Genomic DNA, 113,266 nt, shown 5'->3' on the forward strand with positions numbered 1-113,266 from the left:
AGTCGCAGACCTCGATGCCGCCATCGCCTTCATCAACGAACGCGACAAGCCCCTCGCGCTCTACGCCTTCACCGAGTCCGAAGCCGTCAAGTCGCGCCTGGTGAACGAGACGTCCTCCGGCGGCGTCGCCTGGGGCCAGCCGGCGATGCAACTGCTCATGCCCGGCCTGCCGTTCGGTGGCGTCGGCGAAAGCGGCATGGGCCGCTACCACGGCCGGTACACCCTCGAGACGTTCAGCCACCTCAAGGCCGTCGCGGACGTCCCGCTCAGCTAGCCTCGCGCTCTTTCGAACGGGCTGCCCGATGGATGATCGGCCGGCGGAATTGCCTCAGGCCGGTGAGAACGAGGATCGCCGAGATCTCTGTTCCCGCGACCGCCCCAAGCGCGTTCCAGGTGAAGCCGTGTATCGGTCCTCTTCGCGGGGCGCGTCGAGGGAGTCGGTCGGGGCGCGGGGTGGTGCAGACACCGATCCGTACCGGCTTCGGCGGCGGCAGCCTGACGTCGTCACCTGGTCGGCCGCGGATCGTGCGCAAGGAGCGAACGCCCGTACTCCGGCGGGCGGTTGCGCATGCCGTCTGCGTCGACACCGGCGCCGACGGCATGCGGCTCTCACTGCGTTCGCCGCCCACACCACCCACACCCCGATCCACCGGGACAGCGTGGACCCCTGCGTCGCAGACCTTCATCCCGTTTCCCTCCGTATTACAGAAAGAAAGAAACCCATGCCTGCCAACACTTCAGACGTTTCGCCCGCCCCGTCGCTTTTCTCCCCCGTCTCTCTCGGGAAGATCGAGCTCGCCAACCGCATCGTCATGGCACCGATGACCCGGGTCCGGGCCGGTTCCTCCGGCATCCCCGGGGACATGATGGCCGAGTACTACCGGCAGCGGGCGAGTGTCGGGCTGATCATCGCTGAGGGCACCTACCCCGACCGCGCGTCGCAGGGGTATGTCGGTGAGCCGGGCATCGCCACCGACGAGCAGGCGGCCGGCTGGCAGCGGGTGTTCGAGGCGGTGCATGCCGAGGGCGGCCGCATCTTCCTGCAGCTCATGCACGGCGGCCGCCAGACCCACCCCGATATCAACGGTGGCCGCCGCGTCCTGGCCCCCAGCGCGATCGCCCGCAGCGGCGAGACGTTCACCGAGAAGGGCGAGCAGCCCTACCCCGTGCCGGAAGCGATGACCGCCGCAGAGGTCCGGGCAGCCGTGGAGGACTTCGTCGCCGCGGCCCGCCGGGCCGTCGAGGCGGGAGCGGACGGCGTGGAAATCCACGGCGCCAACGGCTACCTGCTCCACCAGTTCCTCTCCCCGGCGGCCAACCAGCGCACCGATAGCTACGGCGGCTCGCCGCAGAACCGCGCCCGCTTCGTCGTCGAGGTCGTCACGGCGGTCGCCCAGGCCGTCGGTGCCGAGCGGGTCGGGCTGCGGATCTCGCCGGAGATCGCCTTCGGGGACGTCTTCGAGACCGACCGGGACGACGTCCTGGCCACCTACGGCACCCTGCTGGACCAGCTGCGCCCGCTGGGCCTGGCCTACCTCTCCGTACTGCACACCGAACTGCACACCGAGCCGGGCGGCGACCTGGTGCAGAAGCTGCGGCGGCGCTTCGACGGCAAGCTGATCGTCAACAGCGGCCCCTTCGGGGGGCCTACCACCCGCGAGGAGGCGCTCCAGCAGATCGAGGCCGGCCACGCCGATGCCGTGGCCGTGGGCCGGGCCCTCATCGCCAACCCCGACCTCGTCGAGCGCTGGCAGGGCGGCCACCCGGAGAACGAGCCGCGGCCGGAACTGTTCTACGGGCTGGACGCCGAGGGCTACACCGACTACCCCTTCCTCGAAGCGGCCTGAGGCTCACGGTCACGCCTGTCCATGCGGCAGCCCCACCCACCCATGGACAGGCGCCCGGCCGGCGACACCGTGCCCGCCTCTGTGAGCCCGCGGTCAAGCCGGCGATCACCGGCTCGAGGACCGTCGGGTCCGTCCGGGCGTCGACGGCAGAGTGGTGGAATTCGCCGCTCGTCAACGGCTCCCCAACCGACGCCACCACTGGTCCAGGGCCCTTCACGCCGGAGGGCCCTGAGCCATGCCCGCAGTGGACAACGGACAGAACGAAACCCCATCCATAGACGCCGCCCCCGAGCAGATCATCACCGAGGCCGACGGCGTCAACGTCATGCACGACGTCGAGGACTCCTGGACCACCGTCGGCCGGGAGAGCGTCGTCCGGCGCGACCCCGACGTCATCGTGATCTGCGACTACGGCGACGTCACCGCCGAGCAGAAGAGGAAGTTCCTGCTCTCCTACGCCCCGCTGCGCGACGTCTCCGCGATCAGGCACAAGCGGATCTTCGTCCTCGACTACGTCGACCTGGTCGAGAGCCCCCGCAACCCGTCGGCCATCGCCCACCTCGCCGGCTACCTGCGGACAGCCTCCGGCAGCTAGCGGACCGTACTGCGGCCCACCACCGTGCCCGCGCGGTCGACGCAGATGACGTCGACCGCGACCGGCGCGCCCCGCAGCACGGCCAGGGCCTCGTCGCGGGCGGCCGTGGCGACCAGGTCGCCGAGCGGGACCCCGGCCGCCGCGCACAGCTGGAGCGCGGCGAGCCCGGTGTTGGCGGCGGCCACCTCGGCGGCCAGGGCCTCGTCCGCGCCGCCGCGCCGGGCCAGGTCCGCGAGGAAGCCCTTGTCGACCTGGGAGCGGGCGGAGTGCAGGTCGAGATGGCCGGCGGCGAGCTTGGAGAGCTTGGCGAAGCCGCCGCAGATGGTCAGCCGCTCCACCGGGTGGCGGCGCACGTACTTCAGGACCGCGCCCGCGAAGTCGCCCATGTCCAGCAGCGCGTCCTCCGGCAGCGCGTACTCGGCGACGACCGTCCGCTCCGACGTCGACCCCGTGCACCCGGCGACATGCGTGCGCCCGGCCGCGCGCGCCACGTCCACGCCCCGCCGGATGGAGTCGATCCACGCCGAGCAGGAGTACGGGACGACGATCCCGGTGGTGCCGAGGATGGACAGACCGCCGAGGATGCCGAGGCGGGGGTTCCAGGTGGACCGGGCGATCTCCTCGCCGTGGTCCACGGAGACGGTGATCTCGACGTCGCCGGTGCCCCCGTGCCGGGCGGCGACCTCGGCGACGTGGTCCCGCATCATCTGCCGGGGAACCGGGTTCACCGCCGGTTCGCCGACGGGCAGGGGCAGACCCGGACGGGTGATCGTGCCGACCCCGGGGCCCGCCCGGAAGACCACCCCCGCCCCGGCGGGCAGCAGCCGTACCGTGGCCCGGACCAGCGCGCCGTGCGTGACGTCCGGGTCGTCGCCCGCGTCCTTCACGATCCCCGCCATCGCGCTGTCGCCGGTCAGCGCCTCGGCCGCGAGCGCGAACGCCGGGGTCTGCCCCTTCGGCAGGGTGATCGTCACCGGGTCCGGGAACTCGCCGGTCAGCAGCGCGGTGTACGCGGCCGTCGTGGCCGCCGTCGCGCACGCACCGGTCGTCCAGCCGTGCCGCAGACCGGTGTGCTTGAGTTGGGCCGCGCGACCGCCCTTCGCCGCACCGCCGCCCCCGTCGGCACCCTGCTTCTCGTCACCGCTCATGAACGGACCCGGACTCCCATGCACGTACTGATACTCGGCGGAACCACGGAGGCCCGCCGTCTGGCCGAACTGCTGCACGTCACCCCGGGCGTCCGCCTGACCAGCTCCCTCGCCGGACGGGTCGCCAGCCCCCGGCTGCCCCCGGGCGAGGTCCGCGTCGGCGGCTTCGGCGGGGCCGAGGGGCTGGCGGCCTGGCTGCGCGAGCACGGGGTGGACGCGTTCATCGACGCCACCCATCCTTTCGCCGGGACCATGAGTTTCCACGCGGCACAGGCGGCCGCCATGACCCATGTTCCTCTGCTCGCGCTGCGCCGGCCCGGCTGGGTACCGGTCACCGGTGACGACTGGCACGACGTCGGCTCGCTGGAGGAGGCCGCGCGGCTGCTGCCCACGCTCGGGCGGCGCGTGTTCCTCACCACCGGGCGCATGGGCCTGGCCGCGTTCGCCGCCCTGGACGACCTGTGGTTCCTCGTCCGGTCCGTCGACGCCCCCGAGGCCCCGTACCCGGCCCGGATGGAGGTGCTGCTCGACCGGGGCCCCTTCACCCTCGACGGGGAGCGGGACCTGCTGAGCCGCCACCGCGTCGACGTCGTCGTCACGAAGGACAGCGGGGGAGCGGCGACCGCGCCCAAGCTGACCGCCGCGCGCGAGGCGGGGCTGCCGGTGGTCGTGGTCCGCCGGCCACCCGTGCCCGAGGACGTCCCCGTGGTGACGGACCCGGAGGCGGCGGCCCGGTGGGTGCGCGAGCGCCTCCACGCCCGCTGACGCCCGGCCGCCGCACACGCTCCCGCCCCGCTCACGCCCGTCCGCCGCACGCCCTCATCCCGCTCACCCCTCCGGATACCGGCGCGGCGTCCAGACGATCTCCTCGCCGTCCCCGCGCCGGACCGCCCGGGTCTGGGAGGAGCCGACCAGCAGGATCGTGCGCATGTCGACCTCGGCCGGGTCCAGCTCGGCCAGCCGCACGATCCGTACGCGCTCACCGGAGCCGCCCACGTCCCGCGCGACCACGACCGGTGTGTCCGGCGCTCGGTGTTCGAGGAGCAGCTCGCGTGCCTTGGCCACCTGCCAGGTCCGGCTGTGCGAACCGGGGTTGTAGAGGGCCAGCACCAGGTCCGCCGAGGCCGCCGCGCGCAGCCGCTCGGCGATCACCTCCCACGGCTTGAGCCGGTCGGAGAGGGAGATCGTGGCGTAGTCGTGGCCGAGCGGCGCGCCCGCGCGGGCGGCGGCCGCGTTGGCGGCCGTCACCCCCGGCAGCACCCGCACCGGCACGTCCGCGTACTCCTCCTGCGAGGCGACCTCCAGCACGGCCGTCGCCATGGCGAAGACCCCCGGGTCACCCCCGGAGACCACCGCGACCCGCCGCCCGCGCCGGGCCAGGTCGAGGGCGAACTCGGCACGCTCCGACTCGACCCGGTTGTCCGAGCCGTGCCGCACCTGACCCGCCCGGCGCGGCACCCGGTCCAGGTAGGTGGTGTAGCCCACGAGGTCGTCGGCGGCGGCGAGCGCGCCCCGCGTCTCGGGCGTCAGCCACAGCGGACCGGCGGGCCCGGTCCCCACCACCACGACCTCGCCCCGCTCCCGGGCCTCCGGACGCTCGACGTCCACCTGGCTGGGCAGCACGGCCACCGAGAAGTACGGCACCGACTCCGGGTCCACGTCCGCCAGTTCGGCGAGCCGCTCCCCGGCCATCGTGGCCCGCTCCACATAGCGGGCCTCGCCGAGCCGCCCCGAACTCTCCAGCGCGCCGCGCACCTTGGTGAAGGTCCGTCCCAGCTTCATCACCACGGCCACGTCCGTCGCGGCGAGCCGCGCGGTCAGCTCCTCCTCCGGCAGGGTGCCCGGCAGGATCGTCAGCACCTCCTCGCCCTCGGCGAGCGGGGTGCCGAGCCGGGCCGCGGCGGCCGACACGGACGTCACACCGGGGATCACCTCGGTGTCGTAGCGGTCGACCAGTCGCTTGTGCATGTGCATGTAGGAGCCGTAGAACATCGGGTCGCCCTCCGCGAGGACCGCGACCGTACGCCCCGCGTCCAGATGCGCGGCCAGCCGGGCCGACGCCTCCGCGTAGAACTCCTCCATCGCGCCCTTGTAGCCGCCCGGGTGGTCGGTGGTCTCCGTCGTCAACGGGTAGACCAGCCGCTCCTCGATGTGGTCGGCGCGCAGGTGCTTCGCCGCGATCGAGCGGGCGATGGAACGGCCGTGCCGGGCGCTGTGGTACGCGATCACGTCCGCCTCGGAGATCACCTCGACGGCCCGCACGGTCATCAGGGACGGGTCACCGGGGCCGAGCCCCACCCCGTACAGCTTGCCGCTCACTCTTCCTCACTCGCGATCGCGTTGAGCGCGGCGGCGGCGATGGCGCTCCCGCCACGACGGCCGCGTACGACGAGGTGCTCCAGGCCCGACGGATGCTCCGCCAGCGCGTCCTTGGACTCGGCGGCGCCGACGAACCCGACCGGCACACCGATGACGGCGGCGGGCCGGGGCGCGCCCTCGTCGATCATCTCCAGCAGCCGGAAGAGCGCGGTGGGCGCGTTGCCCATGGCCACGACCGAGCCCTCCAGGCGGTCCCGCCACAGCTCCAGCGCGGCGGCGCTGCGCGTGGTGCCCAGCTTCGCCGCCAGCGCGGGGACGGCCGGGTCGGAGAGCGTGCACAGCACGTCGTTGTCGGCGGGCAGCCGCTTGCGGGTCACCCCGCTGGCCACCATCCGCACGTCGGTGAAGATGGGCGCCCCGGCGCGCAGGGCCTCGCGGGCGCGGGCCACCACGTCGGGGGTGTACGTCAAGTCCCGTACCAGGTCGACCATTCCGCAGGCGTGGATCATCCGGACCGCGACCTGGCTGACATCGGCGGGCAGGGCCGCGAGGTCCGCCTCCGCGCGGATGGTGGCGAAGGACTGCCGGTAGATCGCCGGGCCGTCCTTCTCGTAGTCGTAGGTGGTCACGGTGGTGTTCTCGCTGCTCTCGGTCGTCGTACGGGGGGCGTTCGTGCGGGGGTCGTGCGTGCGGGTGTCGTTCGTGGTGCTCATCAAGTGATCGCCGTCAGGGCCTCGGCGAGGTGCCCGGGGTCGGCCATGGACGTGGTACGCGGGTCCTGACCGGGAGCCGTGCGGGACAGCTCGTAGCCGCCGCCCTCCACCGCCACCACGTCGACGTGTTCGCCCCGGGGGTGGCCGCAGCGGCGCTCGCAGCCCGACCAGTACAGCGGGAGCCCGGCGCGGCCCGCCGCCTCCAGGGTCTCGGTCGCGTCCGACCGTACGTCCGCCAGGGACTTGGCGCAGCCGGGGCGTCCGATGCAGGCGCCGACGCGCAGCCAGGGGGATGCGGGATCGGTGACGAGGCCGGTCACGGAGAGCCGGGCGAGCGCGTCGGTCGCCCGCTCCCCAGTCAGGCCCGGCGCGGGGACGACGACTCCGCGCCAGGGGGTCAGCCGCAGCTCACCGCATGGTGTCGTGGCCGCGAGAGCGGTCAACTCCCGCCACTGGAGCGGGGTGAGGCGACCGAGAGGGGCGTGCACGGAGAGGGCGTCACCGACGGCTCCCGGGGGCGGGCCGTCGGCTCCGGGGTGAGGGCCGTCGGTCGCGGTGGGTGGGCCGTCGGTTTCGGCCGCCGTCGTCCCGCTCCCGTCGCCGCCCCGGAGCGCGGTGTCGACGCCGACGGCCGCCAGCCGGTCCCGGACCTCGCGGAGCAGCGCGTCCTGGGAGGGGAGTTCGGTCACACGCCAGACCCGCGCCCCGCTCTCCCGCGCCGCCTCCAGGAAGGTCTCGGCGGCGGTGATCGCGGCCCGGGCCGCGTGCTCACCGGGGACCGACAGGCTCTCGCCGGCCGTCCCCAGGCTCAGCAGCGCGCCGTCGACCCCGGTCGCCCGGACGGTCACATCGGCGTCCAGCGCGGCCACGTCCCCCCGCCCGTCGTCGAGCGCGAACAGGAACCTGCCCGACAACCGCCGCGCCGCCTCGCTCGCGCACAGCGCGGTGTCCAGGGCGGTCAGCCAGGGCCGTACGTCGCGCAGACCGCGTCCGTCGAGACCGGACAGGGGAGAGGCGACGATGTTGCGCACCCGCTCGTGCCCGGCGGACGGCAACAGCCCCGCCGCGTCCAGCGCTTCGGCCAGCTCGCCCCCGCAGCCCTCGGCCAGCCCGCGCAGCTGCACATTGCCCCGGGAAGTGAGGTGAAGATCACCGTCGCCGAGCCGTCGCGCCGCCTCCGCGAGCGCCTCGGCCTGGCGGACGGTCAGCACACCACCGGGCACCCGGACCCGGGCCAGCGCCCCGTCGTCCGCCGCATGCAGCCGCAGTGTCCCCGGGCAGGCGTCGCCACGGTCCCGTGTGACCGCTGTGGCCTGGGACGATGAACGCGGGGGAGGCGTGGACATGGCGGCGAGCATACCCACCGGCACATCGGACGTATCCTCCGCCCTTTTGGGGCAGCCTTCCTTTTGAGGCGACCCTTACTATGCTGCTCGGTGGATCATCCGGTCCATCGACGCCACCAAGGCGACAGGGGAGGAAGCCCGGTGTGAGTCCGGCGCGGTCCCGCCACTGTGAGCCCGTCCCAGGAGGGTCGGGCGAGTCAGGAACTCCCTTCCCCGTACCCCTCGGCCCGCCCGAGCAGGGGAGACTTTCGATTCGACACCGCCCGGGGCGCGGACCCCGAGGAAGGCCAGCAGCCGCATGCAGCCATCGTCCGGGGAGCGCTCCGCGCAGCCCCGCATCCTGCTCCTGTCGACCTCCGACACCGACCTGCTCAGCGCCCGCGCGGCCGCCGGCCCGGTCCCCTACCGCTTCGCCAACCCCTCGCGCCTCGCGCTGGAGGACCTCCCGGCCCTCCTCGACGGCACCGACCTGGTCGTCGTGCGCCTCCTCGGTGGCATCCGCGCCTGGCAGGACGGCCTCGACCTGCTGCTCGCCGACGGCCGCCCGGTCGTCGTCCTCACCGGTGAACAGGCGCCCGACGCCCAGCTGATGGCCGCCTCCACCGTCCCGGTCGGCATCGCCGCCGAGGCCCACGCCTACCTCGCCCACGGCGGCCCCGCCAACCTGGAGCAGCTGGCCCGCTTCCTCTCCGACACGGTCCTGCTCACCGGCCACGGCTTCGACGCGCCCGCGCCCGCGCCCTCCTGGGGCCCGCTGGAGCGCACCGCCCGCGACACCGCCGACGGCCCGACCATCGCCGTGCTCTACTACCGAGCCCACCACATGAGCGGCAACACCGCCTTCGTGGGCGCCCTGTGCGAGGCGATCGAGGAGAAGGGCGCCCGCGCGCTCCCGCTGTACGTGGCGTCGCTGCGCGCCCCCGAGCCCGAGCTGATCGAGGAACTCCGCGCCGCCGACGCCATCGTGACCACCGTCCTCGCCGCGGGCGGCACCAAGCCCGCCGAGGCGTCGGCCGGCGGCGACGACGAGTCCTGGGACGCGGGCGCCCTCACCGGCCTCGACGTGCCGATCCTCCAGGCCCTGTGCCTGACCGGCTCGCGCGCCGCCTGGGAGGAGAACGACGAGGGCGTCTCCCCGCTCGACGCGGCCAGCCAGATCGCCGTCCCCGAGTTCGACGGCCGCCTGATCACCGTCCCGTTCTCCTTCAAGGAGATCGACGAGGACGGCCTCCCGGCCTACGTCGCCGACCCCGAGCGCGCCGCCCGCGTCGCCGGGATCGCCGTACGCCACGCGCGACTGCGCCACATCCCCAACGCGGACAAGCGCCTCGCGCTCGTCCTCTCCGCCTACCCGACCAAGCACTCCCGCATCGGCAACGCGGTCGGCCTGGACACCCCGGCGAGCGCGGTCGCCCTGCTGCGCCGACTGCGCGACGAGGGCTACGACTTCGGGGGCGCCGACGTCCCCGGCCTGGCCTCCGGCGACGGCGACGACCTGATCCGCGCCCTCATCGAGGCGGGCGGTCACGACCAGGACTGGCTGACCGAGGAGCAGCTCGCCCGCAACCCGGTCCGGATCCCGGCCGCCGACTACCGCCGCTGGTACGCCGAACTCCCCGAGGAACTGCGCTCGGCCGTCGAGGAGCACTGGGGTCCCGCGCCCGGCGAGATGTTCGTCGACCGCAGCGCCAACCCGGAGGGCGACATCGTCCTCGCGGCCCTGCGCTTCGGCAATCTGCTGATCCTCATCCAGCCGCCGCGCGGCTTCGGCGAGAACCCGATCGCGATCTACCACGACCCGGACCTCCCGCCCTCCCACCACTACCTGGCGGCCTACCGCTGGATCGCCGCCCGCGCCGACGACGGCGGCTTCGGTGCCGACGCGATGATCCACCTCGGCAAGCACGGCAACCTGGAGTGGCTGCCCGGCAAGAACGCGGGCCTGTCCGCCGCGTGCGGCCCCGACGCCGCCCTCGGCGACCTGCCGCTGGTCTACCCGTTCCTGGTCAACGACCCGGGCGAGGGCACCCAGGCCAAGCGCCGTGTGCACGCCACCCTCGTCGACCACCTGGTTCCGCCGATGGCCCGCGCGGACTCCTACGGCGACATCGCGCGTCTGGAGCAACTCCTCGACGAGTACGCCCAGATCTCCTCCATGGACCCGGCGAAGCTCCCCGCGATCCGCGCCCAGATCTGGACCCTCATCCAGGCCGCCAAGCTCGACCACGACCTGGGCCTGAACGACCGTCCGGAGGACGACGGCTTCGACGACTTCCTGCTGCACGTCGACGGCTGGCTCTGCGAGGTCAAGGACGCCCAGATCCGCGACGGCCTGCACGTCCTCGGCAACCCCCCGGCGGACGCCGACCGCGTCAACCTGGTCCTCGCCGTCCTGCGCGCCCGCCAGATCTGGGGCGGCACCCAGGCCCTGCCCGGCCTGCGGGAGGCCCTCGGCCTCGACGAGTCCGCCGCGACCCGCACCACGGCCGACGAGGCCGAGGACAAGGCCCGCGCGCTGGTCCAGGCGATGGAGGACGCGGGCTGGGACCCGGCCGCCGTCCCCACGGTCGTGGCGGCGCACGTCCCCGCCGAGCGCGGCGAACAGGTCACCGCCATCCTGGAGTTCGCCGCCCGCGAGGTCGTACCCCGGCTCGCGGCGACCACCGCCGAACTCGGCCACACCGTCCACGCCCTGAACGGCGGCTTCGTCCCTGCGGGGCCCTCGGGCTCCCCGCTCCGGGGCCTGGTCAACGTCCTGCCGACCGGCCGGAACTTCTACTCCGTCGACCCCAAGGCCGTCCCCTCCCGCCTTGCCTGGGAGACCGGCCAGGCCCTCGCCGACTCCCTGCTGGAGCGCTACCGCGCCGACAACGGCGAATGGCCCACGTCGGTCGGGCTGTCGTTGTGGGGGACGAGCGCGATGCGCACGGCGGGCGACGACGTGGCGGAGGCCCTGGCCCTGCTCGGCGTCCGGCCCGTCTGGGACGACGCGTCCCGCCGCGTGACCGGTCTGGAGGCCATTCCGGCCGAGGAGTTGGGCCGTCCCCGTATCGACGTCACCCTGCGCATCTCGGGCTTCTTCCGGGACGCGTTCCCGCACACCATCGGGCTGCTCGACGACGCCGTACGGCTGGCCGCCTCCCTCGACGAGCCGGCCGAGGTCAACCACGTCCGCGCCCACGTCCAGGCGGACCTGGCCGAGCACGGCGACGAACGCCGGGCCACCACCCGGATCTTCGGCTCCCGGCCCGGCACGTACGGCGCCGGACTGCTGCAGCTCATCGACTCCCGGGACTGGCGGACCGACGCCGACCTCGCCGAGGTCTACACGGTGTGGGGCGGCTACGCCTACGGCCGGGAGCTGGACGGCCGTCCGGCCCGTGAGGAGATGGAGACGGCGTACAAGCGGATCGAGGTGGCCGCGAAGAACACCGACACCCGCGAGCACGACATCGCCGACTCCGACGACTACTTCCAGTACCACGGCGGCATGGTCGCCACCGTCCGCGCGCTGCGCGGCACGGCCCCCGAGGCGTACATCGGCGACTCCACCCGGCCCGAGACGGTCCGCACCCGCACCCTCGTCGAGGAGACGTCGAGGGTCTTCCGGGCCCGCGTCGTCAACCCCAAGTGGATCGAGGCGATGCGCCGCCACGGCTACAAGGGCGCCTTCGAACTCGCCGCCACCGTCGACTACCTGTTCGGCTACGACGCCACCACCGGTGTGATCGCCGACTGGATGTACGACAAGCTCACCGAGACCTACGTCCTGGACGAGACCAACCGCGAGTTCCTCCAGCAGGCCAACCCCTGGGCGCTGCACGGCATCGCCGAGCGGCTGCTGGAGGCGGAGTCGCGCGGGATGTGGGAGAAGCCAGATCCGGCGGTGCTGGAGGGGCTGCGCCAGGTGTACCTGGAGACCGAGGGCGACCTGGAGGGCGGCGACAGCTGACGACGGGCGGGGGTGCGGGGCGTCGCGCCTCTCCCGCACCCCCGCCCGCGAGTGTTTCAGCGCCGGTCCCCGGCGGCCCGTACGAGGGCGTCGAACAGTCCCTGCTGCGCGGGGTCCTCGTGAGCGGTGTCCTCGGGGTGCCACTGCACGGCGGTGAACCAGCCGGGGGAGCGGGGGAGTTCCAGCCCCTCCACCGTGCCGTCGGCGGCGCGGGCGGTGACCTCCAGTCCCTCGCCCAGCCGGTCCACCCGCTGGTGGTGGTAGCAGGACGCCTCCACCTTCTGCGCGCCGGTGGCCCGCTCCAGGAGGGTGCCGCGCCGGATCGCCACCGGGTGCACGAGGTGGCGGTGTTCGTGTTCCGGGCCGCCCATGTCCTGCTCCAGGGTGCCGCCGAGGGCGACGTCGACGACCTGGAGTCCCCGGCAGACGGCCAGCAGCGGGATGCCCGAGTGCAAGGCGGTGCCGGCGACTTCGAGGTCGAAGGCGTCCTGCGTCTCGTCGACGTCGTAGACACTGGCGTGGGTGTCGGCGGCGCCGTAGCGGTACGGGGCGAGGTCGCCGCCGCCCGGGAGGAGGACCCCGTCGAAGCGGGCGAGGCGCGCGGTCACGTCGCCGTCGGGCGCCGGGTGGATGCTCGCGGGTTCACCGCCCGCCCGCCACACGGCCTCGATCAGCGCGCGGGCGTTGACCTCGGCGGCGTACCGCAGTGCGGAGGTCGTGGCGGCGAAACGGGCAGGTACGGCTATCAAGGGCCGGGCAGGGGGTCGGATCACAGCTGGATCCAGGTCGTCTTCAGCTCGGTGTACTTCTCCAGGGCGTGGGCCGACTTGTCACGGCCGTTGCCCGACTGCTTCATCCCGCCGAACGGGACGGTCAGGTCGCCCTCCTCGTAGCAGTTGACCCACACCGTGCCGGCCCGCAGCGCGCGCGAGACCCGGTGGGCGGTCGACAGGTCGGAGGTCCACAGCCCGGCGGCGAGGCCGTACTCGGTGGCGTTGGCCAGCCGTACGGCCTCGTCGAGGTCGTCGAAGGTGAGCACGGACAGGACGGGGCCGAAGATCTCCTCGCGGGCCAGCCGCATACCCGGCTCCACCCGGTCGAAGACGGTGGGCCGCAGATAGCTGCCGCCGGTGTGGTGCAGGTCGCGCTCGCCGCCGACCAGCAGCCGCGCGCCCTCCTCGACGCCGGTGCCGATGTGGTCGAGGACCCGGTCGAGGTGGGCCTCGCGGACCAGGGCGCCCATCTCGGTGGCCGGGTCGAGCGGGTCGCCGACGCGCAGTTCCCGGGCGCGGGCCACGATCGCCTCGGTGACGCGTTCGGCGACGGAGGAGTGCACCAGGAGCCGGGACGGCGCGGTGCACATCTCGCCCTGGTTGAAGAAGATGCCCCAGGCGGCGGTGGCGGCGGCCTTCTCCAGGTCGGGGGCGTCGGGCAGGATGATGTTCGGTGACTTGCCGCCCAGTTCCAGCCAGACGCGTTTGAGGTTGGAGTCGGCGGCGTAGCGCAGGAAGTGCCGGCCGACCGGCGTGGACCCGGTGAACGCCAGGACGTCCACGCCGGGGTGGAGTCCGATGGCCCGCCCGGCCGTGGGCCCGTCGCCGGTGACGACGTTGAGGACACCCGGCGGCAGTCCCGCCTCCGTGGCGATCCGGCCGAGCAGCAGCGCGGACAGCGGGGAGTTCTCGGACGGCTTCAGGACGACCGTGCAGCCGGCCGCCAGCGCCGGGGCGACCTTCCAACTCGCCAGGGTCAGAGGGAAGTTCCACGGCACCACCGCGCCCACGACACCGGCGGGCTCCCGGGTGACCAGGGCCAGGGCGTCGGGGGCGGTGTGGGGCGACTCGTCGGTGAGTTTGTCGGTCAGCTGCCCGTACCAGCGGAACGTGTTGATCGCGGCCCGCAGTTCGATGTCGTGGGCCTCCGTGTACGGCTTGCCCATCTCCAGGGTGATGGTCAGGGCGAGCTTCTCCCGCTGTTCTTCGAGGAGTTCGGCGACGCGGAGCAGGATCCGGCCCCGGTCGGCGGGGGCGAGACGGGGCCAGGGGCCGGAGTCGAAGGCGCGGCGGGCGGCGGTCACGGCGAGGTCGACCTCGGCGCTCCCGGCGTCGGCGACCTCGACGAGAAGCTGCCCGTCGCGGGGTGACACGACGGCGAAGGAGGCGCCCCCGCCCGGCTCGTCCACCCCGTCGATGTGGTGCCGGCCGGGCAGCTCCAGTTCCTTGGCGCGACGGAGCAGGGTGTCGTGGGCGGGGGCGGGCATCGGCTCTCCTCTTCTTGTCCTTGCGTGGGCGGGTGCGTCGCGGACCGCGGTCAGTCCGTGACGGTCCGGGCGCCGCGGGTCAGCCGTGCCACGACGAGCCCCAGGACCAGCACCGCGGGAACGGTCAGTTGCAGCCACACGGCGGTGGTCCGGTCGCCGCCGATGAGCGTGGTGAAGTTCTCGATGATCAGCCAGATCGCCCCGGCGATGCCGAGCGCGCCGAGGACCGGTGCGATCAGGGTGTTCCAGGGCCGGGTGTCGGCACGGGAGCGGCGGAAGAAGACGACCACGGAGACGGAGGTCAGGAAGTACAGCAGCATCATCGCCAGGACGGCCACGCCGCTGAACCAGGAGAACAGCGTCAGCACGGGGTCCTTGCCCAGCAGGGCGAACGGTACGACCAGGGCCGCCGCGATCACGGTCTGCGCGATGCCGGCCGCCCAGGGGGAGTGGCGCCCGTTCAGCGAGGTCAGCCCGCGCGGCAGCAGGCCCTCGCGGCCCAGGGAGAACAGATAGCGGTTGGCGGAGTTGTGGAACGCGAGGATGCCGGCGAACAGCGAGGTGGCCAGCAGCACGGGCAGGACGTCGCCGGTCCAGGCGCCGAACTCCGCCGCGATGGGTGCGAAGACCCAGCCGGCGGCGTCGCCGCCCTCCAGCGCCTTGCCCGCCTCGGCCGTCGCCCGGGACGCGCCGTGCGCGGAGACCAGCATCCACGAGGTGAAGGCGAAGAAACCGGTGACCACCGCGACCGACAGATAGGTGGCGCGCGGGACGGTCCTTCTGGGCTCCCGGGCCTCCTCGCCGTAGATGGCGGTCGCCTCGAAACCGAACATCGACGCCACGGCGAACATCAGCGCCACACCGGGAGCGCCCTGGAGCGCCGCGTCCGGCGAGAAGCTGTCGGCGAGGCCCAGCCCCTCGGGGCCGCCGCCCTTGACGAAGGTGACGACGGCGAAGGCGATCAGGATGCTGAACTCCGCCAGGACGAACACGGCCAGCAGCTTGGCACCCATCTCGATCCCGGCGGCGCCGAGGACCTGGACCACCACCATCGTGACCAGCGCCCACACCCACCAGGCGAGGTGCACCTCGGCGTAGTGCTCGACGAGGCCGCTCACCGTGGCGCCGTAGAGCCCGTACATCGCGGCCTGGATGGCGCAGTAGGCGAAGAGCGCGACGCCGGCGCTGCCGGAGCCGGCCGAGCGGCCCAGCCCCTTGCCGATGTACGTGTAGAAGGCGCCGGCGTCCACGACGTGGCGGCCCATGGCGACGAAGCCGATGGAGAACAGCAGGATCACGACGCCGGCCGCGAGGTACGCGGCGGGGACGCCGGCCCCGTTGCCGATGACGACGGCGATGGGGACGGCTCCGGCGATGCCGGTCAGCGGGGCCTGGGCGGAAAGGACGAAGAAGAGGATGCCCAGGACGCCGAGGGAGTCGGGCTTGAGCCTGCCTGCGGTGGATGGTTCTTGTGAGCTGTGCGGGGCGACCGCCGTCTGACTGTCCACTCGGATCACCTGTCGGGGACGGGGAGGATGGATTCGTTTAGGCCCAAACGAGTTGCCTCATCGTGGGCTGGCCCTATCCGTTTGGCAAGGGGGTCGGGTGAAGATTTTCGGCCGGTGCGACAGGCGTGTGCGGGAACGCCGGAAGGCCCCGGACGTCGGACGCCCGGGGCCACGACCTCGGGCTAGTCGAGGACGAGCCGGTGCGGGACGAGACCGTCGAGTGCGCCGGAGACCAGCCGGGTGCGTGGCCGTCGGCGCCTCGGGACCCGCTGCGACGTCACCGCCGGGGCGGGCGGATGCCGCGGAACTCCCAGTCGCCGCCGAGCGCCGTGGACAGGACCTCCTCGGACTCGGTGGGCTGCGCGCCGACGTCGGCGCGCACGGCGGTGGGGCCGGTCACGATGTGGTTGGTGAGCCGGCCGAGACCCTCCACCTCCACCTCCACGACGTCACCGGGTTGCACGGGCCGGGAGTTGGCCGGGGTGCCGGACAGCAGCACGTCACCCGGATACAGCGTGATGGTGCGGGCGATGTCGGCGACGAGGTAGTGCATGTCCCACTTCATCTCGTCCGTCGAGCCGTCCTGGACGACCTCGCCGTTGACGTACGTCCGCAGCCGCTTGCCGTGGAAGTCCCAGCCGGTGACCAGGCCGGGGCCGAGGGGGCAGAGGGTGTCGGACCCCTTCACCCGCAGCATCGAACCGGCGTCGGTGTCACGGAAGTCGTGCAGGCCGTAGTCGTTGGCGATGGTGTAGCCGGCGATGAACGCGCCCGCCTCGGCCGGCGAGACGTTCCTCGCGGTCCTCCCGATGACGATGGCGACCTCGCCCTCGTAGTTGAGCCACTTGCAGCCCTCGGGGCGGACGATCGCACCCTTGTGGGAATTGAGGGACGAGGTCGGCTTGTGAAAGTACGTGGGCGTGTCGGGGAGTTCGATCCGGAACTCGTCGACCCGGCTGCGGTGGTTGAGGTGGACGGCGACCACCTTCGACGGCACGACCGGCGGCAGGTGGTGCGCCTCCTCGGTCTTGACGCGACGGCCGTCCCCGGCGACGAGTTCCTCCCCGTCGACGGTGACCTGGACGGCGGCGCCGTCGAGGAGGATGCGGCGGTACTCAGGCATGGGTGGGCTCCGAAGTGGTCGTAGGGATGCCGCCGGTCCAGCCGTCGGCGGGGCGGTCGAACCAGAGGTGGACCTGACCGGTACCGACGGAGTTCTCGTACTCCCCGTACTGCCGGGCCCTGGCGACACAGGCCCGCTCGCCCAGCGCGCCCGCCATCATCAGGTAGTGGAAGAACTTGGCCTCGGGCTTGAACTTCCAGAACTCGTCCATGGTGTCGAGGACCTTGTCGTGTCGGCCCTCCTTGAACCAGGCGATCCGCTCCTCGTCGGCCGCGCGGGCCTCCGGCGTGAAGATGTGCGCCGGATCGCTGGCCTCGTGGTCGCGCAGCTCGCGCAGCGGCCAGAAGGTGTGCGACAGGGCACCCGAGGCGATGACCAGCACCCGTCGCCCGGGGGTGGCGGCGATCCCGTCGGCGAGTGCGCGCCCCAGCCGCAGATGGTCCTCCATGTCCCCGGTCTGACAGACCCCGATGGTCACCCACCGCTTGTCTGGCAGCCCCTCGCCGAGGAACTTCCAGAGGTTGATCGTGGCGTAGTAGATCGGCAGGTACTCGTCCTCGATCGCGGTGATCCACGTGCCGTGCTTGTCCGCGAACTTCTCGATGTTGAGGGCGAGTTCGGGGTCGCCGGGGAAGTCGTAGGGCATCCGGCACATCCCGCGCGGCAGCTCCTCGGAGGTGAAGAGGCCGGCGCGGCGCGCCTGCGCGGCGACGACGAACTCGACCGTGGTCGCCCAGTGCGAGTCGAGGACGACGACGGTGTCGTAGTCGTCGCGGTCGAAGACGTCCCTGCGCAGCTCCTCGAGGCCGGTGACGAGGGTGATCTCCTTGCCCTCGTTGAGCTCCAGCCGGTCGGCCTCCGGCAGGACGATGGTGGGGACGTGGGCGAGGAGTCCCGCCCCGACGATCTCACCCATGGCTGTTCCATCCGTTCGGTGCGGTGACGGTGTTCTTCAGGTCGCAGTAGAAGTCGAAGCTCCAGGTGCCGCCCTCCCGGCCGACCCCGGACTGACGGGAGCCGCCGAAGGGCGCCTGGAGGTCGCGTACGAAGAAGCAGTTCACCCACACCGTTCCCGCGACCAACCGCTCGGTGACCCGTGCGGCGCGCTCGGGGTCACCGGTGGCGAGGGTGGCGGCCAGCCCGAAGCGGGTGTCGTTGGCGAGTCGGACGGCCTCGTCCTCGTCGGTGAAGGTCTGCAGGGTCAGCACAGGCCCGAAGACCTCCTCCTGCACGATCTCCGAGTCCTGGGCGACATCGGTGAGCAGCGTGGGCGCGTAGTACTGGCCCTCGCCCGGGTGCCCGCCGATGACCACCCGGGCCCCGGCCGCGACCGCCCGCCGCACGAACCCGTCGATCTTCTCCAGCTGCCGGGGATGGATGTTGGGCCCGATGTCGGTGGACTCGTCCCGGGGGTCGCCCTGGCGCAGGGCGCCGGCCCTCTCCACGAACCGCCGGGTGAACTCCTCGGCGACCGACTCCTCGACGAGGAACCGCGTCGCGGCCAGGCAGACCTGCCCGGCGTTGTCGTACTGCTCCACCGCGAGGTCCACCGCCAGGTCCAGATCGGCGTCCGCGAACACCAACAGCGGTGACTTGCCGCCCAGTTCGAGGCTGAGCGGGGTGAGGTTCGGCGCCGCCGACGCGGCGATCCGCCGGGCCGTCGGCACCGACCCGGTGAAGCTGATCCGCCGGACGTCCGGATGCGAGGTGAGCGCGTCGCCGACCTCCGAGCCGTACCCCTGGACGACGTTGAGCACCCCGGCGGGCAGCCCCGCCTCGGCGGCGATGTCCGCCAGCAGCGACGCGGTGAGCGGGGTCCACTCGGCCGGCTTCAGGATCACCGAGTTGCCGGCGGCCAGGGCCGGGGCGACCTTCCAGGTGGCCAGCATCAGCGGCGCGTTCCACGGAGTGATCAGCACGGACGGCCCGGCGGGGTCCCAGCTCACGTGATTGGTGTGCCCGCGTGTCTCGAAGTCCTTGTGCTCCAGCGTCAGCAGCCAGTCGGCGAAGAACCGGAAATTGTGCGCCACCCGCGGCATGACGCCACGCCGATGGGAGCGCAACAACGCCCCGTTGTCGTTCGTCTCGACGATCGCCAGCTCTTCGAGCCGCTTCTCGACCCCGTCGGCGATGGCGTGCAGAATCCGGGCGCGCTCGGCGCGGGGAGTGGCGGCCCAACCGGGAAAGGCGTCCCGGGCAGCGGCGACGGCGGCCTGGACCTCGGCGGCCCCGCCTCGGGCGATCTCACCGAGGACACGGCCGTCGATGGGAGAGACATCGGCAAAGGTCCCGGCAGAGCCGACCCGCCGCCCACCGATCCAGTGCCGGGTGTCGACGGAGACTCCGGCGACGACAATTTTCTCAGACATGAGGATGGCTCCAGATGTACGAAGAGGGGAACGGCCGCGCCCCTTCAGGGGCGCGGGGCTGTATCGATGTGCGGCTCCGCCGCGTGGGCGCGACCAGCCACGAGCGACCCGCAGCCGCCCACGTACCTCACTCGGCAGCCGCTTCGGACGTCCCGGACTCCAACAACCGTCCGCCGTCCCAGACAACCCCCACCTGCCGGTAGTACGCCGCGATGGGTTCCTCGACCGACAGTCGCGCCAGCTCCTCCGTCGGCGCCTCGAACAACTCCAACTCGGCGTCACCGACCCACGGTCGACCTCCCTCGAAGGCCGCCGCCCCGGTCTCGATCAACTCGTCCAGCGCCAACCCCTTCCCGGCCTCGATCGACGGCAGCCACCGGTGATGCGCCATGGGATGCGCGTTCACGAACCCGTTCGTCTCCGCCGGCTCCCGCAGCCTCACCACCGCCTGGGCCAACCGCCGGTCCGCCGCGGCCAGAGTCGCCCCGAACCGCGCCCCGGCCGCGATCCGCGGAGCGGGCCCGTACGGATGGGGCCGCGTCTGGTGGATGGACCCGAGCTTCTTCGGATACCCCTGGTGCAGCCCGCGGGCGATCGCGAAGTCCTTGTCGACCCAGATGTAGACGCACCGCGAGTACGTCCGCCCCTTGTACCGGCAGCGCACGACCACGAAGGCCTCCTTGTACTGGGAACGCACCGGATCCAGCAGCTCCGCCCCCGACGCCGAGCAGGACTGCCAGTCGGCCCAGATCAGCGCGACCGCACCGGGGTCCTCGTCGGCCAACTCCAGAGGTTCCGGCAGCAGTTCACGCACCCGCGCCGGGTCCGTGCGGTACTCGACGGTGAGCAGGTCGCCCGAGTAGTGCCACGGCGGCGACGGGATCAGCGACGAGGCTCCGCTCGCCGTCTTGGGGTGGAAGTATCCACGGACACTGGTCATGGTCGGGAGGTCCTTACGCGGTGAGGGCGGGCTGCTGGAGCAGTTCGGTGCGGTGGCGGGCGGCGGCGGACACGGTCGCGGGTCCGCCGAGCGCGACGACCCCGACCAGCCGGCCGCCGTGGTGGTAGCCGACCAGGACGTCGCCGTCGGGGTCACCGTCCAGGACTCGCACGTCGTGCCTGCCGAGGACGGGCGCGCCGAAGGACTGCAACCGGAAGTCGTGCTGGTCGCTCCAGAAGGTGGGCAGCGGCGCGAAGGGCGCGGGCTCGGCGCCGGTGAGGACCTTCGCGGCGTGCTTGGCGGTGTCCGTGGGGATGGACCAGTGCTCGACCCGGCGGGGCACACCGTCGTAGCGGGCGTTGGGGAAGCGGGCGATGTCGCCGACCGCGACGACGTTCGTGTGGCCGCCGACCCGCAGCTGTTCGTCGGTGAGGACCCCGTCGGTCAGGTCGAGGCCGTTGCCCTCCAGCCACTCCACGTTGGCGAGCGAGCCCACCGACTCCACGACCACATCGGCGGCCAGTACGGTCCCGTCGTCGAGCACCACACCCGTGACCCGCTCCTCGCCCTCGAACCCGGCGACCCCGGCACCGAGCGCGAACCGCACCCCGCGCTCCTCGTGCCGTCGCAGCAGGGCGTGCCCGAGCAGTTCGCCGAGCGGGCCGACCATGGGCAGCGGCAGCGGATCGACGACCGTCACCTCGGCGACGCCGAGGCCCACGGCGGTGGCGGCCACCTCGCAGCCGATGAACCCGGCCCCGACCACGACCACCCGGACACCGGGCCGGGTCAGCTCCGCCCGCAGGCCCTGGGCGTCGGCGAGGGTGCGGACGGTGTGCCGTCCGGCGAGCGGGCCGGGACAGGACAGGCGGCGGGGCCGCATACCGGTGGCGACGACCAGACCGTCGTACGACAGCCGCGACCCGTCGTCGAGGACGACGGTCCGCTCGGCGAGGCGGGAGGCGACGACCTTCGTGCCGAGCCGCCACTCCACGTCGGCCACGCTCGCGCGCGGCCGGAAGGCCAGCGACTCGAAGGGTGCCTTCCCGGCCAGCACCTCCTTGGAGAGCGGAGGCCGGTTGTAGGGCATGTGCGGTTCCTCGCCGACCAGGGTGATCGCCCCGGCCCAGCCCGCCGCGCGCAGCTGCTCGGCGGCGCGCAGACCGGCCATGGAAGCGCCGGCGACGACCACACGGCCCGCCCCCGCCCCCGCGTCCGTTCCCGGCCCCGCGTCCGTCACCGTGTCCGTCCCTGTCATGGGGCTCAGCCCTCGATCCGGATGGCCTGGAGCGGGCAGACGTCGGCGGCTTCCTCGACCTCGTCGAGGAGCGTGTCGTCGGGGTCGCTGATGTAGGCCAGATGTCCGTTCTCGTCGAGCTGGAAGACGTCGGGGGCGGCGAAGACGCACTGTCCGTGGTCCTGGCACTTGTTCATGTCGACGACGACCTTCATGGTCGGTCCTCCCGAGTAGCTCGTTTGACTCCAAACAACATAGGAAGCGGGGCACCCCTGGTCAATACCTGTCCGAGTGGATAATTTTTTCGCCCCCGGCCCCTTGCGGGCCGCTTCGCCCGTTCCTATCGTTTGGCATCAAACAAACGGCCTCAGTCGTCGAGGAGTCAACGGTGAGCGCATCCGAAACACCGGCCGTCCGGCAACACCAGGAGCGGCTGGCCGCCGAGGGCATCGACGTGGTCCGGGTGACCTATCCCGACCTGATCGGTACCGACCGGGCCCGGGACGTGCTGCTCGACCAGTTGCCGACGGCCTGCGAGCACGGGCTCGCCTTCTGCCGGGCGGTCTACCACACCTCCCCCCAGGGCGACGTCGTCCCCGTGGCCGGTGGTCTGGACGCGGGCCTGCCCGACATCCACGTACGGCCCGACCTCGACACCCTGGTCGCCCTCCCCTGGGAGCCCGGCGTTGCCTCCTGCCTCGGCGAGACCATCGACCCCGCGACCGGGGCACCCGCCCCCGAATCCCCCCGCGATCTGCTGCGCTCGGTGCTCGCGCACTGCGCCGACGAGGGTCTGCGCCCCGTGGTCGGCCCCGAACTCGAGTACTTCCTCTGCGACGCGGACCCCGCCTCCCCGAGCGGGTGGCGGCGCTACTCGGGCACCACCGGCGCCGTCTACACCGCCGGACTGCGCGCCGACCCCGACAACCATCTGCTGCGCACCCTGCGCCACCTCCGCGACCTGCGCATCGGCGTCACCAACGGTAACCACGAGTTCGACGGCGGCCAGTTCGAGATCAACCTGGCCCACTCGGAGGCGCTCTCCGCCGCCGACCGCGCGTTCCGCTTCAAGGCGGCCGTCAAGGAACTCGCCCGCAAGGAGGGCCGTCTCGCCACCTTCATGGCCAGACCCTTCAACGACGCGGGCGGCTCCGGCTTCCACCTCCACCTGTCCTGCGACGACGAGCACGGCCGCAACGCCTTCGACGACCCCGAGGGCCGCCACGGACTGTCCGACACCGCCCGCCACGCCATCGCCGGGGTCCTCACCCACGCCCCGGCGCTCGCCGCCCTCGCCAACCCGACGGTCAACTCCTACAAACGCTTCGGCCCGGACACCCTCGCCCCCTGGCTGATCGACTGGGGCCTGGACAACCGCAGCGCCATGGTCCGCATCCCGCCCGAGCGCGGTTCCGGCGCCCGGCTCGAACTGCGCCTCGGCGACGCCGGCGCCAACCCGTACCTGCTGATCGCGGGCACGATCGCCGCAGCACTGCTCGGCGTCCGGGCGGGCGAGGAACCCCCGGCCCCGCTGGAGGGCTACGGCTACGACACCGCCAGGTCGGCCGTGCTGCCGGCGAACCTCTCCGCCGCCCTCGACGCCCTGGAGGCGGACACCGCCCTCACCGAGATCCTCGGCAAGGCCTTCACCGCCTCGTACCTCAGCTACAAGCGCGACGAGGTCGCACGCTTCCAACGGCACGTCACCGACTGGGAGTTCACCGAGTACGCCTACCACCTGTGACGCCTGGGAGCACCCCCACCATGACCACTTCAGCCCGCCCCGCCTCCGTGCGCGAGGCCGTGCAGGAACCCATGCCGCTGGACGACGTGGACCTCGCCGACCTCGACAACTTCACCGACGGTGTCACCCCGTGGCGCATGTTCCACACCCTGCGCCACCAGGACCCGGTCCACTGGCAGCCCGAGGAGGCCCCCAACTCCGGCTTCTGGGCGGTCACCCGGCACGCCGACATCGCCCGCGTCGACCGCGACGCCCAGACCTTCACCTCGACGAGGTTCGTCAACCTGGAGGAGGTGGACGAGGACCAGATCAGGACCCGCGCCTCCATCCTCGAACTGGACGGCGTCCGCCACCGCGCCCTGCGCAGCGTCATCCAGCGCCAGTTCGGCGCGAGCGTCATCAACAGCTACACCGACTTCCTGCGCGGTCTGACCGCCACCACCCTCGACGCGGCCCTCGCCAAGGGCACCTTCGACTTCGTCGCCGACGTCTCCGCCGACTTCCCCATCAACGTCCTCGCCCGCCTGCTCGACGTCCCCCCGGAGGACAACCAGAAGCTCATCGACTGGGGCAACCGCATCATCGGCAACACCGACCCCGACTACGCGGACGTCCTGCTGAACAGCGCGGAGAGCGAGCAGTTCAAGCATCTGCCGTTCCGCTCGCCCGCCTCCCTCGAAGTCTTCGAGTACGGCCGCGAACTGGCCCGGCAGCGCCGCGGCGGCGACGGCACCGACCTGGTCTCCAGACTGGTCAACACCACCCCGCGCGACGGCGTCCCGCTCTCCGCGCAGGACTTCGACAACTACTTCCTGCTGCTGGTCGTCGCCGGCAACGAGACCACCCGCCACACCATCACCCACTCGATGCTGGCCCTGCTCCAGCACCCGGAGCAGCTCGCCCGCCTCCAGGAGGACCCCTCCCTGATCCCGGTGGCGACGGAGGAGTTCCTGCGCTGGGCGTCCCCCGTCTACCACTTCCGCCGCACCGCGACCCGTGACGTCGAACTCGGCGGCAAGCGGATCAAGGAGGGTGACAAGGTCGTCATGTGGTACGCCTCCGGCAACCGCGACGAGGAGGTCTTCGGCAACCCCTACGACCTCGACGTCGCCCGCGCCGACAACGACCACGTCACCTTCGGCAAGGGCAGCCCGCACCTGTGCCTGGGCAACCTGCTGGCCCGCACCGAGATCCGCATCATGTTCGAGGAGCTGATCCCGCGCCTCGCCGACATCCGCCTCGCCGGTGACGTCCCGCGCGTCCGCTCGAACTTCGTCAACGGCATCAAGAAGCTGCCGGTCGAGGTCACCCTCGCCTGAGCGTCAGCCTGTCCCGAGCTCCTTGGTGACCCGACCGGAGCGGGCACAGGATGTCGGGTGGGGCGGGGTGGCCGCTTCCTAGCGTGGGGGTCGAAAGGAAGGAGGCCGGGGTGCTGGAGCGGCTCAACCAGGCCATGGAGCACATCGAGCGCCATCTCGATCAGTCGATCGACGTGGCGGACCTGGCACGGATCGCGGTGACGTCGGAGTACCACCTGCGGCGGCTCTTCTCCGCGCTCGCGGGCATGCCGCTGTCGGAGTACGTGCGACGACGGCGGCTGACCGTGGCCGGTGCCGAGGTGCTGGCCGACGAGCGGACGCTGCTGGAGATCGCGGTGCGCTACGGCTACGGCTCCGGGGAGGCGTTCGCACGGGCGTTCCGCGCCCTGCACGGCGTCGGCCCCGGGGAGGCCCGGCGGACCGGTGCGAGTCTGCGGTCGCAGCCCCGGATGTCCTTCCGCCTCGTCGTCGAAGGGAGCAGCAGCATGCGATACCGCATCGTGGAGAAGGAGGAGTTCCGGGTGGTGGGGAGGAAGACCCGTGTCCCGCTCGTGCACGAGGGGATGAACCCGGCGATCGCCGACTTCATCCGGGGCCTCGGACGGGAGACGCTCGACCGGATCGAGAGCCTGTCCGACCAGGAACCGAAGGGGATCGTCTCGATCAGCGACAACATCGACGCGGGCCGGGCCGAGGGCACCGAACTCGACTACTTCCACGGGGCGGTGACACGAGCCGCCGCCCCCGAGAACATGGACGAGCTGGTCGTCCCGGCCGGGACGTGGGCCGTGTTCGAGAACTCCGGGCCCTTCCCGCAGGCGCTGCAGCACCTGTGGCGGGACGTGTTCACCCAGTGGTTCCCGTCCAATCCGTACCGGAGCCGTCCCGGTCCCGAGATCCTGCGGACCAGGCTCTCGCCCGACGCGGCACAGGCCGACGCGGAACTGTGGATCCCGGTGGAGCGGGCCTAGGGCCGTCGCTCGGCTCACGCCCGGGGCGCGGCGCGCGCATCTGCCGTGTCCGCGGGGCGTGGGACGGGCATCTGCCGGTCGCGCCCCGCTCACCGGCGGCGTCGGGCGCCGTCGCCCGGAGCCGGCGTGATCCGAACGGCAGGCCCTCGCTCTGAGCGCCGACGCGCGGCGACTTCGCGTCGTCGCGCGGCTGCCCCCGCCTCTCGTCCGCCGGTAGCGTGGAACGACGTCGACCTGAGGTGGGGGCATGAGGGCGATCGTCGTGGGGGCGGGCATCGGCGGACTGGCGGCCACCCTGAGTCTGGAGCGCGCCGGATGCGAGGTGACGCTCGTCGAGCAGGCGCCCCGGTTCACCGAGATCGGCGCGGGCATCCAGCTCGCGCCCAACGCCACCCGCGTCCTGCGCCGGCTCGGCCTGCTCGACGCGGTCGACGCCCAGTCCGTCCGGCCGTCCCGGCTGAGCTTTCGCACCTGGTCCGACGGCACCGAGATCTGCCACTACGCGCTGGGACGCGAGGCCGAGGAGGCCTTCGGGGCGCCGTACCTCCAGGTCCACCGGGCCGATCTGCACCGGGCGCTGGCCGACTCCGTCCCCGCCGGTTCGGTGCGTCTGGACACCACGGTCGTGGGCATCGGACAGGACGACAGGTCGGCGTGGGTGACGACGGCCCGCGGGGAGCGCCTGCGGGCGGACCTCGTCGTCGCCGCGGACGGCATACGGTCGGCGGCCCGCCAGTGGCTCTTCGGCACCGACGCGGCCCTGTACTCGGGAACCGCCGCCTACCGGGCCCTGCTGCCCGCCGAGAAGGTGGCGGATCTGGACCTGCCGGAGTACGCGCTCTGGCTCGGACCCGGCCGGCACTTCGTGCACTACTGGGTCCGTCGCGGGGAACTGCTCAACGCCGTCGGCGTCGTCGGGACCGAGACCGCGCCGGAGTCCTGGACCGCCCGCGCCGAGCCGGAGGAGCAACTGCGCGCGTTCCAGGGGTGGGACCCCCGGGTCCTCGACGTCCTCGGCAGGACGGGGACGGTCCTGCGCCACGGCATCCACACCCGTGCCCCGCTCGCCCGCTGGAACACCGGCCGGATCACCCTGCTCGGCGACAGCGCCCACGCGATGGTGCCCTTCCAGGCCCAGGGCGCGGCCCAGGCCCTGGTCGACGCGGCCGTGCTCGGGGACTGCCTCGTCGGCGCGACACCCGCCGACGTACCCGAAGCGCTCGACCGGTACGTGAGCCGCCGGCTGGCCACCGCCACGCGGGTGCAGGCCGGTTCCGCGCGGGCGGGCGAGGACTACCACCTGCCGGACGGACCGGAGGCCGACGCCCGCAACGCGCGCATGGCGGCGGGCGCCGCCGAGAACGAGTTCGGTCCCCACGCGGGCGCCTGGGGAGTCGACGCGTTGGAGGAGCCGTCGGCGTAGGCCCCTGACAGGGCTTGCGTGCGCGCACATGCGTGCGACTGACGTCGGTGAGCGGATCGCAGGCCGCCGGACCGCCGAGGCCCCGACGGCGCGTCAGGCCGCGGGCTTCCAGCCCGGGAGTGTCGGCAGGACCTTCTCGGCGACGCGGAACAGGGCCTCGTCGTCGGGTATCTGGGAGTCCTGGCGGTAGATGACGAGTTCGAAGGTGCCGCCGCTGTCCTTCGGGTCGGTCGCGACCAGCAGTTGCCGGGCGACCCCGCCGGGACCGGACTGCGCGTCCCCGCCGTCGAGGCGGAAGGAGATGGAGATGGTCCGGCCCGAGTACAGGGCCGCCGCATGTCCGAGGACCGTCCTGGTCTCGACCCCAGTGCCCAGATAGTCGACCGACTCGGCGACCGGGAGGTCCTGGTCCGACGCCGACAGCTCCACGGTGTACGTGTCGAGTTCGACGCTCGCCTCGGGGGTGACGGTCTTGGTGCCGTCGAACCAGGTCGACTCGTTCTCGCTGCCCGACGCGGTCACCGCCTGCTCGGTGGGCGTCCCGAGGAGCTTCGGCAGGTCGGCGCGGTTCAGCGCGGTGCACAGCTGTGCGCCCGAGACCTTGGCCCGGGCCGCCGGAGAGGCGTCGTCCGAGGACGAGCAGACGGCCGGACCCACGCTCTCGGGGGTCGTGTCGAGGAGGTCCGCCAGCAACCACATCCCGCCCAGCAGCACACCGACGGTTGCCACCGCCGAGACCACCTGGGCCGCCGTTCCCATCTCCTTCGGCGAACCACCTCGGGTATCCGCTCGCGGCCCCGTGTCCTGATCCGCTCTCGAGTCCGCTCCGGAATCGGCGAAATCGTCGACCATGTCCCCCGTGCCCCCATTTTGATGTGCACACGCCTGACGTGCGCCGGGGGAGCCTAACCGGTGATCGTCCCGAGGGGAAACGGAATTCCGTGTGGGCCGCTCCCGTCGTCGGCGAAGCCACCGCACAGGCGTGAGGAAGGGCTTCCCAGGGGAGACCGAGACCCTGTGCGCCCGCCCACAACGGGCGCCGTCGCGGCCCCACGAAAGGAAGAACGGTATGACCGAGCAGGGCTCCCTCGGCGTCGCCGTCGTCGGCACCGGCCGGATGGGCGCCGATCACGTGCGCCGGATCTCGAAGGTGATCAGCGGCGCCCAGGTGACCGCCGTCGTCGACCTCGACATCGACCGCGCCCGGGCGATCGCCGCCGGCGTCGAGGGGTGCGCGGCCTACGGCGACCTCACCGAGGCACTGGCCGCGCCCGGCGTCGACGCCGTCCTCGTCGCCTCCCCGGGCCCCGCGCACGAGGCGGCCCTGCTCGCCGCGTTCGCCCACGATCTGCCCGTCCTGTGCGAGAAGCCCCTGACCCCGGACACCGCCTCCGCGCTCCGGCTGCTGGAGGCGGAGCAGCGGCTGGGCCGGCGCCGGGTGCAGGTGGGCTTCATGCGCCGCTACGACCGTGAGTACGTCAAACTCAAGGCCCTGCTGGACAGCGGCGACCTGGGCCGGCCGCTGCTGCTGCACCACCGGCACCGCAACGCCGCGCCCCCGCCCGGTTTCACCGACGCCATGGCCATCAACGACTCCGTGGCCCACGAGATGGACGTCACCCGCTGGCTGCTCGGCCAGGAGATCACCGCCGTCACCGTGCTGCGGCCCCGGCCGTCCGCGCACGCCCCCGAGGGCCTGAGCGACCCGCAGCTCGTCGTCTTCGAGACCGACGGCGGCGCGGTGGTCGACGTCGAGATCTTCCTCAGCGCCCGCTACGGCTACCAGGTGCAGGCCGAGGCCGTCTGCGAGGACGGCACGGCCCGGATCGGCGAAGGGCACGACATGCTCGTCAACGCGGCGGGCCGCTGGGGCGGCACGGTCACCCCGAGCTACCTCGAGCGGTTCGAGGACGCCTACGACCGACAGGTCCAGGCCTGGGTGGACGCCACCCGGCGCGGCGAGGTCACCGGGCCCGGCATCTGGGACGGGTACGCCGTCGCGGCGATCTCCGAGGCGGGCGTCCGCGCCCAGTCCGAGGGCGTCCGCGCGGAGGTGGAGCTCGTCGAACGCCCCGCCCTCTACCGCTGACCTCAGCCCCCGAGTCATCGATAGCCGACGCCCTCACCGTCGGAGACATGTGATGTCTCGCCTCGGGTGAACCCTTGAATTATCGCCCAAAACGGTCAACTCCCCCTTCCCTCTTGGCGCATTCATCACTGCACAACCGTTGACACCGGTGGTCCGCATGCCTGACGTTCGTGCCTATGTCGCAATCGATCAGCAGGCGCACGTTACTGGTCGGCGCCACGGCCGTCGTGGCGGCCACCGGGGCCACCGACGCGCTCGCGGCCGGGGGTTCACCGACCGCCCCGAGGGCCTACACCCCGACCTGGGACTCCGTGAACCGGCACCCCGCCGCCCCCGAGTGGTTCCGGGACGCCAAGTTCGGCATCTACTTCCACTGGGGGGCGTTCAGCGTCCCGGCGTACGACAGCGAGTGGTATCCGCGCAACATGTACATCCCTGACCAGCGGGCGCACCGGCACCACGTCGCCACGTACGGGGACCCGGCCGCCTGGCCGTACCACCACTTCATCGACGGGGCCGACGACCTCGCGGGCCGCCATGTGGAGTTCGCGCCGAAGCTGACGTCGGCCGGCGGGACGTTCGATCCCGACGCCTGGGCCCAGCTCTTCGTCGACGCGGGCGCGCGGTTCGCCGGACCGGTCGCCGAGCACCACGACGGCTACTCGATGTGGGACAGCCGGGTCAACGAGTGGAACTCCGTGGCCAAGGGACCGCGCCTGGACCTGCTGAAGCTCTTCACCGACGCCATCCGCGCCCGGAAGCTGAAGCTCCTGGTCGCCATGCACCACGCGTACAACCACACCGGCTTCTTCGAGTTCGCGCCCCGGCAGACGGATCCGAGCCTCAAGAAGCTGTACGGGCAGCTGAGTCCGGAGGCGGAGAACCAGCTCTGGTACGACAAGCTCAAGGAGGTCGTCGACCGGTCCCGGCCCGACATCCTGTGGCAGGACTGGCGGCTCGACCACATCGACGAGACCCAGCGCCTGAACTTCCTGTCGTACTACTTCAACCAGGCCGACAAGTGGGGCAAGGAGGTCGTCGCCACCTACAAGGACGGCTTCAACAGCCACGGTTCGGTCTTCGACTACGAGCGAGGCGGCCCCGCCGACCTCACCGCGCCCTACTGGCTGACCGACGACAGCATCTCCGACTCCAGCTGGTGCTACACCGAGGGCATCGGCTACTACTCGCTCGCGCAGATGCTGCACTCGTTCGTCGACCGCGTCAGCAAGAACGGCACCGTCCTCCTCAACATCGCCCCCATGGCCGACGGGACGATCCCACAGGGCCAGCGCGCCATCCTGCTCGGCATCGGCGACTACCTGAAGCGCTTCGGCGAGTCGGTCTACGGCACCCGCGCCTGGACGGCGTACGGCGAGGGACCGACGAAGATGGGCGGCGGCTCCTTCACCCGGCCCACCGCCGGTACCCCGCAGGACATCCGCTTCACCCGGAACAAGGCGGGCACCGTCCTGTACGCGACGGTCCTGGGCTGGCCCGGCGGTTCGCTGACGATCAAGACGCTCGGCTCGGACCGGATCGACCTGGACTCGCTGTCCTCGGTGCGACTCCTCGACTCCGCGGCCGGTACGTACATCGACCTCGACGACCCGGTCCAGGAACCGGCCGGTCTGCGGGTGACCCTCCCGTCGACGGCCCCCTTCGAGGCCCCGGCGTACGTCCTCAAGTTCCGCTTCACCGGCCGGATCCCCGCCCTTCAGCCCCTCACCGGAGCCGTGCTCTACGAGGACGCCCACTACTCCGGCGACAGCGCCGTACTCGCCCTCGGCGACCACACGGCCGAACAGCTCACCCTCTCCGGCATGCCGCCGCGCGCCCTCTCCTCGCTGAAGCTCGCCCCGGGCCACGAACTGGTCGGCTACTCCGGCGACGACTTCACCGGCACCTCGTGGACGTTCACCGAGGACACCGCACGGGTCCGGCAGAGGATCACCTCGCTGAAGGTGATGTTCGCCCCCTCCGCCCGGTTCCGCATCACCAACGTCACCAACGGACTCGCCCTGGCCGGCGGGGGAGAGGGCCCCGACGGCGCCGACCTCAGGCAGCGGACCTGGGACGGCTCCGCACCCCTCCAGTGGCACGCCGTCCACGTCGGCGACGGCCACTACAAGCTGGAGAACCGGGCCAACGGCATGGTCGCCGACGGAGGGGGTGCCACCGCCGACGGTGCCCCCGTGCGGCAGGCGGCGTGGGACGGCGGCACCGACCAGCAGTGGCTGATCACCCACCGGGGCGACGGCCGCCATTCCCTCGCCAACCGCACCACGGGACTCGTCCTCGACGGCGGCGGGAACGTCTCCTCCGGCGCCGTCGCCAAACAGTGGACCTGGGGCACCAGCACCAACCTGCTGTGGACCTTCACCGAGGTCTGACGCCCACGGACGGCCGTCGACGTCCGCTCACGCCCGATCGGTCAGATCCAGCAGCACCTTCGAGGCGACCGTACGGTCCCGGGCGGTCTCGAAGGCGGCGACGGACCGCTCCAGCGGGAAGGTGTGCGTGACGACCGGATCGACAGGGAGGCCCTGGGCCAGCAGGGACAGGGCCTCGTCGAACTCGGTGTCGAAGCGGAAGGAACCCCGCAGCTCCAGCTCACGGGTGACCGCCACATTGCCGAGCAGCCCGATCTCCCCGGGCGGCAGCAGCCCCAGCATCACCACGGTGCCGCCCCGCCGCGCCCGCTCCACACAGCTGCGCAGCCCGGCGGGCGCGCCGGACGCCTCCACGGCCACATCGAAGACCCCGGCCCAGTTCGGATCGTCGGGCCGGTCCGCCCGCGCGGTCGCGGTCGCACCCACCTCGGACGCGATCCGCAGCGGCTCCTCGTGCAGATCGCCGGTGACGACCGCGGCGGCTCCGGCGTGCCGCAGCGCGGCCACCACCAGACAGCCGATCGGACCGGCCCCCGCGACCAGCACCCGCTTGCCGCGCACCTCGCCCGCCCGGCGCACGGCGTGCAGCGCCACCGCCAGCGGCTCGGCGAGCACGGCACGGCGCAGGTCGAGCCCGGCGGGCAGCTCCCGGACCTGACCGGCGGGCACGGCGAGGCGCTGCGCGAACCCGCCCTGCACATGCGGGGTGTGGGCCGCGCTGCCCAGATAGCGGGTGTGGGCGCAGACGTTGCGGGTGCCCCGCGCGCACTCGGGGCAGACCCCGCAGGGCGTCGCCGGATGGATCGCGACCGGCGCGCCGACAGCCGGGACGTCCGGCCCCCCGACCCCGGGACCGAGCGCGGCGACATGGCCGACCACCTCGTGGCCGAGCACCATGGGCTCGCTCACCGCGAAGTCGCCCACCCGGCCCCGGTGGTAGTAGTGCAGATCGGACCCGCAGATCCCGCCGAGCGCGACGGCGACCTCGATCTCACCGGGCGCGGGACCGTCGTACGGCCGCTCCTCGACCCGGAGGTCACCGGCTCCGTGGACAACACACGCGTGCATGGGGGCTCCCTGGGGGTCGGCCGGGTCACAGGACGGACAGCATGCCGCCGTCGACGTACAGCAACTGGCCGTTGACGAAGTCCGAAGCGGGGGAGGTGAGGAAGAGCAGGGCGCCGACGAGGTCCTCGACCTTCCCCCAGCGGCCGGCCGGGGTTCGGCCCCGCACCCAGGCGCTGAACTCCTCGTCCGCGACCAGCGCCGAGGTCAGCTCGGTGTCGAAGTAGCCGGGGCCGATGCCGTTGACCTGGATGCCGTGCGGCCCGAGGTCGGCGCACATGCCCTTGGTCAGCATCTTCAGGCCGCCCTTGGTCGCCGCGTAGGGCGCGATGCCGGGGCGTACCGCCTCGCTCTGCAGCGAGCAGATGTTGACGATCTTGCCGTGGCCCCGGGGGACCATCCGGCGGGCGACCTCGCGGCCGACGAGGAAGGCGCTGGTGAGGTTGGTGTCGAGCAGGGTGTGCCAGTCCTCGTCGGCGAAGTCGAGGAACGGGGCGCGGCGTTGGGTGCCGGTGTTGTTGACCAGGATGTCGAGGGGGCCGGCCCGGTCCTCGATCCGGGCGACGGCGCCGGCGACCGAGGCGGGGTCGGTGACGTCGAAGGCCTCCGTGAGGACCGCGTCGCCGAACGTGCCGGCCAGCTCCTCGCGGGTGCCCTCAAGGGCGACCGTGTCCCGGCCGTTGAGGACGACCGTGCAGCCGGCCTCCAGGAGGCCGACGGCCAGCGCACGGCCGATGCCCCGGCTCGACCCGGTGACCAGGGCGACCTTTCCGGTGACGTCGAAGAGGGGGTGGCTCGTCATGCGTCGGCTCCCTATTTTCCCGCTGAGTGGAAAAGTTATCTGCTCAACGGAAAAACATCGTGGTCGCGGCGGACGGTCTCTGTCAACCGTGGAAGGCTTTTCCACTCAGTGGTAACTTTCCCGCCGTGAGTAGCGGCGAGGTACCCACGGACGTGGTCGGGCGGGCGATCAGGCTGCTCGTCCTGGTCGGCGAGCACCCGTACGGCATCACCCTGTCCGCACTGGCCCGCGCCAGCGGCGTCCCCGTCAGTACGGCCCACAGGCTGGTCAACTCCCTCTGCCGCGAGGGCCTGGTGGAGTTCGAGACCGACGGCAAGCGCTACAAACCGGGTCTGCGGCTCTTCCAGCTCGGCCAACAGGCCGGTCAGGTGTACGGCTTCGCCGGCACCGCCCTGCCGGTGATGCAGCGCGTCACCCGGCAGACCGAGGAAGCCACCCTGATGTCCGTCCTCGACGGCACCCGGCACCTGTACGTGCACTATGTGGACGGCCCCCTCCCGGTCGGCGTCCGCAGCGACCCGGGCCACCACGGGCCGCTGCACTGCACCTCGATGGGCAAGGTCCTGATGGCCTTCGCTCCCGCCGACGTACGCGCCGACCTCCTGGACCGCGTCGAACTCACCCCGCACGGACCGAACAGCGTCACCGACCGCGACGTCCTGCGCGCCCACGTCGCCCGCGCCGCCGAGCTCGGCTACGCCACGGCCGACGAGGAACACCACGCCGGTCTGCGCGCCGTGGCGGTGCCGATCCTGCGCCCCGACGGCACCGTCTTCGCCGCCCTCTCCACCGCCGCGCCCGCCTTCCGCCGCGGCATGGACGACCTGGTCGCCATGGTGCCGCTGCTGCGGTCCGCGGCGGCCGAGCTGGGCGTCCGGCTGCCGGCCCGTTGACCCGGGCCCCTGTCTGCGGTGAACTGCCCGGCGTCGGGGGCGAGTTCACGGCTGAGGGGGCTGACGGACATGGGAGACCCGGACCGAGGACGGACCGGACCGCTCGACGGGAAGACCGCACTGGTCACCGGCGCCGGCACCGGCATCGGCCGGGCGACGGCCCTGATGCTCGCCGAGGAGGGCGCGACGGTGGTCCTCGTCGGCCGGCGACCCCACCCCCTCGACGAGGTGGCCGCCGCCGTCGCGGACGCCGGGGGCACCGCGGTCGCCCGCCCGGCCCACGTCGAGAACGCCGACGACGTGGGGGAGCTGATCCGCTGGACCCGGGACACGGCGGGCCCCGTCGACGTCCTCGTCAACAACGCGGGGGGAGCCGGCCGGGCCGGCGACGTCCGTCGGCTCGGCGAGGACGAGTGGCACGCCGTCGTCGACGTCAACCTCACCGCGGTCTATCTGCTCACCCGCGCCGTCCTCCCGGACATGCTGGAGCGCGGCGGCGGCTCCATCATCACGATCTCCTCGCTCGCCGCCGTACGGCCCACATCCCTCGGCGGAGCCCCCTACGGCGCGGCGAAGGCGGGCGTGCGCAACTTCATGACCTACCTGCGCCACACCTACGGCGACGACCTCGTCCGCGCCACCTGCGTCCTGCCGGGCGCGGTCGACACCCCGGTCCTGGACAGTCGCCCGAACCCACCGGGCGCGGAGCTGCGGGCCGCCATGGTGCGGCCGGAGGACGTGGCCCGCGCCGTACTGCTGTGCGCCACGCTCCCCCCGCGCACGGTGATCGAGGAACTCGTCATCGCCCCCACCCGGTCGGGACGGACCGGGGGCCGACCCGGGTCAGGGCCGCCGCGGCCGTCTTGAACAGCGGCTGCCGCGAACAGCACACCGGGACGTACGTCCGTCAGCCGGAGCCGCCCCCACGGAGCGCCCCGACGAGTTCGGACCTCGACCAACTCGCCCTCACCGAAGCCGAGTCGCTCCGCGTCGCCCGCCGAGCGTGCGCTCCGCGGGCGCCGCGGGTACCCGGGCAGGGCGTCGGCTGACGGATGCCGGCGCACGCGAAAAGCGACCGGACCGGCCCCGTGAGGAGCCGGCCCGGCCGCCGTGACCGTGGCGATCAGACCAGGTCGATCATCCAGGCCGTCAGACCAGGTCGAACCGGTCCAGGTCGGAGACCTTGGCCCAGGCCGCGACGAAGTCCTTCACGAACTTCTCCTTGGCGTCGTCGCTCGCGTAGACCTCGGCGAGGGCACGGAGCTCGGAGTTGGAGCCGAAGACGAGGTCGGCACGGGTGCCGGTCCACTTGACCTCGCCGGTGTCCGCGTCACGGCCCTCGAAGAGGGTCTGGTCGGCGGAGGTGGACTTCCACGTCGTGCCCAGGTCGAGCAGGTTGACGAAGAAGTCGTTGGTGAGGACGCCCGGGGCGTCGGTGAAGACGCCGTGCGAGGACTGGGCGTGGTTGGCGCCCAGGACACGCAGACCACCGACGAGGACCGTCAGCTCGGGGGCGCTCAGCGACAGCAGGTTCGCCCGGTCGATCAGCAGGTACTCGGCGGGGAGGCGGTTGCCCTTGCCCTGGTAGTTGCGGAAGCCGTCGGCCGCCGGCTCCAGCGCGGCGAAGGACTCGGCGTCCGTGTGCTCCTCGGTCGCGTCCACGCGGCCCGGGGTGAAGGGCACCTCGACCGCGTACCCGGCGTCCTTGGCGGCCTTCTCGACCGCGGCGGCACCGCCGAGGACGATCAGGTCGGCCAGGGAGACCTTCTTGGCGCCGGAGTTGAACTCCGCCTGGACGCCCTCCAGGACGCTCAGGACGTGACGCAGGTCGTCCGGGTTGTTGACCTCCCAGCCGCGCTGCGGCTCCAGGCGGATCCGGGCACCGTTGGCGCCGCCGCGCTTGTCGCTGGAGCGGAAGGTGGAGGCCGACGCCCACGCGGTGGACACCAGCTGCGACACGGTGAGACCGGAGGCGAGCAGCTTGCTCTTGAGCGCCGCGATGTCGGCCGCGTCGATGACCTCGCCCTCGGCCGCCGGCAGCGGGTCCTGCCAGATCAGGGTCTCCGCAGGGACCTCCGGGCCGAGGTACAGCGACTTCGGGCCCATGTCACGGTGGGTCAGCTTGAACCAGGCGCGGGCGAAGGCGTCCGCGAACTGGTCGGGGTTCTCGTGGAAGCGCTTGGAGATCTCGCCGTAGATCGGGTCGAAGCGCAGCGAGAGGTCCGTGGTGAGCATCGTGGGCAGCTTCTTGGCGTCGCTGTGGGCGTCGGGGATGATCGCCTGAGCGTCCTTGGCCACCCACTGGTTGGCGCCGGCGGGGCTCTGGGTGAGCTCCCACTCGTAGCCGAAGAGGATGTCGAAGAAGTCGTTGCTCCACTGGGTGGGCTTGGTGGTCCAGGTGACCTCCAGGCCGGAGGTGATGGCGTCGCCACCCTTGCCGGTGCCGTAGGTGGACTTCCAGCCGAGGCCCTGCTGCTCCATGGAGGCGGCCTCGGGGTCGTCGCCCACGTTGTCCGCGGGGCCGGCGCCGTGGGTCTTGCCGAAGGTGTGGCCACCGGCGATGAGGGCGACGGTCTCCTCGTCGTTCATCGCCATGCGGCGGAACGTCTCACGGATGTCGCGGGCCGCGGCGAGCGGGTCCGGGTTGCCGTTGGGGCCCTCAGGGTTGACGTAGATCAGGCCCATCTGGACGGCGCCGAGCGGGTTCTCCAGCTCGCGGTCGCCCGTGTAGCGCTGGTCGTCCAGCCAGGTGGTCTCGGGACCCCAGTAGACGTCCTCGTCGGCCTCCCAGACGTCGGCGCGGCCGCCGGCGAAGCCGAAGGTCTCGAAGCCCATCTGCTCCAGGGCGACGTTACCGGTGAGGATCATGAGGTCGGCCCAGGAGATGGACTGGCCGTACTTCTTCTTCACCGGCCACAGCAGACGGCGGGCCTTGTCCAGGTTGCCGTTGTCCGGCCAGCTGTTCAGCGGCGCGAAGCGCTGCTGGCCGCGGCCGCCACCGCCGCGGCCGTCGTGGATGCGGTAGGTGCCGGCGCTGTGCCAGGCCATACGGACCATCAGCGGGCCGTAGTTGCCGAAGTCGGCGGGCCACCAGTCCTGCGAGGTGGTCAGCACCTCGGCGATGTCCTGTTTCACGGCCGCGAGGTCGAGGTTGTTGAACGCCTCGGCGTAGTCGAACGTCTCACCGAGGGGGTTCGCGACGACGGGGTCCTTGGCGAGGATCTTCAGGTTGAGCCGCTCCGGCCACCACTGCCGGTTCCCGCCGCCCTGGGTGGGGTGCGCGGCGCGCCCGTGAGCGACCGGGCAGCCTCCCGTCTCCTCGGGCTTCGCGTCGGTGACGATCGCGTCGTGGTTCTCGGTCATCGGGGGAGTCCTTCCGAAAAACGGGGGTGGATCACGGTGCTGAACTGCCGGCTGTGGAGCATGAGGGGCACAGGCCCCAGTAGATGACCTCGGCCTCGTCGATCGCGAAGCCGCGGTCGTCGGAGGCGGTCAGGCACGGGGCGTGCCCGACCGCGCAGTCGACGTCGACCACGACGCCGCACGAGCGGCATACGAGGTGGTGGTGGTTGTCCCCGACACGGCCCTCGTACAGGGCTGGGCTGCCGGGTGGTTCGAGGCGGCGCACGAGCCCCGCGCCGGTGAGCGCGTTCAGCGCTTCGTACACGGCCTGGAGCGAGATGTGGCCCACACGATCGCGCACGCCCGAGGCGATCGCTTCGACGCCGAGGTGGTCGCCGTCCCGGACGGTCTCCAGCAGCGCCACGCGCGCGGCCGTCACCCGCAGGCCGGCACCGCGCAGCTCCTCGGCGGTGTTCGGGGGCTGGGATGCGGTCATGGCGACCAACCTACCCTCCTAAACACGAATAGTTCAAGAAAACGAACTGCCCAAGTTTTAGGAGGTGATCCAGTCGGCCTGAGGCGAGCAGTCGAGTCAGCCCGAGGTGAGCGATCGAATCAGCCCAAGGTGAGCAGCAGGATCGCGATCATGGCGCCGGCGAGACCGGCCGTCTGCCGGAAGTTCACCCGTTCGTGGAGCAGGGTCAGGCCGAGGACGGTGGGGACGGCCGGGTACAGGGACGCCAGGACGACCACCACGGACACCATCTCCCGCTGGGCCGCCCAGAGGTAGAGGATCAACGCGAGCGCGGCCCCCGCCCCGATCGCGGCCGCCGAACCCCACACCGCCGCCGGCTGCCGGAACCGTCCGGCCGACCGCCACAGCCCCGGTACCAGCAGGAGGACCGCCGCCGCCCGCCCCGCGACCACCGGCCACACCCCGCTCCCGGCACCGGCCTGGGCCAGCCCGAGGTACTGCACCGCGACACCCACGCTGGCGAGCAGCCCGTCCAGGGCCGCCCCCGCCCGGAACCCGGGCACCTCGCCGCCGTCACCGGCCTGCGTCGCGGGGGCGTCACCGTGCCGGATCCCGCCCGACCCGGCCCGGTTGTCGGGCCGGCCGCCGTAGGACACCAGCCACAGTGCCGGCACGGTGAGGCAGATGCCCAGCCACGCGACGCCGGCGGGCCGGTCACCGAGGAAAAGGACACCGCACAGCACGGACAGCGCGACCCCGGTGAGCGCGCTGACCGGCACCACCACGGTCATGCCGCCCCGGCTCAGACCCCGGTTCAGATGCGTCATCGCCATGGCGCTCCCGAGGCCGGAGAGCGCGCCCCACGCCACGTCCAGGAGCCGTACGTCCGGCGCCGGCGCGGCGAGGGCCACCACCAGTGCCAGCAGCAGGCCGCCCGTCTGGCCGAGCAGCGTGACCACGGCGAAGTGCACCCGGCGGGACAACATCCCGCCGGCGAAGTCGACGATGCCGTACAGCGCGGCGGACGTGAGCGCGAGAAGGGCGGCCATCCGTCCGTGGGTGCCCCACGGGAGCCGATCCATGGTGCATCGCGGTGGGAGGGGGTACCCGGAAGCGGCCCCGAGCCGTGCGGGACCCCCGCGCGGCGCTCGGGCTCCGTCGAGCGCTGCCGCCCTGGCGAAGCGCTCCGGCCGGGCTTCCCGCCCAAGGAGGTGCCCTCGGATGAGCCCCATCGAGCACGCGAGCCCCACCAAGGCGCCCGCCGCGGACCCGCGGGCGTACGACGCCGAGCCGTTCCTCCCAGACCGCGGCGGCCTCCCCGCCCACCGCCGGGCCGCGGCCGACTGCCGGGGCTGCCCCCTGTACGAGGACGCCACGCAGACCGTCTTCGGCAAGGGGGACGGGTCCGCCCGGCTCCTCCTCGTCGGTGAGCAGCCCGGGGACCAGGAGGACAGACAGGGCGAGCCCTTCGTCGGCCCCGCCGGGCGGCTGCTGCGGCGCGCTCTCGACGAGGCCGGCATCGACGCGGACACGACCTATGTGACCAACGCGGTCAAGCACTTCAAGTTCACGCGGCCCCCGGGCGGCGGCAAACGCCGTATCCACAAGGCGCCCGACCTGCGCGAGGTCGCCGCCTGCCGTCCCTGGCTGCTCGCCGAACTCCGCCTGGTCCGGCCCGAGATCGTGGTGGCCCTCGGCGCCACCGCCGGCAAGGCACTGCTCGGCGGCTCCTTCCGGGTCACCAAGGACCGCGGCACGCTGCTGCCCCTGCCCGCCGGGGAAGCGGAGGGGGCGTACGTCGTCGCCACCCTGCACCCCTCCGCCGTACTCCGCGCCGACGACCGCGACGCCGCGTACGCGGGACTGGTGTCCGACCTCAGGGTGGCCGCCGAGGCGTTGGCCGGGCCTGGGCCTTGATGCCGCCGCTAACCCTGGCCGTCACCCCCGGTCACCAGGACCACCTCCAGGGTGCGCGGGCCGTGTACCCCCTCCACCCGGTCCAGTTCGATGTCGCTGGTCGCGGACGGGCCCGAGATCCACGTCAACGGGCGGGTCGGGTCCAGGAGTTCGAGCGCCTGCGGCACCGACGACACCACCTGGTCCGGCACCCGGACGACGCAGATGTGGTGGTCGGGCACGAGGGTGATCCGGCGGCGGCCCTGGTCGGGGGAGCCGTCCAGCACGATCGTGCCGGTCTCGGCGATCGCGAGGGCGCACGCGGTGACGACGCTGTCGACCCGGTCCAGTTCGTGCGCGGTGGTCTCGCCCCGGTCCGGCACCCGCGTCACATCGGTGGCCGACAGCCATTCCTCGCGCAGCCCCGACGGCACCAGCACCGTCTTCGAACCGTGCGCGCGCAACAGCCCGGCGATCACCTCCGCGAGCCCGGCCGCGTCCGCGCGGTGCACGAGCGCCCGGTAGTCCGCCAGGTTTTCCGCCAGCAACTCCACCGTCTCGGCGGGGCTCAGCCCGCCGTGCTCGCGGAGATAGCCCCGCCGCACGGCCTGCTCGTACGGCGTGTCGTCCTGGCGCACGTCGGCGAGGGCGCGTCGCACCCGGCCCAGGATCAGATCCCTGCTGCTCACTTGCCCGTGTCCTTTCCGCCGTTCGTCCTCTGCCACCAGTCCCGGAACGGCTCGGGGGGCAGCGCCGGAAGATCACGGCTGGCGCTCCACGCCTTGCCGGGGCCCGGCAGCGTACGGGGATGGAAGCGCCGTGTGCGGGACGCGAGCCGCTGCCCGGTGCGCAGCGCGCCGGGGTGGCTGAACGCCCACCGCGCCGCACGCATCGCCGCCCGCTCGGCCGCGTGCCCCTTCGCGGGCTTGAGCACGACCTTGCCGCCCCGCTCGGTCACCGTTCCGCCCTGGGCGACCCGCTCCCGCAGGTGCACCAGCACCTCGGGGATGTCGATGGCGACCGGGCACACCTCGTAGCAGGCGCCGCACAGCGAGGAGGCGTACGGCAGCGAGGAGTCGATCTCGCTTCCCGTGCCCCGGAGTTGAGGGCTGAGGATGGCACCGATCGGGCCCGGGTACACCGAGCCGTACGCGTGGCCGCCCGCCCGCTCGTACACCGGGCAGACGTTGAGACAGGCCGAGCAGCGGATGCAGCGCAGGGCCTGGCGGCCGACCTCGTCGGCGAGCGTGTCGGTGCGGCCGTTGTCGATGAGGACCAGGTGGAAGGTCTGCGGCCCGTCCTCGTCGGTCGTGCCCGTCCAGGTGGAGGTGTACGGGTTCATCCGCTCGGCGGTGGAGGAGCGGGGGAGGGTCTGCAGGAACACCTCCAGGTCCTGCCAGGTCGGCACGATCTTCTCGATGCCGACGACCGAGATCAGCGTCTCGGGGAGGGTCAGGCACATCCGCCCGTTGCCCTCGGACTCCACGACCACCAGCGTGCCCGTCTCCGCGACCATGAAGTTGGCGCCGGAGACACCCACCTTGGCCCGCAGGAACTTCTCCCGCAGATGCAGCCGCGCCGCCTCCGCCAGCTCGGCCGGCGTGTCGGTCAGGCCCTCGGGGGCCGGGCGGCCCCACTCGCTCATCTCGCGCGTGAAGATGTCCCGGATCTCACCCCGGTTGCGGTGGATCGCCGGAACCAGGATGTGCGAGGGCCGGTCCTTGCCCAACTGCACGATGAGCTCGGCGAGATCGGTCTCGTAGGCGTGGATGCCCTCGGCCTCCAGCGCCTCGTTCAGCCCGATCTCCTGCGTGGCCATCGACTTGACCTTGACGACCTCGCTCTCGCCGGTCGCCTTGACGAGATACGTGACGATCCGGTTGGCCTCGTCCGCGTCGGCGGCCCAGTGGACCGTGCCACCCGCCGCCGTGACAGACTCCTCCAACTGCACGAGATACCGGTCGAGATGACGGAGCGTATGGTCCTTGATCTGCTTGCCCGCCTCGCGCAGCTCCGCCCAGTCGGACACCTCCGCGACCGCGTTCGCGCGTTTGGCGCGGATGGTGTGGGTGGCGTGGCGCAGGTTTCCGCGCAGGGTCGTGTTGTGCACGGCCTCGTGCGCGGCCTTCGGGAACGCCGGCATCCCGAGATACGTCCCGCTCATACCAGCGGCTCCTCTTCCGTGCTCGCCAGGATCTCCGCGATGTGGACCGGCCGCAGGTCCGTCCGCAGCCGGGTCATCGTGCCGCCGATGTGCATCAGACAGGAGTTGTCGGCCGCGCACAGCACCTCGGCGCCCGTCGACTCGGCGTTGCGCACCTTGTCCGCGCCCATCGCCGCCGAGACGTCGGAGTTCTTCACGGCGAACGTGCCGCCGAAGCCACAGCACTCGTCGGCACCGGGCAACTCCACCAGCTCCAGCCCCTTCACGGCCTGGAGCAGCCGCCGGGGCCGCTCCCCGAGGCCGAGGCTCCGCAGCCCGTGGCAGGTCGGGTGGTAGGTCACCTTGTGCGGGTAGTACGCGCCGACGTCCGTCACCCCCAGCACGTCCACCAGGAACTCGGTCAGCTCGTACGTCTTCGGCACGACCGGCGCCAGCGTCCGCGCCAAGCCGTCACCGCGCCCCTCGGCCCGCGCCCGCTCGCCCATCCGCGGATACAGCTCCCGCACCATCGCCCCGCATGAGCCGGACGGCGTCACGATCGCCTCGTACTCCCGGAATACATCGGAGAACTTCCGGGCCAGCGGCTCGGCCTCGTGGCGATAGCCGGTGTTGTAGTGCGCCTGCCCGCAGCAGGTCTGACCCATCGGGAAGTCGACGTCCACACCCAGCCTGGTCAGCAGTTTCACCACGGCCCTGCCGGTGTCGGGATAGAGCGTGTCGTTGACACAGGTCAGGAACAGAGCGACACGCATCGCGGCTCCTCGGGGGTCGGTCATCGGATGAGTGCAGACTACGACGCGCGTACGCGAAGAGCGAGGGGTCCCGCGCGACGATCGGCGGGGACGGGCGAATCCGCACGCCGATCGTCGCCGGGGGAGGCCCCGCCGGGGGAGACCCCGCTCACCTCTGGGCGAGCCGGGCCTCCGCCGCGTGCCAGGCCGCCGGGTCGCCCTGCGGCTCGTACCGCACCAGCGGCTGGGTGCGGGCGAGCAGCCGCCGCATCGAGGCGCGGTCGCCGACCAGGCCGTGGGTGCGGGCCTGGACGAGGACGTTGCCCAGGGCCGCGGCCTCCGCCGGTCCCGCCACCACGGGCAGCCCGCAGGCGTCGGCGGTGAGCTGGCAGAGCAGGGCGTTGCGGGTGCCGCCGCCCACGATGTGGACGACGTCGACGGGGTGATCGGCCAGCGCCTGGGCCTCGGCGACGGCCTTCCTGTGGGCGAGGGCGAGGGAGTCCAGGATGCACCGGGTGATCTCGGCGGGCGTCTCCGGGACGGGCTGCCCCGACTCCCGGCACGCCTCCGCGATCCGCTCGGGCATCCGGCCCGGCGCGAGGAACGCCGAGTCCCCGGCGTCCACCACCGACCGCAGCGCGGGCACGCTCGCGGCGGCCCGCAGCAGTTCGCCGAGATCGGGGTCCCCCCACGCCCGTACGCACTCCTGGAGCAGCCACAGCCCCATGATGTTCCGGAGGTAGCGGACCGTGCCGTCGAGCCCCAGCTCATTGGTGAAGTTGGCCGCCCGACTCGCCTCCGTCAGCACCGGAGCGTCCAGCTCCAGGCCGGCCAGTGACCAGGTGCCGGTGCAGATGTAGGCGAACCGCTCCCCGGTCGCCGGCACGGCCGCCACCGCCGAGGCGGTGTCGTGCGAACCGACCGTCGTCACCGGAACCGGGCCCGAGAGCCCCGTGGCCTCCAGCACCTCCGGTCGCAGCAGCCCTGCCGGGTCACCGGGCTGCCGCAGCGGTGCGAACAGGCCGAGGTCGATGCCCAGCCGGTCCGCGACGTCCCGTGACCAGTCACGGGTCCGGGGGTCGATCAGCTGCGTGGTGGAGGCATTGGTCAGCTCGGTGCCCGACTCGCCGGTCAGCCAGTACGTCAGCAGATCGGGGATGAGCAACAACCGCTTGGCGTACGCCAGTTGGGCGGACGAGCGGGCGGCGACCAACTGGTACAGCGTGTTGAAGGGCGCGTACTGCAACCCGGTCGCCGCGTACAGCTCGGCGGCGGGCAGGGTGGCCCACACCTTCTCCGCGACGCCCTCGGTGCGGGCGTCCCGGTAGTGCACCGGATTGCCCAGCAGGGCCCCGTCCGCGTCCAGCAGTCCGTAGTCGACGGCCCAGCTGTCGATCCCGACGGAGTCGACCTGCCCGGCGGCCTTGAGTCCGTCGAGCACCCCCGCGTACAGCGACAGCACGTCCCAGCGCAGCCCCTCGGGTGTGCGCACCGGCCGGTTCGGGAACCGGTGCGCCTCGACGAGCTCCAGCGAGTCCCGTCCCGCGCGGCCGACCATGACACGCCCACTGGACGCACCGAGGTCGACCGCTGCGTACGACTTCACGGACCCGCCGGTCGCACGGGCGCTCATCGGAGGAAGGCGGCGGCCACGCCGGCGTCGACCGGGACGTGCAGACCGGTGGTGTGCGTCAGCTCCCCGCCGGTCAGCGCGAACACCGCGTTCGCCACGTGCTCGGGGAGCACCTCGCGCTTGAGGATGGTCCGCTGGGCGTAGAACTCGCCGAGCTTCTCCTCCTCGATCCCGTAGGTCGCCGCGCGCTGGGCGCCCCAGCCGGCCGCGAAGATGCCCGAACCGCGCACCACACCGTCGGGGTTGACCCCGTTGACGCGGATGCCGTGCTCACCCAGCTCGGCGGCGAGCAGTCGCACCTGGTGGGCCTGGTCGGCCTTGGTGGCGGAGTAGGCGATGTTGTTGGGCCCGGCGAAGACGGCGTTCTTCGAGGCGATGTAGACGATGTCGCCGCCCAGCCCCTGCGCGATCATCACCCGCGCCGCCTCGCGCGACACCAGGAACGAGCCGCGGGCCATGATGTCGTGCTGCAGGTCCCAGTCCTTCGCGGACGTCTCAAGCAGCGGCTTGGAGATCGAGATGCCCGCGTTGTTGACGACGAGATCGACCCCGCCGAAGGCCAGCGCGGCGGCCTTGAAGGCCTCCTCGATCTGCTGCTCGTCGGTCACGTCGACGGTCACGGCGACGGCCTTGTCCGCCCCGCCCAGCTCCTCGGCGACGGCGGCGGCGTTCTCGGCGTTCAGATCGGCGACGACGACACAGGCACCCTCGGCCACCAGCCGGTGCGCGATGGCCTTGCCGATCCCGCTGCCCGCACCCGTGACGAGCGCGACCCGGGTGGCCAGCGGCTTCGGCTTCGGCATCCGCTGGAGCTTGGCCTCCTCCAGCGCCCAGTACTCGATGCGGAACTTCTCCGACTCCTCGATCGGCGCGTACGTCGACACCGCCTCGGCGCCCCGCATCACGTTGATCGCGTTGACGTAGAACTCGCCGGCCACCCGCGCGGTCTGCTTGTCCTTGCCGAAGCTGAACATGCCCACGCCCGGGATCAGCACGATCGCCGGGTCGGCGCCGCGCATCGCGGGGGAGTCGGGCTCGGCGTGCCGCTGGTAGTAGGCGGCGTACTCCTCGCGGTACTCGGCGTGCAGCTCCCCCAGCCGGGCGATCGCGGTGTCCAGATCGGCGGTCGGCGGCAGGTCCAGGACCAGCGGCCGGACCTTCGTCCGCAGGAAGTGGTCGGGGCAGGAGGTCCCCAGCGCGGCGAGCCGCGGGTGCTCGGCGGCGGCCAGGAAGTCGAGGACCACGTCGGAGTCGGTGAAGTGCCCGACCTGCGCCTTGTCCTGCGAGGCGACGGCCCGGACGTACGGGGCGAGGGCGGCGGCCCGCTCACGGCGCTCGGCGGCGCCCAGCGCCTCGTATCCCTCTATGACGGGCCCGAAGGGCTCCGCCTTCCCCTTCTCCGCCAGGAACGTCTCGGCGGTACGGATGATGTGCAGCGAGTTCTTCTCGCACTCCTCGGCGGTGTCACCCCAGGCGGTGATGCCGTGCCCGCCGAGGACGCAGCCGACGGCCTGCGGGTTGGCCTCCTTGATGGCCGCGATGTCCAGCCCCAGCTGGAAGCCGGGCCGCCGCCACGGCACCCACACCACACTGTCCCCGAAACATTCGGCGGTCAGCTTCTCGCCGTCGGCCGCGCAGGCGAGCGCGATCCCGGAGTCGGGGTGCAGATGATCCACGTGCGCGGCGTCCACGAGCCCGTGCATGGCGGTGTCGATGGACGGAGCCGCGCCGCCCTTGCCGTGCAGGCAGTAGTCGAACGCCGCCACCATCTCGTCCTCGCGCTCGACGCCCGGGTAGACGTCGACGAGCGCCCGCATCCGGTCCAGCCGCAGCACGGCGAGCCCGGCCTCGGTCAGGGTGCCCAGGTCGCCCCCGGACCCCTTCACCCACATCAGCTCCACATCACCCCCGGTGACGGGGTCGGTGTCGGTGCCCTTGGCGGACGCGTTGCCGCCGGCGTAGTTGGTGTTCCGCGGATCGGCGCCGAGCCGCCGGGACCGGGCGAGCAGAGCGGCGGCTTCGGGATGGGTTGCCATGTGCGGTCAGTCCTTACGGTGAGATGAGTACGGGGTTCTGGGGACGGGGGACGGGGTTCAGCTCGGGGGTCCGGGGTGCGTTGCCGGGTGCGGGTGCGTGGGGCTTCTCGCGCAGTTCCCCGCGCCCCTAAAAGCCCAGGCCCCTGCGGGCCTGAAAAGCATGGGGCGCAGCCCCTGCTTTTCAGGGGCGCGGGGAACTGCGCGACCAGCCACGCACGGCCCGCAGCCCGCAACGAACAAGAACAGGCAGACGGAACCCGGAGATCACGCGCCCCACCCCGCCTGCTCCCCTCCCACCCGCTCCTCGACGATCCGCGCCGCCCACCCGGACGCGCGGTACGCCTTCAACGGCTCGGGGTCCAGCCCCATCTCCTCCCGCACCTCCCGCAGCAACGGCCGCACATCCGTGTTGTACGCGTCCATCACCACGGCGTTGGCCTCCAGCACGTCCCCGTCCCGCTGAGCGGAGCGCAGCGCGTCCCCGTCCACCAGCAGCGCCTTCGCCGTGGCCTCCTGCACGTTCATCACGGACCGGATGATCGCCGGGATCTTCGCCTCGATGTTGTGGCACTGGTCGAGCATGAACGCGACCTCGGGAGTGAACCCACCCCCACGCACGACCTCGTACATGATCCGGAACAGCTGGAACGGGTCGGCCGCCCCCACCATCAGGTCGTCGTCGGCGTAGAACCGGGAGTTGAAGTCGAACGCGCCGAGCTTCCCCTCCCGCAGCAGCGTCGCCACGATGAACTCGATATTGGTCCCCGGCGCATGGTGCCCGGTGTCGACCACGACCTGCGCCTTCGGCCCGAGCTTCAGGCAGTGGGCGTAGGCGGTGCCCCAGTCCGGCACATCGGTCGTGTAGAACGCCGGCTCGAAGAACTTGTACTCCAGCAGCATCCGCTGGTCGTCCCCGAGCCGCTCGTACACCTCGGCGAGGCCCTCGGCCAGCCGGTCCTGGCGGCCGCGGATGTCGTCCTGGCCGGGATAGTTCGTCCCGTCCGCGAACCACAGCTTCAGATCGCGCGACCCGGTCGCGTCCATGATGTCGACGCACTCCAGCAGGTGATCGACGGCCTTGCGGCGGATCGCCGCGTCCGGGTGGCAGATGCTGCCCAGCTTGTAGTCGTCGTCCTGGAAGGTGTTGGAGTTGATGGCGCCCAGCTTCACGCCGCGCTCCTCGGCGTGCTTGGCGAGCGCCGCGTAGTCCTCGACCTTGTCCCAGGGGATGTGCAGCGCCACGGTCGGCGCCACGCCCGTGAACTCGTGGACCTTGCCGGCGTCGTCCAGCTTCTCCCAGGGGTCGCGCGGCACACCCGCCTGGGCGAACACCTTGAAACGGGTTCCGGAGTTTCCGTACGCCCACGACGGCGTCTCGACGGCCTGTGTCTTGAGGGCGGCCTTCACCGCGGCGAGCTCGGTCACGTCAGGGCTCCTACCGGCTTTGATGTCTGAAACGATTCAGCACGGGAAACTATGAGCGGCGCGCCGGGCTGTCAACCCCCCAGGTCAAGCCAGCTTTCCGTGACTCGGTCGTGACCTCTCATATCGAAAAATTTTCGACCGAAACCCATTGACGTGACCTGCGTGCGGTGCCTAACGTCCCGGCAACCAAGTTGAAACCTTTCACGACGCAGTGAGGCAGCTTCTCCGCTAGCCACCGGCCGTCGTCGAGGAGCCCCCATGACCCACCGGTCCGACAAGGGTCCGGCCCCCGTTCTCGCTCTGAAGGGCGTCTCCAAGTCCTTCGGTGCCGTCCGCGCCCTGCGGGACGTGTCCCTGGAACTGTTCCCGGGCGAGGTGCACGCACTCGCCGGGGAGAACGGCGCGGGCAAGTCGACCCTCATCAAGAGCCTCGCCGGGGTGCACCGACCGGACTCCGGTCAGGTGCTCCTCGACGGCGAGCCCACCGTGTTCCACGGCCCGGCCGACGCCCGGGACGCGGGCATCGCCGTCATCTACCAGGAGCCCACGCTCTTCCCCGACCTTTCGATCGCCGAGAACATCTTCATGGGCCGCCAGCCGCGGCGCGCCCTCGGCCGCATCGACCACAAGGCCACCCACGCGGCCACCCTCGCGCTGATGCAGCGGCTCGGTGTCGAACTCGACCCCGACCGCCCGGCGCGCGGCCTGTCCATCGCCGACCAGCAGATCGTCGAGATCGCCAAGGCGCTCTCCTTCGACGCCCGCGTCCTGATCATGGACGAGCCGACGGCGGCCCTCACCGGCAGTGAGGTGGCCCGGCTCTTCGGTGTGGTCCGCACGCTGCGCGAGCAGGGCTCGGCCGTCCTCTTCATCTCCCACCGCCTGGAGGAGATCTTCCAGATCTGCCAGCGCGTCACCACCCTGCGCGACGGGGCCTGGATCTCCAGCGAACCGATCGACGGCATGACCGAGGACGACCTGGTCCGCCGCATGGTCGGCCGCGACCTGGACGAGCTGTACCCGAAGCAGGAGGTCGAGCCGGGCGAGATCGCGCTCAGCGTGCGCCGGCTGACCCGCGAGGGTGTCTTCACCGATGTCTCCTTCGACGTCCGCCGGGGCGAGATCGTCGGCCTGGCCGGCCTCGTCGGCGCCGGCCGTACGGAGGTCGCGCGCGCCGTCTTCGGCGTCGACCGCTGGGACGCGGGCGAGGTCACCCTCGACGGCAAGGCGCTCACCAACGGCGCCCCCTCCACCGCGATGGCCGCCGGGCTCGCCCTGGTCCCGGAGGACCGCCGCGCCCAGGGCCTGGTGATGGACATGTCCATCGAGCGCAACATCGGCCTCACCGGACTCAGGACGACCGTCAAGGCGGGCCTGATGGACCGGGGCGCCGAGCGCAGCCGCTCCCTCGACTGGGCCGTCAAGCTGCAGGTCAAGTACGCGCGGATCGCCGACACCGTCAACACCCTGTCGGGTGGCAACCAGCAGAAGGTCGTCCTCGCCAAGTGGCTCGCCACCGGCCCGAAGGTGCTGATCGTCGACGAGCCCACCCGGGGCATCGATGTCGGCACCAAGGCCGAAGTGCACCGTCTGCTCAGCGAGTTGGCCGCCGACGGCGTGGCCGTGCTGATGATCTCCTCCGACCTGCCCGAGATCCTCGGTATGGCCGACCGCGTGCTCGTGATGCACGAGGGCCGGCTCACCGCCGAGATCCCTCGCTCCGAAGCCACCGAGGAATCCGTGATGGCCGCAGCCACCGGGAGGGCCGCCGCATGACGGTGACCGCCCCTCAGAACACCCCCGTCACCGAGGTGCCCAAGTCCAGCGGCACCCGGCTGGTGGACCGCGTCTTCAAGATGCGCGAACTCGCCATCCTGGTCGTCTTCCTGGTGATGATCGTCGTCACCCAGCTGGGCAACAGCGAGTTCCTCACCGAGCAGGGCATCAAGGACCTGCTGCTCAACGGAACCATCCTGGTGCTGGTCGCCGTCGGCCAGTCACTGGTCGTCATCACCCGCAACGTCGACCTCTCGGTCGGCTCCACCCTCGGCATCAGCGCCTTCGCCGCCGGTACGTATCTCCAGGGCGGCGGCAACGGGGTCGTGGCCGTGCTCCTGGCGGTCCTGATGGGCATCGGCTTCGGCCTGCTGAACGGGCTGCTCGTCAGCCTCGGCCAGGTACCCGCCCTCGTCGTCACCCTCGGCACGCTCTACATCATCCGCGGCATCGACTCCATCTGGGTCGGCTCCCGCCAGATCGTCGCCTCCGGCCTTCCCGACGGCTTCATCGACTTCGGCTCCGGCGGCATCTTCGCGGTGCCCTACCTCGCCCTGATCGCGCTGGCGGTCCTGGTGGCCACGGCGTACTACCTGAAGCACTTCGGCAGCGGGCGCGAGCTGTACGCGCTCGGCTCCAACCCGGAGGCCGCCCGCCTCGCCGGCATCCCGGTCCGCAAGCGGATCCTGATGGCGTACACCTTCTGCGGCGCCCTCGCCGGCCTCGCCGGCGCGCTCTACCTCGCCCGCTTCGGCAACGTCGACTCCAGCACCGGCAACGGTTACGAACTCACCGTCGTCAGCGCGGTCGTGGTCGGCGGCGTGGTCTTCACCGGCGGCTCCGGCAGTGTCTACGGCGCGGCGCTCGGTGCCCTGCTGCTGACCTCCATCAACAGCGTGCTGCCCGCCCTCGGCGTCAGCTCGGTGTGGGTGCTCGCCATCAACGGCATCCTGCTCATCCTCGCCATCGCCGTGGACCGCGTGGTCGCGGTGCGCGTGGCGACCGCTCTGAAGAAGAGGAACGCCCGCCATGGCTGACTCCACCCTGTCGCGTGCGATCCGCTGGTCCGCCTTGAAAAGGTGGGATTCCGCCGTCGGCGCCCTCCTCATCGTCGTGCTCCTGCTGTCCTTCACCACCGTCGACGGCTTCGGCAACGCGCTCAACCTGTCCTTCCTCATCGGCAACACCCTGCCGATCGCGCTGATCGCCCTCCCGATGACCCTCCTCGTGGTCTCCGGCGAGATCGACCTGTCCGTCGCCTCCACCGCCGGCCTCTCCGGAGCCGTGATGGGCGCCCTGTGGAACCAGGGCATGACCATCGAGACGATCATCCCGATCTGTCTGGCCCTCGGCGTGGTCTGCGGACTGATCAACGGCCTGCTGGTCACCAAGCTCGGCCTGTCCTCCCTCGCCGTCACCATCGGCACCCTCGCCGCCTACCGGGGCATCGCGCAGATCGTCCTCGGCTCCGACGCGGTCACCGACTTCCCCACCCAGTACCTGGACTTCGCGGCCGGTCGGATCGGCGACAGCTTCGTCCCGCAGGCCTTCATCCCCTTCCTGGTCCTGCTGGTGATAGCCGTGATCGCCCTGCACGCCACCCCCTTCGGCCGCTCGGTCTTCGCGACCGGAGCGAGCGAGGAGGCCGCCCGGTTCGCCGGCATCCGCGTCAAGCGGCAGAAGCTGATCCTCTTCACGGTGACCGGCCTGATGGCCGCCCTCACCGGCGTCTTCTGGGCCCTGCACTACGCCAGCGCTCGCTACGACAACGCCACCGGGCTCGAACTGTCGGTCGTCGCGGCCGTACTGCTCGGCGGTATCGACTTCGACGGCGGCAAGGGCACCCTCGGCGGCGCGATCGCCGGCGTGTTCCTCCTCGGCACCCTGCAGAACGTCATGAGCCTCCAGGACGTCTCCGCCCAGTCGCAGATCGTCGTCACCGGCGTCCTGCTCGTCCTCTCCGTGCTCGGCCCCCGGGTCGCACGCCAGATCTCCGTCGCCAGGGCCGGCCGCAGAGCCGCCTCGGCGCCGGTCACCAAGGCGCCCACTCCAGCCCCCTGACGGCTGGGCCCCCACCGCCGACCCGTACACCGCACACCCGCCCGCCCCTCCGTATCAAAGGACCCCTCATGCGCAAGGCAACCCTTCGCCGTTCCTGTGCGGCGCTCGCCGCCGTCACCTCCTTCGCCCTGGGCGTCACCGCCTGCGGCGGCACCACGAAGAGCGACGTCAAGGACGACTCCGCCTCGGCACAGGCCACCGGCAAGGCCGACCCCAACGCCGAACTGAAGAAGGGTCTGACCGTCGGCTTCCTGCCGAAGCAGGTCAACAACCCGTACTTCACCTCCGCGGACAAGGGCGGCGAGACGGCGCTGAAGGAGCTGGGCTCCAGCTACAAGGAGGTCGGCCCGTCCAGCGCCACGGACACCTCCGGTCAGGTCACCTACGTCAACACGCTCACCCAGCAGCAGGTCGACGCGATGGCCGTCTCCGCGCAGGACCCGGGCGCCCTGTGCCCCGCGCTCAAGCAGGCCATGAGCAACGACATCAAGGTCGTCACCTACGACTCCGACACCAAGCCGGAGTGCCGCAACGCCTTCGTCTCGCAGGCCAGCGCCGAGGACCTCGGCCGCACCGAGGTCCAGCTGCTCGCCGAGCAGATCGGCTACAAGGGCGAGATCGCGATCCTGTCCGCCGCGCAGACCGCGACCAACCAGAACACCTGGATCGAGTTCATGAAGGACGAACTCAAGGACCCCAAGTACAAGGACATCAAGCTCGTCAAGGTCGCCTACGGTGACGACGACGCCCAGAAGTCCTTCCAGCAGACCCAGGGCCTGCTCCAGGAGTACCCGAACCTGAAGGGGATCATCTCCCCGACCACGGTCGGCATCAAGGCCGCCGCCCAGTACCTGTCGGGCTCCAAGTACAAGGGCAAGGTCAAGCTGACCGGCCTCGGCACCCCCAACGACATGCGCAAGTACGTCAAGGACGGCACGGTCGAGGGCTTCGAGCTGTGGGACCCGGCGAAGCTCGGCGAGCTGGCCGCCCGCACCGCCGTGGCGCTGGTCTCCGGCCAGATCACCGGCAAGGAGGGCGAGACCTTCACCGCCGGTGACATGGGCGAGTACACCATCGGCAAGGACGGCGTCATCAGCCTCGGCAAGCCCACGGTGTTCAACAAGGAGAACATCGACAAGTTCAACTTCTGATCATCGCAGCCGAGTTACAGCCACCCCCTCACCCCCCCAGGAGCGGTATCTCATGCAGCGCGTCTGCTTCCTCCTCAAGGTCCGTCAGGACCGGATCGACGAGTACCGCGAGCGGCACGCCGCCGTGTGGCCGGAGATGCTCGAAGCACTCTCGGCCACCGGCTGGCACAACTACTCCCTCTTCCTGCGCGACGACGGCCTGCTGGTCGGCTACCTGGAGACCGAGGACTTCCAGGCCGCGCTCGCCGGCATGGAGGCCGCCGAGGTCAACGCCCGCTGGCAGAAGGAGATGGCGCCGTTCTTCGAGTCCCTCGACGGCGCCCGGCCCGACGAGGCCATGAAGCCGCTCACCGAGGTCTTCCACCTCGCCTGACACCCCCCACGACGCAGCACCCTCCCCCCTCCCCACCTCGCTCGACAACGGAGTCCCCCGAGATGAAGAGACGTACGCTGCTCGGTGCCGCACTCGCCGGTGCCGTCGTGACCCCCGCCCTCGGCGCCGCCACCGCCCGCGCCGCCGACCCCGGCCCGTCGGTCACCCAGACCGGCAACACCCTGCTCGACAGCCAGGCCATCTACTTCGTGTCCTACGACGGTCTGGTCAACAACAACGCGTTCCAGAAGAACGCCCTGCTGACCTACAAGGGCTACCAGTACGCCGTCTGGTACACCGCCGACCGCAACGCCGTCGTCGGCCGCCGCGTCCTCGGCTCCGGCACCTGGTCCACCGTCAAGGTCGGCCACACGCTGCGCTACAACGACTCCCACAACGTCATCTCCATGGGGGTCTCCAAGGTCGACGGCCGCCTCCACCTGAACATGGACTCGCACAGCGACGGCTTCACCTACGTCAAGTCCGTCGCCGGGCTCATGGACGACCCGGCCGGCCTGAGCTGGACCACGAGCCGCTTCGGCGCCCCGCAGTCCACCCTCGACGGACTCGCGCTCACCTCGCAGTTCACCTACCCCCAGTTCGTCTCGATGCCCGACGGCAAGCTCCAGCTGAGCTACCGCGCCGGCATCTCCGGCAACGGCCGCAACGCCCTCGCCGAGTACAACGGCACCTCCTGGACCAACCTCGGCGAGTGGACGTCCTCCACCGGCACCTACACCAGCGAGCACGGTTCCTCGACGGCCCGCAACATGTACCTGCACGGCATCGACTACGACCGCAACGGGCGCCTGCACGCCCTGTTCACCTGGCGCGAGCAGAACAACGCCGTGATGTGCAACAGCGGCGGCATCACCAACCACGACACCGGCTACGTCTACTCGGACGACCTGGGCCGCACGTGGCGCAACAACGCGGGCGCCGTCGTCGGCACCACCGGTGGCTCCGACAAGGTCTCCGTCACCGACGCCGGCCTCGTCGTGGACGCGCTCAACCCGGACCACTCCCTGATGAACCAGGAGAGCCAGTGGACCGACTCCGCCGGCCGACCGCACGCCATCATCAGCTACGTCCCCGGCCGCTTCGGCCAGTGCACCACGAACTACGTCGCCAACCGCACCGCCAACGGCCGGGCCTTCCTCGTCCGCAAGAGCTCCTCCGGAGCCTGGGCGAAGACCGAGATACCGGTGCCGCTGAACTCCAGCCAGCGCACCAAGCTGGTCATGGACAAGTACAACAACGCCTACGCGCTCTTCCCGTTCGGCCGGATCGCCGGAGCCACGGCGGCCTCCGGGCACACCGACTGGAAGATCCTGTTCGACGGGTCCGGGCTGAACGCCTTCGGTGAGGTCGTGTTCGACGAGAGCCGGATCGCCCAGGACAACGTCCTGTCCGTGATGTACCAGGTGAAGTCGAGCGGCACCACACCGTCGGCGCTCCGCGTGATCGACTTCGCCCTGCCCGCCTGACACCCCCGTACGAGGGTAACGTTCCACCTCCTGACCGGGCCGTTCGCGCGGCGGCCCGGCGGTAATGTGAACGTATGCCCGCCGCTCCGTACCTTTCTGGAGGTCCCCGTCCGATGTCGCAGTCGGTGGGTATCAAGGACGTCGCCGCCGCCGCCGGAGTCTCCGTCGGCACGGTCTCGAACGTCATCAACCGGCCCGACTCGGTGGCCTCCGGCACCCGAGCCCGTGTGCTGGCCGCCATCGACCGCCTCGGCTACGTCCGCAGCGAGTCGGCGCGCCAGCTGCGGGCCGGGCGGAGCCGCATCATGGGGCTGCTCGTGCTCGACATGGGCAACCCCTTCTTCGTCGACGTCGCGCGCGGTGCCGAGCGGGCCGCGCGCGACGCCGGACTCGGTGTGATGGTCTGCAACAGCGCGCAGAGCGCGGGGGAGGAGTCCGAGTACCTCTCGCTCTTCGCCGAACAGCGCGTGCGCGGGGTCCTGCTGACCCCCGCCGACGCCACGGGACGCAACATCGCGGCGTTCCGCCGCCACGGCATCCCCTTCGTCCTCGTCGACCGGGTCGCCGAGGGCACCACCGAGTGCTCGGTCTCCGTCGACGACGTCGCCGGCGGTGCCCTCGCCGTACGTCACCTGGTGGACGCGGGTCACCGTTCCATCGCGTACGTCAGCGGACCGGCCGGTCTCAACCAGGTCCGCGACCGCCGTACGGGTGCCCTGAACGCCCTGCAGGAGGCGGGACTCGGCCCCGAGGCCCTGCGGGAACTGCCCACCGAGCGCCTCGACGTGGCCGCCGGCCGGGACGCGGGCGCCCGTCTCCTCGGCCTCGCCGACCGCCCCACCGCCGTGTTCTGCGCCAACGACCTGCTCGCCCTCGGCGTGCTCCAGGCCATGTACGCGGCCGGGGTGAGCGTCCCCGGCGACCTCGCCATCGTCGGCTACGACGACATCGAGTTCGCTGCCGCGGCCGCCGTCCCCCTCACCTCCGTACGGCAGCCCGCCGTCACCATGGGCGCCCTCGCCGCCGAACTCCTGCTGGAGGAGACCGAGGCCGAGACCGCGACCGTCCCGCACGAGCACCGGCGGGTCGTCCTCCAGCCGGAACTGGTCGTGCGGCGCTCCAGCCTCTCGGCGCGCTGAGCGCCCGTTCAGTAGCCGCGCGCCGACGGCGGCCGGCGTACTGATCCCCGGTTCAGCGAGAATTTCTTGATCCACCGGGTCGGCCGGGCGGAGAATCTGTGCTGGACTGGACCACGGCCTGGAATCCGTCCGCTCAGGGAGCCCTGTTGTCCGTCAGCTACCGGCAGCCCGGTGTCGTCCTCACCGACCGCCGCTTCACCGTCCCCCTCGACCACCACCACCCGGCGGGGGAGCGGATCGAGCTCTACGCGCGCGAGGTCGTCGCGAGCGACAAGGCGGACGCCGAACTGCCCTGGCTGGTCTATCTGCAAGGCGGCCCCGGCTTCGGGGCGAACCGTTTCGTCGGCCGTGAGGCCTGGCTGGACCGGGCCCTGAAGGAGTACCGGGTGCTGCTCCTGGACCAGCGCGGCACCGGCGCCTCCACCCCCGCCAACCGCCAGACCCTCCCGCTGCGCGGCGGCCCCGCCGAACAGGCCGACTACCTGGCCCACTTCCGCGCCGACTCCATCGTCCGCGACTGCGAGGCCATCCGTCCCGAGGTCACCGGCGGCGCCCCCTGGGCCGTCCTCGGCCAGAGCTTCGGCGGCTTCTGCGCGGTCACCTATCTCTCCGAGGCGCCCGAGGGCCTGAGCACCGTCGTCATCACCGGCGGACTGCCCTCCCTCGACGCGACCGCCGAGGAGGTCTACCAGGCCGCGTTCCCGCGTATCGAACGCAAGGTCGCCGCGCACTACGCCCGCTATCCGCAGGACGTCGAGCGGGCCCGGCGGATCGCGGAGCACCTGCTCCAGCACGACGTCGTCCTGCCGAACGGCTACCGCTTCACCGTCGAGGCGTTCCAGTCCCTCGGCATCCTCCTCGGGCGCGGCGACGGCAGCCACCGGCTGCACTTCCTGCTGGAGGACGCCTTCGTCCCGACCCCCGGCGGCCCCGCCCTCTCCGACGCCTTCCAGGAGGAGGTCCAGGGCCTGCTGTCGTACGCGGGCCACCCCCTCTACGCCCTCCTGCACGAGGCCATCTACGGCCAGGACCCGGGGCCCACGGGCTGGGCGGCGGAGCGGGTGCGCGGGCGGCTCCCGCAGTTCGACGCCGCCAAGACACTGACCGGCGACGGACCGGTGCTGTTCACGGGAGAGTCCGTGCACCCCTGGATGTTCGACAACGACCCCGCCCTGCGCCCGCTGCGCGAGACCGCCGAGGACCTGGCCCGGGAGAGGGGCTGGCTGCCCCTGTACGACCCGGAGCGACTCGCCGTCAACGAGGTCCCGGTCGCCGCCGCGATCTACCACGACGACATGTACGTCGACACCGCCCACTCCCTCGCGACGGCCCGCTCGATCCGGGGCCTGCGCACCTGGGTCACGGACGAGTTCGAACACGACGGCGTACGCGCCGGGGGCCCGAGGGTGCTGGACCGGCTGCTGGCGCTGACCCGCGACGAGGAGTGAACACGAGCCGGCCGTCCACGCCCGGGGTTACCGTGCCTGTATGACCGAGCCGCAGCAGGACCAGCTCAAGCCCCTGCCCGACGACTGGCGGCGCGCCCTCGCCGTCGTGGCCCACCCGGACGACCTCGAGTACGGCTGCTCGGCGGCGATCGCCGCGTGGACCGACGCGGGCCGTGAGGTCGCGTACGTCCTGGCGACCCGAGGCGAGGCCGGCATCGACACCCTGGAGCCCGCGCTGTGCGGCCCGCTGCGGGAGCGGGAGCAGCGGGCGAGCGCGGACGTCGTGGGCGTGTCGGTGGTCGAGTTCCTCGACCACCGGGACGGCGTCATCGAGTACGGGCCCGCGCTGCGCCGGGACATCGCGGCCGCGATCCGCCGGCACCGCCCCGAACTGCTCATCACCCTCAACCACCGCGACACCTGGGGCGGCGTCGCCTGGAACACCCCCGACCATGTGGCCGTGGGCCGCGCCACGCTCGACGCCGCCGGGGACGCCGGGAACCGCTGGATCTTCCCCGAACTCGTCGAACAGGGCCTGGAACCCTGGGACGGCGTCCGCTGGGTCGCCGTCGCCGGTTCCTCCAGCCCCACCCACGCGGTCGACGCCGGCCCCGGCCTGGAACGCGCCGTCGCCTCCCTCCTCGAACACCGCACGTATCTGGAAGTGCTGACGAAGGACGACCCCGAGACGTACGTGCGCGACTTCCTCACCGGCTTCGCCCGGACGACGGGGGAGCGGTTCGGCGGCAGACCGGCCGTCGCCTTCGAGGTGTTCGCCCGCTGACGGGGAGAGCGACGGCGGCTCGTTAGGGTGAACCGTATGGAACAGAGATCCGGAGAAGCCCTCGATCCGCTTGCCCTGAGTGAGCTGCGCGCGGACTGCGGCAGTTGCTTCGGCCTGTGCTGTGTCGCCCTGCCCTTCGCCCGCTCGGCGGACTTCGCCGTCGACAAGGCGGCGGGCACACCGTGCGGGAACCTCGCGGACGACTTCCGCTGCGGTGTCCACGACCGCCTCAGGGGCGAGGGGTTCACCGGCTGCACGGTCTACGACTGCTTCGGCGCCGGGCAGAAGGTCTCGCAGGGCACGTTCGGCGGTGAGAGCTGGCGCGCGGGCGGTCGCGAGCACGCCCGGCTGATGTTCGACGTCTTCCCGGTCGTCCGGCAACTCCACGAACTGCTCTGGTACCTGACCGAATCGCTGACCCTCCTCGCCGCCCGCCCCCTGTACGCCGACCTGCGCCGCGCGCTCGACGAGACCGAGCGGCTGACCGAGCGGACCGCCGAGGAGCTGGCGGAGCTGGACGTCGCCGCGCACCGGCAGGACGTCAACACTCTGCTGCTGAAGGTCAGCGACCTCATGCGCGCGGGCGCCGGACGCAAGCGGAACCGGCGGGGAGCGGACCTCATCGGCGCCCGCCTCAAGGGCGCCGACCTGCGAGAGGCCGACCTTCGTGGCGCCTACCTCATAGCCGCCGACCTGACCGGCGCCGATCTGCGCGGCGCGGACCTGATAGGCGCCGACCTCCGCGACGCCGACCTCACCGACGCGGACCTGACCGGCGCCTTCTTCCTCACCCAGCCCCAGCTCAACGCGGCACGCGGCACCGCCGGCACCCGCCTGCCGACCTCAGTCACCCGCCCCGGTCACTGGACCACGTGACCGTCGCTCCACGCGCAGCCGCAGTCCCTCCGGCATCAAGGTCAGCCGCTCCGCCACCCGCAGCCGGTACCCCGGCTCCGGGTTCAGCTCGTACCGGCGCAGCAGCAGGCCCAGCACCAACGTGGCCTCGTGCAGCGCGAACTGGCGGCCGATGCAGGCCCGGGCCCCCGTGCCGAACGGTTTGAACGTGTGCGGTGCCCGCGAGCGCACCGCCGCCGCGTCGAAGCGGTCCGGGTCGAACCGGTCGGCGTTCGCGCCCCACACCCCCGGGTCCCGGTGCAGCATCGCGGTCAGCACCAGTGCCCAGGCGCCCCGCCGCATCGGATGGATCCCGCCCAGCACGGTGTCGGCGCGGGCCTCACGGGAGAAGGCGGGCGCCGTCGGCCACAGCCGCAGCGCCTCGTCGAGCACCCGGCGCACATACCGCAGCCTGGCCACCTGCTCGTAGCCGGGCCGTACGGCGCTGCCCCAGACCCGGTCCACCTCGGCGCGGGCGCGGGCCGCGAGGTCGGGGTGCCGGGCGAGGTAGTGCAGGGCGAAGGACAGGGCGCCGGACGTGGTCTCGTGCCCGGCGACCAGGAAAGTGATGACCTGCCGTCGGACGTTCTCGGCGGACAGCCGCTCCCCGGTCTCCGGATGCGACGTCTCCAGCATCCGGTCGAGCAGATCGCCGTCACCACGGCCACCCGGGCGACCGCGACCGGACGCCTGCCGCGCCCGCACCACCGAGTCGACCGTCTCGTTCAGGAACGCCATGTCGGCCTGGTTGCGCCGGGCGGCACCTCGCAGCAGCGGCATCAGCGGGTCGGGGACGACGTTGAGGCGCTGCGCGTACGTCAGGGTGCCGACCATCGCGGCGACGAAGGGGTGCGGCCGGTCGCGCTCGAAGGAGCCGAAGTCATGGCCGAAGCCGGTGCGGGCGATCGTCTCCAGCGTCAGCTTGGTCATGTCGCCGGGCACGTCCACGGTCTTGCCGGCGGCGCCCGCCCGGTCCCAGTGCTCCATCAGCCGCTCGGCGACGTCGAGCATCATCGGGTGGTAGCCGGCCATGGCCTCCCGGCTGAAGCCCGGAGCCAGGACGTCGTGGGCGAGCTGCCAGTTGGGCTCGTGGTTGTACGCCGTGAAGAGCCCGTCCCCGGCCACCGGGCGCAGATTGGCGACGCCGAGGCCCACATGCTTGGCGAACCGCGACTCGTCCGCCATCTCGGCCGCGAGCGCGGCACCCCCGACGAAGACGACCTCCTTGCCGAACGCCTTCCGCCGGAAGATCGGTCCGAGCCGCCGCCCGAGGCGCACGGACTCCTGGACCGGTGTCCGCACGTTCGTGCCCAGCGCGTCGCCGATGACGGGGATCCGGTACGGCGGGTGCGGTATGCGGCGCAGTTCGGGCCAGCCCAACTCGGCGCTGCGGAAGCCCCTCACCGCCGTGGAGCCTGTCGTCGCCGTCATGACCACATCTCCCTCGCGCGCACGCCGTGCCGAAGCCACCGCGCGGCTGTTGTACTCGGGTTCAATAGTGGCATCAGTCTCGTCCCGCTGTTGAACCCACGTCAAGTAAAGTGACGGCATGGCAGCCAGGCAGGGAGAGCGCCCCCGTCGCCGGCTCAGCACCGAGGAGCGGCGGGAGCAACTGCTCGCGGTCGGGGCCCGGCTCTTCTCGGAGAGCCCGTACGACGACGTGTGGATCGAGCAGGTGGCCGAGATCGCGGGTGTCTCCCGTGGGCTGCTCTACCACTACTTCCCGAACAAGCGGGTCTTCTTCGCGGCGGTCGTGGAGCGCGAGAGCGAGCGCATGCTGCGGATCATGACCCCCGCCCCCGGGGACTCGGCACGCGAGCGGCTGGCCAACGGGCTCGACGCGTTCCTCGTGTACGTCGAGGAGCACGCCCACGGCTTCCGGGCCTTCCATCGCTCCGACGCCACCGGGGACCAGACCGTGCGCAAGGTCTACCAGCGGGCGCTGGCCGTCCAGGAGGCCCAGATCCTGGCGGCCCTGGCCTCGGACGCGGAGTTCGCGGCGGCGCTCGACGGGCGGCCGGAGATGCGGCTGGCCGTGCGGGGCTGGCTGTCGTTCACGACGGCCGTCTGCCTGGAGTGGCTGAGGGGCTCGGAGTTGTCCCGGGAACAGGTGCGGGACCTGTGTACGCGGGCCCTGTTCGGGGTGCTCGTGCCCTGAGCCGGCGCCCCGGCCGGTTCGCCGCGGCGAACGAAAAGTCCACGGACTGCCGGACGGTGGTTGGCGTACGCCCCGATCTTCGATAGGTTAGGCAAGGCTTACCTAAGGGAGGTTTGGGATGGGTGACCGTCACACCTGGACGGCCGCGCCCGCCGCGGCGGAGCGTGCCCGCTCGGTGCTCGCGGCGGCGTGGTCCTGCGCGGTGACCGCAGAGGGCGGCCGCGAGGAGTTCGTCGGCGCGCACAGCGTCACGGAGGACGGCCGGGTGATCCTGTGCGTCCCCGAGGACAGTACGCTCGTCGCCGCCGCGATCTGCGCACCGCGCGGCGAGCCGTCCGCCGTGCTGGAGTTCGCCGATGTCGCGCCCGTCCCCGTGCGCAACCGTATCCGGGCCCGGCTCTGGATCGCCGGCTGGTTCGCGCCCAAGGGCGGCGACCTGGAGTTCAAGGCGACCCGCATCGTGCTGCGCGAGCCGTCGGGGGCGGTCGTGGTCGACCTCGACGAGTTCGCCGCCGCCGCACCGGACCCCCTGGCCACGGCCGAGTCCCGGCTGCTGACCCACCTCGCCGACGCCCACCCCGACGCCGTCGAACGCCTCACCCGGCTCGTCCCCCACGACAGCCTGCACGGCGCCGTACGCGTCCAGCCGCTCGCCGTCGACCGGCACGGCCTGACCCTGCGCATCGAGCGGGCCCGCGGCAACGGCGACGTACGCCTGACGTTCCACAAACCCGCCGACGACATGGCACAGCTCACCGAACGGATGCACATCCTGCTCTCGCGGGCGAGCGCCGCGTCCTGCCCGCGCGCCCTACAGCGGCAGCGCACAGACGGCGACGGGTGACGCGAACGGCGCGCCCGCGCGCCGCAGTTCACCGCTGTCCGCGTCGACCTCGAAGACGCTGACCGCGCTCGACCGCTGGAGCGCCGCGAACAACAGGCCGCCGTCCGGCGAGAGGGCGATCTGGCGCGGGAAGTCCCCGCCGACCGGAACGGTGTCCAGGAGCCTCAGCCGGGCGCCGTTCGCCTCGACCGCGTAACGCGTCAGGCTGTCGTGCCCCCGGTTGGCGAGGTACGCGTACGCGCCGTCCGGCGTCACGACGAACTGCGCCGGGTAGTTGGTGCCCGACCCCGTGCCCGTGGGCTGCGGCGGGCCCGGCGAGAGCCGCCCGCGGTCGGGTTCGTAGGCACAGACCACGACCGTGTTGTCGACCTCGTTGGCGAGATAGGCGTATCGGCCCTCGGGATGGAAGGTCAGGTGCCGGGGCCCCGCACCGGGGCGGACGCTCGCCCGGGAGACCTCGGTGAGCGTGCCCCGGGACTCGTCCAGCCGGTAGGTGTAGACCGTGTCGGTGCCCAGATCGACGGCGAGGACATGACCGCCGTCGGGGCTCGTGACGATCTGGTGCGCGTGCGGCCCGTCCTGGCCGGGGCCCGGCGCCGGAGCCCGGTGCACCACCAGGTCCGTGCGCTCGCCCAGCGCGCCCGACTTCTCGACGGGGTGCACGGCGACACTGCCCGAGCCGTAGTTCGCGCTCAGCAGCCATCGCCCGCTCGGGTGCACCGACTGATGACAGGGCGCCTCGCCGCCGCTGCTCCGGGTGCCGAGGACCTTGCGGTCGGACAGCCGTACGGCGGTCACCCCGCCCTCCGGCCGCTCGTTCACGGCGTACAGCGTCCGGCCGTCCGGGTGCACGGCGAGGTACGACGGGTCACCGACCCCGCTGATCGTCCCCTCACCGGTGACCCGGCCGCTCCGGGCGTCGTACGTCGCCATGCCGATGCCTTTGCCGCCGCCCTCGACCGAGGTGTACGCGCCGATGTAGAGCGGCCGGGGCCCGGTGCGGGTGGGGGAGGGCGAGGCGGTCGCGGACTCGGTGGCCGACCCGGCGCCGGCCTCCGCCGACGGGGCCGTCGGGGTGTTCGACGCGGGGGAGGACGACGTGGACCCGGCCGTCCCGTCGGACCCCGAGCAGCCCGCCAGGGCAGCCGGTACCGCTCCCGCCAACAGCCCCAGGGCGCGGCGCCTGCTCCAGCCGCCCCGGTCCCCAACCGTCTCGCTCGTCATTCGTGCACCTCGGGTGTCGGTTCTCTCGGCCGCCACCACCTTGACGGGTACGGGCGCCCCGGCGCAAAGCCGAAGGCGGGCGCCGCGCGCCGCGCGACACCCGCCGTTCGTCCGTGCGCGGGCGGTCGGGGCCGGCCCCCCCGGTCGCCTGTCTCTCCTGCCGGCCGTCTACCAGTCGCCGTCCTGGATCGGCTTGCCCGGAGCGTCACCGAGCGGCGTGACCTGGCCGGGGGTGGGTGCCTGCCACGGATCGAGGTCGTCGCCGAGCCAGTCACCGACGGGCTTCACCGTGCCGAGGGCGTCGGCCGGGGCCAGATCCTGGGCGTCGTTGTCGTAGTACTCGAACCACGGGAGCCCGGCCCGGGTGTACGCCGCGCGGTCCACGGGCGACGGCGGTGGCGCCTCCCCCGTGATGCGGCGCCACTCGGGCGGGGTGACCAGATGCACGAAGACCCGCCCGGCCGGCTGCTCGGCCCAGCTGCCGCGCGGCCAGGTGTCCCGGTAGACCTCCTGCCGCATCGACCCGCCGACCCCGAGACCCATCGCCGCCGGCGCCCGGGGAGGGGCCGCCGGAGCACTGCGCTGCGGTGCCGCGGCCGCCGCCGCCATCGGGTACGCGGCTCCCGGAGGCATCGGCCCGCCACCCGGCGCGGGCGGCAGCGGGGCGCCACCCGGCGCGGGGGGCAGGGGAGCTCCGGTGGCCGGCGGCGCCATCGGCACGGCACCCGGCGGCGGCATCGGTACCGGGCCTGTGCCGCCGTAGCCGCCGTACCCTCCGACGGAGCCGACCGCCCGCTCCCGCTCGGCCCGCAGCCGCTCCTCCCCGCGCCACACGGCCAACTGCTCGTCGTTCAGCGGGAACGACTGCAACTGCACGCCGCCGAACACCTCCTCGCCGGTGACCTGGCCCTCGACCGTGGCACCGAGCCCGAGGGGGACAGCCACGAACTGCCTGACCGTGCCCTTGCCGGAGTTGATGCCGTCCAGCCACGGCTGACGCGGGAGCACGACGTAGTTCTGCGGATCACGGGCGAGCGCGCCGGTCCACGGCTTGCCCGACACCGCGCACACCTTGCCCACGCCGACCTGGAGCGCGGCAGGTTCCGTGGAACCGCCGAAGTGCAGCCACATCGCCTCGCGCAGATACACGGGGAGCATCACGCCGCCGCGTGCCCGCATCTCCGGGGAGGTGGTGTGCGGATAGTCCTCGACCCGGCGGATCGGGAAGTCGCCCAGACCGGGCGGGAGTTGGTGCGTGCCCTGCTCCGGCAGGCGCAGGGTGCGGATGAAGCGCACCCGTACCCCGCCCGGCAGACGCAGTGTGGTCCCGTCGATCCGCACGGTGCCTTCGGCCATTCCGTACGCTCCCCTCGTCGTCATGTCGTGCCTGGTCCTTCGGCAGGACGTCGCGGCTGCGACCCCCTGCGGTCCGGCGTCACTTAGCACGTCCGACGAGGTCGGACCGGTTCCGCCGACGGGGGCGCACGATGCGTACACGGTCGCGCAGACGCGTGAGCCGGGGGGAGCGCTCGCGCTGTTCACGCGTGCAGCGGTCGAGCTCCTCCAGCAGCCGCTGGGACCGGTGCTCGGTGTCCAGCTCGTCCAGCATGCGGTTGACCTCCGTCAGCACCGCCCCGTGCAACTGCCAGTGGCTCGGGTCGCGCTGGACGTCCTCCAGGAGCAGCTGGGCGAGCTTGTCGCGGGTCGCGACGGCCGTCGACAACTCGGCGGCGAGCCGGTCCTCCGCGGACTCGGCGCTGCGGCTGACGTCGGTGGTGACCAGCACGGCGAAACTGACCACCGCGTCGCCGATCTCGGCGAGCAGTCGCTCGATGGCGGCCCCCGCCTGCGCGGAGAACAGCGGGCTCGGCTCCCGCTCCTTGGCGAGGTCGGTGAGGGTGCGGGCCAGCACCCGCAGGACCACCGTGCAGATCTCCAGCGTGTCCAGGCCGGTACGCAGCACCACCCGGTGCAGCAGGCCCTCCCGGACGCGCGGATTGAGCTTCAGACTGTCCTCCGCCTGCTTGAGGGCCGCGTCCACCTCGACGATGTCGAAGTCGAGCTCCCGGGCCTCGTGGAGCCGAGCCGCCGCGGCCTCCACCGGGGTGCGGCCCGCGGCCTCCTCGCCGACCCGTATCATCAGCCGCCGCATCCGCCGGGCCAGGTCCTCGATGGACTCACCGGCCGCCTCCACCCAGACCGGGGGAACGAGCAGCAGGTTGAAGGCGAGCCCGACGACCGCGCCGATCAGGGTCTCCAGGACCCGCGCCCAGGCCGTGTCACCGACCCGGGTGACGCCGAGCACCAGCATCGCGCTGATCGCCACCTCGGGCACGAACTCGCTCACCCGCACCAGATGCCCCACCGCGAGCGAGGCCAGGATGATCAGGGCGAGGCTCCACCAGGTGAGGCCCACCAGGACACTGAAGCCGATGGCGATGACGACGCCGGCGACCACCGAGTTCACCCGGCGGATACCGGTGGTGAGGGTGGAGTAGAGGGTCACCTGCACGACCAGGAGCGCGGTCAGCGGAGCCGTCAGGGGCGCCGCCTCCGGGCTGAACTGCAGCGCCACCACATAGGCCACCGTGGCGGCCGCCGCCGACCGCACCGACTGGACGATCACCGGGTCCTGTCGCCACTTCGCGACTCGGGTGTCGATCAGGCCCCACACATCACGTACGTCTCGCATCCTTGCGCTGTTCCCCTTCCGCCGCTCCACCGAACTCCTGACCGAGGACAGTAGTCACCTGGGTGAGGGGGGACGAGGTCGGGAGACCACGAGGTCAGGGGGCTCAGTCGTAGAGCTTCTCCAGGAACGCGGACAGGTTGCCCACCGTCCGGGCGATCTGCTCCTCCACGGTGAGGCTCTCCTCGAACCGGCTTCCGGCGTCGAGGGCCTTCTTGCCGCGCACGTAGAGCGAACACGCGAGGTCGGCGCAGAGGTACACGCCGACCGAGTTCCCCTCGCGCCCGGCCGTGCCCGCCTTCCGTGCCGTCATCAAGGAGACCCCGCCGCCCGGATGCGTCGTCAGACACACCGAGCACATGCTGCGGTGCAGGAACCCGCGTCGTGCGGAGGGAAGCCGCAGGGTGACGCCGACGACTCCTCCCTCGCGCTCGGCGACCAGGTAGCTCCGGTCGGGTGCCCCCGGATCCCGCCAGCCGAGGAAATCCAGATCCGCCCACGACCGCTGCTCCAGATCACGGGGCACGAAGATCCTCTTCGCCTCCCCCTTCGAGCAGTTGACGAACGAGGTGCGGATGTCCTGCTCGGTGAGTGTCTTCATGACGGGCCTGTTCTCCGGGGAGGGGTGACGATCGGATCAGAACCTAGGAGCACTAGGTTTTCACCTAAGGTACGAGGAATCGTCGGGAGAGGCCAATGGTTTTCGGGCTCGACGGGGGCTGCTCGGTCGGCGCGACGGTGGTGCGCCGGCGAAGGTCAGCCGCTCACTGCTCGCAGTGCTCCCGGCCTGCGGCCGTTGAGACGGTCCAGCGCGGTGGCCGTGGACTGGTCGGCCGGCAGATGCACCACCAGGCGACGGCCCTCGTCCGCGAGCACGAGCGTCTCGAACGACAGACGCAGGCGACCTGCCTCGGGATGCTCGACCACCTCGAGCCCAAAACGGGAGGGCGGGGCCGGAACAGCGGCGAGCCGGTCGCTGAACGGCGCTCCGGCCGCCGCCGTCAGCTCGTCGGCCAGGGCGGTGACATGAGGGTCGTACAGCGAGGACTCGTTGCGCAGATGGGCGACCTGCTCGTCGGCCACCCGGTCCCACCCGGGGAACACGGCGCGGGCCCGGTCGTCGGTGAACAGGTACCGCACCATGTTGGGAGGGTCGCCGTCGAGCAGACCGAGTGGACGGGCGTACCGCTCGTAGCCCTGTGTCCAGGCCACGAGGTCTCCCATCCGGTTGAGCAGGACGGCCGGCGCGGGCTCCAGACTCTCCAGGAGTGCCCGCAGGGTGGGGCGCACCGTGCGCTCCGGCGGTGCGTTGACCGCCTTGCACAAGTCCTTGTCCTCGCCGTGTTCCCTGAGCAACCGGTGCAACAGCACACGGTCCGCCGTCGCCAGCTGGAGGATGTCGCCGAGGGCGGCGAGGACCTTGGGCGAGGGGTTGCGGTCCCGTCCCTGTTCGAGCCGGGTGAGGTATTCGACACTGATGCCGGCGAGGGTGGCGAGCTCGGCGCGGCGCAGCCCCGGCGTGCGACGGCGAAAGCCCGCGGGCAGGCCTGCTTCGGCCGGGGTGAGGGCTTCGCGGCGGGTACGCAGGAAGGTGCCCAACTCGTTGTCGTTCACCTCTCGAACGTACAACGTGCCCCGGCGCGGAGGGTGGCCCTGTCACTACTACCCTTCGGCCGGTCTCCCCACCCCCGTCGCAGGGCCCGCACGATGAGGGCATGAGCAATGACCCCCCTGCGAAAACAGCTGTCACGTCCGTCGCCGCGCTGCCCCTCGCTCCCGGCGAGTGGGAACTCGACCCCCACCACTCATCGGTCGACTTCGCCATCCGCCACCTCGGGATCAGCAAGGTGCGCGGCCGGTTCACCGAGTTCACGGCCGGGCTGTACGTCGGTGAGACCCTCGACGACGTGCGGGTGACCTCCGAGATCGCCCTGGCCTCCATCGACACCGGGAACGCCGACCGCGACGCGCACACCCGCTCGGCCGAGCTGCTCGATGTGGAGAAGCGTCCGACGATGACGTTCCGCTCGACGCGGATCTCCGGGGACGGTGAGGACTGGACGTTGGCGGGGGACCTGACCATCGCAGACGTGACCCGCCCGGTCACGCTCGCTGTCGAGTTCGGCGGGGTGGTGGACTCCCCTCTGGATCACAGGAAGCACGCCGGGTTCGAGGCGACGGGCGAGATCCGGCGCGGCGACTTCGGGTTGGACTTCTTCCCCGGGCTCCTGGGTGAGGTCATCAAGATTCGCCTGGACATGCAGTTCGCCGGCCCGCGGACCCAGGACGCCTGACCAAGCAACGAGCCGCGCACCGCAGGGCGTTCGCGCGGGCACGACGATCGACGCACCCCACCACATGCGACTTCGACGAGGGGACCGACGACCTCGGGCCCCACGTCGGGAGGAGGACCGCACATGAGCAGTGCCCTTGTACGCAATCCAGGCGACGGCACCACCTGGAGCTACCACATGAACGTGGTCGAACAGGTGGTGAGCAACGCCGAGACGAGCGGATTGGTCAGCGTCACGCGTCAGATCGCGCGCCCCGACCAGGCGCCGCCCCTGCATACCCACAGCCGGGAGGACGAGAGCTGGATCATCCTGTCCGGCCGCGTCCGGTTCTGGGTCGGATCGACCTCGTTCGACGAGTGCGAGGTGTACGAGGCCGAGCCCGGCGCTTTCGTCTGGGGGCCCCGATCAGTCCCCCACAGCTACCAGGCCATCACATCGACCGCGGAACTCCTCGTCATGTGCAACCCCGGAGCCATCGAAGGCTACTTCCACGAGGCCGGAGCCACCGACTCGCGCAGCGACGCCCCGCACAGCCTCATGGAGGAGTACGGCTTCGTGATCCACGGCAACCCGCCCCCCGTCCCCCCGACGTACTGATCACGAGTGTCGTCGACGCTCGCCGGGCTCGATCATGGCGACGACATCCGGTGTGGTGGAACTGCCTGTACTGCACCACGCGGAGGTCTACGCGTCCCCAAGGCGATGCCCGGCTGACCGTTCACGGCAGGTCTACGCCAACAAGATCGCCGTCTCCTACTCCTGACCACGCCTGACGAAAGAGGTACGACCATGCCCGCCAGGGAGCCCGTCCATGTCGTCTGACCAGCTGATGATGCGCGCCGTCCGATACGACCGTTACGGAGGCCCCGAGGTGCTCTCCGTCGGTGACGTTCCGCGTCCGTCCCCCGGGCCGGGCCAGGTGCTCGTTCGGGTCCACGCATCCAGCGTCAACCCGATGGACGTGAAGATCCGCTCCGGCGGGCTGCGTCTGATATCCGGGCGACGCTTTCCCAAAGGCACCGGAGGCGACTTCGCCGGGGAGGTGGTCGCACTCGGCAGCAAGGTCACCGACGTCACGGTGGGCGAACACGTGTGGGGCATCCTCAGCGATGTCTCGGGACGGACGGGCGCGGCCGGCGAATACATCCTGGCCAAACCCCAGGCCATGAGCACAGCCCCCAGTGGCACGGACCTGGTGGCAGCCGCCGCCCTGCCCGCCGTCGGCATCACCGCACTGCGCGCCCTGCGGGACACCCTGCGCCTGCGCTCCGGCCAACGGCTGCTCGTGGTCGGCGCGAGCGGCGGCGTCGGCAGTACGGCGGTCCAGCTGGCCCACGCCTGGGGCGCCCACGTCACCACCATCGCCGGAGCCGCCAACGCCCCGTTCTGCCGCGAACTCGGCGCCGACGTGGCCCTGGACTACGCCACCACCCCGCCGAGCGCCCTCAAAGGGCAGTTCGACGCCATCCTCGACTGTCACGGGTCCTCGGTCCGCGACTACCGGCGCGCCCTGCGCCCCGGCGGTCGCATCGCCTCGCCCACCGCCGACGCCATACCCTTCGCCCTGCTGTCCACCGTCCTGCCCGGTCCGCGCGTACGCCTGATCGTGGCCAGCCCCCGCCGCGCGGACCTGGAGACCCTCGCCGATCACGTCGACAGGAAAGACCTGCGTCCGGTGATCGAGCGCGTGTATCCCCTGGACGAGATCCAGGACGCCCACCGAGCCACCGAAACCGGCCATGCCCGAGGCAAGCGCGTCATCCGCCTCGTTTAGCGCCTGGTACCACAGGGCTGGATTGCCGAACTCGCCCCCGCCGTCCGCTACTTCGGCTGTGACGCACCCGACGCGGACTTCCTGCACGCCCACCTGGCAGAGTGGGCCCACACGCGCAGGTCGACGAGGGGGATCGCAGTGGACGGAACGGAACGCGCGCGGCTGGCCCTCACGGCGGCGGGGCTGCCGCCCGAGAGCCTCGCCGAACGGAGGCCGCTCACCGGCGGCACGTACAACACGGTCGAGGAACTGCGCCTCACCGATGGCACCCGGCTCGTCCTCAAGATCCCCCCGCCGCCCACCACACCCGGTCTGGCCCACGAGCGCGAGCTCCTCGGCGCCGAGGCCGCGTTCTGCCGGGCCGCCGCGACCGTCGACGTCCCCGCCCCCCGCGTGGTCGGGGCCGCCTTCGACGAGAGCGCACCGGCGGGCCGCCACCTCCTCCTCACCCACTGCCCCGGCACCGGCTGGGACGGTCCGGCCACCGGCCGGGAAGCAGCGCTGCGACGGGAGTTGGGTGGCCTGGTCGCCCGGCTGCACCGGGTGACCGGCCCCGGTTACGGCTACCCCACCGGCGCCCTCGGCCCCCTCGCCCCCGACTGGCGCACCGCGTTCACCACCATGTACGAGGCCGTCCTCGACGACGCCCACCGGTTCGGCGCCTGGCTGCCCCGCCCCCTGGACGAGGTGGCCCGAACAGCGAAGTCCGCGTACGACGCCCTCGACGAGGTGACCGTGCCGCGACTGGTCCACTTCGACCTGTGGCCGGGCAACATCCTCGTGGAGCGCGGCGATCCCGCGCGCGTGGGCGGCCTGATCGACGGCGAGCGCATGTTCTGGGGCGACCCGGTCGCGGACTTCGTCTCGCTGGCGCTGCTGGGGGACGTCCGGCACGACACCGACCTCATGACCGGGTATCAAGAGGCGTGCGGCGTCGCCGAGTTCACGCCGTCGGCTGCCCGGCGGTACGCCCTCTACCGCAGCTACCTCGACCTGATCATGCTGGTGGAGACGGTGCCGCGCGCCATCGACGGCGAGGACCTCGCATGGCGGCGGGAGCGGGTGGCACCGCACCTGACGGCCGCCCTGGACGAGCTGGCCGAGAGCGCCTGACACCTCGTGGTTTGAGCCGATCAGGTCGAGGTACCCGCGCGCGGTGCACGACAGCAGGAAGGAGCACGCCGTGGACGAACACCGCCTGGAGGGTCCCGGCGAGCACCCGGACCCCATACCGAGGGACATGCCCGACCAGCAGGTGACCGAGGGCGAGGACCCGTGGGAGGCGGCCCCGACGCGTGCCGCCGACGACGAGCGGGACGAGGACACCGGCGACGAGGCCACCGACGTGCCCGACACGGACGAGGCCGGGACCGGACGGCAGGGCGCCCCGCGATCGGGCTCCGCCAACCCCGAGCAGCCCGTACCCGACGAGCCCTCCGGCTGACCCATGCCCGCCGGCCCCTCGGCCGTGTGCTCCCCGCAAAGACCTGGCCCTGCAAGGACTCGGCGCCTCCCCGGTGGGACCCGGGGAGGCGCCGTCATGTCCGGGACATCCGTGCCCGGGGTGACCGCCGTGCTCAGCCGACCTTCCGCCCCCGCAGCGGTTCCGTGTCCGCCCCGGCCCCCTGCCGCAACCCCTCCAGGAACTCCTCCAGCACCTCCACCGCCGTGCGCTCGGGCCGCCAGCGCAGCTCGTCGCGGGCCTTCGTGCAGTCCATCAGCGGCAGCCGCAGTACGGCGTCGAAGAGGTGTGGCGAGGCGGGCAGCAGCCGGAGGTTCCACGCGGCGGCGATCGCCGAGCGGGCCGCGACCCGGGGCAGCCGCACCGGACGGGACCCCAGCACCTCGCTGAGCAGCTCCGCGTCCACGGGCGACTCCGCCGCGAGGTTGAAGGCGCCGCGCGCATCGGAGTGCAGGGCCAGCCGATAGGCCCGGGCGGCGTCGTCCGTGTGCAGGGCCTGCACCTTCAGCCCGGGGATGTCGGGCAGGAACGGCAGCAGGTCGGGCCGGGCCAGCTGCCCCGGCAGGAAACGCCCGCCGAAGATGCGGCGCTGCTCGCTCGCCGACTCCCGCTTGAACAGGAACGCGGGCCGCATCCGCACCACCCGCACCCCGGGGTGCTCGTGCTCGAAGGAGTCCAGGGCCCGCTCCAGATACGCCTTCTCCCGGCAGTACGCGGCGTCCGGCCAGCCGTGCGTCGGCCACGACTCGTCGACCGCGCGGCCCTTCGGCCCGGGGGAGTAGGCGCCGACCGACGAGGCGTGCACCAGCGTCGGCACCTTGGCCGCCGCCACCGCCTCGAAGACCCGGATGCTGCCCAGCACATTGGTCCGCCAGGTCGCGGCCGGATCGTGCGTCGGCTGGAACGCCCAGGCGAGATGGACGACCGCGTCCGCCCCCTCGAACTCCTTGACCAGATCGGCCTGCTCGGACCCGACGTCCACGGCCGACCAGTCCGTCTTCGCGGGGGCCCAGTCGGGGACCCGCCGGGCCAGTCCCCGTACCCGGTCGACCTGCGCGTCCTCCGCGAGCAGCCGCACCAGACTCGTCCCCACATTGCCGGTGGCGCCAGTGACCACGATCCTGCCGCCGGATTCTCCGTTCACCGCAGACTCCCCTCGTGTACTTGATTCCTCCCGGAGCCGCCCACGAGTACCCGGCCCCGGAGGATGCACGCGGCCACTACCGGCCACACCGGCGGTGCACGTGGAAAAGGAGAAGCCCCGACCGGGACGGGGGAATCACGGTCGGGGCGGTCTGTGTGTGGGTGCGGATGGCGGTCGCCTCTCGGCGAAAGGCTCCACAGGGCTTCAGCCGAACGATCGTCCCTGTGGGCTAAAGGTGAGGCCCGGGGACACTGTCCCATCCACACCCACGGTTGGTTCAACGGGAAAGTACCAGGGGGTGTTCCTTCCCTATCCGGACAATGCCGGTGATCTGCATCACGTCGCACCAGGCCGCCCAGAGCGGCTCTCACCAGGTCATTCCTCCTGGCCCAGCGGACTCTCCTCCAGGGCGGCCAGCAGATGGGCCGGATTCCGGAACACCGCCTCCGCGCCGGCCGCCTCCAGTTCGGGCCGTGGAATGCCGCCGCAGAGCACCGCCACACAGTGCACCCCGGCCCGGGCACCCGCCCGCATGTCCCAGACGGTGTCCCCGACGAACACCGACCGCTCGGCCTCGGCCCCCGCCAGTTCCAGGGCCTGCTCGACCGGATCCGGCGCCGGCTTCCCCCGGGCCACGTCATCGGCGCTCGCCGTCGCCATGATGGCGTCGTCGGCCCCGATCGCCCGCCGCAACGCGGCCAGCTCGGCCCCGCCCGCCGAGGTCGCCAGCACCACGCTCCAGCCCTGCCCGTCCAGCCGGCGCAACAGCCGCCCGGCGTCCGGCAGCGCGGGCAGCCGGTCGAAGTACGTCCCGTACAGCGCCTTGTGCGCCGCACTCAGCGCGTCCTTCTCCGCGGGATCGCGCTCCTCACCCAGCAGATGCGTGATGAGGTCCCCGGACGGCAGCCCCACGGCCCGATGGATGTCATGCATGGCCACGTCGTGCCCACCCTGCCGAAACGCCTCCCACCAGGCGACGACATGGAGATGATTGGTGTCGACGAGGGTCCCGTCGACATCGAACACAGCAGCCTTCTTCATGGCTCACCTTCCTGCGAGACGATCACATCCGCGCCCCGAAAGGGGCGCGGGGAACTGCGCGACCAGCCACAAGCCGACCCGCACCCGCCGCGTCACGGAAACCCCCCGAGCTCTCAGGCACGCGACACCCCCTCCGGCACCTTCCGATCACGCGCCCACCCCAATACCTCCTCCATCCCCCAGGTCGTCACCACCCTCCCCGCCGGCACCCCGCACTCCTCCGCCCGGGCACACCCGTGCACCTGCCACGTCAGCTGCCCCGGTGCGTGGGCGTCCGTGTCGATCGAGAACAACACCCCCGCCTCCACGGCCCGCCGCAGCAGCCGCCGAGGAGGATCCAGCCGCTCCGGCCGGGAATTGATCTCCACGGCCGTCCCGGTCTCCGCGCACGCCGCGAACACCGCGTCCGCGTCGAACTCCGACTCCGGCCGTCCCCGCCCGGTGACCAGCCGCCCCGTGCAGTGCCCGAGCACATCGGAGTGCGGATCGCGCACCGCGGCGACCATCCGCCGGGTCATCGACCGCGCGTCCATCCGCAGCTTGGAGTGCACGGACACCACCACCACGTCCAGCCGGTCCAGCAGCTCCGGCTCCTGGTCCAGCGAACCGTCGTCGAGGATGTCGCACTCGATGCCGGTGAGCAGCCGGAACGGCGCCCATGTCTCGTTCAGCGCGGCCACCACGTCCAGCTGCTCCCGCAACCGCTCCGGGGACAGGCCGCGGGCGACGGTCAGCCGGGGGGAGTGGTCGGTGAGGACCGTCCACTCGTGGCCGAGGCGCGCGGCGGTCCGGCCCATCTCCTCGATCGGGCTGCCGCCGTCCGACCAGTCCGAGTGCACATGGCAGTCGCCCCTGATCAGTTCCCTCAGCGCCGCTCCCGCGTCACCCTCCGTCAGCGGGGCCTCGGCCTCCTGCTCCAATTTCCGCAGATAGCCCGGCACCTCCCCGGACAGCGCCTCACGCGCCACCTGCGCGGTCTTCGGCCCGACTCCCTTCAGCGACTCCAGCGAGCCCGCGGCCGCCCGCTCGGCCACCTCGTCGGCCGGCAGAGCGCCGAGCACGGCGGCGGCCGTACGGAACGCGCGTACGCGATAGGTGGGGGCCAGGTCGCGCTCCAGCAGGAAAGCGATCCGGTCCAGGGCCTCGACGGGATCCATGGCGCCTCCTGCCTTCCGCTTCCAGCGTCGCCCAGCCCCCGGGTACCCGCACGGCGGCCGTACGATCACGGGCGAGGCCGGACGGTCCGGACCGATCCCCGCCCGTCCTCACCCGGTCACCGGCCGCCGGACCGGCCTACCCTCGAGACATGACCGAAAGCGCGAGCCCCTACATTTCCCATCCCCGGGTCCTGGTGCTCGGGGTGCAGCCCGGTACGCCACCGTTCCGGATCGTGGAGATCGACGGTCAGGTGGTCGGCGAGGCGAAGCGGTTGACGGACGTCCTCCAGGCGGCCGCCGCGTACGGGGTCGTCGTGCACGACCTCGACGACCCGGACCAGGTCCGCTGGGTGGGCGGCGGCAAGTTCACCTGGACGTTGCGCTAGCCCCCTTGGACGCGGTGCCGGTCTCCTTGCGCCGGCCCACCCGCAGGCGCTGGAGCCAGGCGCCGCGCGCTGCCTTGGGCTGAGCCGGGGCCTTGCCCCGAGCCGGGGCCGCACGTCGTGCCGGTGCGGGCTTCGGCTCCTGCGCCCGGGCGTGGACGGCCCGGCCGAGGCGCCGGCCCAGCAGCAGATAGCCCAGCAGCGCGCCCGCCGTGTTGAGGATGACGTCGTCGATGTCGAAGGCCCGCCCGGTGACGACTGCGCCCTGCACCAGTTCGACCAGCAGCATCATCAGCGCCGTCAGCGCGGGCACCCGCAGCAGACCGCGCGCGCCGGGCGCCAGCACCGGCAGCAGGATCCCGAACGGCAGGCCCAGCAGGACGTTCCCGCCGACCTGCTTGAGCGCGTCGCGCGCGTCGGGGTGGTGCCAGTAGAGCTCCAGGGAGGCGCCGGGCCGGAGGTTGCTGTGGGTGAGCGTCTCCGACGCCGGGGACGGCTGGAGGGTGATCCCGGCCAGCACCGCCCCGAACGCCACCATCGCCAGGAACGCCAGGGCCATCGCCAGCAGCCGCAGGGGCAACGGGAGCGGCCGTCGACCGGCCTCGGCCGCCGGGGCACGGCGGCCGGAGGCGGTGGAACGGGAACGTGACGTGGTGCCGGCCATGCGACCCTCCCGATTTCAACTTCCCTCTGTGTCAAGGTGGTTACCCCCGAAGCGGCCCGCGATGCCCGCCCGTGGGCCCCCGTGCGAGAAGTCGTCAGCCGGGTCCCGCCGGGTTTGGGCCCGTCCTTCGGGGGCACCCGGGGTCCGAGTGACAGGGACCCGCTCCCGTTCGAGGGGCGCCGGCCGGGCGCCCGGGAGCGGTTGGGGCGTGGGAGGGCGTGGACGTACGTCGGTCACGGACGGTCCGGCGTACGACGCGCCCTCCCCGCAGCCGGGGAGGGCGCCGGTGTCCCGTCAGGACCCGTACGTCACCTTGTCCGGTCAGGACCCGTAGGTCACCTTCACCTCCTCGAAGCCGAGCGACTTCAGCAGTCCTTCGAGCATGTCGGTGGTGTTGGCCTCGGCCCGTTCCGTCAGCTTGCTCTCCTTCGCGGCGTCCCCGATGTGCTTGACGGCGAGGCGCTGCACGGCCTGCTCGCCGTTGGGGTTGTCGGAGAACAGATCGCCGAGGCGGTCGAGCAGGCCACGCTCCTTGGAGACGGCGTAGGAGTGCTCGGTGTCGAGGGCCGGCTTGCCGAGCTGGGCGTGCGGGAGGTCGATGGTGGCCGAGGTGCGGTCCTCGTTCATCTTCACGTCGTTCTCGCCGACCTTGCCGAGGTCGACATAGGCGTCCACGGTCCCCGCGCCCACGTACAGCGTGCGGGTGCCGCGGATCGCGTCCGGCAGGTACTTGGCGTCCTTCTCGAGGTCGACGACCACCTGGAAGTTGCCCGAGGCGGCGTCGTATCGGCTCATGTCCTGGATGGACTTCAGGAGCGTCGGTCCCGAGCGGTCGTGCTCCTCGGTGCCGAACACGTCGTCCAGCCCTCCGAAGACCAGCATCCGCAGCGCGGCCAGCAGCACCACGATGAGGATGACCACGGCGGCGAGCAGCTTGGCCCAGCCGGGCACACGGGTGCGCTTGATGGACGTCGTCATGTCGACGGTCCTCCTTCCTCTTTCAACGAATGCCCTCAAAGGCACGCGGGGAACGCCGACTTGGCGATTGTCCGGCGCGGAGCGGCCAGTAGCATGAGCCGCGCAACCCGTAATGATCATGTTCATGCGAGGAGCCGACCGTGCGTGACATCGCCGTTTTCACCGGCAGCGCCCACCCCGAACTCGCGGAGGAGGTCTGCGCGCACCTCGGGGTACCGCTGAGTCCGTCCCGGGTGAGCCGGTTCGCCAACGACTGTCTGGAGGTGCAGCTCCAGGCCAACTGCCGGGAGAAGGACGTCTTCCTGGTCCAGCCGCTGGTCGCGCCGGTGCAGGAGCATCTCGTCGAACTGCTCCTGATGTGCGACGCGGCGCGCGGGGCCTCGGCCGGCCGGATCACCGTGGTCATGCCGCACTACTCGTACGCCCGCTCGGACAAGAAGGACGCGCCGCGTATCTCCATCGGCGGGCGGCTGGTCGCCGATCTGATGGTGTCGGCGGGTGCCGGCCGGGTGCTCGCCATGACGCTGCACTCCCCGCAGGTGCACGGCTTCTTCTCGGTGCCGGTCGATCATCTGCACGCGCTGCGCGAACTGGCCGCCCACTTCCGGCGCCACGACCTGACGCGTACGACGGTGGTGTCACCGGACCTGGGCAACGCCAAGGAGGCGGCGGCGTTCGCGCGGATGATCGGCGCGCAGGTCGCGGCGGGTGCCAAGCAGCGGTTCGCCGACGACCGGGTGAGCATCAGCTCGGTGATCGGAGAGGTGGCCGGGCGGGATGTGATCGTCCTGGACGACGAGATCGCCAAGGGCAGTACCGTCCTGGAACTCCTGGAGCGGCTGCGGGAGTTGGGGCCGCGTTCGATCCGGGTGGCGTGCACCCACGGGCTGTTCGCGGCGGGCGCCCTGAAACGGCTGAGCGAGCAGCCCGACGTCCTGGAGATCGTCTGCACCAACACCGTGCCGGTCCCCGTGGAGGAGCGCACCGACAAGCTCAAGGTGCTCTCCATCGCCCCGGCCCTCGCGGAGGCCGTACGCCGTATCCACAACGGCGAGTCCGTCAGTGCCCTGTTCGACGCGCCGGCGGGCGGTGAGTGACGCGAGGGCTGACGGGCGGGGCGGGGTCATAACGTGCCGGACGCGGCCTCGGGCAGTTCCAGGGCCGCGTCCAGGGACGGGGCGGGCGGCAGCAGCCTGGCGAGGCCGGTGACCTTGAGGACGCGCAGGGTGAGCGGGTGGGTGCAGACCAGGCGCAGTTCGCCGTCGCGGTCGAGCACCCGCTGCCGGGCCCGGTGGAGCAGCCGCAGCCCGGAGCAGTCGAAGAACTCGACGTGCCGGAGGTCGATCACGATTCGGGCGCCGGGGCGGCCGGTCTCCGCGTCGAGCTGCGGAATGATCTCCACGGTCGCCGCGATGTCGATCTCGCCGTGCAGTTCGAGCACGCGGTGGCCGCGGTCCGTGCGGACGCGCAGGTACCCGGTCGCGGGCGGTGTGGGGTCGCTCGACACGACGGCATCGCCTCCTACCGGCCTCTGTGAGGGTGTGAGGGCCAAAACCCTTCCCCGCCCTGCAAGTTACCCTCGTCAGAGTGAATTTCAGCATGTTCGATTGACATATGTCTTCGATTTCTCCGGCAAGCTGTCCGGAGTTTTGCGCAGCGCCCCCTACGACAGCGCGTGCCACGCCTTGGACAGTGCCTGCCGGAACTGGTCGGCCTGGTGCGCGGTGAGGTCGCTGATCATGCGTTCCTCCAGGTCACGCATGGGCTCGGCGTAGTGGGCGAGCAACTCGCGCCCCTCGTCGGTCAGCAGGATCAGCAGCTCGCGCCGGTTGCGTGGATTGCGCTCCCGGCGCACGAGTCCCCGGTTCTCCAGGCTGCGGACGAGATCCGCGACGGACTGGGCCGTGACGAACGAGTCGCGGGCCAGCTGGGCGGCCGAGAGCCCGTCATGGCGCTCCAGGACCGTGAGCGACGTGTACTGCAGGGCCGTGATCCCGGCCGGCTTCACCAGCTCGTCCAGGCGCGAGCGGACAACGAGCTCGACCTGCTTGACCATGTAGAGGAGGGAGGGAGGTGCTTTGGTGCCGACCATGGGGTCAGCGTAAGGCATTGACAGGAAACCTGTGTGTAATGAAACTGCGAACCAACAGGATTCCTGTTGGTTGAAAACTTGGCGATCATCGCTGGACAAGCTGGGGAGTGGACAATGACGACCACCTTCGAGAACGGGCCCGGGCGGCTGTTCATCGGTGGACAGTGGCGTGAGGCGGCCGACGGAGCACGCGCCGACGTGATCGACCCGTCCACGGGCCAGGTAATCACGACGGTCGCGGAGGCGGGCGCCGCCGACGTCGACGCCGCCGTACGCGCCGCGCGCGAGGCCTTCGACAGCGGCACGTGGTCCGGGCTGAGCGGCCGGGAGCGCGGCCGGATCCTGAACCGGGTCGCCCAGCTCATCCGGGAGAACGCCGACGAGATCGCGGCCATCGAGAGCCGTGACGTCGGCAAGCCCATCACGCTGGCGCACGCCGTCGACGTGACGAACACGGCCAACGACTACGAGTACTTCGCCTCCCTCGCCTGGAGCCTGGACGGCTCCGCCCGCGACGTACCGAACAACCGCCTCGCCTACACCAGGCGCGGCCCGATCGGCGTGGTCGGCGCGATCACCCCGTTCAACTTCCCGCTGATCCTGGCCGGCACCAAGATCGCCCCGGCTCTCGCGGCCGGCAACACGGTCGTGCACAAGCCGGCCGAGGAGACCCCGCTCAGCGCCCTCTACATGGCGGGCCTCCTCAAGGAGGCGGGAGTCCCGGACGGCGTCTACAACGTCGTCACGGGTACGGGCCCCGTCGCGGGCGAGGCGCTGCTGCGCAACCCCGGCGTCGACAAGATCGCCTTCACCGGCTCCACCGCCACCGGCCGGCACGCGGCGAGCGTCGCCGGCGAGGGGCTGAAGCAGGTCACCATGGAGCTGGGCGGCAACGCGGCGCACGTCGTCTTCGAGGACGCCGACCTCGAGAAGGCCATCGGCGCCATCATCGGGGGCTTCGTCTTCAACACCGGCCAGTTCTGCATGGGCGGCCCCCGCCTCCTCGTCGCCCGTTCGGTCCACGACACCGTGCTCGGCATCCTCGCCGAGGCAGTGCCGGGCGTGCCGATCGGCGACCCCCGGCAGCCCGAGACCGTCATCGGCCCGATGGCCGGCGAGCGGCACCTGAAGAAGGTCGAGGAGTACGTCGAGCTGGCCCGCAAGGAGGGCGGCCGCATCGTCTGCGGCGGCGAGCGCCTCGACCTCGACGGCGGCTACTACTACAAGCCCACCGTCATCGCCGACCTCGCCAACGACTCCCGGGTCGTCCAGGAGGAGGTCTTCGGGCCGGTCCTCACCGTGCAGCCCTTCGACTCCGAGGACGAGGCCGTCGAACTGGCCAACTCCACGCCGTACGGCCTCGCCTCCGGCATCCAGACCACGAACCTCACGCGCGCCCACCGAGTGGCCGACCGCCTCCAGGCCGGCATCGTCTGGGTCAACGACTGGCCGATGCTCGACCCGGCCGTCCCCTTCGGCGGGGTGAAGGCCTCCGGCTTCGGCCGCGAGTACGGCCCCGAGGCCCTGGAGTCGTACACCAAGGTCAAGTCCGTCGTCGTCTCCCTCGACTGAGCACCTTTCCCGGGACCACCCGGTGAGCCGTCGGACCGGTTCGGCGGCTCACCGACAGAACAAGGAGTTCATGAGCATGTCCACCACCACACGTGCCGCCGTGGTCGAGTCCGGGGGCGCGCCCTTCACCCTCTCCGAGGTCGTCCTCGACCAGCCGGCGCAGGGCGAGGTCCTGGTCCGCATGGTCGCGGCCGGGCTCTGCCACACCGACCTGGGCGTCGCGAGCGGCGGGCTGCCCTTCCCGCTGCCCGGCGTGCTGGGCCACGAGGGTGCCGGTGTCGTCGAGGCCGTGGGCCCGGGCGTCACCACCGTCGCGCCGGGCGACCACGTCGTGCTGTCCTTCACCTCCTGCGGCGGCTGCCAGAACTGCCGCGACGGGCACCCGGCGTACTGCGCCACCTGGCTGCCGCTCAACCTGATCGGCGGCCGCCGCGCCGACGGCACCAGCACCATCAGCCGTGACGGCCAGGACCTCGGCGGTCACTTCTTCGGCCAGTCCTCCTTCGCCGAGCGGGCCCTGGTCGACGAGCGCGGCCTCGTCAAGGTCGATCCGGACGTACCGCTCGACTCCATCGCCCCGCTCGGCTGCGGCGTCCAGACCGGCGTCGGCGCCGTCTGGAACGTGCTGGAGCCCCGGCCGGGCAGCACCGTCGTCGTCCTCGGCGCCGGAGCCGTGGGCCTGTCCGCCGTGATGGCGGCCAACCTGACCCCCGCGACCACGGTCGTCGCCGTGGACAAGGTCGGCGAGCGCCTGGAACTGGCGAAGGAGCTGGGCGCCACCCACACGGTGAACGCGAGCGAGGTCGCCGACCTCACCGAGGCGATCATGGAGATCACCGGCGGCCGGGGCGCCGACGGCGTCGTCGAGACCACCGGCAGCGTCTTCGTGCTCCGCAAGGGCGTCGACGCCCTCGCCGCACGCGGCACCCTCGTCATCGTGGGCGCCCCGCCGTTCGGCACCGAGGTCTCCCTCGACGTCAACGGCATGCTCGGAGGCAAGCGCGTCGTCGGCCTCACCCTCGGCGACAACGAGATCCAGACAGCCATCCCGGTCCTCGTCCAGCTCGTCAAGGAGGGCAAGCTCCCGCTCGACCGGCTGATCAGCCGCTACAAGTTCGAGGACATCGACCAGGCGGTCGCCGACATGAGCGGCGGCAAGAGCATCAAGCCGGTGCTCACCTTCTGAGTTCCGGCCGCCCGAGAAGCCATTTCCCGCCGGGGCACGTTACTCCCCACGTGTCCCCGGCCCTGTGGGTGACCTGTACACCAGGTCACCCACAGGGCTGTTCAGCGGCTGCGGTGCAGGGCTACCAGCAGCTGCCACGCCTGGTCGGCGATCTCCCGCGGGGTGCCGTCGAGCAGGCCGTGCAGCCAGTCGGCGAGGACCCCCGCGAAGGTGGCCGCCACGGCGGACGCCACCAGCGGGGCGTCCGCGGCCCCCGCGAGCTCGCGCTCGCGCAGGCTGTAGGCGCGCAGGTCCCGGTGCAGGACCCGGCCGAGCGGCCCACCGCCACCGGGCAGGAGCAGCGCCCGGTACAGGGCGGCGTGCGGTGCGAGACCGGCGAAGAACTCCGGCAGGGCGGCCGGCGCCCGCACCGGGTCGGGGCGCCCCCGCCAGGCGTGCAGCGCCTCCACGGCCTCCCGTACGACATCGGCGCAGGCGTCGACGGCCAGCGACTCCAGATCCGGGTAGTGCACGTAGAACGTGGCCCGGCCGACCCCCGCCCGGCGGACCAGCGCGGCCACGCTGACCTCGTGCAGCGGGTGCCGGGCGCACTCGTCGAGGAGGGCCTCCCGCAGCCTGGCCCGGGTGCGGGAGGCCCGGGGGTCCTCCGTGGCCCGGGGCTCGCCGGCGGTCATCCGGCGACGAGGACGGCGGCCAGGGCGAGCGCCCCGGGCAGCGCCTGGGCGACGAGGATGCGGCGGTTGGCGGTGGCGGCGCCGTACACGCCCGCGACGATCACACAGGACAGGAAGAAGATCTGCGCCCGGTAGCCGGTCGGGTCGTCGGCGATCAGGCCCCACACCAGACCGGCGGCGAGGAAGCCGTTGTAGAGGCCCTGGTTGGCGGCGAGCGAGGCCGTCCGCCGCGCCATCTCGGCGTCCAGCCCGTGGAAGGACATCCCCGGCTTCTTCTGCCACAGGAACATCTCCATCACCAGGATGTACGCGTGCAGCACGGCCACCAGCGCGACCAGCACGTTCGCCAGGATCTCCATGGTCAACAGACTCCGTCGTTCACTCGCTGTCTCGGATACTTCTTGGACAGGTGTCCACTATAGCTGGACGACTGTCCAGGAAGTCCAGGCCTTCAGGCAGTGTGCGGGGGTGAGTGCTGGTCCGGCTGCGACGGGTTGTCAGAGCCGACCGCTAGGTTCCGGTCCATGAGTGAGCCAGAGGTGATCGTGCGGCGGGCCCGCGCCGAGGACGTACCGGGGATCGTCGTCTCCAGCTCCCTGCTCTTCGCCGAGGACGGCGGCGAGCGGGACCCCAGCCTGAACGTGGACTGGCCGCGCCTGCACGGCGCCGAGGCCTTCACGGCCGCCCTCCAGGACCCGGGCAGACTGCTGCTGGCCGCCGTGCGCGACGGTGAGGTCGTCGGCCATCTGTCGGGATCGATGTCCGGCCCCACCGCCATGCGGCCCGTCGGATCGGCGACCCTCATGGCGCTGTACGTACGGCCCGAACACCGGCGGTCCCGGGTCGGGGCCCGGCTGGTCGACACCTTCCTGGCGTGGGCGCGGGAGGAGGGTGCGGCGCACGCGGAGGTGACCGCCTCGGCGGGCAACGCGGACGGCATCCGGTTCTACGAGCGGGAGAAGTTCCGTCCCCAGGCGGTCACGCTGCGGCTGAACCTGTAGTCCGCGGGTACCCGGGGAGCGTATGGGCGGCGGTGGACCCTCCCCCGCGCCCGGGATCCCGTACGGAGGAGACATGGCACTGGTACAGGCGGGCTTCGTGGTGCTGGACTGCGCCGAGCCGGAGAAGCTCGCGGTGTTCTACAAGGAGCTGCTCGACGCGCGGGAGACGGACGCGACCGCCAACCGCGTGGAGATCGAGGGCGCCTGCGGTGCCCGTATGGCGTTCCGCCGGGACGTCAACGCCGTCCCGCCCAGCTGGCCCCGCCCCGAGAACTCCCTCCAGGCCCATCTCGACTTCTACGTCGATGACCTCGACGAGGCCGAGCGGCTGATCGTCTCCCTGGGCGGACGCCCGGTCGACACCAAGGACGCAAGCGGCCCCTTCGAGGAACGCGGCTACTCAGACCCGGCCGGCCACTCCTTCACCCTACGCCGCGAACACCCGACGGCCCCGAAGCAGGGCTAGCCGGGCGGGCGAACGGCCGGGTGGCCCCGTGTGGGGCCACCCGGCCGGTAGCTCGGCGTCAGTCGCGGCCTCCCTTCTCGGGGGCCGGCCAGACTCCGGTGGACCGTTCGATGGCCTTGGCGCCCGTGCGGTCCACCGCGCTGCGCACGACTGCGAAGATCGCGCCCTGGACGGCCGCCGCCAGCAGGATCTCGCCCCAGCCGCGGTCCCGGTCCAGCGCGTCGGGCGCGTCGTCCTCGTGCCGGATCAGCTTCCAGGTCTTGCGGAACGCGGCCGAGGCCACCGCACCGCTCACCCAGCCCAGCGCGAAGCCGACCGGCTTGTAGGCGACGGGCAGCTTCTTCTTCTTGGACATCTGGTCCTCCTCCTTCGCTTCGTGATGCCGTCCGGTCACGGACGGCCCTGCGGGGCCACGACCTCGGCGGCCGGCACCGGCCCCGGCGGCGTGCCGTCCCCGAACGGGCTGCCGCCCAGGTCCGCCCGCCCGTGGGGGGCGAGCCAGCCCGCCAGATCCGGCCCGAGCGGCACCACGGCGGTCGGGTTGATGCCCGTGTGCACCTGGTAGTAGTGCCGCTTGATGTGGTCGAAGTCGACGGTGTCGCCGAATCCGGGGGTCTGGAAGAGATCACGGGCGTACGCCCACAGCACCGGGTCCTCCGCCAGCTTCCAGCGGTTGCACTTGAAGTGACCGTGGTAGACGGGGTCGAAACGCACCAGGGTGGTGAAGAGCCGGATGTCCGCCTCCGTGATCGTCCCGCCCACGAGGTAGCGCTGCCCCGCCAGCCGCTCCGACAGCGCCTCCAGCCGCCGGAACACCCCGGCGCAGGCCTCCTCGTACTCCTTCTGCCCGGTGGCGAAGCCCGCCCGGTACACGCCGTTGTTGACGTCCTCGTAGACCTCCGCCATCACCGTGTCGATCTCGTCGCGCAGGGCCTCGGGATACAGGTCGGGCGCACCCTCGCGGTGCAGACCGCTCCACTCGGTGGCGAGGTCGAGGGTGAGGCGCTGGTAGTCGTTGGTGACCAGCTCACCGCTCGGCACGTCCACGACCGCCGGGACGCTGACCCCGCCCGGGTAGTCGCTCTCCCGCGCGTCGTACGCCTCCTTCAGGAAGCGGATGCCGAGCACCGGGTCGCGGCCGTCCGGGTCGAGCGTGAACCGCCAGCTCCGGTCGTCCTGGATCGGGTCGGCGACGGCCATCGACAGGGCGTCCTCCAGGCCCAGCAGCCGCCGCGCGATCACCGCCCGGCTGGCCCAGGGGCAGGCCCGGCTGACCACCAGCCGGTAGCGGCCCGCCTCCACCGGCCAGCCGTCGCGGCCGTCGGCGGTGATCCGGTCCGCGAAATGGCTCCTGGACCTCTTGAACGCCTTTCGCCCGTACGCCTCGTTGCCCTCACCGACACTCATGCCGTCCGTCCTCCCGGCCCGTCCGGATACGTCTGCCCTGATGAGGGTTCCCCGAATTCCGCGACCCCCACGGTGTGAGCACGACCGGTCGGGGCAAGCGGCGAACGTGACCCGGACACCACCAGACACCGAGACGGCGAACGAGCGGGGCGGGGCGGTTCTCGAAGGACCGGGGACCCGGGAGGAAAGCGGGACGAGGGAGGAGAGTGGGACGCGGGAGGACCGCAGGACCAGGATCACGGTCCTCGTCGCTCTCGGCGCCAACCTTCTGATCGCCGCGGCCAAGACCGTCGGCGGGCTCCTCGCCGGATCGCCCGCCCTCCTCTCGGAGGCCGCCCACTCGGTCGCCGACAGCCTCAACGAGGTCTTTCTCCTCGCCGCGCTGCGCCGCAGCCGCCGCCCCGCCGACGCCCGGCACCCCTTCGGCTACGGCAAGGAGCGCTTCTTCTGGTCCCTGCTGGCCGCCGTCGGCATCTTCGTGATGGGCGGCTGCTTCTCCTTCTACCAGGCCGTGCACGCCCTGACGTCCGAGAGCGCGGAGTCCTACGACGGCTATGTCGCCGGCATCGCCGTCCTCGGCGTGGCCCTCCTCTCCGAGGGGGCCTCACTGCTGCGCGCCCTGCACCAGGTGCGGCGGCAGGGCGGTGTCGACGGACTGAAGGATCCGGCGCTGCGCACGGTCGTCGCCGAGGACGGCACGGCGGTCCTCGGGGTGACCCTCGCGATCGCCGGGATGGCCCTGCACATGGTGACCGGCCAGGTGATCTGGGAGGCGTCCGCGTCCTTCGCGATCGGGGCCCTGCTCGTGTACGTCGCCTACTGGCTCGGCCGGGATGCGCGGGAGCAGCTCATAGGGGTCGCCGCCGACCCCGAACCCAGCCGGAAGATCCGCTCCCTGCTGGAGGCACAGCCCGAGATCGACACCGTCGAGGCCCTGCTCACCATGCAACTCGGCCTGGATTCGACCCTGGTGGCCGCGCGTGTGGACCTGGTCCCCGGCCTCGACAGCGAGGAGGTCGAGCTGGTCGCCGTCCGCATCAAGCGCTCCATCGCCCATGTCGTCCCCGAGGCCGACCAGATCTTCCTCGACGTGACGGAGAAGACGGGGCCGGGGAAGCGGGCAGGAGAAAGCCCCGCCGCGACGGGGGAACGCGGCGGGGCCTGAGACTCGGGTGCCCGGCCCTTCGGGGAACATGCGCGTCTAAGCGAAGTTTTTCTTGCCGGTGCCGGTGCCGGTGCCGGTGCCGGTGCCGGTGCCGGTGCCGGTGCCGGTGCCGGTGCCGGGGCGGGTGCGGGTGCGGCTGTGGGTGAGTGGGGCTTCTCGCGCAGTTCCCCGCGCCCCGTGAGCGCCGCAGGCCCTCACGGGCCTGCGGCCTTTCGGGCCGAAAAGCAGGGGCGCAGCCCCGCTTTTCAGGGGCGCGGGGAACTGAGCGACCAGCCCCCACCGGACCCGCACCCGACGACGCGCCGCCCGGTCACCCCTCCACCGGCTCCAGCACGAAGACGGGAATCTCCCGGTCCGTCTTCTTCTGGTAGTCCGCGTACGGCGGATACGCGGCGACCGCCCGGTCCCACCACTCGGCCTTCTCGTCCCCGGTGACCTCACGCGCGATCAGGTCCTGCCGGGTGGGCCCGTCCTGGAGCTCCACCAGCGGGTCGGACTTGATGTTGTGGTACCAGACCGGGTGCTTGGGTGCACCGCCCTGCGAGGCCACGACCGCGTACCGGCCCTCGTGCTCCACCCGCATCAGCGGCGTCTTGCGGATCTTCCCGCTCTTCGCGCCGCGTGTGGTGAGCACGATGACCGGCAAACCGGTGTCCAGCAGTGTCGTGCCCTGCGTGCCGCCCGAGCTCTCGTACAACTCGACCTGCTCGCGCACCCACTGGGTGGGGCTGGGCACGTACTCGCCCTCAAGTGGCATGGCTACCGTCCCTTGCTGTCGCGTACTGACTTCTTCCGCTACCGATTCTTCCCCGCATTCAACACCTGCCCCACGCGGAATCATCCTCATCGGGCCACGCCCGCACGGGACTTGTGCGGGCGCCCCGACGGCGGCGGTCAGCCCCAGGTCGTGCCCGCCGGTTCCTTGATCGCCGCGTTGACGCGGTTGAACAGGTTGGTCGTGGCGATCCACAGGACCAGCGACGCGATCTGCCGCTCGTCGAAGTGGTCGGCGACCTCGTCCCAGAGCTCGTCCGGCACCGCGTCGCCGGAACGGTCGCCGAGCCGGGTCATCTCCTCGGCCAGCGCGAGCGCGGCCCGCTCGGCGTCCGAGTAGTACGGCGCCTCGCGCCATGCGGCCACACCCCACAGCCGCTCGTCACTGATGCCCGCCTTGCGGCCGCTCGCCAGGCTGACGTGGACGCACGCGCTGCAGGAGTTGATCTGGCTGGCCCGCAGATGCGTGAACTCCATGATCTCCTGCGGGACACCGCCCTGGTGCGCGGCCTTGATCAGCCCCTGGATCGCCGGCAGCGCCTCGGGGAGGACGGTCGCCGGGTTCTTCATCCGTGCCTGCATGGTCCTGACTCCTCATCGGTTCGTGGGGTGCGCGGCGGCGGCCGCACACCCCACTGACGGAGCCCGGCGAGCGGATGTGACGGCTACGGCATCAGCACCGCCAGTCCCGCGATCACGGCGCTCGACACGAAACCGGTGGCCAGTCGCCCCCGGTGTCCGGTCAGCGCACGGCCCAGCAGGGCGCCACCACCGGCGAGCAGCAGTTGCCAGCTCGCCGAGGCGAGGAACGCGGTGAGGACGAACACCGCCTGTTCCAGGGGGCTCACGGCCTCGGTGGCGCGGCTGCCGAGCACGAGCGCGGCGAAGTAGACCACCGTGGTGGGGTTCAGCAGGGTGATGCCGAGGAGGGTGAGGTAGGCGCGTGCCGGGCCGACGGGATCCCGCTGCGCCCGGGTGGGAAGGCGCCGGGCGCGGTACTGGCGCACGGCCCCGACCGCGCCGCGTACCGCCAGCGCCAGGAGCACCAGGGCCGAGGCCCAGCGCAGGGGGGTGAGCACCGGTTGCAGGGCGTTCGCGAGGGCCGTACCGCCGAGGGCGGCGAGCAGGGCGTACAGCCCGTCGGCCGTCGCGACGCCGAGCGCGGCGCACACTCCGGTCCGCAGGGAGGTACGGGCGGTGAGGGAGACGAGGTAGGTCGCGACGGCTCCGACGGGGAGGGCGATGCCGTACCCGGCGAGGAGCCCCGCGACGAGCGCGGCCGTCATGACCGGGGCGGTGTCGGCTCCCACGGTCGGCCCGGCTGCTGCTGTCCCCGCACCGACGAGACGGTGGCGAGGGACGGCGTCGGGGAGGCGTGATGGATGAACATGGGCAGATCCTGGGGGCCGGTACCACTGCCCCGCAACCGAATTGGGCCCGTGGTCCCCGTCGGGCTAGTCGATGCGCACGACGTGCTTGCCGCGCACGCCGCCTGCCTCCAGCGCACGATGGGCGGCCGCGATGTCCGCCAGCGGGAAGACCGTGTCCACGACCGGACGGAGCATGCCCTGCTCGACGTACGACGTCAGTTCGGTGAAGAGTTCGGTCTTCGGGTTGCCACTGAAGAAGCGCGGCCGGCTGCGGCCGTGCACGGCGCCGGCCAGGAGACAGCCGAGCGAGGCGGCGATCCGGTCGGTGTCGAGGGCGATGGTCACCATGCGCCCGCCCGGGGCGAGGAGCCCGCGATAGGCGGGTACGTCCTTTCCCACGGTGTCCAGGACCACGTCGTAGCGGCCGAGGTCGGCCGGCGTGGTGGATCGGTGGTCGAGCGCCTCGTCGGCGCCCAGCTCGCGGACCAGGGCCAGGTTGTCCGCGCGGGCGAGCCCCGTGACATGAGCTCCCATCACCTTGCCCCACTGGACTGCCACATTGCCCACACCTCCGGCCGCGCCCCGCACCAGGAGGCGCTCGCCGGGACGCAGTCGCGCCTTGTCCCGCAGGGCGGTGATGGCCGTGGTGCCCACGGGCAGCGCCACGGCGTCGACGGGGTCGAGGCCCTCCGGCCTCCGGGAGATCCGCTCCGGCCGGACGACGACGTACTGCGCCGCACTGCCGAAGCCGGAGGAGCGCGCCAGGACGCCCCAGACCCGGTCCCCGAGGGCGAGCCCGGCGGCGGGAGAGCCGAACCCGGCTATCTCTCCGGCGAAGTCCAGGCCGGTGCGCAGCGGGAACTTCCTGCCGGTGAGCAGCTTGACCCGACCGGCGCGGGCATGCAGCTCACCGCCGTTGACGCTGGTGGCGCCGACTCTCACCAGCACTTCGCCGGGCCCGGGGACGGGCTTGGGCACCTCGCCCACGTACAGCACCTCGGGGCCGCCGAAGCGGTCGTACAGTGCCGCTCGCATCATCTCGCTCATGTCGCACACCTCGCTGTGATCGCTGTCTACGATCGACCGTACGGTGGTAAGCGGAGACCATCGTCCACTTGAGCCGGAGGTGAGAGAGATCGACGCGAGATCCCCTCGGTTGCGCGCGGACGCCGAGCGCAACCGGCAACGGATCGTGGAGGCCGCACGCGAGGCCGTCACCCGGCACGGGATCGAGGTGCCGATGGCGGCCATCGCGCGGAAGGCCGGGGTGGGCGTCGCCACGCTCTACCGCCGCTTCCCGACCCGCGGCGAACTGATCAGGGAGATCTTCGCCGACCAGCTCGAGGCGTGCGGCGCGGCCGTCGTCGAGGGGCTGGACGATCCGGACCCATGGCGCGGCTTCTGCCACGTGATCGAGAAGGTGTGCGCCCTGCAGGCGGCCGAGCGCGGCTTCACGGAGGCGTTCCTCACCGTCTTCCCGGACGCGGCCGCGGACCATTCCCGGCGCCGGCTGCGGGGCGAGCGCGGCTTCGCGGCCCTGGTGCGACGGGCGCAGAGCGCGGGGGCGCTGCGGAAGGACTTCCATCCCTCGGATCTGACGGTGGTCCTGCTCGCGAACAACGCGCTCGGTGCCACACCCGACCCCGCAGCGGCCTCACGGCGCCTGGTGGGCTATCTGCTCGACTCCTTTCGCGCCGACGCCGCGCATACGCCGCTGCCGCCGCCGACCGGCCTCGACCTCGGGCATCTGCTGCCTGCCGGGCACCGCGCGCGGCAGGGCGACAGCGGCTGACACCGCGCAGCGAAGGCCGATCGGCCGTGGGCCCTTGACCATGGATTCGGCGTCCGCCTACCTTGTTTGAATCCAAACGATGAGGAAGGTCCAGAGGTGGACGGACAGGTGCGTCGGGGGCGGAGCCGTTACGCCTTCGGGCGGCGGCCACTGCGTCGGGGCGCGGGCTCGGCGCCGTTCAGCAGAGTGCGGCGGCGCTCCTCGCCGTGTTCCTCGACCTGGAGCACGACACTGCGCAGCCCCTCCGCGAGGCTCCGGCACTCCGCGTCGCTGAGCTGCCCGGTGACGAAGGCCTCCTCCTCGTTGAACGCCGGGAACACCCGCCGCATCAGCTCCTCGCCCTCGTCGGTGAGGGCCAGCAGCACCAGCCGCCCGTCCGTCGGGTGGTCCGCCCGCCGCACCAGCCCGCGCGACTCCAGCGTCCGGGCCACCCCCGTGAGCGTGCCCTTGGAGATGCCCGCCTCCTCGGCCACGTGCCGGGTCTCGGACTCGCCCCACACCCACACGACCCACAGCACCACGAAGGCCGTCCAGGTCAGGTCGGAGCCGCGCAGCACGGAGTTCTCCAGGTGCTGTCGCACCGCCGACGCGGCCCGGTAGATGTTCGCCACCGCCGCCATCTGGTCCCGGCGGATGGAGAAGTCCCCCAGCTTCGCCGCGGCGAGCTTTTCGGCTTCGGTGATGGATCGCTGGCCGGGCACGGGTGCTCCTTCGGTCTCACGGCCGGACGGGAGGGCCCACTGCGGCCACCCCGGTCCCGGTCCGTCGTTCATGCGGACATTCGGTCGTTCGAGCGTTGAATCGTTCGGTCGTTCAGTCATTCGGGATCAAATTGTACGGAGGAGAGGGAATCACCCATGAGCACCACCCCCCGCATGCTGCTGGTCCTCAGCGAGAACTGGACCCTCACCGGCGGCCGGGCCGACCTGCCCACCGCCGTCCGGTGGGCACGCGAGGCCGAGGACGCCGGGTTCGACTCCGTCATGGTCAGCGAACACATCGTGCTCGGCCCCGACGCCGCCGCCGACGGCATCATGGGCAATCCCCGCGACTACGCCCTCCCCGGCAACCAGGACCCCTACACCCCCTGGCCCCACTCCCTGCTCCTGCTCGCCTCCATCGCCTCCGTCACCGAACGCCTGCGCCTGGCCGCCGCGGCCGTCCTCGCCCCGCTGCGCCACCCCCTGCTGATGGCCAGGGAACTCGGCACCCTCGACCTGCTCAGCGAGGGACGGCTGCTGGTGCAGCCCACGGTCAGCTGGAGCAGGGACGAGTACGACGCGCTCGGCGTGCCCTTCGGCAGGCGGGGCCGGCTGCTCGACGAGCACCTGGAGGTCTGGGCCAAGGCCTGGGGGCCGTCCCCGATCTCCCACGACAGCGAGCACTACCCGTTCCGGGACGTCTACTTCGAGCCCAAGGCGTACCGGCCCGAGGGGCCGCGGCTGTGGTTCGGCGGGCAGCGCCTGCACGGCCCCGTCCTGCGCCGGCTGGTCCGGTACGGCCACGGCTTCCACCCCCTCGGGCGCCCGACCCCGGACGACCTCAAGGCACTCGACGAGGCCATGACCGCCGCCGGACGGGACGCCGCCGAACTGGAGATGATCGGCGGCACCCAGGCGGTCTTCCCCGACGACCACTCCCCCGCGGACCTCGGGGCGGCCCTCGCCTCGATCCCCGAGCAGCTGGAGCAGGGCTTCACGACCTTCTGCGTCAAGCCCAACCAGTTCATCGACGACCCCGACGGGGTCGGCGCCTTCTGCGCGGAGGTCATGCGCAGGGTCGAGGCGTTGACGAGCTGACGGGATCCCTTCGAAACCCGACACGACAAGGCCGGCGCCGCCGCAGCGGCACCGGCCTTCGCCTCGCGGCCCCTTGGCTCAGCGCTCGAAGACGACCCCGCCGTCGAACACCGTCATGTCGACCTCGACCCCGGTGATCTCATGGGGGTCCAGACCCAGCAGTGGCCGGTCCAGTACGCACAGGTCCGCCACCTTGCCCACCTCCACGGACCCCTTCCACTCCTCCGCGAAGTCCTGCCGCGCCGGGTTGATCGTGTACGCCCGCAGCGCCTCGGCGAGTTCCACCCGCTGCTCGGGACCGCTGACCCGGCCGCTGGCCTTCGACTCGCGCAGCAGCATCCCGGCGACGCCCTGCCGCCAGTCGGGCACCGTGATCGGCGCGTCCGAACTGGCGCACACCGCCACGCCCGCGTCGAAGGCCGACCGCGCGGGCCACTGGTACGCCGACCGCTCCGAGCCCACGACCTCCGCCATCAGATCGGAGATCGTCCACTTGATGGCCGGGTTCATGTTGACGCCGTAGCCGTGCGCGGCCAGCCGGGCGAGGCTGTCCGCGCCGATGAAGTCGCCGTGGATGACGTAGTGCCGGGCGTCGGCGCGCGGCACGGCCTCCTGCGCCGCCGTGAACGCGTCCACCACGAGGTCGATGGCCCGGTCGCCGGTGACGTGGACCCCCAGCTGGTAACCGGCCTCGTGCGCGATCCGGATCATGTCGAACAACTCGTCGACCTGGAGCTCGGGCGTGCGCCCGTGCACACAGAGGGAGCCGTGGCCGCCGCCGACGTAGGGCTCGTTCATCCAGGCCGTACGGTTCGGCGGCACCCCGTCGGCGAAGATCTTCACGCCGATGGCGTTCAGCAGCCGGGGGTCCGCCGACTCCGGGCGGTGCAGCTCGGCGAGACCCTTGCGGACGTCCTCGGCGGAGCCGCCGATCGGCGCGGGCAGCAGCAGGACACTGACCCGGGCGTGCAGCGAGCCGGTCGCGGCCAGCTCCGCGTACGCCGTCCAGTTGTCGGTGCTCAGCCCGCCGAACAGGGTCTCGGCGCCGCCGGGGCCGAGACCCGGCTCGGTGTAGCTGGTGATGCCGCGCGAGTGGAGCTCGGCGACGACGTGGCGGATGGCCTGGCGGCGCTGGGCGACCGTGGGGGCGGGGAGGGCGGCCTGGAGCAGGACACCGGCGGCCTCGCGCAGGATGCCGGTGGGCCGGCCGTCGGGGTCGCGGTCGACGACCCCGCCGTCGGGTGCCACGGTGTCGGCGTCGATCCCGCAGCGGCGCAGCGCCTCGCTGTTCGCCCACACCATGTGCTGCGAGAAGTCGGTCAGACAGACGGGGTGGCCGGGCGCCACCGCGTCCAGGTCGGCGCGGTGCGGGAGACGGCCCGGCTCGGCGAGGCACTCGGCGAGATAGCCGGGGTCCCAGCCCAGACCGACGATCCACTCGCCGGGCGCGGCGGCCCGCGCCGCCGCGCCCACCGTTCCGGCGATGTCGGCGATCGACCCCACCGCCGGGTGGCCCACGTCCAGGGCGAACGGAGGCTTGGACAGCCCGTAGGCGGCGCCGTGCAGATGCGAGTCGTTGATGCCCGGCAGCACGGTGCGCCCGGCCAGCTCGACGATCCGTGTCGTCGGCCCGGCCAGGGCGCGCATCTCGGCGTCCGTGCCGACCGCCACGATCTCCCGGCCGCGCACGGCCACACCCTCGGCGACGGAGAAACCGGCGTCGACGGTGACGACCTGACCGCCGGTCAGGACCAGGGTGGGGGAAGTGTCGCTCACGAGGACCTCTCTGGGGTGTCTGGGTGCGGGGGAGGGGCTGGGGAGCAGGAGGGGCCCTGGGCGCCGGTCACCGGGTGGCGCGTGGGCCGAAGTAGGCGAGCGCCGCGCCCGCCACCAGGGCCACGCCCTGCGCCATCTGCTGCCAGAACGTCGGCACGCTCAGCAGTGTCAGCCCGTTCTGCAGACAACCCAGGAACAGCACGCCGAGCAGCACCCCGAGAACCGAACCGGAGCCGCCGCTCAGGGCGACCCCGCCCAACAGCACGGCCGTGAGCACGGTCAGTTCGAAACCCGTGCCCGAGGTGCCCGCGACCACGCTGTCCAGCACGGACGCCTTGATCGCCCCGGCCAGCGCGGCGGCCGTACCGGTCACCACGAACAGCGCGAACGGCGTACGGCGGACGTCGATGCCGGAGAGATACGCGGCCTCCCGGTTGACCCCGATCGCGAACACATGGCGTCCGGTGGGCGTGTACGCCAGGAACAGCGCCCCGGCGACGAGCACGATGGCGGCGATGACGACGGGGGCCGCGATCCCGGCGATCCGCGCCCCGCCCAGCCAGGCGAAGCCGTCGCCGAAACCGCTCAGCGGCAGCGGGAAGAGCTGCTGCGCGAGGCCGCGCACGGCCGCCAGCATGCCCAGCGTCACGATGAACGGCGACAGCCCCAGATAGCAGCAGAGCACTCCGTTCACGGCGCCGACCGCCGCGCCGACGGCCAGCGCGCCGAGGACGGCGACCACGGGGGACTGGGCCTGCTCCCCCGCGAGCCAGCCCGCCGTCAGGGCGCCCAACGCCAGCGTCGAACCCACCGACAGATCCAGGTAACCGCTGATCACCAGCAGGGCCAGGGGCACGGCGACGATCGCGAGGGCGGCCGCGTCGGTGGCGATCCCGCGCAGGTTCCCGGGGTCGAGGAAGCTGCCGGTGGACAGCTGGAACACCAGCACCAGCAGGGCGAGGACGACGATCAGGGGATGGCGGCGCACCGTCGAGAGCCCGTGCGCGGCCAGGGCGCGCGGGCCGGGGACGACGCGCTCGGCGGCGGTCACGGCGGTCATGGCGTTCCTTCGGGGGAGAGGGCGGGCGGCGCGGTGGGGGGCGCCGTCCGGGGGATGGTGCGGCCGCGGAGGCGTGGGCCCCGCGTCGTGGACCGCCGCAAGGAGGGACGCCTCGGTGAGGTCCGGGCCGGAGAGTTCGGCGACGATCCGGCCCCGGTCGACGACCAGACAGCGGTGGGCGAGGCCGGCCGCCTCCTCCGGGTCGCTGGAGGCGAACAGCACGGCCGTGCCGCGCTGTCCGGCGAGCGTGGACACGACGTCGTAGATCTCCTGGCGGGCACCGACGTCGACGCCCTGCGTCGGCTCGTCGAGCAGCAGGACATCGACGGTCCTGGCCTCGTTGATCCAGCGGCCGAGCAGCAGCTTCTGCTGGTTGCCGCCGGAGAACGCGGAGGCCGGCAGGCCCGGCCGCGCGGGCCGCAGCCCCACCGCCTCGGCGAGCGAGCCGAACACCCGCCGCTCCGCGCCGAGGGCTCGCACCCCGCGCCGGGCGAGCGTGCGCACGCTCGGCAGCAGCACGTTGTCCTGCGCGCTCAGCCCCGCGAACAGGCCCTGCGTCCGACGGTCCGCCGGCACCAGCGCGATGCCGGCGGCGAGGGCGTCGGCGGGGCGAGCGGGGGAGACGGCACGCCCACCGACGTGGACGCTGCCGCCGTCGGCCCGCCGCCTGCCGAACAACGTCTCCAGCACCCGCGTACGCCCGGACCCGATCAGCCCGTACAGCCCCACGATCTCGCCCTCCCCGACGGTGAGATCGACCGGCCCGAAGCCGGGTCCGCGCAGCCCCCGCAGGGAGAGACTGGCGGGCGCGGGGGAGGGGGAGGAGGGGGCCGCAGCGGCACCGGGTAGGGGACCGCTGCGCACCGTCGGCCCGTCCGCGCCCGGCGCCGGCGGCTCCGTGTCGCGGTGGGGCTTCGGCGGGCCGTCCGCCCCCGTGATCGCCCGGACCAGGGCGTGGCGGTGGTGGACGCCGGTCGCCGTGTGGGTGACGCGGCCGTCGCGGAGGACCGTCACCGCGTCCGCGAGGCGTTCGACCTCGGCCAGGAGGTGCGTGACGTAGACGATGGCGAGGCCCTGGGAGCGCAGGTCCTCCACCCGGGTCGCGAGGGCGTCGCTCTCGGCGCCGGAGAGCGCGGCCGTGGGCTCGTCGAGGACCAGCACCGAGGCGCTGCGGCTGAGCGCCTTGGCGATCTCGACCAACTGCTTCTGTCCCATGGGCAGTTCACCCACCCGGTCGCGCGGCGAGCAGCTCGCGGCGACGCGGTCGAGGAGTTCGGCGGCCACCTTCTCCTGGGCCCGGCGGTCGATCCGCCCGTACCGGGTCCACTCCTGCCCGAGGAAGATGTTCTCGGCCACGGTCAGGGAGTCCACGACGCTGAGCGTCTGGAAGATGATCGCCACCCCCGCCGCGATCGACTCACGCGGACTGAGCCGGGCGTACGGCACCCCGCCCACCTCGATCGTCCCGGCGTCCGGCGGGAACGCCCCGCCCAGGCACTTGATCAGCGTGGACTTGCCGGCGCCGTTGTGTCCGAGCAGGGCGTGCACCTGGCCGGCGGGCACGGTGAGGTCCACCCCGTCCAGCGCCCGCACCCCGCCGAAGGACTTGCTGAGGGACGTGATCCGCAGGTTCGGCGGCAGGGCCGCCGCCCCCGTCGGGTCGCTCGTGTCGGCCATCGCGCCGCCCTAGCCGTTCTGGGCGAGCAGCGCGTCGATCTCCGCCGTGTCACCGCGCTGGACCAGCTTGACCGGCACCTCGACGCTCGGGTTCGCCTTCCCCGCGGCCACCGCGAGCGGTACGTCGACGATGGCGTTGGAGATGTCCTGCGGGGCGAGGGCGGACGAAGCCCGGTAGAAGGTGCCCTGCTTGATGGCGAGCAAGGAGGGGGCCGAGCCGTCCTGGCCGCCGACGAACGTCTTCTTGTCGCCGTTCTTCCGCCCGCTCTGCTGCAACGCCTTGAACCCGCCGTACGCCGCGGCGTCCGTGATGCCGAGGATGATGTTCAGGTCGGGGTGCTTGGCGAGGAGCGCGTTGGACTTCGACAGCCCTGTGTCGGGGTCGATGGCCTGCTCCTGCGCCACCACGTCGACACCGGGCGCGAGCTTGGTGAAGGCGTCGATCATGCCCTTGGTGCGCTCCCGGCCCAGCTCGATCGTGTTGTCGATCAGGAACGCGATCTTCCCCTTGCCGTTCAGCTCTTCGTCGGCCCACTTCGCGGCCGCCTCGCCGAGCAGCGTGCCGCTCTCGCGGAAGCTGAACTGGATGTCGGCGCTCTGGTTCTCCAGCGTCCCGCCGTACGTCACCCAGATCAGGCCCGCGTCGAGCGCCGCCTTGGCGATCGACTCGGTGGCCTCGAAGACCATCGGGAACGACACGATCGCGGGCATCTTCTGCGTGACCCAGGCGTTGAGGTTGCTGGCCTGGGTGTCGGGGTTGCTCGCGTCGCTCGTCGTCAGCAGCTTGACGTCGTGCTTCTTCGCCGCGGCCGTCGAGAGCTTCACCAGGGTGCTGTAGAGCGGGATCTGGGTGAAGGGGTAGTCGAGGCCGATCCGCGTGAGCCTGCGTGCGGAGGGGGACGCGTTCGCCGCCTTCGCCGCGCCGGAGCTGCTCTCCGGGGCGCTGCAGCCCGTGGCGGCCAGCCCGGTCGCGGTGACCGCGCCGGCCGACCAGGCGAGGAACTGCCTGCGCGAGGCCGGGGTGACGGAAAGGGGGCGTCTGGTCATGGCGGGGATCTCCAAGGGGGACGGGGCCCGTCGACGGCGGGCGTCCTGCTGTGCCGAACAGGAAAGACCCCACCGCCCCGCCCCACCATCCGTACAAATACCGAGTCCGCGGGCCGTGGGTCGGCGGCGGCCGAGTGTCGGTCAGCCGGTCAGCCGGTCAGCCGGTCAGCCGGTCAGGGCGTCACGGATCGGTGAACTTCTTGTCCGTCGCACCCCGGCCGCCTATCGTTAGGGTCCAAAAGACCTGTACCGGTCTCGGGGCGGCCCCGGGAGGCTCCCATGCTCACCCACCACCAGCTCGCGGCCGCCGCCCGCATCGGGATGCTCACCCGTGAACGCGACACCGCCGCCGCCTGCGCCGAGGCCCTCCGCGAACTCGGCCGCGCCCTGCCCCTGGACGCCGCCACCCTCCTGGAGATCGACCCGATCACCGGCGCCCACGTCCAGGTCGCGGGCGTCGGCTACGACGCCGACGTCTCCGCCGCGCTGGCCGCCGAGTTCGTCGCGACCCCCTGGTACGCCAACGTCCTGCGCAGCGCGATCCCGCCCTCCATCTGCGAGGACGTCGAGGACCCGGGCGAGCGCTACCGCGACGGCTGGTTCTACGCCGAGCGGATGCGCCCGGCGGGCGTCCGCGACGCGGTGACGGGCGCCCTCCGCCACCACGGGCGGCTCGTCGGCCTGATCACCCTCTCCACGGCGACCCCCGACGCCTACGACACCGCGACCCGCCACCTGCTGGCGTCGCTGCTGCCCGCCCTGGGCGCCCTCGCCGACCCCACCGCGCACGCGGGCGACCTCCCCGACCTCCCGGCGGACGGCGGGGCCGGCCTCGTCGTCGCGGGCGACACCCTCGAACTCCCGGGCCGGGACCCCGCCTTGGTCCTCCGGGACCCCGAGTTCCGCCGCCTGCTGGACGCCTTCGCCGACGCGCACGGCACCCGGCTGCGCCTGCTGTGGCCCGTGGGACCCGACTGGTACCGGGTCACCGTGCGCCGCCACACCCTCGGCGCGGCCGTCGTACGGAGCGCGGTGCTCGTCCACGAGACGCCCACCGCGCTGCCGTACGGGCTCAGCCCGCGCGAACTGGAGGTGCTCACCCGGGCGGCCACCGGCCGGACGAACCAGGCCATCGCCCAGGCGCTGTTCCTGTCCCCGCGCACCGTGCACACCCATGTCGAACACCTCCTGCGCAAGACCGGCGCCGCCTCCCGCGCGGAGGCCACCGCCCTCGCCCTGCGCGACGGCCTGCTCCGACCGACCCCCGAGGACGTCGAACGCTTCGTCGAGAGATCGCCCGGGGGGTGAGCGGGATTCAGTAGGGTCGTCGGGTGACTGCGACTGCGAACACGGCCGGCGACCCGCCGGGACGAGGCGGGTCCGGGCGGGGCGGGCTCGTGCGAGGCGGGTCCGGGTCGGGACGGGGCGGGTCCGGAGGGGGTGGGCGACGCTTCCTCTATGTCGTCGTCTGCGCGGCCGGTGTCGCCGCCGAGGTGAGCAAGCTGATCACCGCCGCCCAGGAGCGCGACTGGGAGGTCGGGGTCATCGCGACCCCCGTCGCCCTGGGCGGTTTCTTCGACGTGGCCGCGGTCGAGGCGCAGACCGGCCGCCCGATCCGTTCCGCCTGGCGGCGGCCGGGCGACGCCCGCCCCTTCCCGCCGCCGGACGCCGTGGTGGTCGCCCCCGCCACCTTCAACACCGTCAACAAGTGGGCCGCCGGAACGGCCGACACCCTCGCGGTCGGCACCCTGTGCGAGGCGTGCGGCCTGGGCGTCCCGATCGCCGTGCTGCCCTGTGTCGCCGACGCCCTCGCCGCCCACCCCGCGTACCGCGCGAGCCTGGAGCGGCTGCGCGGCATGGGCGTCAGGTTCGGCGACCCGTACGCCGGCGGGCCCGAGGAGGGCGGTGAGCGCGCGGAGTTCCACTGGGAACGGGCGCTGGACCTGCTGGAGGCGGGCGACGAGGGCGGGGCCCTCACACGCTGAGCTCCGTCGCCGTCCCCATCGGCAGCCAGCGGAACGCGTCCCGTACCTCGGCGGGGGCCCCGGCCAGGGTCCGCTCGGCCGCCGCGCGGGCCTCACGGAAGTGGCTCCATCCCTCGTAGTGCACCGGCACGACGGTACGGGGACGCAAGTGCCGGCAGACCTCCACGGCCCCGGCGGCGGTCATCGTGTAGCGCAGCGGGCCGGTGACCCGGAAGCCGACGCCGCCCAGGTGGAGCAGGGCGGTGCCCACGGTCAGCCGGCGGCCCACCTCGCGCAGGCCCGCGAAGAGGACCGAGTCGCCGGAGATCCACAGCACCCCGTGCCGCTGGCCGGGCCAGGCGAGCGCGAAGCCCGTCACCTCGCCGACGATCGGACGGGACAGCGGTGGGCCGTGCCGCGCGGGGGTGGCGGTCACCTCGACGGTCGTGCCGTCGGCGGAGGACAACGTCCAGGTGTCCCAGGGCGCCAGCCCCCGTGCGTTGCCGCCGAGGCGTCGCGCCCCGGCCTTGGTGGTGAGCACGACCCCGACGCCCGGGAGGAGGGCGCGGCCCGCGTCGTCGAGGTTGTCGCCGTGGTGGTCATGGGTCAGCAACACCGCGTCCACGGGCGGCAGTTCGGCGGCCGACAACGCGGGCCCGGCGGTCTTGCGGGACGAGGTGCCCCAGCCGAACGCGTAGCGGCGGCCCGGCGGGTCGAACGTCGGATCGGTCAGCAGCCGCAGGCCGCCGATCTCGATCAGCGCGGTCGGACCGCCGATGTGCGTCACACGGACGCCGGTCATACGCGGGACTCCTTCCGGAGAAAGATCCGGGGTGGCCGTACGACGGCCACCCCGGATGCGCTCGAAACAGGGCCGGGACTACCGGGCGTGCGCGACCGCCCAGTCCACGGCGTGGTCCGCGACCGCCTCCCAGCCGGGCGCGGCGGGCAGCAGATGCGGCATCCCGGGGTACTCCTTGACCTCGGTGACCGTCTGCGACTTGTAGTGCTTGGCGTTGGACTGCTGCACCTTGGGCGGCATCAGATGGTCCTTCTCGCCCGAGACGAACAGCAGCGGCGGCCGGTCCTCGTTGTGGTAGTTCACATAGGTGCTCTGGTGGCCGGGGCGCAGGGTGGCCAGGGCGCTGTCCCAGAAGATGCTGCCGGACGCGGGGACGGCGTACCGCTCGTACAACGCCCTCGACTCCTCCTCGGGGAAGGTGTTGGTGAAGGCGTAGTGCCACTGCTCGAAGGTGAGGCCGACCGCGCGGTGCCGGTTGGCGGGGTTCTTCAGCACCGGGAACGCCGACTTGATCTGGGTCAGCGGCAGTACGGCCACGCCCTCGGTGGGCGCCGAGTTGATCGCCACGCCGGCCGCGCCGAGGCCCCGGTCGAGGAGCAGTTGGACGAAGACGCCGCCGGCGGAGTGGCCGATGAGGATCGGCGGTTTGTCGAGACCCTGGACGACGGCGGCCAGGCTGTCCACGATCTGGGGGACCGTCACCTTCTCGATCGGGGTGGTGTCGGCGTTCAGCGACTCGACCTCCACCTCGAAGCCCGGGTAGGCCGGGGCGATGACCCGGAAGCCGCGCTTCTCGTAGTGGGCGATCCAGTGCTCCCAACTCCGGGGCGTCACCCAGAAGCCGTGGATCAGGACGATCGTGTCGGGACTGCTCATCGTTTTCCTTCCAGGAACTGGAACGAGGTGAACAGGGCGCTCAGGAACAGAACGCTCAGGAACCCAGGAACTCCAGCAGATCCGCGCAGAGTTGGTCCTTGTGCGTGTCCGTGATGCCGTGCGGGGCTCCCGGGTAGACCTTCAGCGTCGCGTTCTTGATCCGGGCCGCCGACGCCCTGCCGCCCACCTCGAACGGCACCACCTGGTCGTCGTCGCCGTGGATGACCAGGGCGGGCACGTCGACGGCGTCGAGATCGGCGCGGAAGTCGGTGGCGGAGAAGGCCGCGACGCACTCGTAGGCGTTGCGGTGGCCGGACTGCAGGCCCTGGAGCCAGAACGCGTCCCGCACGCCCTGGGACACGTCGGCCCCGGGCCGGTTGTTGCCGAAGAACGGGCCGTCGGCGAGGTCCCGGTACAGCTGCGACCGGTCGGCGAGCGACCCGGCGCGGATCGCGTCGAACACCTCGACGGGTACGCCGTCGGGATTGTCGTCGGTCCTGAGCATGAACGGCGGCACGGCGGAGACCAGCACCAGCTGCGCGACCCGCCCCGTGCCGTGCCGCCCCACGTAGCGGGTCACCTCGCCGCCGCCGGTGGAGAACCCGACGAGCGTGACGTCGCGCAGGTCGAGGGTGTCGATCAGGGTGGCGAGGTCGTCGGCGTAGGTGTTCATCTCGTTGCCGTGCCAGGTCTGGGTGGAGCGGCCGTGCCCGCGCCGGTCGTGCGCGACGACGCGGTAGCCGTGCCTGGCCAGGAACAGCTGCTGTGCCTCCCAGCTGTCGGAGTTCAGGGGCCAGCCGTGGCTGAGCACGACCGGGCGGCCCTGACCCCAGTCCTTGTAGAAGATCTGTGCCCCGTCGGCTGTGGTGACGTACGGCATGGGGGGTGCTCCCGTCTGCGGGCGTGTTCGACTCCTGCATCCTCCGGCGGGCCGGCGCGGCGCCGAATCCTGTGGAACGCGTAGTCGTGACGGGGGGGCGGACCACGCGGTCCGCCCCCCGTGACCGACGGTATGCCGGGGCCCTCCACCCCGCCACAGCTGCCGCCCCTGAGCCGCGTCACCCTTCCGGCTGCCGTCTCGGAGCCGCGTCACCCGTACCGGCTGCCGCCTCAGAGGGTGAGTCACCGTGCCGGCTGCCGCCTAGAGCTCCGGGACGTGCGCCAGCTGCCGCCGGGAGGTGACGTCGAGCTTCCGGAAGATCTTCCGCAGGTGGTAGTCGACCGTGCTCGCGCTGATGAACAGCTGGGCGGCGATCTCGGCGTTGGTGGAGCCGGCCCCGGCGAGCCGGGCGATGGTCAGCTCCTGCGGGGTGAGGGCCCCGTCCGCTCCGGCCGAGCCGCGCCGCGGATGCTCACCGGTCGCCGCCAACTCCCGCGCGGCGCGCGTCGCGTACCCCCGGGCCCGCATGGTGTCGAACATCGTCAGCGCCGTCCGCAGCTGTTCCCGGGCGGCCTTGCGGCGCTTGCGGCGGCGCAGCCATTCGCCGTAGAGGAGGTGGGCGACGGCGAGGTCGGCCCGGGTGGCGCCGCCGGAGAGCAGCGAGATCGCCTCGCGGTAGAGCGGGTCGGCGTCGTTCGCGGGCGCGAGCAGGGCCCGGCAGCGGGCCAGCAGACCGAGCGCCCACGGGGTGCCCGTGGCCGTCGCTCGGGACTCCAGGGTCCGCAGGACCGTCGTGGCGAGGACCCGGTCGCCGCAGCGGACGGCCGCCTCGACCAGGTGGGGCAGGATCCGGGAGTGGCAGCCGATCGGGTCCTGGCCGACCAGCTCCTGGGTGAGGGTGCGGGCCCGCGCGTAGTCGCCAGAGCCGAGGGCGAGGATCGCCATGCCGATACGGGCGATGGACTCCACCGCGCCGCTGCCCAGCCAGGCACCGGCTTCCATGGAGCCGCGCAGCACCGCTTCCAGCTCCTCGGTGTCCGCGTGCCAGGCGAGCAGTTCGGGGTGCCGGTAGAGCGCCCACATGTCGTCGGTGGCGCCGATCGCCGCGCGGATCTGTGAGCCCTGGGCGTGCAGATCGTCCGCGAGGGCCAGCTCACCGAGGTTGGTCTCGTGCATCACCGAGCAGTACAGGGCGCTGTCCAGCTCCAGCAGGGAGCCGGTGTCCCGGGCGATGTCGGCGGCTCGGCGCATAACAGCGCGCTGGGTCTCCTCGTCCCAGAGCATCATCGTCAGGGTGACGGTGGGCAGATACGCGCGGAGCACGTCGTGGTCCGAGGTGCCGGGGTCCCGCACCATCTCGTGGGCCCGCCGCATGTGGGGCACGGCCCGTTCGTAGCCGTCGGTGACGAGGACGGCGAAGGCGCGCAGCACCAGGTCGACACCGGTGGCGGGCGCCGTGCGCGGCAGCAGGTCGTCCACGGCCCCCGCGATGTCGGCCCAGGTGGCGTCCCGGACGAGGTGCTCGGCGGTGATCGCGCTCCGCACCGCCCGCAGCAGCGCCTCGCGGGCCGTCTCCGGGGCCCCGTCGGCGAGGGCCCGCGCGGCACGCAGACACAGCGCGGGCGCCGCCGCGAATCCGCCCATGTCACCGAGGAACATCACCGCCTGGGCGCGCACCAGCAGGGCCCGGCCCCGGCCGACGTCGCCGAGCAGGGCCACGTCGATCGCGTCCAGCAGCGACTCCGCCTGGAGCGGTGCCCCCGCCGACAGCGCGGCCTCCGCCGCGGCCAGCAGCCGGCCGGCCCGGGTGACTTCCCCCGGGGTCAGCTCGGCGGCCCTGCCGAGGAAGGTGGCGCGGGCCGCGTGGCCGCCGCGCGCGCCCGCCCGGTCGGCCGAGCGCTCCACCTCGGCGGCCACCTCCTCGTCCGGCCCGAGGGCGGCCGCCGCCAGATGCCAGGCCCGCCGGTCGGAGTCGGCGGGCCGGTCCGTCACCTCGGCCAGCGCCCGGTGGGCCCGCCCCCGCTCGACGCTGGTGGCACCGCCGTACACCGCCGACCGCACCAGTGGATGCCGGAACTCGGCGGCCGTGCGCAGCGTCACCAGCCCCGCCGCCTCGGCCGGGCCGGAGTCCTCGGGCCCGATGCCGAGGCGGCGCGCCGCACGCGTGACATAGCCGAGGTCGCCGCCCGGCGCGGTCGCGGCCAACAGCAGCCAGGTCCGCGCCGCCGGCGGCAGCTCGCGCACCCGCCGCAGATAGTGCGCCTCCAACCGGCCGCCCACGGGCAGTGGTTCGGGCAGCGCCGACGAGCCGGAGAGCTGGTCGGTGGTCAACTCCTGCCCCAGGTCGGTCAGCGCGAGCGGGTTCCCGGCGGTCGCGGCCACGATCCGCGCGCCCACCCGGGCGTCCAGCGGCCCGGTGACGGCCTCCCGCAGCAGTTCCAGGGCGAACGGCTCCTCCAGGCCGCCCACCTCGGCGACCGGCAGCCCCGCCGGTGCCTCGAACCCGGTCCGGGCCGCGAACAGCAGCCCCACGCCCTCGGCGTGCACCCTGCGTCCCACGAAGGCGAGGACGCCCAGCGACTCCTCGTCGAGCCACTGGGCGTCGTCCACGCACGCCAGCACCGGCCGTCGCTTCGCGGCCTCCGCGAGGAGCGTCAGCGTGGCGAGCCCCACCAGGAACCGGTCGGCGGGCGGACCGTCGGCCAGCCCGCACGCCACCCTGAGCGCGTCGTGCTGCGACGGCGGCAGCCCACCGGGCTCCTTCAGCTCGTCCAGGAACGGCACGAGGAGCCGCTGCAGCGCGGCGAACGGGAACGTCGCCTCGGACTCCACGCCCGCCACGCGCAACACCCGCAGATCGGCTGCCTCCCGGCCTGCGTGATCGAGGAGCACCGTCTTCCCGATCCCGGCGTCGCCCCGCAACATCAGGACCCCGCTCAGCCCGCGCCGCACCTCCGCCACCAGCTGTTCGAGCCGCTCACGTTCCCTGCCCCGCCCCTTGAGAACCACGACGCCGACGCCCTTCGAACAGGGGCCCTTTGTGCAGGCCGTATGAGGTTGTGGTGAAGCCGCCCCATTCAATCAGCGCGCGGCCGGGCGTACTCGGGCATCGGGCGAGAGCGGTACGGAGGGGTCGCACCGTGACGGATGAGGCCGCGCGTTCAACCGAACGGTTGAACGGATCGGCGGCTCACGGACGACGCGCGGCGGACGCCGCCGGTCACAGACTTGCGGTGCCGCGGCGGCGGCACCGCCCCACGGACCAGCCCGGAAAGGACCTTCCCCCACATGGCCAGCAGCTTCAGCAGGCGACGCATCCTCACCACCGGCGCGGGCGCCGCGCTCGGCGGCCTCGCCGCGACCGGCACCGCACAGGCCGCCACCGCGTCGGCGCCCGGCTCCCGTACGGCGGCGGCGGGCGCCGAGGAGACCCGCTCCCTCGACGAGTTGTACCGCGACGCGGTCGCCGAGGGCGGCAAGCTCGTCATCTACGCGGGCGGCGACACCGCCACCCAGCAGGACGCCACGGCCCAGGCGTTCCGCACCCGCTTCCCGGACATCGACCTGACGATGGTCGTGGACTACAGCAAGTACCACGACGTCCGCGTCGACAACCAGCTCGCCACCGGCACCCTGGTCCCCGACGTCGTCCAGCTCCAGACGCTCCAGGACTTCACCCGCTGGAAGAGCCAGGGCAAGCTGCTGCCCTACAAGCCCGCCGGCTTCTCCCAGCTGTACAAGGACTTCCGTGACCCGCAGGGTGCCTGGACGGCCATCCGGGTCACCGCTTTCAGCTACATGTACGGCGTCGAGGCCGTCGGCGGCAACGCGCCCAAGTCGCCGCAGGAGCTGGTCGACCCGCGCTGGAAGGGCGCCATAGCCTCCTCCTACCCGCACGACGACGACGCGGTGCTGTACCTCTTCTCCCTCTACCAGGAGGCCTACGGCTGGGACTGGATCGCGAAGTTCGCCGCCCAGCAGCCGCAGTTCAACCGCGGTTCGCACAGCCCGGGTGTCGCGGTCAACGCCAAGCAGAAGGCCATCGGCGTCGGCGGGTCCGGCTCGCTGACCGCGCCCGCCACGGCCCCGACCCGCTTCGCGGTCGCCGACGGCCACCCCTTCATGGCCTGGGGCCAGCGCGCCGCGATCCTCCGGAAGGCCGCCCACCCCACCGCCGCCAAGCTGTACCTCAACTGGGCACTGTCCGCCGAACGCCAGCAGGGCTCCGCCTGGTCCGTCCGCACCGACATCACGCCCGCCGGCGGCCTGGCGCCCATCTGGACCTACCGGAACGCGCACCTCGACGGCTTCCCCCGGTTCATGGAGGACCGCGCCCAGGTCGAGCGCTGGAAGCAGACCTTCGCCCTCTACTTCGGCGAGGTCAAGGGCGACCCGACGCCAGGAGTCCTGGGCCTGCACCCCGGGCGGTGACCACCCCGCGGGTCACGGCGGGTACGGCGCACTCCTTTACCCCGGTCACACGTGTCACGGCCTACACTCGGCTGGCCCCGCCAGCCCGTGCCCGTCCGGACCGTCGCAGAGGGAATCGCCGCCGCCGTGCCCGCCATCGCCGCCCCCGCCGTCCCGCGCCGAGCTTTACCGCCGCTTCGGCGGCTGCCGGACCTGCTGTTCCTGACCGTCGCCGTCGGCGGAGCCGTCCGACTCGCCGACCTGAACTCCACGCTGTGCTGGGAACTGGTCCCGCTCGTCGCGCTGTTGGCGGTCGGGTACGTGGCCGGTCTCGCCCTCTGGGACCGGCTGGGCCGGTGGGGCCGCCCGCTGTGGCTCGGCGCGCTGCTGACGCTGTGGTGCCGGGTCTCCTGGGAGATGCCGGCCCCGGCCGCCACCGCCTACACCTGGCTGGTGCTCCCGCTCGCGATCCTCGCCCTGCGCATGTTCACGAGCCGTACGGCGATCGCTGTCGTCGGCGTGATCACCGTGCCGCTCGTCCTGCTGATCGCCCGGACCTCCGGAACCGTCCATCCCGAACAGCTCCTCCCACCGGTCGCCGCACTGTGGACCACGGTCGCCCTGTACCGCGCCCAGCAGCGCCTGCTCGGCGAACTGCGGCGCACCCGGGCCGAGTTGGCGCGGAACCAGCGCGAGGCCGGCCGGCTCGCAGAGCGCGCCCGGATCGCCCGCGACCTGCACGACACGCTCGCCCAGGAACTCGCCGGCAGCCGGATGCTCCTCCAGGCCGCCGACCGCGACTGGGACCGCCGTCCCGACCTCGCCAGGACCCAGGTCCGCACGGTCGTGGACACGCTCGGCGCCAACCTCGCCGAGACCCGCACCATCATCAGCGACCTCACCCCGCCCGCGCTGGAACACGACGACCTCACCACCGCCCTGCGCACCCTCTGCGCCCGTGACACCGCCGCACCCTCGCGGGTGGTGTTCCGCACCGAGGGCGAACCGGGCGACCTGCCCCGCGACCGGGCCGCCGCCCTGCTCCGCGTCGCCCAGGGGCTGCTGGCCAACGCCTGCGAGCACGCGCGCGCCCGGCACGTCTGGGTCACCCTCGACCACCGCGACGACATGACCGTCACCGTCGAGGTACGCGACGACGGCGTGGGCTTCGACGCGGCGGTGGCGGCACCGAAGCCGGGCTGCCGCGGCCTCGGCCTGACCGCCGGCCGGGAGCGGCTGGGCGCCCTCGGCGGCTCGCTCACCGTCCGCAGCGCACCCGGTCGCGGCACCCTGGCCCGCGCCACCCTCCCCGTGGACGCCCTCGCCCTCGCGGGCCCGGCGGCCAGCCGGTGACCGGCCCGGACGACACCCCGCTGCGGGTCCTGGTCGTCGACGACCACGTGGTCGTACGCGCCGGACTGCGCGCCCTGCTCACCGGCGAACCCGGCTTCGACGTGGTCGGTGAGACCGGCGACGGCGAGGAGGCCGTCCGTCTCACCGCGCGACTGCGCCCCGACGTGGTGCTGATGGACCTCCGGCTGACCGACGACACGGCCCCCGGCCCCCGGGCCGACGGCCTCGCCGCCACCCGGCGGATCGCCGCCGAGACCCCCGGCAGCCGGGTCGTCGTCCTGACCAGCTCCGGGACGCGGGGCGATGTCGTACGGGCGATGGAGGCGGGCGCCCGCGGCTACGTCCTCAAGGCCGGACCACCGGAGGAACTGTTCCGTGCCGTGCGTGCCGCCGCGGCCGGCGGCACGGGGCTGGCCCCGGAGGCGGCCGGACATCTGGCCGGGCACCTGGCCGACCCGGGGACCGTCCTGAGCGACCGGGAGATCGAGGTCGTACGCCTGCTGGCGCTGGGCCACAGCAATCGCTCCATCGCCGCCTCCCTCTTTCTCTCCGAGGCCACCGTCAAGACCCATCTGGTCCGCGTCTACCGCAAACTCGGCACCGAGAACCGGGCGAGCACGGTGTCCGAGGCGGTCCGGCGGGGACTCCTGGAACTGGGCTGAGGAGGCGCGGAGCCCGCTCAGTGGGCGCCCATCGGCTCGAACTCCGTGCCGCACGGGCCCGCTCCCACGCTCTCCGCCAGGGCCACGGGGGCGCCGCTCATCGTCAGCGTCTCGTAGTAGCGGCCGATGCGTTCGGCGGAGCGGCCCACGTAGTGGCCGATGAAGGAACGGCGGAAGCGGTCCGTGGTGCGGTTGGGCTGGGAGCCGTGGACCAGGCTGCCGTTGAAGAACAGGACGTCACCCGGGGCCATGTCGACGGGCACGGGGGTCAGACCGGGCGGCGGCGGGACGTACTCGCGGGCGAAGGACAGCTCCGAGTCCGCCACCTCCGGGCAGAACACATCCATCCGGTGCGTGCCCGGCACGACCTCCAGACCGCCGTTGTCCCGGTCGATCACGTCGCAGGCGATCCACGCGGCCACACACGTCCCCGGTTCGACCCGCAGATAGAAGTTGTCCTGGTGCAGCGCCTGCCCCCGGGCCCCCGGCGGCTTGAAGTAGAACATGCTCTGCGCGGCCAGGACCTCCTCCCCGAGCAGCCCTTCGAGGATCTCCCGCAGCCGGGTGTCGAGGAGGACCCGCAGCGACAGGTCGTCGATGCGGTGCGGGTGCATCACCCGGGGGTAGACATGCAGCGGGTCCACCGGCCCGTCGGCCGGGGCCGGGCGGGGCTGGAAGTGGCCCGGGATCGGCCCGCCGGCCCGCAGCGCCGCGAAGCGGTCGCACAACTGCTCGATCTCGGCGGGCGGGAACAGCCCCCGCACCACCACGAAGCCGTGCTCCTCGAACTCCGACTTGTCCGTGACTGTCATCCGCGCTTCCCTTCTCGGCGTCGTTCCTGTGCTCCAAGCTAGGGCGGAGCGTCTTTCGGGAGGATGCCTGTGCGTGCTGACAACCTGCCTGGGACTGCTGCGTCCGACAACCCCTCGCCGGACCAGGTGATCATCGGCCGCTTCGACCAGCGGCCGCCCTACGCCGTGCACCGGCCGCGCGGCGCGGACAGCTGGCTGTTCACCTGGACCACGGGCGGCGGAGGTCTGCTGCGGCAGGGCTCGACCCGGACCCCGTCGGGCCCCGGCGACCTGGTGGTCCTCGGCCCGGGCGTGCCGCAGCACTACACGGTCCGGCCCGGCGCCGACCACTGGGCGTTCTGGTGGGTGCACTGCCGGGCCCGGGCCTCCTGGACGGCACGGCTGCGCCCGTACGGGACCGCCGACCGGCTCTACGCCCTGCCCCCGGCCTCCGCGGGCGTCCGGGAACGCGTCGACGCGGCCTTCCGCCGGATGCTCGCCGACGCCCGCTGGACCGGCGAGGACGCACCGCCGGCGCCGGGCGCCGTCCCGTCCGGTGAGGAGGTCGCCGTCGCGCACGGCACCGCCGCCCGTGAACTCGCCCTGTGCTCACTGGAGGAGGTGGTGCTGCTGACCTCCGCCCGGGCGGAGCCCCGCCGGTCGGGGGCCGACCCGAGGATCCGCCGGGCCGAGGACCTGATCGCCGCGGACCCCGCCGCCCCGCACACCGTCCGCTCCCTCGCCGAGCGGGTCTCCCTCTCCCCGTCCCGCTTCGCGCACCTCTTCACCGAGCAGCTCGGCCACTCCCCGATGCGGGCCCTGAGCCAGGCCCGACTGCTGCACGCCGCCCGGCTCCTGGAGGCCACCGGACTCCCGGTGGAGCGTGTGGCCGCCGCCTCCGGGTTCGCCAGCCCGTTCCACTTCAGCAGGGTGTTCCGGCAGCGCTACGGGGTGCCGCCGGGGGAGTACAGACAGCGCCTGCGGGACGGCGGCTGAGCGGAACCCTCGCCGGTCAGCCCCCGAAGGCCAGCAGCGACAGCCACAGCGCCACCACCGACGACACCAGGGCCGCCGGGACGGTGAGCAGGCCGAGGCGGGTGAACTCGCCCAGGTCCACGTCGTGTTCGTGCTGGTGGACGATGCGCCGCCACAGCAGGGTGGCCAGGGAACCGGCGTACGTCAGGTTCGGCCCGATGTTGACCCCCAGGAGCACGGCGAGGACGGCGCCCGTGCCCAGCGGGGCGGCCAGCGGGACCAGGACCAGGACCGCGGGCAGGTTGTTGATGACGTTGGACAGCAGGGCGGCCAGGGCGGCGACGCCGAGCAGGGCGAGCAGGCCCGTGCCGGACGGCATCACGCGGCCCAGCGCGTCGGCGAGCCCGTTGTCGACGACCGCGCGCACCACCACGCCCAGCGCCAGCACGAACGCGAGAAAGGGCAGGGAGAGGGAGTGGAAGAGGGCGCGCGGGCCGGTGGTCCGGCGGATCAGCGCGCGGACCGAGAGGACCAGGGCCCCGGCCAGCGCCGCCCACACCGGCTCGATCCCGAGCGCGGACGTCAGCACGAACCCGGCGAGCGTGCACACGACCGTCACCAGCGCGAACATCGGCAGCTCGGGCGCCTCGACGGCCTCCTCGGGCGTCGGCGTCCCGGCGTCCAGATCGGCCGCGAAGAACCGCCGGAACACCAGGTACTCGGCGGCCACGGCCACCGCCCACGGCGCCGCCATCAGCAGCGCGAACCGGGTGAACGTCAGCCCGGAAGCCGTGAAGGCCAGCAGGTTGGTGAGGTTGGACACGGGCAGCAGCAGCGAGGCCGTGTTCGACAGATGCGCGGTGGCGTACACATGCGGCTTGGGGCGGGCGCCCAGCCGGGCCACGGTCGCGAACACCACCGGAGTGAGCAGGACGACCGTCGCGTCCAGGCTGAGCACCGCCGTGATGCCGGAGGCCAGTGCGAACGTCGACCCCAGCAGCCGACGGGGGCGGCCGGCCGACGCGCGCGCCATCCACGCCCCGCACGCCTGGAAGAGCCCCTCGTCGTCGCAGAGTTTGGCCAGCACGAGAACGGCGGCGAGGAACCCGAGGACCGGGCCCAGCAGTTCGGCCTCGGCACGGGCGTGTTCCCAGGAGACGGCACCGGCGGCGACGGCGATCCCGGCGGCGGGTACGGCGACCACGGCCTCCGGCAGCCCGAAGGGGCGGGCGACCGCGCAGCCGAGGACGACGACGAGCAGGACGACGGACAGGACCTCGGCGAGGGCGGTGTTCACGGCAGGGCTTTCGGGGCGATCTGAGGGGCGTTCTTCGGGGGAGGGAGTCAGGGCGCCCGACGGCGCGGAGACCGGTGCACCCTACAGCTTCCCGACGACGTCCGATGAACACGTGTGCGGCGGGCGGTGAGAGGCGGCTCACCCAGGGCCCGTGTCGTGCGCACCCTTCCGGCGTCGTCCTCACCCTGACGTCGTGCTCACTCCTGCCGCGTCGTGCTCACTCCTCCGACAACGTCAGATCCGCCCAGATCGTCTTGCCGTCCTCGGTGTGCCGGCTGCCCCAGCGCTGGGTCAGCTGGGCCACGAGCAGCAGCCCGCGTCCGCCCTCGTCGAAGGTCTTGGCCCGGCGCAGGTGCGGGGCGGTGCCGCTGCCGTCCGACACCTCGCAGATCAGCGTGGTGTCGTCGTGGATCAGACGCAGCTGGATCGGCGGGGCGCCGTGCCGGATGGCGTTGGTGACCAGCTCGCTCACCACCAGCTCCGCCGTGAACGCCGACTCGCTGATGCCCCACAGCGCCATCTGCGTCAGCACGTACTGGCGGGTGCGGGCCACGAACGCCGGGTCGGCCGGGATCGACCAGGTCGCCACCCGTTCCGCCCGGAGTCCACGGGTGCGGGCCAGCAGCAGCGCCACGTCGTCGGGCGCGCCGTTCGCGGGGAGCAGGGAGTGGACGACGTCCCGGCAGATGTCGTCCAGCGAGCCCTTGCGGCCGGACAGGGCCTCCGCCAGCAGTTCCTGGCCGGCGTCGATGTCCCGGTCCCGGGTCTCGATCAGGCCGTCGGTGTAGAGGGCGATGACCGTGCCCTCGGGCAGTTCGAGCTCGGCGGACTCGAAGGGCAGCCCGCCGAGGCCCAGGGGCTGTCCCGACGGCACTTCGACCTCCATGGGCCGTCCGTCCGGGTCGAGGACCACCGGCGGCGGATGCCCGGCACGGGCGAAGGTGCAGCGCCGGGTCACCGGGTCGTAGACGGCGTACAGGCACGTGGCGCCCACCTCGCCGGTCACCCCCTCGCTGCCGGCCTCGGCGGACAGGCGTACGACCAGGTCGTCGAGGTGGGTGAGCAGTTCGTCGGGGGCGAGGTCGACGTCGGCGAGGGTGCGTACGGCGGTCCGCAGGCGGCCCATGGTGGCGGAGGCCTGGACGCCGTGGCCGACGACGTCGCCGACGACCATGGCGACCCGCATCCCGGAGAGCGGGATGACGTCGAACCAGTCGCCGCCGACTCCCGCCTGGGCCGCCGGGAGGTAGCGGGAGGCGGCCTCCAGGGCGGGCATGCGGGGCAGGGTCTGGGGGAGGAGGCTGCGCTGCAGGGCGAGAGCGGTCTCGCGTTCGCGGGAGTAGCGGCGGGCGTTGTCGATGCAGACGGCGGCGCGGGCCGTGACCTCCTCGGCCAGCAGCTCGTCGTCGGCGGTGTACGGGTCGAGCCGTTTGAAGCGGGTCAGGACGGCCACGCCGAGGGTGGTGCCCCGGGCCCGGATCGGTACGGACATGGTCGTGTGGACACCCAGCTCCTTGACCCGCTGGCTGCGTATCGGGTCCCAGGCGAGCCAGTCCACGAGGGTGTTGGCGGGGTCCGTCGCCACGACCGTGTGCCCGATCGACAGGGACGCCGCCTGCGGGGAGGTCGCCGGGTACACGTCGGTCCGGCCCACCTCGACCACCGCCTCGGGGCAGCCGGGGGTCACCGACTGGTGGGCGGCGCGGCGCAGGGTG

General features: G+C 72.3%; 103 protein-coding genes, 2 pseudogenes and 1 riboswitch (1 of these 106 cut by a window edge). Of the genes and pseudogenes, 47 read left to right on the forward strand and 58 right to left on the reverse strand.

Annotated elements, in window-relative coordinates; genetic code table 11:
• The 3 genes and pseudogenes from PUR53_RS15220 to PUR53_RS15230 form a co-directional block, all read left to right on the forward strand.
• On the forward strand, positions 1-274 hold a 274-nt coding region (locus PUR53_RS15220), incomplete at its 5' end, for an aldehyde dehydrogenase family protein (RefSeq protein WP_329908585.1).
• 448 nt (positions 275-722) lie between these two features.
• Positions 723-1,847, forward strand: coding sequence for an alkene reductase (locus tag PUR53_RS15225; RefSeq protein WP_329908586.1), 1,125 nt, complete (start codon positions 723-725; stop codon positions 1,845-1,847).
• Positions 1,848-2,121: 274 nt separating this feature from the next.
• A pseudogene (locus PUR53_RS15230) lies at positions 2,122-2,442 on the forward strand (ABC transporter substrate-binding protein); the annotation flags it as partial.
• Here the strand turns inward: PUR53_RS15230 and PUR53_RS15235 are convergent.
• Complete coding sequence (locus PUR53_RS15235; RefSeq protein WP_329908587.1) at positions 2,439-3,590, reverse strand: cobalt-precorrin-5B (C(1))-methyltransferase; 1,152 nt, start codon at positions 3,588-3,590, stop codon at positions 2,439-2,441. The pseudogene PUR53_RS15230 and the gene PUR53_RS15235 sit on opposite strands and share 4 nt — an antisense overlap.
• A gap of 18 nt (positions 3,591-3,608) precedes the next feature.
• On the opposite strand from PUR53_RS15235, the gene PUR53_RS15240 reads away from it, so the two are divergent.
• A complete protein-coding gene (locus PUR53_RS15240) occupies positions 3,609-4,355 on the forward strand; it encodes a cobalt-precorrin-6A reductase (RefSeq protein WP_329897961.1) in 747 nt (248 codons plus the stop codon).
• Positions 4,356-4,418: 63 nt separating this feature from the next.
• On the opposite strand, the gene PUR53_RS15245 is transcribed toward PUR53_RS15240, so the two are convergent.
• From PUR53_RS15245 to cobG, 3 genes are all read right to left on the reverse strand, one after another.
• A complete protein-coding gene (locus tag PUR53_RS15245) occupies positions 4,419-5,909 on the reverse strand; it encodes a precorrin-2 C(20)-methyltransferase (RefSeq protein ID WP_329897962.1) in 1,491 nt (496 codons plus the stop codon).
• Positions 5,906-6,538: a precorrin-8X methylmutase gene (locus tag PUR53_RS15250; protein WP_329908663.1), complete on the reverse strand. Its 633-nt coding sequence runs from the start codon at positions 6,536-6,538 to the stop codon at positions 5,906-5,908. Before PUR53_RS15250 ends, PUR53_RS15245 begins: the two co-directional genes overlap by 4 nt.
• Positions 6,539-6,621: 83 nt before the next feature.
• Complete coding sequence (gene cobG, locus PUR53_RS15255; RefSeq protein ID WP_443080308.1) at positions 6,622-7,980, reverse strand: precorrin-3B synthase; 1,359 nt, start codon at positions 7,978-7,980, stop codon at positions 6,622-6,624.
• Between the two features lie 62 nt (positions 7,981-8,042).
• Positions 8,043-8,195, forward strand: a riboswitch (cobalamin riboswitch).
• 71 nt (positions 8,196-8,266) lie between these two features.
• Between cobG and cobN the strand changes: the two genes are divergently transcribed.
• Positions 8,267-11,920 carry a cobaltochelatase subunit CobN gene (cobN, locus tag PUR53_RS15260; RefSeq protein ID WP_329908590.1) on the forward strand — a complete coding sequence of 1,218 codons (3,654 nt, stop codon included), beginning with the start codon at positions 8,267-8,269 and terminating at the stop codon, positions 11,918-11,920.
• Between the two features lie 56 nt (positions 11,921-11,976).
• Here the strand turns inward: cobN and PUR53_RS15265 are convergent, their stop codons facing one another.
• From PUR53_RS15265 to PUR53_RS15305, 9 genes are all read right to left on the reverse strand, one after another.
• Positions 11,977-12,693: a gamma-glutamyl-gamma-aminobutyrate hydrolase family protein gene (locus tag PUR53_RS15265; protein WP_329908591.1), complete on the reverse strand. Its 717-nt coding sequence runs from the start codon at positions 12,691-12,693 to the stop codon at positions 11,977-11,979.
• Positions 12,690-14,180: an aldehyde dehydrogenase gene (locus tag PUR53_RS15270; protein WP_329908592.1), complete on the reverse strand. Its 1,491-nt coding sequence runs from the start codon at positions 14,178-14,180 to the stop codon at positions 12,690-12,692. Before PUR53_RS15270 ends, PUR53_RS15265 begins: the two co-directional genes overlap by 4 nt.
• Before the next feature lie 50 nt (positions 14,181-14,230).
• On the reverse strand, positions 14,231-15,688 hold the full coding sequence (locus PUR53_RS15275) for an APC family permease (protein WP_329897967.1): 1,458 nt from the start codon (positions 15,686-15,688) through the stop codon (positions 14,231-14,233).
• 277 nt (positions 15,689-15,965) lie between these two features.
• Positions 15,966-16,811 carry a fumarylacetoacetate hydrolase family protein gene (locus PUR53_RS15280; protein WP_329908593.1) on the reverse strand — a complete coding sequence of 282 codons (846 nt, stop codon included), beginning with the start codon at positions 16,809-16,811 and terminating at the stop codon, positions 15,966-15,968.
• On the reverse strand, positions 16,804-17,727 hold the full coding sequence (locus PUR53_RS15285) for a 3,4-dihydroxyphenylacetate 2,3-dioxygenase (protein WP_329897969.1): 924 nt from the start codon (positions 17,725-17,727) through the stop codon (positions 16,804-16,806). Before PUR53_RS15285 ends, PUR53_RS15280 begins: the two co-directional genes overlap by 8 nt.
• Positions 17,720-19,180: an aldehyde dehydrogenase gene (locus PUR53_RS15290; protein WP_329908594.1), complete on the reverse strand. Its 1,461-nt coding sequence runs from the start codon at positions 19,178-19,180 to the stop codon at positions 17,720-17,722. The genes PUR53_RS15285 and PUR53_RS15290 overlap by 8 nt, the downstream gene beginning before the upstream one ends.
• Positions 19,181-19,307: 127 nt before the next feature.
• Entirely contained in the window at positions 19,308-20,120 is an 813-nt protein-coding gene (locus PUR53_RS15295) for an acetoacetate decarboxylase family protein (protein ID WP_329908595.1), read from the reverse strand.
• A gap of 13 nt (positions 20,121-20,133) precedes the next feature.
• Positions 20,134-21,312, reverse strand: coding sequence for an NAD(P)/FAD-dependent oxidoreductase (locus PUR53_RS15300; protein ID WP_329898155.1), 1,179 nt, complete (start codon positions 21,310-21,312; stop codon positions 20,134-20,136).
• A 71-nt stretch (positions 21,313-21,383) separates the two neighbouring features.
• On the reverse strand, positions 21,384-21,572 hold the full coding sequence (locus PUR53_RS15305) for a ferredoxin (protein WP_329897972.1): 189 nt from the start codon (positions 21,570-21,572) through the stop codon (positions 21,384-21,386).
• Positions 21,573-21,745: 173 nt separating this feature from the next.
• Here PUR53_RS15305 and PUR53_RS15310 point away from each other — a divergent pair, with 173 nt between their 5' ends.
• From PUR53_RS15310 to PUR53_RS15325, 4 genes are all read left to right on the forward strand, one after another.
• Positions 21,746-23,101, forward strand: a complete 1,356-nt coding sequence (locus PUR53_RS15310; protein ID WP_329897973.1) for a glutamine synthetase family protein — start codon at positions 21,746-21,748, stop codon at positions 23,099-23,101.
• Between the two features lie 20 nt (positions 23,102-23,121).
• The gene (locus tag PUR53_RS15315; RefSeq protein WP_329897974.1) at positions 23,122-24,420 is read left to right on the forward strand and encodes a cytochrome P450; all 1,299 of its coding nucleotides are present in this window, start codon (positions 23,122-23,124) and stop codon (positions 24,418-24,420) included.
• Positions 24,421-24,530: 110 nt separating this feature from the next.
• Positions 24,531-25,391, forward strand: a complete 861-nt coding sequence (locus PUR53_RS15320) for an AraC family transcriptional regulator (protein ID WP_329898156.1) — start codon at positions 24,531-24,533, stop codon at positions 25,389-25,391.
• A 247-nt stretch (positions 25,392-25,638) separates the two neighbouring features.
• On the forward strand, positions 25,639-26,814 hold the full coding sequence (locus PUR53_RS15325; protein ID WP_329908596.1) for an FAD-dependent monooxygenase: 1,176 nt from the start codon (positions 25,639-25,641) through the stop codon (positions 26,812-26,814).
• A gap of 93 nt (positions 26,815-26,907) precedes the next feature.
• On the opposite strand, the gene PUR53_RS15330 is transcribed toward PUR53_RS15325, so the two are convergent.
• Complete coding sequence (locus PUR53_RS15330; protein WP_329908597.1) at positions 26,908-27,573, reverse strand: DUF6215 domain-containing protein; 666 nt, start codon at positions 27,571-27,573, stop codon at positions 26,908-26,910.
• Between the two features lie 310 nt (positions 27,574-27,883).
• Between PUR53_RS15330 and PUR53_RS15335 the strand changes: the two genes are divergently transcribed.
• Together PUR53_RS15335 and PUR53_RS15340 are read left to right on the forward strand one after the other, a co-directional pair.
• Complete coding sequence (locus tag PUR53_RS15335; RefSeq protein ID WP_329908598.1) at positions 27,884-28,903, forward strand: Gfo/Idh/MocA family protein; 1,020 nt, start codon at positions 27,884-27,886, stop codon at positions 28,901-28,903.
• Positions 28,904-29,079: 176 nt separating this feature from the next.
• Entirely contained in the window at positions 29,080-31,296 is a 2,217-nt protein-coding gene (locus PUR53_RS15340; protein ID WP_329908599.1) for an alpha-L-fucosidase, read from the forward strand.
• Positions 31,297-31,323: 27 nt separating this feature from the next.
• Here the strand turns inward: PUR53_RS15340 and PUR53_RS15345 are convergent, their stop codons facing one another.
• Positions 31,324-32,364, reverse strand: a complete 1,041-nt coding sequence (locus PUR53_RS15345; RefSeq protein WP_329908600.1) for an L-idonate 5-dehydrogenase — start codon at positions 32,362-32,364, stop codon at positions 31,324-31,326.
• Positions 32,365-32,389: 25 nt separating this feature from the next.
• Complete coding sequence (locus PUR53_RS15350; protein ID WP_329897980.1) at positions 32,390-33,163, reverse strand: SDR family oxidoreductase; 774 nt, start codon at positions 33,161-33,163, stop codon at positions 32,390-32,392.
• Between the two features lie 125 nt (positions 33,164-33,288).
• On the opposite strand from PUR53_RS15350, the gene PUR53_RS15355 reads away from it, so the two are divergent.
• Together PUR53_RS15355 and PUR53_RS15360 are read left to right on the forward strand one after the other, a co-directional pair.
• Positions 33,289-34,056: an IclR family transcriptional regulator gene (locus PUR53_RS15355; RefSeq protein WP_329897981.1), complete on the forward strand. Its 768-nt coding sequence runs from the start codon at positions 33,289-33,291 to the stop codon at positions 34,054-34,056.
• A gap of 69 nt (positions 34,057-34,125) precedes the next feature.
• On the forward strand, positions 34,126-34,923 hold the full coding sequence (locus tag PUR53_RS15360; protein ID WP_329897982.1) for an SDR family oxidoreductase: 798 nt from the start codon (positions 34,126-34,128) through the stop codon (positions 34,921-34,923).
• Between the two features lie 59 nt (positions 34,924-34,982).
• Here the strand turns inward: PUR53_RS15360 and PUR53_RS15365 are convergent.
• The 4 genes and pseudogenes from PUR53_RS15365 to PUR53_RS15380 all read right to left on the reverse strand — a co-directional run.
• Positions 34,983-35,120: pseudogene (locus PUR53_RS15365) on the reverse strand (hypothetical protein); the annotation flags it as partial.
• Positions 35,121-35,205: 85 nt separating this feature from the next.
• A complete protein-coding gene (gene katG, locus PUR53_RS15370) occupies positions 35,206-37,419 on the reverse strand; it encodes a catalase/peroxidase HPI (protein WP_329908601.1) in 2,214 nt (737 codons plus the stop codon).
• Between the two features lie 31 nt (positions 37,420-37,450).
• Complete coding sequence (locus PUR53_RS15375; RefSeq protein WP_239759264.1) at positions 37,451-37,894, reverse strand: Fur family transcriptional regulator; 444 nt, start codon at positions 37,892-37,894, stop codon at positions 37,451-37,453.
• A gap of 119 nt (positions 37,895-38,013) precedes the next feature.
• The gene (locus tag PUR53_RS15380) at positions 38,014-38,922 is read right to left on the reverse strand and encodes an EamA family transporter (protein WP_329908602.1); all 909 of its coding nucleotides are present in this window, start codon (positions 38,920-38,922) and stop codon (positions 38,014-38,016) included.
• 172 nt (positions 38,923-39,094) lie between these two features.
• Between PUR53_RS15380 and PUR53_RS15385 the strand changes: the two genes are divergently transcribed.
• Entirely contained in the window at positions 39,095-39,790 is a 696-nt protein-coding gene (locus PUR53_RS15385) for a UdgX family uracil-DNA binding protein (RefSeq protein ID WP_329908603.1), read from the forward strand.
• Between the two features lie 8 nt (positions 39,791-39,798).
• On the opposite strand, the gene PUR53_RS15390 is transcribed toward PUR53_RS15385, so the two are convergent.
• The 6 genes from PUR53_RS15390 to rhaI form a co-directional block, all read right to left on the reverse strand.
• Positions 39,799-40,458, reverse strand: a complete 660-nt coding sequence (locus tag PUR53_RS15390; protein ID WP_329908605.1) for a LutC/YkgG family protein — start codon at positions 40,456-40,458, stop codon at positions 39,799-39,801.
• A complete protein-coding gene (locus tag PUR53_RS15395) occupies positions 40,455-41,933 on the reverse strand; it encodes a LutB/LldF family L-lactate oxidation iron-sulfur protein (RefSeq protein ID WP_329897987.1) in 1,479 nt (492 codons plus the stop codon). The genes PUR53_RS15390 and PUR53_RS15395 overlap by 4 nt, the downstream gene beginning before the upstream one ends.
• Positions 41,930-42,685: a (Fe-S)-binding protein gene (locus PUR53_RS15400; RefSeq protein ID WP_329897988.1), complete on the reverse strand. Its 756-nt coding sequence runs from the start codon at positions 42,683-42,685 to the stop codon at positions 41,930-41,932. The genes PUR53_RS15395 and PUR53_RS15400 overlap by 4 nt, the downstream gene beginning before the upstream one ends.
• 148 nt (positions 42,686-42,833) lie before the next feature.
• Entirely contained in the window at positions 42,834-44,297 is a 1,464-nt protein-coding gene (locus PUR53_RS15405) for a rhamnulokinase (protein WP_329908606.1), read from the reverse strand.
• Entirely contained in the window at positions 44,294-46,333 is a 2,040-nt protein-coding gene (locus PUR53_RS15410) for a bifunctional aldolase/short-chain dehydrogenase (protein ID WP_329908607.1), read from the reverse strand. Before PUR53_RS15410 ends, PUR53_RS15405 begins: the two co-directional genes overlap by 4 nt.
• Before the next feature lie 264 nt (positions 46,334-46,597).
• Positions 46,598-47,758, reverse strand: a complete 1,161-nt coding sequence (rhaI, locus tag PUR53_RS15415) for an L-rhamnose isomerase (RefSeq protein ID WP_329897991.1) — start codon at positions 47,756-47,758, stop codon at positions 46,598-46,600.
• Between the two features lie 258 nt (positions 47,759-48,016).
• Between rhaI and PUR53_RS15420 the strand changes: the two genes are divergently transcribed.
• From PUR53_RS15420 to PUR53_RS15465, 10 genes are all read left to right on the forward strand, one after another.
• On the forward strand, positions 48,017-49,534 hold the full coding sequence (locus tag PUR53_RS15420; RefSeq protein ID WP_329897992.1) for a sugar ABC transporter ATP-binding protein: 1,518 nt from the start codon (positions 48,017-48,019) through the stop codon (positions 49,532-49,534).
• The gene (locus PUR53_RS15425) at positions 49,531-50,571 is read left to right on the forward strand and encodes an ABC transporter permease (protein WP_329908608.1); all 1,041 of its coding nucleotides are present in this window, start codon (positions 49,531-49,533) and stop codon (positions 50,569-50,571) included. The genes PUR53_RS15420 and PUR53_RS15425 overlap by 4 nt, the downstream gene beginning before the upstream one ends.
• Entirely contained in the window at positions 50,564-51,595 is a 1,032-nt protein-coding gene (locus tag PUR53_RS15430; RefSeq protein ID WP_329897994.1) for an ABC transporter permease, read from the forward strand. The genes PUR53_RS15425 and PUR53_RS15430 overlap by 8 nt, the downstream gene beginning before the upstream one ends.
• Before the next feature lie 68 nt (positions 51,596-51,663).
• Positions 51,664-52,746 (forward strand): rhamnose ABC transporter substrate-binding protein, encoded by a 1,083-nt coding sequence (gene rhaS / locus PUR53_RS15435; RefSeq protein WP_239759274.1) that lies wholly within the window; start codon positions 51,664-51,666, stop codon positions 52,744-52,746.
• A gap of 52 nt (positions 52,747-52,798) precedes the next feature.
• A complete protein-coding gene (locus PUR53_RS15440) occupies positions 52,799-53,119 on the forward strand; it encodes an L-rhamnose mutarotase (protein ID WP_030043960.1) in 321 nt (106 codons plus the stop codon).
• Positions 53,120-53,181: 62 nt separating this feature from the next.
• Entirely contained in the window at positions 53,182-54,606 is a 1,425-nt protein-coding gene (locus tag PUR53_RS15445; protein WP_329897995.1) for a BNR repeat-containing protein, read from the forward strand.
• A gap of 113 nt (positions 54,607-54,719) precedes the next feature.
• On the forward strand, positions 54,720-55,745 hold the full coding sequence (locus tag PUR53_RS15450; protein WP_239759276.1) for a LacI family DNA-binding transcriptional regulator: 1,026 nt from the start codon (positions 54,720-54,722) through the stop codon (positions 55,743-55,745).
• Positions 55,746-55,891: 146 nt separating this feature from the next.
• The gene (locus tag PUR53_RS15455) at positions 55,892-57,193 is read left to right on the forward strand and encodes an alpha/beta fold hydrolase (protein ID WP_329898157.1); all 1,302 of its coding nucleotides are present in this window, start codon (positions 55,892-55,894) and stop codon (positions 57,191-57,193) included.
• A gap of 40 nt (positions 57,194-57,233) precedes the next feature.
• Positions 57,234-57,977 (forward strand): PIG-L deacetylase family protein, encoded by a 744-nt coding sequence (locus PUR53_RS15460; protein WP_329897996.1) that lies wholly within the window; start codon positions 57,234-57,236, stop codon positions 57,975-57,977.
• Between the two features lie 36 nt (positions 57,978-58,013).
• The gene (locus PUR53_RS15465; protein ID WP_329908609.1) at positions 58,014-58,853 is read left to right on the forward strand and encodes a pentapeptide repeat-containing protein; all 840 of its coding nucleotides are present in this window, start codon (positions 58,014-58,016) and stop codon (positions 58,851-58,853) included.
• Here the strand turns inward: PUR53_RS15465 and PUR53_RS15470 are convergent.
• On the reverse strand, positions 58,821-60,302 hold the full coding sequence (locus tag PUR53_RS15470; protein WP_329908610.1) for a cytochrome P450: 1,482 nt from the start codon (positions 60,300-60,302) through the stop codon (positions 58,821-58,823). The two genes, PUR53_RS15465 and PUR53_RS15470, sit on opposite strands and share 33 nt — an antisense overlap.
• Positions 60,303-60,420: 118 nt before the next feature.
• Here PUR53_RS15470 and PUR53_RS15475 point away from each other — a divergent pair, with 118 nt between their 5' ends.
• Together PUR53_RS15475 and PUR53_RS15480 are read left to right on the forward strand one after the other, a co-directional pair.
• Positions 60,421-61,029 (forward strand): TetR/AcrR family transcriptional regulator, encoded by a 609-nt coding sequence (locus PUR53_RS15475; protein WP_329897999.1) that lies wholly within the window; start codon positions 60,421-60,423, stop codon positions 61,027-61,029.
• Between the two features lie 118 nt (positions 61,030-61,147).
• Positions 61,148-61,873, forward strand: a complete 726-nt coding sequence (locus tag PUR53_RS15480; protein ID WP_329898000.1) for a DUF2470 domain-containing protein — start codon at positions 61,148-61,150, stop codon at positions 61,871-61,873.
• Here the strand turns inward: PUR53_RS15480 and PUR53_RS15485 are convergent.
• The 5 genes from PUR53_RS15485 to PUR53_RS15505 form a co-directional block, all read right to left on the reverse strand.
• On the reverse strand, positions 61,841-63,097 hold the full coding sequence (locus PUR53_RS15485) for a lactonase family protein (protein WP_329908611.1): 1,257 nt from the start codon (positions 63,095-63,097) through the stop codon (positions 61,841-61,843). The two genes, PUR53_RS15480 and PUR53_RS15485, sit on opposite strands and share 33 nt — an antisense overlap.
• 168 nt (positions 63,098-63,265) lie before the next feature.
• The gene (locus PUR53_RS15490) at positions 63,266-64,453 is read right to left on the reverse strand and encodes a hypothetical protein (RefSeq protein WP_329898002.1); all 1,188 of its coding nucleotides are present in this window, start codon (positions 64,451-64,453) and stop codon (positions 63,266-63,268) included.
• Positions 64,454-64,532: 79 nt separating this feature from the next.
• A complete protein-coding gene (locus PUR53_RS15495) occupies positions 64,533-65,789 on the reverse strand; it encodes an FUSC family protein (RefSeq protein ID WP_329908612.1) in 1,257 nt (418 codons plus the stop codon).
• Between the two features lie 103 nt (positions 65,790-65,892).
• Positions 65,893-66,387 (reverse strand): FBP domain-containing protein, encoded by a 495-nt coding sequence (locus PUR53_RS15500; protein WP_329908614.1) that lies wholly within the window; start codon positions 66,385-66,387, stop codon positions 65,893-65,895.
• A 155-nt stretch (positions 66,388-66,542) separates the two neighbouring features.
• Positions 66,543-67,400 carry a helix-turn-helix domain-containing protein gene (locus PUR53_RS15505; RefSeq protein WP_329908615.1) on the reverse strand — a complete coding sequence of 286 codons (858 nt, stop codon included), beginning with the start codon at positions 67,398-67,400 and terminating at the stop codon, positions 66,543-66,545.
• Between the two features lie 101 nt (positions 67,401-67,501).
• On the opposite strand from PUR53_RS15505, the gene PUR53_RS15510 reads away from it, so the two are divergent.
• The 6 genes from PUR53_RS15510 (at position 67,502) to PUR53_RS15535 (ending at position 71,298) form a co-directional block, all read left to right on the forward strand.
• Positions 67,502-68,080 carry a YceI family protein gene (locus PUR53_RS15510; protein ID WP_329898006.1) on the forward strand — a complete coding sequence of 193 codons (579 nt, stop codon included), beginning with the start codon at positions 67,502-67,504 and terminating at the stop codon, positions 68,078-68,080.
• 123 nt (positions 68,081-68,203) lie between these two features.
• Positions 68,204-68,677 (forward strand): cupin domain-containing protein, encoded by a 474-nt coding sequence (locus PUR53_RS15515; RefSeq protein WP_329898007.1) that lies wholly within the window; start codon positions 68,204-68,206, stop codon positions 68,675-68,677.
• Between the two features lie 34 nt (positions 68,678-68,711).
• Positions 68,712-68,843, forward strand: coding sequence for a hypothetical protein (locus tag PUR53_RS15520; RefSeq protein WP_329898008.1), 132 nt, complete (start codon positions 68,712-68,714; stop codon positions 68,841-68,843).
• A gap of 48 nt (positions 68,844-68,891) precedes the next feature.
• On the forward strand, positions 68,892-69,854 hold the full coding sequence (locus tag PUR53_RS15525) for an NAD(P)-dependent alcohol dehydrogenase (RefSeq protein WP_329908616.1): 963 nt from the start codon (positions 68,892-68,894) through the stop codon (positions 69,852-69,854).
• A 138-nt stretch (positions 69,855-69,992) separates the two neighbouring features.
• Positions 69,993-70,967: a phosphotransferase family protein gene (locus tag PUR53_RS15530; protein WP_329908618.1), complete on the forward strand. Its 975-nt coding sequence runs from the start codon at positions 69,993-69,995 to the stop codon at positions 70,965-70,967.
• Between the two features lie 70 nt (positions 70,968-71,037).
• On the forward strand, positions 71,038-71,298 hold the full coding sequence (locus PUR53_RS15535) for a hypothetical protein (protein ID WP_329898158.1): 261 nt from the start codon (positions 71,038-71,040) through the stop codon (positions 71,296-71,298).
• 133 nt (positions 71,299-71,431) lie between these two features.
• On the opposite strand, the gene PUR53_RS15540 is transcribed toward PUR53_RS15535, so the two are convergent.
• From PUR53_RS15540 to PUR53_RS15550, 3 genes are all read right to left on the reverse strand, one after another.
• Complete coding sequence (locus PUR53_RS15540) at positions 71,432-72,460, reverse strand: SDR family oxidoreductase (RefSeq protein ID WP_329908620.1); 1,029 nt, start codon at positions 72,458-72,460, stop codon at positions 71,432-71,434.
• Between the two features lie 375 nt (positions 72,461-72,835).
• The gene (locus PUR53_RS15545; RefSeq protein ID WP_329898012.1) at positions 72,836-73,501 is read right to left on the reverse strand and encodes an HAD family hydrolase; all 666 of its coding nucleotides are present in this window, start codon (positions 73,499-73,501) and stop codon (positions 72,836-72,838) included.
• A 113-nt stretch (positions 73,502-73,614) separates the two neighbouring features.
• Positions 73,615-74,658: a PHP domain-containing protein gene (locus PUR53_RS15550; protein WP_329908621.1), complete on the reverse strand. Its 1,044-nt coding sequence runs from the start codon at positions 74,656-74,658 to the stop codon at positions 73,615-73,617.
• Between the two features lie 149 nt (positions 74,659-74,807).
• Between PUR53_RS15550 and PUR53_RS15555 the strand changes: the two genes are divergently transcribed.
• Positions 74,808-75,044 carry a hypothetical protein gene (locus PUR53_RS15555; protein WP_329898014.1) on the forward strand — a complete coding sequence of 79 codons (237 nt, stop codon included), beginning with the start codon at positions 74,808-74,810 and terminating at the stop codon, positions 75,042-75,044.
• On the opposite strand, the gene PUR53_RS15560 is transcribed toward PUR53_RS15555, so the two are convergent.
• Both PUR53_RS15560 and PUR53_RS15565 read right to left on the reverse strand, forming a co-directional pair.
• Entirely contained in the window at positions 75,025-75,705 is a 681-nt protein-coding gene (locus PUR53_RS15560; RefSeq protein WP_329908622.1) for a VanZ family protein, read from the reverse strand. The two genes, PUR53_RS15555 and PUR53_RS15560, sit on opposite strands and share 20 nt — an antisense overlap.
• Before the next feature lie 321 nt (positions 75,706-76,026).
• Positions 76,027-76,683 (reverse strand): DUF4230 domain-containing protein, encoded by a 657-nt coding sequence (locus PUR53_RS15565; RefSeq protein WP_184902648.1) that lies wholly within the window; start codon positions 76,681-76,683, stop codon positions 76,027-76,029.
• 140 nt (positions 76,684-76,823) lie between these two features.
• On the opposite strand from PUR53_RS15565, the gene PUR53_RS15570 reads away from it, so the two are divergent.
• Entirely contained in the window at positions 76,824-77,780 is a 957-nt protein-coding gene (locus tag PUR53_RS15570; protein WP_329908623.1) for a ribose-phosphate diphosphokinase, read from the forward strand.
• Positions 77,781-77,806: 26 nt separating this feature from the next.
• On the opposite strand, the gene PUR53_RS15575 is transcribed toward PUR53_RS15570, so the two are convergent.
• Positions 77,807-78,190, reverse strand: a complete 384-nt coding sequence (locus PUR53_RS15575; protein ID WP_329908624.1) for an anti-sigma factor antagonist — start codon at positions 78,188-78,190, stop codon at positions 77,807-77,809.
• Between the two features lie 156 nt (positions 78,191-78,346).
• Positions 78,347-78,775, reverse strand: coding sequence for a MarR family winged helix-turn-helix transcriptional regulator (locus PUR53_RS15580; RefSeq protein WP_329898019.1), 429 nt, complete (start codon positions 78,773-78,775; stop codon positions 78,347-78,349).
• A gap of 114 nt (positions 78,776-78,889) precedes the next feature.
• Here PUR53_RS15580 and PUR53_RS15585 point away from each other — a divergent pair, with 114 nt between their 5' ends.
• Together PUR53_RS15585 and PUR53_RS15590 are read left to right on the forward strand one after the other, a co-directional pair.
• The gene (locus PUR53_RS15585) at positions 78,890-80,347 is read left to right on the forward strand and encodes an aldehyde dehydrogenase family protein (protein ID WP_329898020.1); all 1,458 of its coding nucleotides are present in this window, start codon (positions 78,890-78,892) and stop codon (positions 80,345-80,347) included.
• Positions 80,348-80,423: 76 nt separating this feature from the next.
• Positions 80,424-81,533, forward strand: a complete 1,110-nt coding sequence (locus PUR53_RS15590; RefSeq protein ID WP_329898021.1) for an NAD(P)-dependent alcohol dehydrogenase — start codon at positions 80,424-80,426, stop codon at positions 81,531-81,533.
• Between the two features lie 101 nt (positions 81,534-81,634).
• Here PUR53_RS15590 and PUR53_RS15595 read toward each other — a convergent pair whose 3' ends face one another.
• Together PUR53_RS15595 and PUR53_RS15600 are read right to left on the reverse strand one after the other, a co-directional pair.
• Positions 81,635-82,207 carry a TetR/AcrR family transcriptional regulator gene (locus PUR53_RS15595; protein WP_329908625.1) on the reverse strand — a complete coding sequence of 191 codons (573 nt, stop codon included), beginning with the start codon at positions 82,205-82,207 and terminating at the stop codon, positions 81,635-81,637.
• On the reverse strand, positions 82,204-82,566 hold the full coding sequence (locus tag PUR53_RS15600) for a DUF1304 domain-containing protein (protein ID WP_329898023.1): 363 nt from the start codon (positions 82,564-82,566) through the stop codon (positions 82,204-82,206). Before PUR53_RS15600 ends, PUR53_RS15595 begins: the two co-directional genes overlap by 4 nt.
• Before the next feature lie 165 nt (positions 82,567-82,731).
• On the opposite strand from PUR53_RS15600, the gene PUR53_RS15605 reads away from it, so the two are divergent.
• Both PUR53_RS15605 and PUR53_RS15610 read left to right on the forward strand, forming a co-directional pair.
• Positions 82,732-83,208: a GNAT family N-acetyltransferase gene (locus PUR53_RS15605; RefSeq protein ID WP_329898024.1), complete on the forward strand. Its 477-nt coding sequence runs from the start codon at positions 82,732-82,734 to the stop codon at positions 83,206-83,208.
• 73 nt (positions 83,209-83,281) lie between these two features.
• Positions 83,282-83,674, forward strand: coding sequence for a VOC family protein (locus PUR53_RS15610; protein WP_329898025.1), 393 nt, complete (start codon positions 83,282-83,284; stop codon positions 83,672-83,674).
• A gap of 58 nt (positions 83,675-83,732) precedes the next feature.
• On the opposite strand, the gene PUR53_RS15615 is transcribed toward PUR53_RS15610, so the two are convergent.
• Together PUR53_RS15615 and PUR53_RS15620 are read right to left on the reverse strand one after the other, a co-directional pair.
• Positions 83,733-84,029 (reverse strand): DUF4235 domain-containing protein, encoded by a 297-nt coding sequence (locus PUR53_RS15615; RefSeq protein ID WP_045560053.1) that lies wholly within the window; start codon positions 84,027-84,029, stop codon positions 83,733-83,735.
• A gap of 35 nt (positions 84,030-84,064) precedes the next feature.
• A complete protein-coding gene (locus PUR53_RS15620) occupies positions 84,065-85,081 on the reverse strand; it encodes a glutathione S-transferase family protein (RefSeq protein WP_329898026.1) in 1,017 nt (338 codons plus the stop codon).
• Positions 85,082-85,187: 106 nt separating this feature from the next.
• Here PUR53_RS15620 and PUR53_RS15625 point away from each other — a divergent pair, with 106 nt between their 5' ends.
• Entirely contained in the window at positions 85,188-86,246 is a 1,059-nt protein-coding gene (locus PUR53_RS15625; protein ID WP_329908626.1) for a cation diffusion facilitator family transporter, read from the forward strand.
• A 310-nt stretch (positions 86,247-86,556) separates the two neighbouring features.
• On the opposite strand, the gene PUR53_RS15630 is transcribed toward PUR53_RS15625, so the two are convergent.
• The 4 genes from PUR53_RS15630 to PUR53_RS15645 all read right to left on the reverse strand — a co-directional run bounded on the left by PUR53_RS15630 (position 86,557) and on the right by PUR53_RS15645 (position 89,428).
• Positions 86,557-87,003 carry a nitroreductase family deazaflavin-dependent oxidoreductase gene (locus PUR53_RS15630; RefSeq protein WP_329898028.1) on the reverse strand — a complete coding sequence of 149 codons (447 nt, stop codon included), beginning with the start codon at positions 87,001-87,003 and terminating at the stop codon, positions 86,557-86,559.
• A gap of 137 nt (positions 87,004-87,140) precedes the next feature.
• The gene (locus tag PUR53_RS15635) at positions 87,141-87,602 is read right to left on the reverse strand and encodes a carboxymuconolactone decarboxylase family protein (protein ID WP_329898029.1); all 462 of its coding nucleotides are present in this window, start codon (positions 87,600-87,602) and stop codon (positions 87,141-87,143) included.
• Positions 87,603-87,685: 83 nt separating this feature from the next.
• Positions 87,686-88,306: a LysE family transporter gene (locus tag PUR53_RS15640; RefSeq protein WP_329908627.1), complete on the reverse strand. Its 621-nt coding sequence runs from the start codon at positions 88,304-88,306 to the stop codon at positions 87,686-87,688.
• 168 nt (positions 88,307-88,474) lie between these two features.
• Positions 88,475-89,428 (reverse strand): NAD(P)-dependent alcohol dehydrogenase, encoded by a 954-nt coding sequence (locus PUR53_RS15645; RefSeq protein ID WP_443078159.1) that lies wholly within the window; start codon positions 89,426-89,428, stop codon positions 88,475-88,477.
• 88 nt (positions 89,429-89,516) lie between these two features.
• Here PUR53_RS15645 and PUR53_RS15650 point away from each other — a divergent pair, with 88 nt between their 5' ends.
• Positions 89,517-90,182, forward strand: a complete 666-nt coding sequence (locus tag PUR53_RS15650) for a TetR/AcrR family transcriptional regulator (RefSeq protein ID WP_329898032.1) — start codon at positions 89,517-89,519, stop codon at positions 90,180-90,182.
• Positions 90,183-90,310: 128 nt separating this feature from the next.
• Here the strand turns inward: PUR53_RS15650 and PUR53_RS15655 are convergent, their stop codons facing one another.
• Positions 90,311-90,883: a MarR family winged helix-turn-helix transcriptional regulator gene (locus PUR53_RS15655; RefSeq protein ID WP_239759304.1), complete on the reverse strand. Its 573-nt coding sequence runs from the start codon at positions 90,881-90,883 to the stop codon at positions 90,311-90,313.
• Positions 90,884-91,039: 156 nt separating this feature from the next.
• Here PUR53_RS15655 and PUR53_RS15660 point away from each other — a divergent pair, with 156 nt between their 5' ends.
• Positions 91,040-91,981, forward strand: a complete 942-nt coding sequence (locus PUR53_RS15660) for an LLM class flavin-dependent oxidoreductase (protein ID WP_329898033.1) — start codon at positions 91,040-91,042, stop codon at positions 91,979-91,981.
• A 78-nt stretch (positions 91,982-92,059) separates the two neighbouring features.
• On the opposite strand, the gene PUR53_RS15665 is transcribed toward PUR53_RS15660, so the two are convergent.
• The 3 genes from PUR53_RS15665 to PUR53_RS15675 all read right to left on the reverse strand — a co-directional run bounded on the left by PUR53_RS15665 (position 92,060) and on the right by PUR53_RS15675 (position 97,541).
• Positions 92,060-93,757, reverse strand: coding sequence for an amidohydrolase (locus PUR53_RS15665; RefSeq protein ID WP_329908628.1), 1,698 nt, complete (start codon positions 93,755-93,757; stop codon positions 92,060-92,062).
• 67 nt (positions 93,758-93,824) lie between these two features.
• Positions 93,825-96,494, reverse strand: coding sequence for an ATP-binding cassette domain-containing protein (locus tag PUR53_RS15670; RefSeq protein ID WP_329908629.1), 2,670 nt, complete (start codon positions 96,492-96,494; stop codon positions 93,825-93,827).
• Between the two features lie 9 nt (positions 96,495-96,503).
• Positions 96,504-97,541, reverse strand: coding sequence for a sugar ABC transporter substrate-binding protein (locus tag PUR53_RS15675; protein WP_329908631.1), 1,038 nt, complete (start codon positions 97,539-97,541; stop codon positions 96,504-96,506).
• A 279-nt stretch (positions 97,542-97,820) separates the two neighbouring features.
• Between PUR53_RS15675 and PUR53_RS15680 the strand changes: the two genes are divergently transcribed.
• Both PUR53_RS15680 and PUR53_RS15685 read left to right on the forward strand, forming a co-directional pair.
• Positions 97,821-98,849: a helix-turn-helix transcriptional regulator gene (locus tag PUR53_RS15680; protein WP_329908632.1), complete on the forward strand. Its 1,029-nt coding sequence runs from the start codon at positions 97,821-97,823 to the stop codon at positions 98,847-98,849.
• 89 nt (positions 98,850-98,938) lie between these two features.
• Positions 98,939-99,526, forward strand: a complete 588-nt coding sequence (locus PUR53_RS15685) for a flavoprotein (protein WP_329908664.1) — start codon at positions 98,939-98,941, stop codon at positions 99,524-99,526.
• Here the strand turns inward: PUR53_RS15685 and PUR53_RS15690 are convergent.
• The 4 genes from PUR53_RS15690 to PUR53_RS15705 all read right to left on the reverse strand — a co-directional run bounded on the left by PUR53_RS15690 (position 99,516) and on the right by PUR53_RS15705 (position 105,072).
• Positions 99,516-100,307, reverse strand: a complete 792-nt coding sequence (locus PUR53_RS15690) for an MBL fold metallo-hydrolase (protein WP_329898039.1) — start codon at positions 100,305-100,307, stop codon at positions 99,516-99,518. The two genes, PUR53_RS15685 and PUR53_RS15690, sit on opposite strands and share 11 nt — an antisense overlap.
• Before the next feature lie 78 nt (positions 100,308-100,385).
• Positions 100,386-101,183 carry an alpha/beta hydrolase gene (locus tag PUR53_RS15695; protein ID WP_329898040.1) on the reverse strand — a complete coding sequence of 266 codons (798 nt, stop codon included), beginning with the start codon at positions 101,181-101,183 and terminating at the stop codon, positions 100,386-100,388.
• Between the two features lie 55 nt (positions 101,184-101,238).
• Positions 101,239-102,063 carry an alpha/beta fold hydrolase gene (locus PUR53_RS15700; RefSeq protein ID WP_329898041.1) on the reverse strand — a complete coding sequence of 275 codons (825 nt, stop codon included), beginning with the start codon at positions 102,061-102,063 and terminating at the stop codon, positions 101,239-101,241.
• Positions 102,064-102,324: 261 nt separating this feature from the next.
• On the reverse strand, positions 102,325-105,072 hold the full coding sequence (locus PUR53_RS15705; RefSeq protein ID WP_329908634.1) for a helix-turn-helix transcriptional regulator: 2,748 nt from the start codon (positions 105,070-105,072) through the stop codon (positions 102,325-102,327).
• Positions 105,073-105,351: 279 nt separating this feature from the next.
• Between PUR53_RS15705 and PUR53_RS15710 the strand changes: the two genes are divergently transcribed.
• The 3 genes from PUR53_RS15710 (at position 105,352) to PUR53_RS15720 (ending at position 108,488) form a co-directional block, all read left to right on the forward strand.
• Positions 105,352-106,494, forward strand: a complete 1,143-nt coding sequence (locus PUR53_RS15710) for an ABC transporter substrate-binding protein (protein ID WP_329898043.1) — start codon at positions 105,352-105,354, stop codon at positions 106,492-106,494.
• 87 nt (positions 106,495-106,581) lie between these two features.
• Positions 106,582-107,826 (forward strand): sensor histidine kinase, encoded by a 1,245-nt coding sequence (locus PUR53_RS15715; protein WP_443080309.1) that lies wholly within the window; start codon positions 106,582-106,584, stop codon positions 107,824-107,826.
• Positions 107,823-108,488 (forward strand): response regulator transcription factor, encoded by a 666-nt coding sequence (locus PUR53_RS15720; protein ID WP_329898044.1) that lies wholly within the window; start codon positions 107,823-107,825, stop codon positions 108,486-108,488. The genes PUR53_RS15715 and PUR53_RS15720 overlap by 4 nt, the downstream gene beginning before the upstream one ends.
• 17 nt (positions 108,489-108,505) lie before the next feature.
• Here PUR53_RS15720 and PUR53_RS15725 read toward each other — a convergent pair whose 3' ends face one another.
• A complete protein-coding gene (locus tag PUR53_RS15725; protein WP_329898045.1) occupies positions 108,506-109,300 on the reverse strand; it encodes a phytanoyl-CoA dioxygenase family protein in 795 nt (264 codons plus the stop codon).
• 63 nt (positions 109,301-109,363) lie between these two features.
• On the opposite strand from PUR53_RS15725, the gene PUR53_RS15730 reads away from it, so the two are divergent.
• Positions 109,364-110,275 (forward strand): helix-turn-helix domain-containing protein, encoded by a 912-nt coding sequence (locus PUR53_RS15730; protein ID WP_329908636.1) that lies wholly within the window; start codon positions 109,364-109,366, stop codon positions 110,273-110,275.
• 16 nt (positions 110,276-110,291) lie between these two features.
• On the opposite strand, the gene PUR53_RS15735 is transcribed toward PUR53_RS15730, so the two are convergent.
• Positions 110,292-111,551 carry an SLC13 family permease gene (locus PUR53_RS15735; protein WP_329908637.1) on the reverse strand — a complete coding sequence of 420 codons (1,260 nt, stop codon included), beginning with the start codon at positions 111,549-111,551 and terminating at the stop codon, positions 110,292-110,294.
• Positions 111,552-111,768: 217 nt separating this feature from the next.
• Positions 111,769-113,266 carry the 3' portion of a SpoIIE family protein phosphatase gene (locus PUR53_RS15740; RefSeq protein ID WP_329898048.1) on the reverse strand. Its footprint extends 917 nt past the window's final position, so only the last 1,498 of its 2,415 coding nucleotides appear in the window; its start codon lies beyond the right edge, outside the window; the stop codon is at positions 111,769-111,771.

The organism is Streptomyces sp. SP18BB07 (genome assembly GCF_036322545.1).
In the GTDB taxonomy this organism is placed as follows: Bacteria; Actinomycetota; Actinomycetes; order Streptomycetales; family Streptomycetaceae; genus Streptomyces; species Streptomyces deccanensis.

Coding starts and splice junctions, on each gene's coding strand:
- PUR53_RS15225 (WP_329908586.1), top strand. CDS start 723: ATGCCTGCCAACACTTCAGACGTTTCGCCCGCCCCGTCGCTTTTCTCC.
- PUR53_RS15235 (WP_329908587.1), bottom strand. CDS start 3,590: ATGAGCGGTGACGAGAAGCAGGGTGCCGACGGGGGCGGCGGTGCGGCG.
- PUR53_RS15240 (WP_329897961.1), top strand. CDS start 3,609: ATGCACGTACTGATACTCGGCGGAACCACGGAGGCCCGCCGTCTGGCC.
- cobG (WP_443080308.1), bottom strand. CDS start 7,980: ATGCTCGCCGCCATGTCCACGCCTCCCCCGCGTTCATCGTCCCAGGCC.
- cobN (WP_329908590.1), top strand. CDS start 8,267: ATGCAGCCATCGTCCGGGGAGCGCTCCGCGCAGCCCCGCATCCTGCTC.
- PUR53_RS15270 (WP_329908592.1), bottom strand. CDS start 14,180: ATGCCCGCCCCCGCCCACGACACCCTGCTCCGTCGCGCCAAGGAACTG.
- PUR53_RS15280 (WP_329908593.1), bottom strand. CDS start 16,811: ATGCCTGAGTACCGCCGCATCCTCCTCGACGGCGCCGCCGTCCAGGTC.
- PUR53_RS15285 (WP_329897969.1), bottom strand. CDS start 17,727: ATGGGTGAGATCGTCGGGGCGGGACTCCTCGCCCACGTCCCCACCATC.
- PUR53_RS15290 (WP_329908594.1), bottom strand. CDS start 19,180: ATGTCTGAGAAAATTGTCGTCGCCGGAGTCTCCGTCGACACCCGGCAC.
- PUR53_RS15295 (WP_329908595.1), bottom strand. CDS start 20,120: ATGACCAGTGTCCGTGGATACTTCCACCCCAAGACGGCGAGCGGAGCC.
- PUR53_RS15305 (WP_329897972.1), bottom strand. CDS start 21,572: ATGAAGGTCGTCGTCGACATGAACAAGTGCCAGGACCACGGACAGTGC.
- PUR53_RS15315 (WP_329897974.1), top strand. CDS start 23,122: ATGACCACTTCAGCCCGCCCCGCCTCCGTGCGCGAGGCCGTGCAGGAA.
- PUR53_RS15325 (WP_329908596.1), top strand. CDS start 25,639: ATGAGGGCGATCGTCGTGGGGGCGGGCATCGGCGGACTGGCGGCCACC.
- PUR53_RS15330 (WP_329908597.1), bottom strand. CDS start 27,573: ATGGGAACGGCGGCCCAGGTGGTCTCGGCGGTGGCAACCGTCGGTGTG.
- PUR53_RS15335 (WP_329908598.1), top strand. CDS start 27,884: ATGACCGAGCAGGGCTCCCTCGGCGTCGCCGTCGTCGGCACCGGCCGG.
- PUR53_RS15340 (WP_329908599.1), top strand. CDS start 29,080: ATGTCGCAATCGATCAGCAGGCGCACGTTACTGGTCGGCGCCACGGCC.
- PUR53_RS15345 (WP_329908600.1), bottom strand. CDS start 32,364: ATGCACGCGTGTGTTGTCCACGGAGCCGGTGACCTCCGGGTCGAGGAG.
- PUR53_RS15350 (WP_329897980.1), bottom strand. CDS start 33,163: ATGACGAGCCACCCCCTCTTCGACGTCACCGGAAAGGTCGCCCTGGTC.
- PUR53_RS15360 (WP_329897982.1), top strand. CDS start 34,126: ATGGGAGACCCGGACCGAGGACGGACCGGACCGCTCGACGGGAAGACC.
- katG (WP_329908601.1), bottom strand. CDS start 37,419: ATGACCGAGAACCACGACGCGATCGTCACCGACGCGAAGCCCGAGGAG.
- PUR53_RS15375 (WP_239759264.1), bottom strand. CDS start 37,894: ATGACCGCATCCCAGCCCCCGAACACCGCCGAGGAGCTGCGCGGTGCC.
- PUR53_RS15380 (WP_329908602.1), bottom strand. CDS start 38,922: ATGGCCGCCCTTCTCGCGCTCACGTCCGCCGCGCTGTACGGCATCGTC.
- PUR53_RS15385 (WP_329908603.1), top strand. CDS start 39,095: ATGAGCCCCATCGAGCACGCGAGCCCCACCAAGGCGCCCGCCGCGGAC.
- PUR53_RS15395 (WP_329897987.1), bottom strand. CDS start 41,933: ATGAGCGGGACGTATCTCGGGATGCCGGCGTTCCCGAAGGCCGCGCAC.
- PUR53_RS15400 (WP_329897988.1), bottom strand. CDS start 42,685: ATGCGTGTCGCTCTGTTCCTGACCTGTGTCAACGACACGCTCTATCCC.
- PUR53_RS15405 (WP_329908606.1), bottom strand. CDS start 44,297: ATGAGCGCCCGTGCGACCGGCGGGTCCGTGAAGTCGTACGCAGCGGTC.
- PUR53_RS15410 (WP_329908607.1), bottom strand. CDS start 46,333: ATGGCAACCCATCCCGAAGCCGCCGCTCTGCTCGCCCGGTCCCGGCGG.
- PUR53_RS15420 (WP_329897992.1), top strand. CDS start 48,017: ATGACCCACCGGTCCGACAAGGGTCCGGCCCCCGTTCTCGCTCTGAAG.
- PUR53_RS15425 (WP_329908608.1), top strand. CDS start 49,531: ATGACGGTGACCGCCCCTCAGAACACCCCCGTCACCGAGGTGCCCAAG.
- PUR53_RS15430 (WP_329897994.1), top strand. CDS start 50,564: ATGGCTGACTCCACCCTGTCGCGTGCGATCCGCTGGTCCGCCTTGAAA.
- rhaS (WP_239759274.1), top strand. CDS start 51,664: ATGCGCAAGGCAACCCTTCGCCGTTCCTGTGCGGCGCTCGCCGCCGTC.
- PUR53_RS15440 (WP_030043960.1), top strand. CDS start 52,799: ATGCAGCGCGTCTGCTTCCTCCTCAAGGTCCGTCAGGACCGGATCGAC.
- PUR53_RS15445 (WP_329897995.1), top strand. CDS start 53,182: ATGAAGAGACGTACGCTGCTCGGTGCCGCACTCGCCGGTGCCGTCGTG.
- PUR53_RS15450 (WP_239759276.1), top strand. CDS start 54,720: ATGTCGCAGTCGGTGGGTATCAAGGACGTCGCCGCCGCCGCCGGAGTC.
- PUR53_RS15460 (WP_329897996.1), top strand. CDS start 57,234: ATGACCGAGCCGCAGCAGGACCAGCTCAAGCCCCTGCCCGACGACTGG.
- PUR53_RS15465 (WP_329908609.1), top strand. CDS start 58,014: ATGGAACAGAGATCCGGAGAAGCCCTCGATCCGCTTGCCCTGAGTGAG.
- PUR53_RS15470 (WP_329908610.1), bottom strand. CDS start 60,302: ATGACGGCGACGACAGGCTCCACGGCGGTGAGGGGCTTCCGCAGCGCC.
- PUR53_RS15475 (WP_329897999.1), top strand. CDS start 60,421: ATGGCAGCCAGGCAGGGAGAGCGCCCCCGTCGCCGGCTCAGCACCGAG.
- PUR53_RS15480 (WP_329898000.1), top strand. CDS start 61,148: ATGGGTGACCGTCACACCTGGACGGCCGCGCCCGCCGCGGCGGAGCGT.
- PUR53_RS15485 (WP_329908611.1), bottom strand. CDS start 63,097: ATGACGAGCGAGACGGTTGGGGACCGGGGCGGCTGGAGCAGGCGCCGC.
- PUR53_RS15490 (WP_329898002.1), bottom strand. CDS start 64,453: ATGGCCGAAGGCACCGTGCGGATCGACGGGACCACACTGCGTCTGCCG.
- PUR53_RS15495 (WP_329908612.1), bottom strand. CDS start 65,789: ATGCGAGACGTACGTGATGTGTGGGGCCTGATCGACACCCGAGTCGCG.
- PUR53_RS15500 (WP_329908614.1), bottom strand. CDS start 66,387: ATGAAGACACTCACCGAGCAGGACATCCGCACCTCGTTCGTCAACTGC.
- PUR53_RS15510 (WP_329898006.1), top strand. CDS start 67,502: ATGAGCAATGACCCCCCTGCGAAAACAGCTGTCACGTCCGTCGCCGCG.
- PUR53_RS15515 (WP_329898007.1), top strand. CDS start 68,204: ATGAGCAGTGCCCTTGTACGCAATCCAGGCGACGGCACCACCTGGAGC.
- PUR53_RS15520 (WP_329898008.1), top strand. CDS start 68,712: ATGGCGACGACATCCGGTGTGGTGGAACTGCCTGTACTGCACCACGCG.
- PUR53_RS15525 (WP_329908616.1), top strand. CDS start 68,892: ATGTCGTCTGACCAGCTGATGATGCGCGCCGTCCGATACGACCGTTAC.
- PUR53_RS15545 (WP_329898012.1), bottom strand. CDS start 73,501: ATGAAGAAGGCTGCTGTGTTCGATGTCGACGGGACCCTCGTCGACACC.
- PUR53_RS15550 (WP_329908621.1), bottom strand. CDS start 74,658: ATGGATCCCGTCGAGGCCCTGGACCGGATCGCTTTCCTGCTGGAGCGC.
- PUR53_RS15555 (WP_329898014.1), top strand. CDS start 74,808: ATGACCGAAAGCGCGAGCCCCTACATTTCCCATCCCCGGGTCCTGGTG.
- PUR53_RS15560 (WP_329908622.1), bottom strand. CDS start 75,705: ATGGCCGGCACCACGTCACGTTCCCGTTCCACCGCCTCCGGCCGCCGT.
- PUR53_RS15565 (WP_184902648.1), bottom strand. CDS start 76,683: ATGACGACGTCCATCAAGCGCACCCGTGTGCCCGGCTGGGCCAAGCTG.
- PUR53_RS15580 (WP_329898019.1), bottom strand. CDS start 78,775: ATGGTCGGCACCAAAGCACCTCCCTCCCTCCTCTACATGGTCAAGCAG.
- PUR53_RS15585 (WP_329898020.1), top strand. CDS start 78,890: ATGACGACCACCTTCGAGAACGGGCCCGGGCGGCTGTTCATCGGTGGA.
- PUR53_RS15590 (WP_329898021.1), top strand. CDS start 80,424: ATGTCCACCACCACACGTGCCGCCGTGGTCGAGTCCGGGGGCGCGCCC.
- PUR53_RS15595 (WP_329908625.1), bottom strand. CDS start 82,207: ATGACCGCCGGCGAGCCCCGGGCCACGGAGGACCCCCGGGCCTCCCGC.
- PUR53_RS15600 (WP_329898023.1), bottom strand. CDS start 82,566: ATGGAGATCCTGGCGAACGTGCTGGTCGCGCTGGTGGCCGTGCTGCAC.
- PUR53_RS15605 (WP_329898024.1), top strand. CDS start 82,732: ATGAGTGAGCCAGAGGTGATCGTGCGGCGGGCCCGCGCCGAGGACGTA.
- PUR53_RS15610 (WP_329898025.1), top strand. CDS start 83,282: ATGGCACTGGTACAGGCGGGCTTCGTGGTGCTGGACTGCGCCGAGCCG.
- PUR53_RS15615 (WP_045560053.1), bottom strand. CDS start 84,029: ATGTCCAAGAAGAAGAAGCTGCCCGTCGCCTACAAGCCGGTCGGCTTC.
- PUR53_RS15620 (WP_329898026.1), bottom strand. CDS start 85,081: ATGAGTGTCGGTGAGGGCAACGAGGCGTACGGGCGAAAGGCGTTCAAG.
- PUR53_RS15630 (WP_329898028.1), bottom strand. CDS start 87,003: ATGCCACTTGAGGGCGAGTACGTGCCCAGCCCCACCCAGTGGGTGCGC.
- PUR53_RS15635 (WP_329898029.1), bottom strand. CDS start 87,602: ATGCAGGCACGGATGAAGAACCCGGCGACCGTCCTCCCCGAGGCGCTG.
- PUR53_RS15640 (WP_329908627.1), bottom strand. CDS start 88,306: ATGACGGCCGCGCTCGTCGCGGGGCTCCTCGCCGGGTACGGCATCGCC.
- PUR53_RS15645 (WP_443078159.1), bottom strand. CDS start 89,428: ATGATGCGAGCGGCACTGTACGACCGCTTCGGCGGCCCCGAGGTGCTG.
- PUR53_RS15660 (WP_329898033.1), top strand. CDS start 91,040: ATGAGCACCACCCCCCGCATGCTGCTGGTCCTCAGCGAGAACTGGACC.
- PUR53_RS15670 (WP_329908629.1), bottom strand. CDS start 96,494: ATGGCCGACACGAGCGACCCGACGGGGGCGGCGGCCCTGCCGCCGAAC.
- PUR53_RS15675 (WP_329908631.1), bottom strand. CDS start 97,541: ATGACCAGACGCCCCCTTTCCGTCACCCCGGCCTCGCGCAGGCAGTTC.
- PUR53_RS15680 (WP_329908632.1), top strand. CDS start 97,821: ATGCTCACCCACCACCAGCTCGCGGCCGCCGCCCGCATCGGGATGCTC.
- PUR53_RS15690 (WP_329898039.1), bottom strand. CDS start 100,307: ATGACCGGCGTCCGTGTGACGCACATCGGCGGTCCGACCGCGCTGATC.
- PUR53_RS15695 (WP_329898040.1), bottom strand. CDS start 101,183: ATGAGCAGTCCCGACACGATCGTCCTGATCCACGGCTTCTGGGTGACG.
- PUR53_RS15700 (WP_329898041.1), bottom strand. CDS start 102,063: ATGCCGTACGTCACCACAGCCGACGGGGCACAGATCTTCTACAAGGAC.
- PUR53_RS15710 (WP_329898043.1), top strand. CDS start 105,352: ATGGCCAGCAGCTTCAGCAGGCGACGCATCCTCACCACCGGCGCGGGC.
- PUR53_RS15725 (WP_329898045.1), bottom strand. CDS start 109,300: ATGACAGTCACGGACAAGTCGGAGTTCGAGGAGCACGGCTTCGTGGTG.
- PUR53_RS15730 (WP_329908636.1), top strand. CDS start 109,364: ATGCCTGTGCGTGCTGACAACCTGCCTGGGACTGCTGCGTCCGACAAC.